Source organism: Cupriavidus sp. 05L310 (assembly GCF_056398185.1).
The window spans coordinates 1-112878 of the sequence record NZ_JBFTOX010000016.1 but is presented as its reverse complement, the minus strand read 5'-3'; the positions used below and the strand labels follow the sequence as shown (position 1 = coordinate 112878).

111 protein-coding genes, 1 tRNA gene and 1 pseudogene (1 of these 113 only partly in view) are annotated in these 112878 nt (G+C 65.6%); 59 read left to right on the top strand and 54 right to left on the bottom strand.

The window, feature by feature from the left end; translation table 11 throughout:
* On the top strand, window positions 1-1225 hold the 3' portion of the coding sequence (locus tag AC1DS6_RS14165; RefSeq protein ID WP_441636254.1) for an efflux transporter outer membrane subunit. Its footprint begins 272 nt before the window's first position; only the last 1225 of its 1497 coding nucleotides appear in the window; its start codon lies beyond the left edge, outside the window; it ends in the stop codon at window positions 1223-1225.
* A gap of 99 nt (window positions 1226-1324) precedes the next feature.
* On the opposite strand, the gene AC1DS6_RS14160 is transcribed toward AC1DS6_RS14165, so the two are convergent.
* The 4 genes from AC1DS6_RS14160 to AC1DS6_RS14145 all read right to left on the bottom strand — a co-directional run bounded on the left by AC1DS6_RS14160 (window position 1325) and on the right by AC1DS6_RS14145 (window position 10927).
* Window positions 1325-2518 (bottom strand): pyridoxal phosphate-dependent aminotransferase, encoded by a 1194-nt coding sequence (locus AC1DS6_RS14160; RefSeq protein WP_441636256.1) that lies wholly within the window; start codon window positions 2516-2518, stop codon window positions 1325-1327.
* 287 nt (window positions 2519-2805) lie between these two features.
* Window positions 2806-3102: a hypothetical protein gene (locus AC1DS6_RS14155; RefSeq protein WP_477102601.1), complete on the bottom strand. Its 297-nt coding sequence runs from the start codon at window positions 3100-3102 to the stop codon at window positions 2806-2808.
* Window positions 3103-3297: 195 nt separating this feature from the next.
* Window positions 3298-9156, bottom strand: a complete 5859-nt coding sequence (uvrA, locus tag AC1DS6_RS14150) for an excinuclease ABC subunit UvrA (RefSeq protein ID WP_477102600.1) — start codon at window positions 9154-9156, stop codon at window positions 3298-3300.
* A gap of 436 nt (window positions 9157-9592) precedes the next feature.
* A complete protein-coding gene (locus tag AC1DS6_RS14145) occupies window positions 9593-10927 on the bottom strand; it encodes a cytochrome-c peroxidase (RefSeq protein WP_441627086.1) in 1335 nt (444 codons plus the stop codon).
* 245 nt (window positions 10928-11172) lie between these two features.
* On the opposite strand from AC1DS6_RS14145, the gene acpA reads away from it, so the two are divergent.
* Window positions 11173-13326 carry an acid phosphatase gene (gene acpA / locus AC1DS6_RS14140; RefSeq protein WP_441627084.1) on the top strand — a complete coding sequence of 718 codons (2154 nt, stop codon included), beginning with the start codon at window positions 11173-11175 and terminating at the stop codon, window positions 13324-13326.
* Between the two features lie 173 nt (window positions 13327-13499).
* On the opposite strand, the gene AC1DS6_RS14135 is transcribed toward acpA, so the two are convergent.
* Window positions 13500-14252 (bottom strand): GntR family transcriptional regulator, encoded by a 753-nt coding sequence (locus AC1DS6_RS14135; protein ID WP_276286526.1) that lies wholly within the window; start codon window positions 14250-14252, stop codon window positions 13500-13502.
* Between the two features lie 163 nt (window positions 14253-14415).
* Here AC1DS6_RS14135 and AC1DS6_RS14130 point away from each other — a divergent pair, with 163 nt between their 5' ends.
* Genes AC1DS6_RS14130 through AC1DS6_RS14110 form a run of 5 tightly spaced genes read left to right on the top strand, consistent with a single transcriptional unit; the run spans window position 14416 to window position 18895 of the window.
* Complete coding sequence (locus AC1DS6_RS14130; protein ID WP_276286527.1) at window positions 14416-14697, top strand: UxaA family hydrolase; 282 nt, start codon at window positions 14416-14418, stop codon at window positions 14695-14697.
* Between the two features lie 46 nt (window positions 14698-14743).
* Window positions 14744-15919, top strand: a complete 1176-nt coding sequence (locus AC1DS6_RS14125) for a UxaA family hydrolase (protein WP_428180698.1) — start codon at window positions 14744-14746, stop codon at window positions 15917-15919.
* Window positions 15919-16854, top strand: a complete 936-nt coding sequence (locus AC1DS6_RS14120; RefSeq protein ID WP_441627081.1) for a hydroxyacid dehydrogenase — start codon at window positions 15919-15921, stop codon at window positions 16852-16854. Before AC1DS6_RS14125 ends, AC1DS6_RS14120 begins: the two co-directional genes overlap by 1 nt.
* A complete protein-coding gene (locus tag AC1DS6_RS14115) occupies window positions 16851-17855 on the top strand; it encodes an Ldh family oxidoreductase (protein ID WP_441627079.1) in 1005 nt (334 codons plus the stop codon). Before AC1DS6_RS14120 ends, AC1DS6_RS14115 begins: the two co-directional genes overlap by 4 nt.
* 56 nt (window positions 17856-17911) lie before the next feature.
* Window positions 17912-18895: a Bug family tripartite tricarboxylate transporter substrate binding protein gene (locus AC1DS6_RS14110; RefSeq protein ID WP_441627077.1), complete on the top strand. Its 984-nt coding sequence runs from the start codon at window positions 17912-17914 to the stop codon at window positions 18893-18895.
* Window positions 18896-18929: 34 nt separating this feature from the next.
* Here AC1DS6_RS14110 and AC1DS6_RS14105 read toward each other — a convergent pair whose 3' ends face one another.
* The gene (locus tag AC1DS6_RS14105) at window positions 18930-19862 is read right to left on the bottom strand and encodes a LysR family transcriptional regulator (protein ID WP_441627075.1); all 933 of its coding nucleotides are present in this window, start codon (window positions 19860-19862) and stop codon (window positions 18930-18932) included.
* A gap of 183 nt (window positions 19863-20045) precedes the next feature.
* Here AC1DS6_RS14105 and AC1DS6_RS14100 point away from each other — a divergent pair, with 183 nt between their 5' ends.
* From AC1DS6_RS14100 to AC1DS6_RS14060, 9 genes are all read left to right on the top strand, one after another.
* Window positions 20046-20759 carry a succinate dehydrogenase/fumarate reductase iron-sulfur subunit gene (locus AC1DS6_RS14100; RefSeq protein ID WP_441627073.1) on the top strand — a complete coding sequence of 238 codons (714 nt, stop codon included), beginning with the start codon at window positions 20046-20048 and terminating at the stop codon, window positions 20757-20759.
* Window positions 20756-21109, top strand: coding sequence for a succinate dehydrogenase (locus AC1DS6_RS14095; protein ID WP_441627071.1), 354 nt, complete (start codon window positions 20756-20758; stop codon window positions 21107-21109). Before AC1DS6_RS14100 ends, AC1DS6_RS14095 begins: the two co-directional genes overlap by 4 nt.
* A complete protein-coding gene (gene sdhC, locus AC1DS6_RS14090; protein WP_156177325.1) occupies window positions 21106-21459 on the top strand; it encodes a succinate dehydrogenase, cytochrome b556 subunit in 354 nt (117 codons plus the stop codon). Before AC1DS6_RS14095 ends, sdhC begins: the two co-directional genes overlap by 4 nt.
* 64 nt (window positions 21460-21523) lie before the next feature.
* Window positions 21524-22519, top strand: coding sequence for a Bug family tripartite tricarboxylate transporter substrate binding protein (locus AC1DS6_RS14085; RefSeq protein WP_441627069.1), 996 nt, complete (start codon window positions 21524-21526; stop codon window positions 22517-22519).
* A 55-nt stretch (window positions 22520-22574) separates the two neighbouring features.
* Window positions 22575-23450: a fumarate hydratase gene (locus AC1DS6_RS14080; RefSeq protein WP_441627067.1), complete on the top strand. Its 876-nt coding sequence runs from the start codon at window positions 22575-22577 to the stop codon at window positions 23448-23450.
* Window positions 23451-23452: 2 nt separating this feature from the next.
* Complete coding sequence (locus AC1DS6_RS14075; RefSeq protein WP_428180691.1) at window positions 23453-24067, top strand: fumarate hydratase C-terminal domain-containing protein; 615 nt, start codon at window positions 23453-23455, stop codon at window positions 24065-24067.
* On the top strand, window positions 24064-25791 hold the full coding sequence (locus AC1DS6_RS14070; RefSeq protein WP_441627065.1) for an L-aspartate oxidase: 1728 nt from the start codon (window positions 24064-24066) through the stop codon (window positions 25789-25791). Before AC1DS6_RS14075 ends, AC1DS6_RS14070 begins: the two co-directional genes overlap by 4 nt.
* A 26-nt stretch (window positions 25792-25817) precedes the next feature.
* Window positions 25818-26804 carry a Bug family tripartite tricarboxylate transporter substrate binding protein gene (locus tag AC1DS6_RS14065; RefSeq protein WP_441627063.1) on the top strand — a complete coding sequence of 329 codons (987 nt, stop codon included), beginning with the start codon at window positions 25818-25820 and terminating at the stop codon, window positions 26802-26804.
* Window positions 26805-26812: 8 nt separating this feature from the next.
* A complete protein-coding gene (locus tag AC1DS6_RS14060; RefSeq protein WP_441627061.1) occupies window positions 26813-28438 on the top strand; it encodes a thiamine pyrophosphate-binding protein in 1626 nt (541 codons plus the stop codon).
* 21 nt (window positions 28439-28459) lie between these two features.
* Here AC1DS6_RS14060 and AC1DS6_RS14055 read toward each other — a convergent pair whose 3' ends face one another.
* On the bottom strand, window positions 28460-29272 hold the full coding sequence (locus AC1DS6_RS14055; RefSeq protein ID WP_477102599.1) for a sulfite exporter TauE/SafE family protein: 813 nt from the start codon (window positions 29270-29272) through the stop codon (window positions 28460-28462).
* Between the two features lie 203 nt (window positions 29273-29475).
* On the opposite strand from AC1DS6_RS14055, the gene AC1DS6_RS14050 reads away from it, so the two are divergent.
* The 7 genes and pseudogenes from AC1DS6_RS14050 to AC1DS6_RS14020 all read left to right on the top strand — a co-directional run.
* Window positions 29476-29805: an ArsR/SmtB family transcription factor gene (locus tag AC1DS6_RS14050; RefSeq protein WP_441627057.1), complete on the top strand. Its 330-nt coding sequence runs from the start codon at window positions 29476-29478 to the stop codon at window positions 29803-29805.
* Between the two features lie 2 nt (window positions 29806-29807).
* Window positions 29808-30296, top strand: a complete 489-nt coding sequence (locus AC1DS6_RS14045) for an ArsI/CadI family heavy metal resistance metalloenzyme (RefSeq protein ID WP_441627055.1) — start codon at window positions 29808-29810, stop codon at window positions 30294-30296.
* Window positions 30297-30365: 69 nt separating this feature from the next.
* Complete coding sequence (locus tag AC1DS6_RS14040; RefSeq protein ID WP_441627053.1) at window positions 30366-30878, top strand: arsenate reductase ArsC; 513 nt, start codon at window positions 30366-30368, stop codon at window positions 30876-30878.
* Window positions 30875-31939, top strand: a complete 1065-nt coding sequence (arsB, locus tag AC1DS6_RS14035) for an ACR3 family arsenite efflux transporter (RefSeq protein WP_477102598.1) — start codon at window positions 30875-30877, stop codon at window positions 31937-31939. The genes AC1DS6_RS14040 and arsB overlap by 4 nt, the downstream gene beginning before the upstream one ends.
* Window positions 31940-31948: 9 nt before the next feature.
* Window positions 31949-32371, top strand: a complete 423-nt coding sequence (arsC, locus tag AC1DS6_RS14030) for an arsenate reductase (glutaredoxin) (protein ID WP_441627049.1) — start codon at window positions 31949-31951, stop codon at window positions 32369-32371.
* Window positions 32368-33132 carry an arsenical resistance protein ArsH gene (arsH, locus tag AC1DS6_RS14025; RefSeq protein WP_441627047.1) on the top strand — a complete coding sequence of 255 codons (765 nt, stop codon included), beginning with the start codon at window positions 32368-32370 and terminating at the stop codon, window positions 33130-33132. Before arsC ends, arsH begins: the two co-directional genes overlap by 4 nt.
* A gap of 18 nt (window positions 33133-33150) precedes the next feature.
* Window positions 33151-33276: pseudogene (locus tag AC1DS6_RS14020) on the top strand (MFS transporter); the annotation flags it as partial.
* 75 nt (window positions 33277-33351) lie between these two features.
* Here the strand turns inward: AC1DS6_RS14020 and AC1DS6_RS14015 are convergent.
* Both AC1DS6_RS14015 and AC1DS6_RS14010 read right to left on the bottom strand, forming a co-directional pair.
* Window positions 33352-33903: a single-stranded DNA-binding protein gene (locus AC1DS6_RS14015; protein ID WP_441627045.1), complete on the bottom strand. Its 552-nt coding sequence runs from the start codon at window positions 33901-33903 to the stop codon at window positions 33352-33354.
* A gap of 192 nt (window positions 33904-34095) precedes the next feature.
* The gene (locus AC1DS6_RS14010) at window positions 34096-35352 is read right to left on the bottom strand and encodes an MFS transporter (protein ID WP_441627043.1); all 1257 of its coding nucleotides are present in this window, start codon (window positions 35350-35352) and stop codon (window positions 34096-34098) included.
* Window positions 35353-35818: 466 nt separating this feature from the next.
* Here AC1DS6_RS14010 and uvrA (AC1DS6_RS14005) point away from each other — a divergent pair, with 466 nt between their 5' ends.
* The 3 genes from uvrA (AC1DS6_RS14005) to AC1DS6_RS13995 all read left to right on the top strand — a co-directional run bounded on the left by uvrA (AC1DS6_RS14005) (window position 35819) and on the right by AC1DS6_RS13995 (window position 39641).
* Window positions 35819-38683, top strand: coding sequence for an excinuclease ABC subunit UvrA (uvrA, locus tag AC1DS6_RS14005; RefSeq protein ID WP_441627041.1), 2865 nt, complete (start codon window positions 35819-35821; stop codon window positions 38681-38683).
* Window positions 38684-38692: 9 nt separating this feature from the next.
* Complete coding sequence (locus AC1DS6_RS14000; RefSeq protein WP_441627039.1) at window positions 38693-39049, top strand: hypothetical protein; 357 nt, start codon at window positions 38693-38695, stop codon at window positions 39047-39049.
* 106 nt (window positions 39050-39155) lie between these two features.
* Window positions 39156-39641, top strand: a complete 486-nt coding sequence (locus AC1DS6_RS13995) for an adenosine-specific kinase (RefSeq protein WP_035868363.1) — start codon at window positions 39156-39158, stop codon at window positions 39639-39641.
* A 21-nt stretch (window positions 39642-39662) separates the two neighbouring features.
* Here AC1DS6_RS13995 and AC1DS6_RS13990 read toward each other — a convergent pair whose 3' ends face one another.
* A complete protein-coding gene (locus tag AC1DS6_RS13990; protein ID WP_441627037.1) occupies window positions 39663-41348 on the bottom strand; it encodes a Na/Pi cotransporter family protein in 1686 nt (561 codons plus the stop codon).
* Window positions 41349-41568: 220 nt separating this feature from the next.
* The gene (locus tag AC1DS6_RS13985) at window positions 41569-42141 is read right to left on the bottom strand and encodes an adenine phosphoribosyltransferase (RefSeq protein WP_441627035.1); all 573 of its coding nucleotides are present in this window, start codon (window positions 42139-42141) and stop codon (window positions 41569-41571) included.
* 166 nt (window positions 42142-42307) lie between these two features.
* On the opposite strand from AC1DS6_RS13985, the gene AC1DS6_RS13980 reads away from it, so the two are divergent.
* Window positions 42308-42886, top strand: coding sequence for a DJ-1/PfpI family protein (locus AC1DS6_RS13980; RefSeq protein WP_428180117.1), 579 nt, complete (start codon window positions 42308-42310; stop codon window positions 42884-42886).
* A 61-nt stretch (window positions 42887-42947) separates the two neighbouring features.
* A complete protein-coding gene (locus tag AC1DS6_RS13975; RefSeq protein WP_035868349.1) occupies window positions 42948-43331 on the top strand; it encodes a ribbon-helix-helix domain-containing protein in 384 nt (127 codons plus the stop codon).
* A gap of 27 nt (window positions 43332-43358) precedes the next feature.
* Here the strand turns inward: AC1DS6_RS13975 and AC1DS6_RS13970 are convergent, their stop codons facing one another.
* The gene (locus AC1DS6_RS13970; RefSeq protein WP_428180116.1) at window positions 43359-45338 is read right to left on the bottom strand and encodes a monovalent cation:proton antiporter family protein; all 1980 of its coding nucleotides are present in this window, start codon (window positions 45336-45338) and stop codon (window positions 43359-43361) included.
* A gap of 150 nt (window positions 45339-45488) precedes the next feature.
* Between AC1DS6_RS13970 and AC1DS6_RS13965 the strand changes: the two genes are divergently transcribed.
* The 11 genes from AC1DS6_RS13965 (at window position 45489) to AC1DS6_RS13915 (ending at window position 55009) form a co-directional block, all read left to right on the top strand.
* Entirely contained in the window at window positions 45489-46472 is a 984-nt protein-coding gene (locus AC1DS6_RS13965) for a KpsF/GutQ family sugar-phosphate isomerase (RefSeq protein WP_035868380.1), read from the top strand.
* 15 nt (window positions 46473-46487) lie between these two features.
* Complete coding sequence (gene lptC / locus AC1DS6_RS13960) at window positions 46488-47111, top strand: LPS export ABC transporter periplasmic protein LptC (protein WP_441627032.1); 624 nt, start codon at window positions 46488-46490, stop codon at window positions 47109-47111.
* Window positions 47112-47300: 189 nt separating this feature from the next.
* Entirely contained in the window at window positions 47301-47945 is a 645-nt protein-coding gene (gene lptA / locus AC1DS6_RS13955) for a lipopolysaccharide transport periplasmic protein LptA (RefSeq protein ID WP_035868341.1), read from the top strand.
* A gap of 36 nt (window positions 47946-47981) precedes the next feature.
* Window positions 47982-48767: an LPS export ABC transporter ATP-binding protein gene (gene lptB, locus AC1DS6_RS13950; RefSeq protein ID WP_045241335.1), complete on the top strand. Its 786-nt coding sequence runs from the start codon at window positions 47982-47984 to the stop codon at window positions 48765-48767.
* Between the two features lie 147 nt (window positions 48768-48914).
* Window positions 48915-50390 carry an RNA polymerase factor sigma-54 gene (locus AC1DS6_RS13945; RefSeq protein ID WP_441627029.1) on the top strand — a complete coding sequence of 492 codons (1476 nt, stop codon included), beginning with the start codon at window positions 48915-48917 and terminating at the stop codon, window positions 50388-50390.
* Between the two features lie 49 nt (window positions 50391-50439).
* Window positions 50440-50790 (top strand): ribosome hibernation-promoting factor, HPF/YfiA family, encoded by a 351-nt coding sequence (gene hpf, locus AC1DS6_RS13940; RefSeq protein WP_006159435.1) that lies wholly within the window; start codon window positions 50440-50442, stop codon window positions 50788-50790.
* 381 nt (window positions 50791-51171) lie between these two features.
* Window positions 51172-51627, top strand: coding sequence for a PTS IIA-like nitrogen regulatory protein PtsN (gene ptsN / locus AC1DS6_RS13935; RefSeq protein WP_006159436.1), 456 nt, complete (start codon window positions 51172-51174; stop codon window positions 51625-51627).
* A gap of 78 nt (window positions 51628-51705) precedes the next feature.
* The gene (hprK, locus tag AC1DS6_RS13930) at window positions 51706-52677 is read left to right on the top strand and encodes an HPr(Ser) kinase/phosphatase (RefSeq protein ID WP_006159437.1); all 972 of its coding nucleotides are present in this window, start codon (window positions 51706-51708) and stop codon (window positions 52675-52677) included.
* A 173-nt stretch (window positions 52678-52850) separates the two neighbouring features.
* Window positions 52851-53228: a PsiF family protein gene (locus AC1DS6_RS13925; protein ID WP_441627026.1), complete on the top strand. Its 378-nt coding sequence runs from the start codon at window positions 52851-52853 to the stop codon at window positions 53226-53228.
* 117 nt (window positions 53229-53345) lie between these two features.
* Window positions 53346-54263: an RNase adapter RapZ gene (gene rapZ / locus AC1DS6_RS13920; RefSeq protein WP_477102597.1), complete on the top strand. Its 918-nt coding sequence runs from the start codon at window positions 53346-53348 to the stop codon at window positions 54261-54263.
* Window positions 54264-54328: 65 nt separating this feature from the next.
* Entirely contained in the window at window positions 54329-55009 is a 681-nt protein-coding gene (locus AC1DS6_RS13915; protein ID WP_441627022.1) for an LON peptidase substrate-binding domain-containing protein, read from the top strand.
* A 28-nt stretch (window positions 55010-55037) separates the two neighbouring features.
* On the opposite strand, the gene mutY is transcribed toward AC1DS6_RS13915, so the two are convergent.
* From mutY to mutM, 3 genes are all read right to left on the bottom strand, one after another.
* On the bottom strand, window positions 55038-56228 hold the full coding sequence (mutY, locus tag AC1DS6_RS13910) for an A/G-specific adenine glycosylase (RefSeq protein WP_441627020.1): 1191 nt from the start codon (window positions 56226-56228) through the stop codon (window positions 55038-55040).
* 91 nt (window positions 56229-56319) lie between these two features.
* Window positions 56320-58263, bottom strand: a complete 1944-nt coding sequence (locus AC1DS6_RS13905; RefSeq protein WP_441627018.1) for a dynamin family protein — start codon at window positions 58261-58263, stop codon at window positions 56320-56322.
* 273 nt (window positions 58264-58536) lie between these two features.
* A complete protein-coding gene (gene mutM, locus AC1DS6_RS13900) occupies window positions 58537-59451 on the bottom strand; it encodes a bifunctional DNA-formamidopyrimidine glycosylase/DNA-(apurinic or apyrimidinic site) lyase (RefSeq protein ID WP_441627016.1) in 915 nt (304 codons plus the stop codon).
* 139 nt (window positions 59452-59590) lie between these two features.
* Here mutM and AC1DS6_RS13895 point away from each other — a divergent pair, with 139 nt between their 5' ends.
* The 7 genes from AC1DS6_RS13895 to pth all read left to right on the top strand — a co-directional run bounded on the left by AC1DS6_RS13895 (window position 59591) and on the right by pth (window position 65889).
* Window positions 59591-61483, top strand: a complete 1893-nt coding sequence (locus tag AC1DS6_RS13895; RefSeq protein WP_441627014.1) for a tetratricopeptide repeat protein — start codon at window positions 59591-59593, stop codon at window positions 61481-61483.
* An 84-nt stretch (window positions 61484-61567) separates the two neighbouring features.
* The gene (gene lolB / locus AC1DS6_RS13890; protein ID WP_441627012.1) at window positions 61568-62182 is read left to right on the top strand and encodes a lipoprotein insertase outer membrane protein LolB; all 615 of its coding nucleotides are present in this window, start codon (window positions 61568-61570) and stop codon (window positions 62180-62182) included.
* Window positions 62179-63057: a 4-(cytidine 5'-diphospho)-2-C-methyl-D-erythritol kinase gene (ispE, locus tag AC1DS6_RS13885; RefSeq protein WP_441627010.1), complete on the top strand. Its 879-nt coding sequence runs from the start codon at window positions 62179-62181 to the stop codon at window positions 63055-63057. The genes lolB and ispE overlap by 4 nt, the downstream gene beginning before the upstream one ends.
* A 60-nt stretch (window positions 63058-63117) precedes the next feature.
* Window positions 63118-63194, top strand: a tRNA-Gln gene (locus AC1DS6_RS13880).
* A gap of 99 nt (window positions 63195-63293) precedes the next feature.
* A complete protein-coding gene (locus tag AC1DS6_RS13875; RefSeq protein ID WP_017229695.1) occupies window positions 63294-64247 on the top strand; it encodes a ribose-phosphate pyrophosphokinase in 954 nt (317 codons plus the stop codon).
* Window positions 64248-64364: 117 nt separating this feature from the next.
* Window positions 64365-64961, top strand: a complete 597-nt coding sequence (locus AC1DS6_RS13870; protein WP_183032821.1) for a 50S ribosomal protein L25/general stress protein Ctc — start codon at window positions 64365-64367, stop codon at window positions 64959-64961.
* 334 nt (window positions 64962-65295) lie between these two features.
* Window positions 65296-65889, top strand: a complete 594-nt coding sequence (gene pth, locus AC1DS6_RS13865; protein ID WP_441627008.1) for an aminoacyl-tRNA hydrolase — start codon at window positions 65296-65298, stop codon at window positions 65887-65889.
* Between the two features lie 99 nt (window positions 65890-65988).
* Here pth and AC1DS6_RS13860 read toward each other — a convergent pair whose 3' ends face one another.
* The 5 genes from AC1DS6_RS13860 to AC1DS6_RS13840 form a co-directional block, all read right to left on the bottom strand.
* Window positions 65989-66249 carry a YfhL family 4Fe-4S dicluster ferredoxin gene (locus AC1DS6_RS13860; protein WP_035861094.1) on the bottom strand — a complete coding sequence of 87 codons (261 nt, stop codon included), beginning with the start codon at window positions 66247-66249 and terminating at the stop codon, window positions 65989-65991.
* A 68-nt stretch (window positions 66250-66317) separates the two neighbouring features.
* Window positions 66318-66803: a pantetheine-phosphate adenylyltransferase gene (gene coaD / locus AC1DS6_RS13855; RefSeq protein WP_035861092.1), complete on the bottom strand. Its 486-nt coding sequence runs from the start codon at window positions 66801-66803 to the stop codon at window positions 66318-66320.
* A 187-nt stretch (window positions 66804-66990) separates the two neighbouring features.
* The gene (gene rsmD / locus AC1DS6_RS13850; protein WP_441627005.1) at window positions 66991-67644 is read right to left on the bottom strand and encodes a 16S rRNA (guanine(966)-N(2))-methyltransferase RsmD; all 654 of its coding nucleotides are present in this window, start codon (window positions 67642-67644) and stop codon (window positions 66991-66993) included.
* A 72-nt stretch (window positions 67645-67716) separates the two neighbouring features.
* A complete protein-coding gene (locus AC1DS6_RS13845) occupies window positions 67717-69078 on the bottom strand; it encodes a M16 family metallopeptidase (RefSeq protein ID WP_441627003.1) in 1362 nt (453 codons plus the stop codon).
* A gap of 20 nt (window positions 69079-69098) precedes the next feature.
* The gene (locus AC1DS6_RS13840) at window positions 69099-70625 is read right to left on the bottom strand and encodes a M16 family metallopeptidase (protein ID WP_441627001.1); all 1527 of its coding nucleotides are present in this window, start codon (window positions 70623-70625) and stop codon (window positions 69099-69101) included.
* Window positions 70626-70685: 60 nt separating this feature from the next.
* Here AC1DS6_RS13840 and ftsY point away from each other — a divergent pair, with 60 nt between their 5' ends.
* A complete protein-coding gene (gene ftsY / locus AC1DS6_RS13835) occupies window positions 70686-71867 on the top strand; it encodes a signal recognition particle-docking protein FtsY (RefSeq protein WP_441626999.1) in 1182 nt (393 codons plus the stop codon).
* 81 nt (window positions 71868-71948) lie between these two features.
* Here ftsY and maiA read toward each other — a convergent pair whose 3' ends face one another.
* Window positions 71949-72596: a maleylacetoacetate isomerase gene (gene maiA, locus AC1DS6_RS13830; RefSeq protein WP_441626997.1), complete on the bottom strand. Its 648-nt coding sequence runs from the start codon at window positions 72594-72596 to the stop codon at window positions 71949-71951.
* 4 nt (window positions 72597-72600) lie between these two features.
* Window positions 72601-73302 carry a fumarylacetoacetate hydrolase family protein gene (locus AC1DS6_RS13825; protein WP_441626995.1) on the bottom strand — a complete coding sequence of 234 codons (702 nt, stop codon included), beginning with the start codon at window positions 73300-73302 and terminating at the stop codon, window positions 72601-72603.
* Between the two features lie 210 nt (window positions 73303-73512).
* Between AC1DS6_RS13825 and AC1DS6_RS13820 the strand changes: the two genes are divergently transcribed.
* From AC1DS6_RS13820 to ybiB, 5 genes are all read left to right on the top strand, one after another.
* Window positions 73513-74160: an ANTAR domain-containing response regulator gene (locus tag AC1DS6_RS13820; protein WP_045241354.1), complete on the top strand. Its 648-nt coding sequence runs from the start codon at window positions 73513-73515 to the stop codon at window positions 74158-74160.
* 324 nt (window positions 74161-74484) lie between these two features.
* Entirely contained in the window at window positions 74485-75804 is a 1320-nt protein-coding gene (locus AC1DS6_RS13815) for a CmpA/NrtA family ABC transporter substrate-binding protein (protein ID WP_045241387.1), read from the top strand.
* A gap of 233 nt (window positions 75805-76037) precedes the next feature.
* The gene (gene ntrB / locus AC1DS6_RS13810) at window positions 76038-76832 is read left to right on the top strand and encodes a nitrate ABC transporter permease (protein ID WP_235184883.1); all 795 of its coding nucleotides are present in this window, start codon (window positions 76038-76040) and stop codon (window positions 76830-76832) included.
* 34 nt (window positions 76833-76866) lie between these two features.
* Complete coding sequence (locus AC1DS6_RS13805; protein WP_441626993.1) at window positions 76867-77670, top strand: ABC transporter ATP-binding protein; 804 nt, start codon at window positions 76867-76869, stop codon at window positions 77668-77670.
* A gap of 114 nt (window positions 77671-77784) precedes the next feature.
* Complete coding sequence (gene ybiB / locus AC1DS6_RS13800; protein ID WP_441626991.1) at window positions 77785-78795, top strand: DNA-binding protein YbiB; 1011 nt, start codon at window positions 77785-77787, stop codon at window positions 78793-78795.
* 17 nt (window positions 78796-78812) lie between these two features.
* Here ybiB and AC1DS6_RS13795 read toward each other — a convergent pair whose 3' ends face one another.
* Entirely contained in the window at window positions 78813-79688 is an 876-nt protein-coding gene (locus tag AC1DS6_RS13795; protein WP_441626989.1) for a pirin family protein, read from the bottom strand.
* Window positions 79689-80077: 389 nt separating this feature from the next.
* Here AC1DS6_RS13795 and rpoH point away from each other — a divergent pair, with 389 nt between their 5' ends.
* Window positions 80078-80974 (top strand): RNA polymerase sigma factor RpoH, encoded by an 897-nt coding sequence (rpoH, locus tag AC1DS6_RS13790; protein WP_045241357.1) that lies wholly within the window; start codon window positions 80078-80080, stop codon window positions 80972-80974.
* Window positions 80975-81088: 114 nt separating this feature from the next.
* On the opposite strand, the gene AC1DS6_RS13785 is transcribed toward rpoH, so the two are convergent.
* The 5 genes from AC1DS6_RS13785 to AC1DS6_RS13765 form a co-directional block, all read right to left on the bottom strand.
* Window positions 81089-81718 (bottom strand): SCO family protein, encoded by a 630-nt coding sequence (locus AC1DS6_RS13785; protein ID WP_045241358.1) that lies wholly within the window; start codon window positions 81716-81718, stop codon window positions 81089-81091.
* A gap of 148 nt (window positions 81719-81866) precedes the next feature.
* A complete protein-coding gene (locus tag AC1DS6_RS13780; RefSeq protein WP_035861055.1) occupies window positions 81867-82802 on the bottom strand; it encodes a heme o synthase in 936 nt (311 codons plus the stop codon).
* Window positions 82799-83902 (bottom strand): COX15/CtaA family protein, encoded by a 1104-nt coding sequence (locus tag AC1DS6_RS13775; RefSeq protein ID WP_441626986.1) that lies wholly within the window; start codon window positions 83900-83902, stop codon window positions 82799-82801. The genes AC1DS6_RS13780 and AC1DS6_RS13775 overlap by 4 nt, the downstream gene beginning before the upstream one ends.
* A gap of 7 nt (window positions 83903-83909) precedes the next feature.
* On the bottom strand, window positions 83910-84566 hold the full coding sequence (locus AC1DS6_RS13770; RefSeq protein ID WP_441626984.1) for an SCO family protein: 657 nt from the start codon (window positions 84564-84566) through the stop codon (window positions 83910-83912).
* Between the two features lie 133 nt (window positions 84567-84699).
* Window positions 84700-85443 (bottom strand): SURF1 family protein, encoded by a 744-nt coding sequence (locus tag AC1DS6_RS13765; RefSeq protein ID WP_477102596.1) that lies wholly within the window; start codon window positions 85441-85443, stop codon window positions 84700-84702.
* An 84-nt stretch (window positions 85444-85527) separates the two neighbouring features.
* On the opposite strand from AC1DS6_RS13765, the gene AC1DS6_RS13760 reads away from it, so the two are divergent.
* Entirely contained in the window at window positions 85528-85737 is a 210-nt protein-coding gene (locus AC1DS6_RS13760; RefSeq protein WP_035861044.1) for a twin transmembrane helix small protein, read from the top strand.
* Between the two features lie 167 nt (window positions 85738-85904).
* Here the strand turns inward: AC1DS6_RS13760 and AC1DS6_RS13755 are convergent, their stop codons facing one another.
* The 8 genes from AC1DS6_RS13755 to AC1DS6_RS13720 form a co-directional block, all read right to left on the bottom strand.
* Window positions 85905-86765 (bottom strand): cytochrome c oxidase subunit 3, encoded by an 861-nt coding sequence (locus tag AC1DS6_RS13755; RefSeq protein ID WP_441626980.1) that lies wholly within the window; start codon window positions 86763-86765, stop codon window positions 85905-85907.
* A 130-nt stretch (window positions 86766-86895) separates the two neighbouring features.
* Window positions 86896-87108 (bottom strand): DUF2970 domain-containing protein, encoded by a 213-nt coding sequence (locus AC1DS6_RS13750; RefSeq protein ID WP_035861042.1) that lies wholly within the window; start codon window positions 87106-87108, stop codon window positions 86896-86898.
* 31 nt (window positions 87109-87139) lie between these two features.
* Window positions 87140-87754 (bottom strand): cytochrome c oxidase assembly protein, encoded by a 615-nt coding sequence (locus AC1DS6_RS13745; RefSeq protein WP_441626978.1) that lies wholly within the window; start codon window positions 87752-87754, stop codon window positions 87140-87142.
* 17 nt (window positions 87755-87771) lie between these two features.
* Window positions 87772-87903 (bottom strand): cytochrome oxidase small assembly protein, encoded by a 132-nt coding sequence (locus tag AC1DS6_RS13740; protein WP_276265928.1) that lies wholly within the window; start codon window positions 87901-87903, stop codon window positions 87772-87774.
* 60 nt (window positions 87904-87963) lie between these two features.
* Window positions 87964-89568 (bottom strand): cytochrome c oxidase subunit I, encoded by a 1605-nt coding sequence (gene ctaD / locus AC1DS6_RS13735; protein WP_035861038.1) that lies wholly within the window; start codon window positions 89566-89568, stop codon window positions 87964-87966.
* A gap of 23 nt (window positions 89569-89591) precedes the next feature.
* Window positions 89592-90857, bottom strand: coding sequence for a cytochrome c oxidase subunit II (gene coxB, locus AC1DS6_RS13730; protein WP_441626976.1), 1266 nt, complete (start codon window positions 90855-90857; stop codon window positions 89592-89594).
* 58 nt (window positions 90858-90915) lie between these two features.
* Window positions 90916-91425 (bottom strand): DUF2244 domain-containing protein, encoded by a 510-nt coding sequence (locus AC1DS6_RS13725; RefSeq protein ID WP_441627092.1) that lies wholly within the window; start codon window positions 91423-91425, stop codon window positions 90916-90918.
* A 264-nt stretch (window positions 91426-91689) separates the two neighbouring features.
* Window positions 91690-92640, bottom strand: coding sequence for a methyltransferase domain-containing protein (locus AC1DS6_RS13720; RefSeq protein WP_441626974.1), 951 nt, complete (start codon window positions 92638-92640; stop codon window positions 91690-91692).
* Here AC1DS6_RS13720 and AC1DS6_RS13715 point away from each other — a divergent pair.
* Together AC1DS6_RS13715 and trmL are read left to right on the top strand one after the other, a co-directional pair.
* Window positions 92629-93561 carry a double zinc ribbon domain-containing protein gene (locus tag AC1DS6_RS13715; RefSeq protein ID WP_477102595.1) on the top strand — a complete coding sequence of 311 codons (933 nt, stop codon included), beginning with the start codon at window positions 92629-92631 and terminating at the stop codon, window positions 93559-93561. The two genes, AC1DS6_RS13720 and AC1DS6_RS13715, sit on opposite strands and share 12 nt — an antisense overlap.
* A gap of 128 nt (window positions 93562-93689) precedes the next feature.
* The gene (gene trmL, locus AC1DS6_RS13710; protein WP_441626972.1) at window positions 93690-94160 is read left to right on the top strand and encodes a tRNA (uridine(34)/cytosine(34)/5-carboxymethylaminomethyluridine(34)-2'-O)-methyltransferase TrmL; all 471 of its coding nucleotides are present in this window, start codon (window positions 93690-93692) and stop codon (window positions 94158-94160) included.
* Window positions 94161-94180: 20 nt separating this feature from the next.
* Here trmL and AC1DS6_RS13705 read toward each other — a convergent pair whose 3' ends face one another.
* The 5 genes from AC1DS6_RS13705 to AC1DS6_RS13685 form a co-directional block, all read right to left on the bottom strand.
* A complete protein-coding gene (locus AC1DS6_RS13705; RefSeq protein WP_441626970.1) occupies window positions 94181-95188 on the bottom strand; it encodes a Bug family tripartite tricarboxylate transporter substrate binding protein in 1008 nt (335 codons plus the stop codon).
* Window positions 95189-95328: 140 nt separating this feature from the next.
* Complete coding sequence (locus tag AC1DS6_RS13700) at window positions 95329-96345, bottom strand: NAD(P)H-dependent glycerol-3-phosphate dehydrogenase (protein ID WP_441626968.1); 1017 nt, start codon at window positions 96343-96345, stop codon at window positions 95329-95331.
* Between the two features lie 107 nt (window positions 96346-96452).
* Complete coding sequence (gene secB, locus AC1DS6_RS13695) at window positions 96453-96971, bottom strand: protein-export chaperone SecB (protein WP_441626966.1); 519 nt, start codon at window positions 96969-96971, stop codon at window positions 96453-96455.
* 160 nt (window positions 96972-97131) lie between these two features.
* Complete coding sequence (gene grxC, locus AC1DS6_RS13690) at window positions 97132-97389, bottom strand: glutaredoxin 3 (RefSeq protein WP_035861020.1); 258 nt, start codon at window positions 97387-97389, stop codon at window positions 97132-97134.
* Window positions 97390-97524: 135 nt separating this feature from the next.
* Window positions 97525-97938: a rhodanese-like domain-containing protein gene (locus tag AC1DS6_RS13685; protein ID WP_441626963.1), complete on the bottom strand. Its 414-nt coding sequence runs from the start codon at window positions 97936-97938 to the stop codon at window positions 97525-97527.
* Window positions 97939-98078: 140 nt separating this feature from the next.
* Here AC1DS6_RS13685 and gpmA point away from each other — a divergent pair, with 140 nt between their 5' ends.
* The 3 genes from gpmA to AC1DS6_RS13670 all read left to right on the top strand — a co-directional run bounded on the left by gpmA (window position 98079) and on the right by AC1DS6_RS13670 (window position 101408).
* Window positions 98079-98825 carry a 2,3-diphosphoglycerate-dependent phosphoglycerate mutase gene (gpmA, locus tag AC1DS6_RS13680; protein ID WP_477102594.1) on the top strand — a complete coding sequence of 249 codons (747 nt, stop codon included), beginning with the start codon at window positions 98079-98081 and terminating at the stop codon, window positions 98823-98825.
* A gap of 165 nt (window positions 98826-98990) precedes the next feature.
* Window positions 98991-100583, top strand: coding sequence for a S41 family peptidase (locus AC1DS6_RS13675; protein WP_441626959.1), 1593 nt, complete (start codon window positions 98991-98993; stop codon window positions 100581-100583).
* A gap of 51 nt (window positions 100584-100634) precedes the next feature.
* The gene (locus tag AC1DS6_RS13670) at window positions 100635-101408 is read left to right on the top strand and encodes a HesA/MoeB/ThiF family protein (protein WP_441626957.1); all 774 of its coding nucleotides are present in this window, start codon (window positions 100635-100637) and stop codon (window positions 101406-101408) included.
* A gap of 7 nt (window positions 101409-101415) precedes the next feature.
* Here the strand turns inward: AC1DS6_RS13670 and mnmH are convergent, their stop codons facing one another.
* The 13 genes from mnmH to AC1DS6_RS13605 form a co-directional block, all read right to left on the bottom strand.
* Entirely contained in the window at window positions 101416-102528 is a 1113-nt protein-coding gene (gene mnmH, locus AC1DS6_RS13665) for a tRNA 2-selenouridine(34) synthase MnmH (RefSeq protein ID WP_441626955.1), read from the bottom strand.
* A complete protein-coding gene (selD, locus tag AC1DS6_RS13660) occupies window positions 102528-103595 on the bottom strand; it encodes a selenide, water dikinase SelD (protein WP_441626953.1) in 1068 nt (355 codons plus the stop codon). Before selD ends, mnmH begins: the two co-directional genes overlap by 1 nt.
* A 275-nt stretch (window positions 103596-103870) precedes the next feature.
* On the bottom strand, window positions 103871-104350 hold the full coding sequence (gene bfr / locus AC1DS6_RS13655; RefSeq protein WP_035861007.1) for a bacterioferritin: 480 nt from the start codon (window positions 104348-104350) through the stop codon (window positions 103871-103873).
* 111 nt (window positions 104351-104461) lie between these two features.
* Complete coding sequence (locus tag AC1DS6_RS13650; RefSeq protein WP_045241377.1) at window positions 104462-104758, bottom strand: (2Fe-2S)-binding protein; 297 nt, start codon at window positions 104756-104758, stop codon at window positions 104462-104464.
* A 244-nt stretch (window positions 104759-105002) separates the two neighbouring features.
* On the bottom strand, window positions 105003-106778 hold the full coding sequence (ptsP, locus tag AC1DS6_RS13645) for a phosphoenolpyruvate--protein phosphotransferase (RefSeq protein ID WP_441626950.1): 1776 nt from the start codon (window positions 106776-106778) through the stop codon (window positions 105003-105005).
* Between the two features lie 137 nt (window positions 106779-106915).
* Window positions 106916-107185, bottom strand: a complete 270-nt coding sequence (locus AC1DS6_RS13640; RefSeq protein ID WP_035861002.1) for an HPr family phosphocarrier protein — start codon at window positions 107183-107185, stop codon at window positions 106916-106918.
* Window positions 107154-107609, bottom strand: coding sequence for a PTS sugar transporter subunit IIA (locus AC1DS6_RS13635; RefSeq protein ID WP_035860999.1), 456 nt, complete (start codon window positions 107607-107609; stop codon window positions 107154-107156). The genes AC1DS6_RS13640 and AC1DS6_RS13635 overlap by 32 nt, the downstream gene beginning before the upstream one ends.
* Window positions 107610-107699: 90 nt before the next feature.
* Window positions 107700-108653: a glutathione synthase gene (gene gshB, locus AC1DS6_RS13630; protein WP_441626948.1), complete on the bottom strand. Its 954-nt coding sequence runs from the start codon at window positions 108651-108653 to the stop codon at window positions 107700-107702.
* Window positions 108654-108739: 86 nt separating this feature from the next.
* Window positions 108740-110035, bottom strand: coding sequence for a glutamate--cysteine ligase (gshA, locus tag AC1DS6_RS13625; protein WP_035861103.1), 1296 nt, complete (start codon window positions 110033-110035; stop codon window positions 108740-108742).
* Window positions 110036-110328: 293 nt separating this feature from the next.
* Window positions 110329-110526: a hypothetical protein gene (locus tag AC1DS6_RS13620; RefSeq protein WP_441626946.1), complete on the bottom strand. Its 198-nt coding sequence runs from the start codon at window positions 110524-110526 to the stop codon at window positions 110329-110331.
* Window positions 110527-110554: 28 nt separating this feature from the next.
* Window positions 110555-112087 carry an ammonium transporter gene (locus AC1DS6_RS13615; protein WP_045241381.1) on the bottom strand — a complete coding sequence of 511 codons (1533 nt, stop codon included), beginning with the start codon at window positions 112085-112087 and terminating at the stop codon, window positions 110555-110557.
* Window positions 112088-112118: 31 nt separating this feature from the next.
* The gene (locus AC1DS6_RS13610) at window positions 112119-112457 is read right to left on the bottom strand and encodes a P-II family nitrogen regulator (protein ID WP_006159494.1); all 339 of its coding nucleotides are present in this window, start codon (window positions 112455-112457) and stop codon (window positions 112119-112121) included.
* Between the two features lie 64 nt (window positions 112458-112521).
* Window positions 112522-112878, bottom strand: a 357-nt coding sequence (locus AC1DS6_RS13605) for a TorF family putative porin (protein ID WP_441626944.1), incomplete at its 5' end; no start/stop codon positions are given.

Sequence of the window (112878 nt, the reverse complement as noted above, 5' to 3'; positions counted from 1 at the left end):
GGCGCTGGACGCCAGCCCGACGCTGGCGCAGGCACAGGCCCGCATCGAGCAGGCGCGCCAGGAGCTGGCGGCCACCACCGGCGCGCGCTTGCTGCCGCGCGTGGACGCCAGGCTGAACACTACCCGCGAGCAGGTCAATTTCAACTCGCTGGGCATTACCGCCTTTCCCAGTCCGGGGCCGTTCACGCTGTATGGCGCCAGCGTGGAAATCTCCTACACGCTCGACCTGTTCGGCGGCCAGCGGCGCGAGCTGGAGGGCTTGCGCGCGGCGGTGGACTACCAGCGTTTCGAACTGGAAGCCGCGCGCCTGACGCTGGCCGGCAACGTGGCCACCGCCGCGATCCGCGAGGCCGGCTTGCGCGCGCAGATCGCCGACACCGAGGCCATCGTGCGGGCCCAGCAGCGCCAGCTCGATATTGCGGGGCAGCGCCTGCGCGCCGGCGGCGTGGCGGAGGTCGACGTGCAGCGCCAGCGCAACGAACTGGCGCAGAGCCAGGCCCTGCTGCCAGGCCTCGCGCAACAACTCGCGGCCACGCGCCACCAGCTTGCGGTGTACCTGGGACAGGCGCCGGCCAGTGCCGACCTGCCCGAATTCCGCCTGGCCGATCTCACGCTGCCCGCCACGCTGCCGCTCAGCCTGCCCTCCACGATGGCGCAACGGCGCCCCGACATCCGCGCGGCCGAAGCGCTGCTGCACCAGGCATCGGCAAACATCGGCGTGGCCACGGCGCAGCTCTATCCGCAGCTGACGCTATCCGGCAACGCCGGTTCGCAGTCCCTGTCCGCGCGCGACCTGTTCGGCAGCCTCAACGTGTGGTCGCTGGCCGCGGGGCTGGTGCAGCCGGTGTTCCGCGGCGGCGAGCTGGTGGCGCGCAAGCGCGCCGCCGAGGCCGCCTACGAGCAATCGCTGGCGGCCTACCAGCAAACGGTGCTGACGGGCCTGCGCGAAGTGGCCGATGCACTGCGCGCGCTGGAAGCGGATGCGAACACGCTGCAAGCACGCGCCGACAGCGCCAGGCAGGCGGCCGATACGCTTGCCGTGGTGTCGGGCCAGTATCGTCTTGGCGGAGTCAGCCAGCTTGCCGTGCTCGATGCCGAACGGCAATACCGGCAGGCTGCGCTCGCCCTGGCGCAGGCCACCGCAAGCCGTTTCACCGATTCCGCGGCGCTGCTGCAGGCACTGGGCGGCGGCTGGTGGCAACCGCAGGAGTCAGCCGCGCGATAGTCGACGCCCGGTGGCGCCCGCGAGAAGGAGCGTGGCAGATCGCTTCGCGCCGGGTTGGCGGATCGTGCCCGCAACCACGCCATATCGCGGCGAAGCCGCTCAGCGTCCCAGGAACCCGCGCAACCGCCGCACGCCTTCGTCCAGCCGCGCCGGATCGCAGGCATAGCACCAGCGCACAAACCCCTCCCCCTCCTCGCCGAACGCACTCCCCGGCGCCAGTCCCAGCCGAGCCTCGCGCACCAGCTGTTTGCACAACGCAAGACTGTCACCCGCGCCCGCAAGCCGGAAGAACACATACATCGCCCCTTCCGGCGCATGCACATCCACGCCCGGCACGGCCGCCAGCGCACCCACCAGGTGATCGCGCGCCGCGCGCAGCCGCCCGACCAGTTCGCGGGTGAAAGCCTCGCCCTCGCGCACCGCCACGATGCCGGCTTCCTGCACGAAGGAAGGCGCGCACGACGTGTTGTACTCGACCAGCTTGCCGAGATCGTCGGTCAGCGCCGCCGGCAGCACCATCCAGCCCAGGCGCCAGCCGGTCATCAGCCACGCCTTGGAGAAGGAGTTCACGCAGATCACCCGCTCGTCGCGGCTGGCGATATCCAGGAAGGACGGCGCGACGGCGCCATCGCCGGTACCGTAGTACAGCCGCTCATAGACTTCATCCGCAATGATCCAGATGCCGTGGCGGCGGCAATGCGCCAGCACCGCTTGCTGGTCCGCGCGCGACATCACCCAGCCGGTGGGATTGTTGGGCGAGTTGATCATCAACAGGCGCGTTTCGGGCGTCAGCGCGGCCAGCAGCTTGTCGAGGTCCAGGGTCCAGCCATGCGCGCCGTAATCGAGCGAGACGGTTTCCACCTCGGCGCCGAGAATCTTGGGAATCTCCACCAGGTTGGGCCAGAGCGGCGTGACCGCAACGGCGCGGTCGCCGGGCCCGGCCACCAGTTGTGCCGCCAGCATCAGCGCGTTGACACCCGCGCTGGTGACCACCACGTTATCGGGCGCCGTCGCACCATGCAGCGCACTGACGTACTCGGCCAGCGCGCCGCGCAGCGGGGCGATGCCGAGATTGTGCGTGTAGAAGGTGGCGCCCCCGGCCAGCGCATGGCTAGCGGCATCGCGGATAAAGGCGGGCGTGATCTGGTCGGATTCGCCGAACCAGAAGGGCAGCACATCGGGCAGGCCGATGCCTGCGTTAGCCACCTCGCGGATGCGCGAAGCGCGCAGGTCATGGACGGTGGCGCGGGCTGCGGCCGGGGCGGGCACAAAGCCGGTCGGGCTGACGGACATCTGGACTCCTGGTGGTGTGGGGGTCATGCCGGTCCGGATGCCGTGAGAGTCGGCCCGATTTGCGGCAGGTGAGAAAGCGTACCGCAAAGGCACCCTTGCGGGTCAATGCCGCGACTGACCACGCCTGCATCCGACGCCACCGCGCCGATCACCGGACATTTGCGTCATATCGAAGGTTCGCCCGACCTGACCGTGCGCCATGGCATCCTTGCCAGGGGCTGAGCACGGCGCTGGCGTGGCATGCGATGCGCGGCATCGCAGCACCGGAGCGGACCGGGAGCCGCCCTCTAGCGGCCCGGATCGTCCTGCTGCTGCCAGCCGGGTTTCATGCGCAGGCCGAAGCTGCTGCGCGGCTGCACGTCGCGCTCGGGGCGCAGTGCGTATTGGTCGTGATTGACTGACGGCGCGTTGGCGGCTTGCTGGGCGGCCTGCGATGTCGGCGTGCGGCCGGCGCGCGTGCCGGCCTTGGCCGGCGCGCGCACGCCGCTTGCGTCCGACGCGGCGGCGGGTGCCGCCAGCAGGGCCGGACTGGCCAGGCCGAGCCATAACGCCGCCAGGATGGGAGAAAGAGTCTTTTCGATCACGCTGTCACACGGCGGCGACGCATGGTCTGCCCGGCCGCCCCGACTCATGGGCGAACGGCAGGACCGGCGGCGGCCACCAGTTGCTGAATCCGTCATTGTCTCAGCTACCGGGGCCGCCGGGTGAAAACCGCCCGCGGCCTCGCTTTCCGGCAGGCCGGCGAGAGCCGGCCTGGCCATCTTGCGCCACCGGACGCCTCAGGCCGCCGCCTTGCCGGCCGGCTTGCCACGCGCCAGCACCGGCGCCAGCGCCGCGCCGGTATGGCTGGCCCGCACCCGCACCAGCCCCTCCGGGTCGGTAGCCGCGACGATGCCGCCGCCAGCCACCCCGCCTTCGGGACCCAGGTCGAGGATCCAGTCGGCTTCCGCGATCACATCGAGGTCGTGCTCGATCACCACCACGCTGTGGCCACCGTCCGCCAGCCGGTGCAGCACGCGGATCAGCTTGGCCACGTCGGCCATATGCAGTCCGACAGTCGGCTCGTCCAGCACGTACAGGGTGTGCGGCGCCTGCTGCCCGCGCCGCGTGATGTCGTCGCGCACCTTGGACAGCTCGGTCACCAGCTTGATGCGCTGCGCCTCCCCGCCGGACAGCGTGGGCGACGGCTGGCCCAGCGTCAGGTAGCCCAGGCCCACATCCTTCATCAGCTGCAGCGGGTGCGCGATATTGGACATGGCGGAGAAGAACGCCACCGCCTCGTCGATCTCCATCGTCAGCACGTCGCCGATGTTCTTGCCGCGCCAGGTGACCGCCAGCGTTTCCGGGTTGAAGCGCTGGCCGTGGCAGACGTCGCAATGCACCTTCACATCGGGCAGGAAGCTCATGCCGATGGTGCGCACGCCCTGGCCTTCGCAGGCCGGGCAGCGGCCGTCGCCGGTGTTGAAGGAAAAGCGCGAGGCGGAATAGCCGCGCGCCTTGGCTTCCAGCGTCTGCGCGAACAGCTTGCGGATGGTGTCCCACACGCCGATGTACGTGGCCGGGCAAGAGCGCGGCGTCTTGCCGATCGGGGTCTGGTCGACTTCCAGCACGCGGTCGATGCTCTCAAAGCCGGTGATGCTGTCGCAGCCCTGCCAGTCGTGCGTGACCTCCAGCTTGCGGCGCGGCTCGGGGCGTGCCGTGGCCTGCGAGCGCGCGGGCGCCTCGCTGCCGGCCGCCTTGCGCGCGCGCCGCGTGGCCGGCGACGACATGACCGAACGGCCCACCGCGTCGAGCAAGTTGGCCATCAGCACATCGCGCGCCAGCGTGGACTTGCCCGAACCGCTGACGCCGGTGATGGCCACCAGCCTCCCCAGCGGGATGCTGGCGGTGACGTTGCGCAGGTTGTGCAGCTTGGCGCCATGCACGGTCAGCCAGCGCCCGGGCACGGCCTCGCTGCCCTTGCCCTCCGGCTTCACCGCGCGGCGCGGCTGCAGCGGATGCAGGATCGGCCGGGCCAGGAACTGGCCGGTCAGCGAGTCCGGGCTGGCCGACAGCGCGGCCACGCCGCCCTCCGCCACCAGCGTGCCGCCGCGCTTGCCGGCGCCGGGGCCGATGTCGATGATGTGGTCGGCGCGGCGGATGGTGTCCTCGTCATGCTCCACCACCACCAGCGTATTGCCCTTCTCGCCGAGCTTGCGCAGCGCGTCGAGCAGGATCTGGTTGTCGCGCGGATGCAGGCCGATGGTGGGCTCGTCGAGCACGTAGCAGACACCCTGCAGGTTGCTGCCGAGCTGGGCCGCAAGCCGGATGCGCTGCGCCTCGCCGCCGGAGAGGCTGGGCGCGGCGCGGTCCAGGCTGAGGTAGCCCAGGCCGACTTCTTCCAGGAACTGCAGGCGGCTGCGGATCTCGCTCACCACGTCGCGCGCGATCTCGCCTTCGCGGCCTGCGAGGCGCAGGCCCTGCACCCAGCGGTGCGTATCGGAGACCGTCCACTGCGCCACTTCCACGATGGGGTGCGCGTCGAACGTCACCGCGCGCGCCACCGGGTTCAGCCGCGTGCCGCCGCAATCCGCGCACGGCGTATCGGCCACGTCATCGGGCTCTTGCTGCTCGGAAGGCAGCGTCTGCTCGCGCCCGCGATTGTCGTCGGCCATCACGGTATCGTCGTAGACCGCGCGCTGCTCCCGCGTGAGGGTCAGGCCGGTGCCGACGCAGCTGGTGCACCAGCCGTGCTTGCTGTTGTAGGAGAACAGGCGCGGGTCCAGTTCGGGATAGCTGGTGCTGCACACCGGGCAGGCGCGCTTGGTCGAGAACACGGTGGTGCTGCCGACGCGGGCGGTGCCGCCGTTGCCCATCGCGTGCTGCAGGCCGTCGAGCGGCGCCAGCAGGTGCATCACGCCCTTGCCGGCTTCCAGCGCCTGGCCCAGCATCGCGCGCAGCGCGGCTTCGTTGTCCGCGGACACGATGATGTCGCCGACCGGCAGCTCGATGGTGTGCTCGCGGAAACGGTCCAGGCGCGGCCACGGGTCCACCGGCAGGAATTCGCCGTCGACACGCAGGTGCGTATTGCCGCGCGCCTTGGCCCATTTGGCCAGGTCGGTATAGACACCCTTGCGGTTGACCACCAGCGGCGCCAGCAGGCCAACGTGCTGGCCCTTGTAGTCGCGCAGCAGCTGCGCGGCGATGGACTCGGGGCTTTGCGAGGTGACCGGCGTGCCGTCGTGGATGCAATGCTGGATGCCCAGCTTCACATACATCAGCCGCAGGAAGTGCCAGACCTCGGAGGTGGTCGCCACCGTGCTCTTGCGGCCGCCGCGCGACAGGCGCTGCTCGATGGCCACCGTGGGCGGGATGCCGTACACCGCATCCACCTCCGGCCGCCCGGCGGGCTGCACGATGGAGCGCGCATAGGCATTGAGCGATTCAAGGTAGCGGCGCTGCCCTTCATGGAACAGGATGTCGAACGCGAGCGTGGACTTGCCCGAGCCGGACACCCCCGTGATGACGTTGAACTTGCCGTGCGGGATATCGACGTTGAGCGCCTTCAGGTTGTGCTCATGCGCGTTGACGATGCGCACCACGTCCTCGCCCTCGATGGCGCGGCGCGCGCGCGCCGCGCGCAAGGCAGCCTGCAACGGCACGCCGGCATCTTCGGCCACGAAGGCATGGCCCACGGCGCGGTCGTACTGCAGCAGCGCCTTGCCGGTATGCGAGTCCGCGCAGCGCTTGACATCTTCCGGCGTGCCCACGCACAGCACTTCGCCGCCGGCGTCGCCGCCCTCGGGACCGAGGTCGATGATCCAGTCGGCGGCGCGCACCACGTCGAGGTTGTGCTCGATCACGATCAGCGAATGCCCACCGTCCAGCAGCTTGCCGAAGGCGCGCATCAGCTTGGCGATATCGTCGAAGTGCAGCCCGGTGGTGGGCTCGTCGAACATGAACAGCTTGCACTCGTACGGCATCGGCTTGACGCGCGTATTGCTTGCCTGCGCGGTCTCGGCCAGGTAGCCGGCCAGCTTCAGGCGCTGGGCCTCGCCGCCCGACAGCGTGGGCACCGGCTGGCCCAGCTTGACGTACTCCAGGCCCACGTCGACGATCGGCTGCAGCACACGCAGCACCGCCGCATCGCCGGCGAAATACGCCACGGCTTCGCTCACGGTCAGCTCAAGCACATCGGCCACGCTGAGCGCGCGCGGCGCTTCGCCCGGCAGTGCGCGCTCGATCTTCACTTCAAGGATTTCAGCGCGGTAACGCCGGCCATCGCAGTCCGGGCAGCGCAGGTAGACGTCGGAGAGGAACTGCATCTCGACGTGCTCGAAGCCCGAGCCGCCGCAGGTGGGGCAGCGCCCGTCGCCGGAGTTGAAGCTGAACATGCCCGCGGTATAGCTGCGCTGCAGCGCCATCGGCGCCTTGGCGAACAGCTTGCGGATCTCGTCGAAGGCGCCGACATAGCTGGCCGGGTTGGAGCGCGCGGTCTTGCCGATGGGCGACTGGTCGACGAACACCACATCGGCCACCTGTTCCGCGCCGGTCAGGCCGCGGAAGGCGCCGGGGGCATCCGTGGACTTGCCGAACTGGCGCGCCATGGCGGGATAGAGCACGTCCTGCAGCAGCGTGGACTTGCCCGAACCGGACACGCCGGTCACGCATACCAGCCGCTGCAGCGGAATCTCCACGGTCACGTCGCGCAGGTTGTGCTCGCTCGCGCCTTCCAGCACGATGCGCGGCGTGGCGGCATCCACCGCGCGCGGTTCCCAGCGGGAGAGATCGGTCACCTGGCGGTGCCCGGCAAGGTACTCGCCGGTAAGCGTGCCCGAACCGCGGATAGCGGCCGGCGTGCCGTCGAAGATGATGTTGCCCCCGCGCTCGCCCGGGCCGGGGCCCATGTCGATCAGGCGGTCGGCAGCGAGCATCACCGAAGGATCATGCTCCACCACCACCAGCGTATTGCCGGCATCGCGCAGGCGATGCATGGCCTCGACGATGCGGTTCAGGTCGCGCGGGTGCAGGCCGATGCTCGGCTCGTCGAGCACGAACAGCGTCTTGACCAGCGAAGTGCCCAGCGCGGTGGTGAGGTTGATGCGCTGCACCTCGCCGCCAGACAGCGTGCGGCTCTGGCGGTCCAGCGTGAGGTAGCCCAGGCCCACGTCGCACAGGTATTTCAGGCGCGTGCGCACCTCGGCCAGCAGCAGCTTGAGCGCGTCGTCGAGCATCAGGCTCGGCAGCGTGAGTTCGTCGAAGAATCTGCGGATGCGCTCGATCGGCATCAGCATCAGGTCATGCACGGTCAGGCCGGGCAGCGCTTCGAGCTGCGTGCGGTCCCAGTCCACGCCGCGCGGCAGGAAGCGTTTTTCCGGCGCGCACACGGCGTCGGCGCCCGGCTTGCTGCCCAGGCGCCACAGCAGCGCCTCCGTCTTGAGCCGCGCGCCGCCGCAAGTCTCGCACGGCGTATAGCTGCGGTACTTGGACAGCAGCACGCGGATATGCATCTTGTACGCCTTCGACTCCAGGTAGTCGAAGAAGCGCTTGACGCCATACCAGTGCGTATTCCACTTGCCGTTCCAGTCCGGCGAGCCGTCGATGACCCAGGCCCGCTCGGCCGGGGTCAGGCCGGACCAGGCCACGTCGCGCGGGATGCCCGCCTTGGCGGCGTAGCGCATCAAGTCGTCCTGGCACTCCTTCCAGGCCGGCGTCTGCATCGGCTTGATGGCGCCGCCGCGCAGCGTCTTGCGCTCGTCCGGAATCACCAGCCCGAGATCCACGCCGATCACGCGGCCGAAGCCGCGGCAGGTCTCGCAGGCGCCGTAGGCGGAGTTGAAGGAGAACAAGGCCGGCTGTGGATCGGCATAGCGGATATCGCTCTCCGGGCTATGCAGGCCGGTGGAAAAGCGCCATACCTGGGGCTCCGCGCCCTCATTGGCAGCGTCGGGCACATAGACGTTGACCCGGCCGCTGCCGCGCTTGAGCGAGGCCTCGATGGCTTCCAGCGCCCGTACCTTCTCGGTATTGCCGAGGCGGAAACGGTCGGCCACCACGTCGAGCACCTTGCGCGGCCCGGTGGGCGACGCCACCACGCGCTGCGCCTGCACCCGCGTATAGCCGCTGACGGACAGCCACTGCTCGATCTCGGCGTCCGTAGTGGTTTCCGGCAGTTCCACCGGGAAGGTCACGACCAGACGGGGATCGCCGTCCGGCGCCTGCGCGGCGCGTGCCCGCAGCTCGGCGTAGATGGTCTCCGGCGAGTCGTGCCGCACCGGCTGCGCGGTCTGGCGGTCGAACAGCTCGGCGGCGCGCGCGTACAGCAGCTTCAGGTGATCGTTGAGCTCCGTCATGGTGCCGACCGTGGAGCGCGAGCTGCGCACCGGGTTGGTCTGGTCGATGGCGATGGCCGGTGGCACGCCGTCGACCCGGTCCACCTGCGGCCGGTCCATCCGGTCCAGGAACTGGCGCGCGTAGGCGCTGAAGGTCTCGACGTAGCGCCGCTGCCCTTCGGCGTAGAGCGTATCGAACACCAGGCTCGACTTGCCCGAGCCCGACGGCCCGGTCACCACGGTCATTTCGCCGGTGCGCAGGTCGAGGTCGAGATTCTTGAGATTGTGCTGACGGGCTCCGCGGATACGGATGACACCGGATGACATGGGTTGCGTCCTTTTGATGCGGGTGGCTGGCGGAATGCTTGCGAGCGGGGTGCGACGTGCGGGCGGCGGAGGGCCGGGCGCGGGTGCCGGACGGACAATCCCGTTGCGCCCGCCTGGCGCTGCGCCGGGTACTGCCCACAGCACCGCGCACCTCAAAGGCGCGGCATTGGTTCGGTCAGGCCGCTATCGTATCCCGAAGGGCGGCGGCGTGCCGCGCGGCAACGTGTGGCCCTGACATCTCCTGACAGCACGGTGTCAGGAGGAAATGGGGACACATGACGCAAACAGAAGTCCCGAAGCGGCTGGCGAGGACGCCACGGGGCGCAACCAGCGCGCGGCCGCGGTCTTCGGCGTTCAACCGGCGATGGATGATGCCGCCGGTCGTGGACGGCGGGCATCGCTGTTCCGCTGCGCCAGGCGGTTGCGGCGAAATGCCTCAGTGCGATGCAGGAATCCGGTAGCCATCGCTGAGCGTCTTCAGGAACGCGATGACATCGCGGATCTCGGCCTCCGACAGGGCGGGCTTGCTGCCCGGCGCCCCGCCGAACGGCGGTTCCATATTGACGTTTTCGCGGTATCGGGCGGGCAGGTCGTCGAACTTGTCGATGCTGCCGTCGGCCTTGCGCGGGTACCACTTGCCTGGCCGGCTGTCCCGTTCCACATAGAAGCGCAGCACGTCTTCGAGCGAATGGAAAGCACCGTTGTGGAAGAAGGTCTTGCGCTGCGCCACGTTGCGCAGCCCCGGGGTGCGGAACAGGCCGCAGTACTCGGCCCGGTCCTTCAGGTCGGTGCGATCCGGCCCGCACAGTCCCAGGTCGAAGAAGGCAGGGTCGGCGTTGGCTGCCAGCTTGCGGTTGCGCGGCACGCCCAGCCCGATAAAGCCAAAGTCGCTGAAGGCGGGAAACACGCCATCGGCGCTGATCGCGCTCGGATGGCACGACGCGCAGTTGCCTTTGGCGGGATCGTTGAACAAGCGCAGGCCGCGCGCTTCCTGCTCGGTCAGCCTGACCTGCCGCCGCAGGAACGCATCGTATTTGCTGGTGTAGGGATAGAACTCGGACGGCGTCTCCTGGAATACCTCCAGCACCATCAGCGCCGCCTTGAAGGCAAGCTCGTCACGCGCCAGGATATCGGCACCGAACACCTCGCGGAACGTTTGCGCGTGCTTGCCGCCGCGCAGCCTGGCCGCCACCGCCGCGGCATCGGCGTTCGCCATCTCATGGGGCGACAGCAGCGGAATGCCCGCCTGCTCGTGCGTGGAAGCCGCCCGCCCGTCCCAGTTGTGCCCGCCGGTCGGGCCCTGGTCTTCGCTGTCGTTGCCGTCGTTCTCGTGGAAGTGCTCTGAGAACGATGGCACGTTCTGCACATAGCGCAGCGAGGGCGCGGCGCGCGCGCCGGTGCGCCGCATATCGGTGCCGCCCAGTTGCACGGAAAGATCGTTACCGGGGCCGTAGGCGTGGTCCGGGCTATGGCAACTCGCGCACGCGAGCCGGCCCGATGCGGATAGCGCGGGATCGAAGAACAGCGCCTTGCCGAGCGCCGCCATCGCCGGCACGGAGGGCCGGCGCGTCGCCATCAGGGTGTAGAACGCATCGGCATAGGCGGGCCGCGCGGGGGCCTCCCGGGCCACGGGCGGCGCGGACGCGGGCGCCGCTTCCTGCCCGGACTTGCCACAGGCCGGCAGTGTCAGCGCGAACGCCAGCAGCAAGGCACCTGCGGCGAATCGGAGGATCGGGGAAGGAACTGGCGACAAACCGGAGCGCGGTGGCATCTCTGCGGGACGGTGGCACGGCGAGGGCGTGGATGGTGCGGCAGCCCAGGCACAGGTGTTCAAGGATGGCCCGCCAAGCTAGCACCCTCGCATGACATTGGCGTGTCAGACGCGGCCTTGCGTCGGATTTCCGCCCGGCAGCCATCATCAATCTGACATGGAGCAGCGCGAGAATCGCGCCGCAGTCCGACAAGACCGACAAGACCGACAAGAACCTTCTCACAAAAAACCAAACAGGAAAATCCATGCGCCGAACTTTGAGACTCTATCCCCTTGCGGCGGTGGCTGCCGCGGCCATGGCTGCCTGCGGTGGCAGCGACTCCGGCAGCGCCAGTACGCCTGCGGCCATCACTACGTCGGGCGTCGTGACCGGCAGCTATTTCGAACATGCCAAGGTCTGCATCGATGCCAACAATAATGGCAAGTGCGAAAGCAGCGAAACCAGCACGTACACCGGCAAGGACGGCGCCTTCAATCTGGCCGGCCAGGGCGCGATCGCCGCGGAAATCGGCAGTGACGCCTTCCGCAACGACGACGCCGGCGGCCACGCCGCCGTGACCCGGCCGCTGGTGTTCCGCGCACCGGCTGGCGCCAACGGCGTGATCAGCGCCATCACGACCGAGCTGGTCTCCATCATGGAGACCAACGGCGGCGACCTCACCGCGGCCAAGGCACGACTGGCCGCACGCATCGGGGTGACGGCGGACAAGCTGCTCGCCGACCACAACAAGGAAACCGACAAGACCATCAAGGCGACCCTGCAGGCGGAGATCGACCAGACCATCGACCTGATCGCGGACTCGCTCGCCGGCGGCGGCGACATCGCCCAGGCGCTGCGCGACGGCGTCGCCAGGCGGGTCGCCCTAGACAACATCAAGACCGTGGTGGTGATCTATGCCGAGAACCGCGGCTTCGACAATCTCTACGGCCTGTTCCCGGGCGCCAACGGCATCCCCGGCGTGAACCCCGCTTCGACCGGCACCGTCGAGCCGCAGAAGGACTTCGACGGCTCCATTCTGCCGGTGCTGCCGCCGACCTGGGGCGGGCTCACCGCGGCAGGGCAAGCCGTCCAGCTGCCACAGGCCAGCACCGCCAACTGGGCAAACAAGCCGTTCCAGATCGACACCCCGCTTGCGTCTGGCGGCATCAACGGCAGCGGCGTGGAAATCTCGCAATCCGTCACCACGCGCGACCTGGTACACCGCTTCTACAACAACCAGATGCAGATCAACGGCGGCAAGAATGACAAGTACGCCGCGTTCTCGGACGCCGGCGGCCTGTCCATGGGCTACTACGATGGCAGCAAGATGGCCATGTGGCAGATCGCCAAGCAATACGTGCTCGCCGACAACTTCTACATGGGTGCCTTCGGCGGCTCGTTCCTGAACCACCAATACCTGATCTGTGCCTGCGCCCCGCAGTACCCGAACGCCGACGCCGCCAGCTCGCCCGCCAAGGGCTCGATCTCGGCGATCGATGTCGACGCCAAGGGCAACTTCACGCGCCTGACGCCCGGCACCGGCAATCCCGCCTCAGTCCTCGCCGGCAAGGCGGTGTACCTGAACGACAGCACGCTGACGCCCAAGGACGCCAGCGGCATGTTCTATGCCGTCAACACCATGCAGCCGGACTACCAGCCGAGCGGCAACAAGCCCGCCGCCACCGATACCACTGGCCTCTACGCCGACCCCGCCAAGGCGACCACGCTGCCGCCGCAGACCCAGACCACCATCGGCGACCTGCTGAGCGCGCGCGGCATCAGCTGGGCATGGTATGCCGGCGCCTGGGCCAAGGCCACGCAGGACCCGACCGCCATCTACAACAACACGGTGCCCAACTTCCAGGCGCACCACCAGCCGTTCAACTACTACGCGAACTTCGATCCGGTCACCCAGGCCGCCAACCGCGGCGCGCACCTGAAGGACTTCGACAGCCAGTTCCTGCAGGACGCCGCGGCAGGCACCCTGCCGGCAGTCGCGTTCTACAAGCCGCAGGGCAACCTGAACCAGCACCCCGGCTACGCGAGCGTGACTGACGGCGACGCCCATATCGCCAGCGTGATCGCGCAATTGCAGAAGAGCCCGCAGTGGAAGAACATGCTGATCCTGGTCACCTACGACGAAAACGGCGGCTTCTACGACCACGCGCAAGTGCCCACCGGCGACCGCTGGGGCCCTGGCACGCGTATCCCGGCCATCCTGGTGTCGCCGTACGCGAAGAAAGGCTTCGTCGACCATACGCAATACGACACGGCCTCGGCCCTGCGCTTCATCACCCGCCGCTTCGTCCTGCCGACCCTGCCCGGCCTGCAGCAACGCGACACCGCGCTGCTTGCCAGCAAGGGCAAGGCGATGGGCGACCTGACCAACGCGCTGGACTTCACGGCCATGCCGCACTGATGGTGCCGAAAAAAACCTGAGGTGTTGGCCGAAGCCGACCGGATACGCCAAAGCCGTCTGGAATGACGACGGCTGTCGCCCCCTCTCCCACTCGTGGGAGAGGGAGCAAACCGGCCTTCGAAGCTGACCTTGAGGTTAAGCCGTTACCGCCATACCGCGCGGCGTACGGCCGATCAGCTCTCTTCCTTCGGCATCTGCGACACAATGAACTCGTGCTCAGCCGTGTTCAGCGTCGACACCCGCCACTCCACTGGCTGCCGGTGGTAGGTGAATGCCACGCGGTGGATGCGCATCAGCGGCGCGCCCGGCGCCACGCCGAGCAGGGCCTGCTCCCGCTCGGTAGCCAGCACCGAACGCAGGCGCTCCTCGGTCTGGATCACATTGACGCCGAAGGACTCCTGGTAGAAGTTGTACAGCGTAGTTGGCCGGCTACGTAACTGCGCCTCGGTCAGCCCGGCAAACAACCGCTCCGGCAGCACGATCTCGTCGATCATCATCGGCCGTTCGTCCAGCGACAGCACGTTGGTCAACTGGAACGCCCGCGCGCCTGCCTCCAGCCCCAGCAACGCGCACACGCTCTTGTCCGCCTTGATCTTGCGGAACGACTCCAGCTCCACGGTCGGATAGCCGCGATGGCCGTCCTGGTGGGCCACCTTGAAGAAGCGGAAGAAATGATCGTCGCGCCGGTGCGTGGCCACGAAGGTGCCTCGCCCCTGATGCCGGATCAGCAGGCTTTCCGCCACCAGTTCGTCGATGGCCTTGCGCAGCGTGCCGATCGACACGCCGAAGCGTTCGGTCAGCTTCTTCTCCGACGGGATCGCCTCGCCGGGCTTCCATTCGCCATCGGCCAGCGCCTGCAATACATGCCGTTTGACGTCCTTGTAGAGGACGCCGCCCGGCGGAGGGATATCTCGTAGGTTGCTCATGGCTTGGTGCTTTCTCTGGATGACTGGAATGTACCAGAGAATAACTCATACAACTCATACATATGACATAGTTGACATGAAGGAATTTGGAAACTATTCTTTGTTCCATCGGTTGCCGCTCACCGCTTGCTGCACCGTAACAAAACCCCCCAAAGGAGGAGCAATGATTCACGTAGTGCTGCACGATGCAAAAGACACGGTCGCCGTAGCGGTGGTCGAGGGGATCGAGGCCGGAACCGAGCTGAACGCCTGGATCATGGACGAGGACAAGATCATCACGGTGGTTGCCAAGCAGCCCATCCCGATCGGCCACAAGGTGGCGCTGCGCGACATGGAAGTGGGCCAGACCGTCTTCAAGTACGGCATCGACATCGGCAAGGTGGTCGCGCCCATCAAGGCCGGCGACCACGCCCACGTCCACAACATCAAGACCAAGCGCTGGTAAGCCGCGCCCCGCCCTCGCACCCCTACAACATACCGAGAGAACATCCATGTCCGTCATCGACAACCAGACCACCTTCCGGGGCTATCGCCGCGACAACGGCCGCGTCGGCGTGCGCAACCACGTCATCATCCTGCCGCTGGACGACCTCTCCAACGCCGCTGCCGAAGCCGTTGCCACCGCCATCAAGGGCACCATGGCGATTCCGCACCCGTACGGCCGCCTGCAGTTCGGTCCCGACCTCGACCTGCACTTCCGCACCCTGATCGGCGCCGGCAGCAACCCCAATGTGGCGGCCGTGGTGGTGATCGGCATCGAGGATGGCTGGACCAAGAAGGTGGTGGACGGCATCGCCAAGACCGGCAAGCCGGTGGTAGGCTTTGGCATCGAAGGCCATGGCGACCACGACACCATCATGCGCGCCTCCAAGGCCGCCAAGGAGTTCGTGCAGTACGCCACCGGCCTGCACCGCGTGGAATGTCCGATCAGCGACCTGTGGATCTCGACCAAGTGCGGCGAATCCGACACCACCTCCGGCTGCGGCGCCAACCCGACCGTGGGCAACGCCTTCGACAAGCTGCATCCGCTGGGCACCACGCTGGTATTCGGCGAGACCTCGGAGCTCACCGGCGGCGAACATATCGTGGCCGCGCGCTGCGCCAACGACAAGGTGCGCCAGGACTTCATGAAGATGTTCAACCGCTACCAGGGCATGATCGACCGCTGGAAGACCACCGACCTGTCCGAATCGCAGCCGACCAAGGGCAATATCGCCGGCGGCCTGACCACGATCGAAGAAAAAGCGCTCGGCAATATCCAGAAGATCGGCAAGAAATGCACCGTCGACGGCGTGCTGGACAAGGCCGAAGAGCCGACCCACCCCGGCCTGTGGTTCATGGACTCGTCCTCGGCTGCCGCGGAAATGGTTACGCTGTGCGCCGCTTCCGGCTATGTCGTGCACTTCTTCCCGACCGGCCAGGGCAACGTCATCGGCAACCCGATCGTGCCGGTAATCAAGCTGTGCGCCAATCCGCGCACCGTGCGCCTGATGAGCGAGCATATGGACGTGGACTGCTCGGGCCTGCTGCAGCGCGAACAGACCCTGGACCAGACCGGCGACAAGCTGCTCGAATGCATGATGGCCACCATCAACGGCCGCTGGACCGCCGCGGAAGCGCTGGGCCACCGCGAGTTCGTGCTCACGCGCATCCACGAGTCCGCCTGATGAAACAGGTCTGCATCAGCGAGTTCATGGACGCCGATGCCGTGGCCGCGCTGGACGCTTGCGTGCGGCTGCGCTACGAACCGGCCTGGGTCGACCAGCGCGACGCCCTGCTTGGCGCGCTGGCGCAAACCGATGCGCTGATCGTGCGCAACCGCACCCGGGTCGATGCCGAACTGCTCGACGCAGCGCCCGCGCTGCGGGTGGTCGGCCGGCTTGGGGTGGGACTGGACAATATCGACGTCAAGTCCTGCGAGGCGCGCGGCATCCGCGTGATTCCGGCCACCGGGGCCAACGCGCGCTCGGTGGCCGAATACGTGGTCACGATGGCGCTGATGCTGTTGCGCGGCGCCTATCTGAGCCATGCCGGCATGGTGGCCGGAAAGTGGCCGCGCGCGCGCCTGTCGGAGGGGCATGAGGCACTAGGCAAGACGCTCGGCCTGATCGGCTTTGGCGATATCGGGCGGCTGACCGCGCGGCTTGCGCAGGCGCTGGGCATGCAGGTAGCAGCGCACGATCCGGCACTGCCTGACGATCATCCGGTGTGGCGCGAAACCGCCGTGACACCGATGACGCTGGAGGCACTGCTGGCCAGCGCGGATGCCGTGAGCCTGCATGTGCCGCTGGTGCCGGCTACGCGCCATCTCATCAACGCGGAGCGCCTGCGCGGCATGAAGCGCGGCGCGGTCCTCGTCAACACCGCGCGTGGCGGCGTGGTCGACGAGGCTGCGCTGGCGGCTGCGCTGCGCGGGGGATCGCTGGCGGGCGCGGCGCTCGATGTCTTCGAAGCGGAGCCGCTGGGGGCCGGCGGTATCCTGGCGGACGCGCCGAACCTGGTGCTGACGCCGCATATCGCCGGCGTCAGTTTCGAGGCCAACGCGCGCGTTTCCATGATGATTGCAGACGCAGTCAAAAACGCATTGGGAGTGCATGCATGACCGCCTACCGGGCAGAAGAACTGGAACGACTCGCCGCGAGCGCCCTGCGCAGCGCGGGCGCTAGTGCGGCGCAGGCAGGCCCCACCGCCCGCGCGCTGGTGCAGGCCGACCTCGCCGGGCTGCCGTCGCACGGCGTCTCGCGCGTGCCCATGTATGTGGCGCACCTGCGCCACCAGCGCGTGAACGGGAACGCCCAGCCCACGGTTGCGCGACAGACGCCGGGCACCACGCTGATCGACGCGCAATCCGGCTTCGCCTTTCCCGCCTGCGCGCAGGCGGTCTCGGCCGCCATCGACAGCGCGCGCGAATGCGGCATTGGCGCCGGCGTGGTGACCAACAGCCATCACTTCGGGGCAGCGGCGCTGCATCTGGACCCTGTGGCGCAAGCCGGCATGATCGGCATCGCCATGGGTAATTCGCCGGCGGCCATGCCGGCCTGGGGCGGCCGCACGCCGCTGTTCGGCACTAATCCGATCGCCGCCGTGTTTCCTCGCAAGGATGCCGACCCGCTGGTCATCGACCTGTCGCTCTCGGAAGTGGCGCGCGGCAAGATCATGGTCGCCGCCAGGCAAGGCAAGCCGATCCCGCCGGGATGGGCGCTGGATGCCGACGGCAAGCCCACCACCGATGCGCAGGCCGCGCTGCACGGCTCGATGCTGCCCGCGGGCGGCGTCAAGGGCGCGATGCTCGCGTTGCTGGTGGAGACGCTGATCGTGTCGCTGGCCGGCGCCCACTTTGGCGCGGAAGCCGATTCCTTCTTCGAGGACGCCGGCAACCAGCCACGTATCGGCCAGCTGTTCCTGGCCTTCAATCCGCGCGGCTTCGCAGGCGATGCCGCGTACCACGCCCGCCTCGAGGCCCTGATCGCCGCCATGCTTTCGGACAGCGGCACCCGCCTGCCCGGCGCACGGCGCATCGACGCGCAAGCCAAGGCCCGGGAGCACGGTATCGAGATCCCCGAAGCACTGGAAAAGGAGTTGCGCACGCTAGCTCAAGCCTGACCGCACCGCATCCACGGCGCCCGCCAGAAGGCGCCGGTCCCACCAAAGGAGACACCATGCACTGCACCTTCCTCCGGCGCATCGCCGGCCCGTCGCTGCTGTTGCTCACGCTGCTCGCCGGACCGGCCGCAGCCAGCAGCACACCTGCAGCCTTCCCGGCCAAGCCGGTCCGCTATGTCGTTCCGTTTGCCGCCGGAGGTCTCACCGATATCTCGGCACGGCAGGTTGGCCAGTACCTGGCCGGGGAATGGAAGCAGCCGGTAGTGGTGGAGAACAAGCCCGGCGGCAATGCGAATATCGGCGCGGAGCAGGTGGCCCGCGCCAGCGCGGACGGCTACACCTGGCTGGCGGTGACGCTGGCGCATTCGTCCAACGTGACGCTGTTTCCCCGCCTGCCATTCAATATGCAGAAGGACCTGGTGCCGGTGGCGCGCATCGCCTCGTCGCCGATGATGGTGGTAGTGCCGGCCAGCTCGCCGATCAAGTCGCTGAAGGATCTGGCTGAAGCGGCGCGCAAGGGGCGCCTGAGCGCTGGTTCCAGCGGCAACGGCACGCCGCCGCACCTGGCGCTTGCACTGTTCGAGCGGATCACCAAGACCACCATCACCCACGTGCCCTACAAGGGCGGCACGCCGTCCATGACCGACCTGATCGGCGGCCAGATCGACGTGGTGTTTTCCAACTTTCCGGAATCGCTGCAAAACGTCAAAGGCGGCAAGCTGCGCGCCCTGGCGGTGACGACGCGCGAGCGCCATCCGCTGATGCCGGATGTGCCGACGGTGGCCGAGGCCGGTTTCCCCGATCTCATCGTGGAGAACTGGACCGGCCTGATGATGCCCGCCGGCACGCCGCAGGCCGTGATCGACAAAGTCGGCAGCTCGGTGACCAGCATGCTGGAGGTGAAGAGCGTGCGCGAGCGCATCATCGCCGGCGGCTTCACGCCGGCACCGATGGCAAGCGCCGCGTTCGCCACCTACTTCAATGGCGAAGTGGCGCGCTGGGCCAAGCTGATCAAGGAACAGGACATCCACGCCGACTGAGAGAGGCGGCGCTGCCGCCTTGGCCCCTCGGTCGTCAAGGGGCTGCACGCTGATCGCGTGCGGCCTCCGGCTGCCTGCCGCCGCGAATCGCACCGCTTTGCCGGAAGTATCCCTTGATGACATCCGTAAATGCCAGGCGCGCATGCGTCGAGCGTTCGAGCAGACCGACGCGGCGCCGCACGTCGACGCCGTCGAGCGGTACCAGGCGCAACAGGCTGTCGCCCTCCCAGGTGACGTTGGCCAGTCGCGGCACGATCGATATGCCGAACCCCTGCCGCACCAGTTCGATGATCGCCTCGTTCGAATTCAGCTGCATGCTCTCGTTCACGGTCACGCCGCACTGGTCCAGCACCTCCTGCACCAGGTTGCCGGTCCAGGTGCCCGGCTCGAAGCGGATGAACGGCGCTTCGGCCAGCATCTCGCGGCCATCGTCGGGCAGGAAGAAGTGCGGATGGCGCGGCACGATCAGCACCATCGGCTCGGTATATAGCTCGGTCCACACCAGGTTGCGCGGCAGCGGGCGCGGCGAGCGCGTGACCACCGCGGCATCCAGTTCGCCGTGTTCCACCTTGAGCGCGAAATCGGCCGAGAGGCCGGCGAAGAGCCGCACGTCCAGGCGCGGATGCTCCTGCTTGATCGCCCACAAGGCATCGGCGAACGCGCCCATCAGCACCGACACCAGAGCACCGATCGCCACCGTTCCGGAGAGGCCATCCTCTTGTCCGGAAGCCAGCGATTCATATCGCTGCACCAGCGCCTCGAGTTCCGGCACCAGCGCGCGGCCGGCGGGATTGAGAATCGCCGCGCGCGCATTGCGGTCGAACAGCTGGCAGTTCAGGTCTTCCTCCAGCGCACGGATCTGTAATCCGACCGCGGCGGGCGTCAGGCCGATCTGCTTGCCCGCCGCCGCGAACGTCCCGCACCGGGCCACGGCCAGGAAGGTCTTGAGGGTGCGGATGGAAGACATTGCGGCTCCGGGATGGCGGTGCGGGGAAAGCGGCGGTGCAGAGAAAGAATTCCTTTATCTGGACAAGAGAATTACTAGCTTTTTGCTCGCCATGCAATCCGGAACAATACGAGCGGACAGCCCGCATCGACAAGCGCCTCAGACAACTCGGCGGCGCACCGAAACCCTCCCCCAATCGACCCCATGACTACTCTCAACGTTCGTGTATGGCGCGGCAATGAAGACGGCGAATTCGTCTCCTACCAGGTGCCGCGCAACGCCAGCCAGACGGTACTCGACGTGGTGACCTACATCCAGCGCCACCTCGAGCCGGACCTCGGCTACCGCTTCGCCTGCCGCGTCGGCATGTGCGGCTCATGCGCCATGACCGTCAACGGCAAGGCGCGCTGGAGCTGCCGCACGCACGTCGCCAAGGTCGTGCAGGGCGACTCGCTGGAAATTGCCCCGCTGTCGAACCTGCCTGTCATCAAGGACCTCGCCACCGACATGACGGCCTTCTTCGACAAGTGGGCAGCGGCCAAAGGACAGTTCAAGGGTGCCACCACGCGCCACGACGCATTCGCCAGCGTCGAGCCCGCCTCCCCCGCGCGCAAGGCCGCCGATGCCGGCATCGAGTGCATCGGCTGCGGCGTCTGCTACGCCTCTTGCGATGTGGTCGGCTGGCGCCCCGATTACCTCGGCCCCGCCGCGATGAACCGCGCGTGGACGCTGGTCAACGATGTGCGCGACGTGGTGGGCACCGAACGCCTGCGCGCCGTTGCCGGCGACGCCGGATGCCACAGCTGCCATACGCAGGGCTCCTGCACCGAGCGTTGCCCCAAGCAGCTGGCGCCGACGGCGGGCATCGCCGGACTCAAGCGCATTGTCGCCAAGGCCGCCATCAAGGGGGAGCTATGAACAAAGCGATTTCGGTCGGTACCCAGGCCAGGCTCTGGTACTGGCAGCGCCTGAGCGCCATGGTGCTGGCGCTGTGCGTGGTGGGACACCTCATCGTCATCATGGTCGCCGTGCGCGGCGGGCTCTCCGGCGCGGAAGTGCTGGCGCGCACGCGTGGCAACTGGGCCTTCGGCGCCTTCTACGCCTGCTTCGTGCTCGCCTGCACCGTGCACGTGCCGATCGGCCTGATGCGGATCGCCCAGGAATGGCTGGCATGGCGTTCGCGCGGCGTGGTGACGGCTGCATGGCTGTTTGCCGCAGTGCTGGGCCTGGCTGGGCTGCGCGCCGTCTACGCGGTGGTGATGCCATGAAGAGAAACGACATGCGCGCCCGCAACCATGCCGCCTACTGGGCCTTCCTGATCCACCGACTTTCCGGCCTCGCGCTGGCGCTGTTCCTGCCGGTGCATTTCTGGGCGCTGGGCCATGCCATCCAGGGCGAAGCGGCGCTCGACGGCTTCCTGAAACTCACCGACAACCCGCTGTTCAAGACCGGTGAGTGGGGGCTGGTGATCCTGCTCTCGCTGCACATGATGGGCGGCGTGCGGCTCTTGCTGATCGAGTTCCGGCCGTGGACGGGCCTGCGCAAGGACTGGGTCGCGTTCAGTCTCGGTGCGGGCCTTTGCGCGGGCCTGGCATTCATGCTCTCGCTGTTTTCGTAGGCCAACAACCATGAGCGCCGCCGGCTGAAGCGTCGCCATGCCCACAACCCCAAAGGAGACCACCATGACGCTTTCCCCGAAGTCCACGATCCGCCGGCGCTGCCTTGCGCTCTGCCTCGGCGCCGCCGCAGTGGTTGCAGCCGGCAATGCGCGGGCGGATGCATGGCCGACCCGCCCGGTCACTATGGTCGTGCCGTTCGCCGCGGGCGGCAGCACCGATGTGCTCGGCCGCGTGATCGGCCAGAAGCTGAGCGAGATGTGGAAGCAGACCGTGGTGGTCGAGAACCGCCTGGGCGCGGGCGGTGCCGTCGGCGCGCAGGTCACGGCCAAGGCAGCGGCCGACGGCTATACGATGATGCTGGCCTCGGGCAGCATGTTCACGGTCAACCCGTTTATCTACCAGCGGCTGCCCTACAGCGCCAAGGACTTCACCTTCATCACCAACGTGGCCAGCGGCCCGATGCTGGTCGTCGTCAATCCCGGTGTGCCGGCCAGGAACCTGAAGGAACTGATCAGCCTGGCGAAGTCCCAGCCGGGCAAGCTCAACTTCGGCTCCGCCGGCACCGGCAGCCAGGTGCACATGGCGGGCGAGGCCTTCGCCGACGCTGCCGGGATCAACATCACGCATGTGCCCTACAAGGGCGAATCGCTTGCCTACAACGACCTGATGGCGGGGCAACTCCAGCTGATGGTCGGCAATATCGCCGCAGCCTCGCAGTTCGTGAAGGGCGGCAAGCTGCGCGCGCTCGCTGTCACCGGCAACGAGCGCTCGCCCATGCTGCCCGACGTGCCGACCGTGGCGGAAGCCGGCCTCACGGGCATGGAGAACGTGACGGGCTGGTTCGGCTTCGTGATGCCGGCGGGCACGCCACCCGAGATCGTCAGCAAGGTGCAGCAGGACACGGTCAAGGTGCTGGCGGATCCGGACACCCAGGCGCGTTTGCTCGCGCAGGGCATGAAGCCGGTCGGCAACACGCCCCAGCAACTGAGCACAGCCATCGCCACGGAATCGCAGCGATGGGAAAAGATCGTCAAGAACCGCAACCTGACGGCCAACTGAGCGCCAACTGAGCGCCCCGGCCCATCCAGGCCGGGGCCGAGCATCGAGGACAAGCATGAAGATAGATCTCACCCTCCTGGAAGACGCGGCCAGGGAACTGTATATCCGCGCGCTGAAGATACTGCCGCCCGACGTCAAGGACGGCATCGCGCAGCTGCAGGAACACGAAACCTCCGCCACGGCGCGCAGCGTGCTGGCCACCATGAGCAAGAACATCCGCATCGCGGAGGACACCGACAACCTGCTGTGCCAGGACACCGGCGTGCCGATCTACAACATGACGATCGGCACCGGCGTCGCCGTCGACGGACATGCCTTCAAGCAGGCCATCCGGCGCGGCTGCGAGCGCGCCACGCGCGAGCACCCGCTGCGTTCTTCCGTGGTGCATCCGCTGACCCGCAAGAACAACCACACTTCCTGCGGCATCGAGGTGCCGGTGATCCATATCGACTTCGACGACACGCCGGGGCGCATGACGCTGGAGATGGTGCCCAAGGGCAGCGGCTCGGAGAACAACTCCTTCCTCAAGATGGCGATTCCCGCCGAGGGCATGGATGCCATCAAGACCTTCGTCATCGACAGCGTGATCGCCGCGGGCGGCAAGACCTGCCCGCCGACCATCGTCGGCGTGGGCCTCGGCGGGACCTCGGACCTGTGCGTGGCGCTGGCCAAGCGGGCAGCCACGCGCGCGCTCGGCACGCAATGCGCCGATCCCGACGGCGCGGCGCTGGAAGCGGAACTGTCGCGGGCCGTGAACCAGCTCGGTGTCGGCCCGCAAGGCCTGGGCGGCGACGCGACCGCCTTCGCAGTGCATATCGAGCTTGCCTCGACGCATATCACGATGAACCCCATTGCCGTCAACATGCAGTGCCATTCCGCGCGGCGCGCATGCGCCACCTTCACCGCTGACGGCATCAGCTACGGATTCTGACCATGGCGCACTACGAACTCTCCACGCCCGTGACGGAGGCACAGATCCGTCAGCTGCGCGTCAACGACACCGTGACCTTGCAGCAAACCCTGTTCGGCATCCGCGACGCCACGCAGATCCATATGTTCGACCGCGGCCGCGCAACGCGTTTCGATCTCGGCGGCCATGCGGTCATCCATACCGCGCCCAATGTGCGCAAAGTGCCGGCCAGCGCGGAGCATCCCGCCGGCTACCAGCCGATCTGCATCGGCACCACCACCTCCGACCGCATGGAGCGCTTCACCCGCCCGCTGATGACGCAGAACGGCGTACGCATGATCGTCGGCAAGGGCGGCATGCGCGAAGGCTCGCAGGCGGCGTTCCAGGAACTGGGCGGCGTCTACCTGGCGATCATCGGCGGCACGGCGGCGCTGGAAACCACCTGGATCGAACAGATCGAGGACGTGGATCTCGACGACCTCAACCCCGAATCACTGTGGCGCTTCCGCATCCGCGATTTCGGCCCGCTGCTGGTGGCCATGGACAGCCACGGCAACAGTCTCTACACCGCCGTCAAACAAAACACCGCAGACCAGCGCGCTGCCGTGCTGGCCAGCCTGGGAGTGGCAAAACCATGAAGACCATCAAGCGACTGCAGACCGACGTGCTGATCCTCGGCTCCGGCGGCGCCGGGCTGTTCGCCGCGCTGCACGCGCACCAGCAAGCGCCGGAGTTGTCGATCACCGTGGCCGTGAAAGGCCTGCTGGGCAAATGCGGCTGCACCCGCATGGTCCAGGGCGGCTACAACGTGGCGCTGGCGCAGGGCGATTCGGTCGAGCGCCATTTCATGGACACCGTGGAAGGCAGCAAGTGGCTGTCAGACCAGGACCTGGCGTGGACGCTGGTCACCAAGGCGGTCGAACGCATCCACGAACTAGAGAACGAGCTGGGCTGCTTCTTCGACCGCAACCCCGATGGCACGGTCCACCAGAAGGCCTTCGCCGGGCAGACCTTCGACCGCACCGTGCACAAGGGCGACCTGACCGGCATCGAGATCATCAACCGGCTGGCCGAGCAGGTCTGGAGCCGCGGCATCAACCGGCTGGAAGAACACCGTGCCGTCGAGCTGATCAAGACGCCGGACGGCAAGTCGTTGTCCGGCGTGCTGATGATCGATATGCGCAACGGCGAATTCGTGTTCGTGCAGGCCAAGGCCGTGTTGCTGGCCACGGGCGGCGGGCCGACCATGTACAAGTTCCACACGCCCTCGGGAGACAAGAGCTGCGACGGCCTGGCGATGGCGCTGCGCGCCGGCCTGCCCCTGCGCGACATGGAGATGGTGCAGTTCCACCCCACCGGGCTGCTGGCGGGCAAGGACACGCGCATGACGGGCACCGTGCTGGAAGAAGGCCTGCGCGGCGCCGGCGGCTACCTGCTCAACGGCGACAAAGAGCGCTTCATGCACAACTACGATCCGCGCGGCGAACGCGCCACGCGCGACATCGTGTCGCGCGGGATCTATGCGGAGATGCGCGCGGGACGGACTTCGCCCAATGGCGGCGCGTATATCCAGATGAGCCATCTCGGTCCCGACAAGGTGCGCAAGCAGTTCAAGGGCATGGTCGAGCGCTGCGGGGACTGCGGCTTCGACCTTGCCGGCGATCTCGTCGAGGTGGTGCCAACCGCGCACTACATGATGGGCGGCGTGCAGTTCCGCCCCGACTGCAGCACCGAGCTGCACGGCCTGTTTGCCGCCGGCGAAGACACGGGCGGCGTGCATGGCGCGAACCGCCTGGGTGGCAACGGCGTCGCCAACTCGACCGTGTTCGGCGGCATCGCCGGCGACACCATGGCCGCCTGGACGCGGCGCAACAACACGCTGCGCGCGCCCGACGAAGCCGCGATCGCAGCCGCCATCGCCGCCATGGAAGCGCCATTCGGCAAGCCCGCCGGCAGCCTGGAACCGATCCGCGAGGCGCTGTTCGACTGCATGTGGGACCACGTCGGCATCATGCGCACGCGCGACGGCTTGCTGCGGGCTCGTCAACGCCTAGCGGAACTGGAACAGGCGCTGAAGGCAACCGGCGTCGCCGGCGGCCATCGCGCGTTCAACGTCACGTGGCACGACTGGATGAACCTCGGCAGCCTGATCGGCGTAAGCCAGGTCATCGTGGAAGCCGCTCTGTCCCGCGAGGATTCGCGCGGCGCGCATTTTCGCGAGGATTTCCCTGCGACCGGGGACCTGCCCGGGTCCAGCTTCACCGTGGTGCGCCAGCGCGACGGCATGCTGCAGCTGACCCGCTCTCCCGTGCAATTTACCCGCGTCGCTCCGGGGCAGACGATCCTGGAGGAGGCGGCCTGATGTAGTGCCTAGGTGGAGGAGACTCAATGAACAAGAAGAAGACACTGCGCGCGGCGGCGCTCGCCGCCATGCTGCTCTGCGTTGGCGGTCTTGCATCGGCCGAAAGCGCCCCTGCGCGGCCGATTACCGTTGTGGTGCCTTACAGCGCGGGCGGAGATGCGGACCTCTCGGCGCGCAACCTCTCCGCCGGGGTAAGGAACGTGACCGGCGAAACCCTGGTGGTCGTCAACAAGGCCGGCGCCGGCGGCGCCATCGGCTCGCAGTTCGTGCGCGACGCGAAGCCGAACGGACAGACGCTGCTGCTCGGCCGCGTCGGTGCGCAGGCGATCCTGCCGGCGCTGCAGCCCGACCTGGGCTACAAGTGGAATGACTTCACGCTGCTCGGGCTGCTGGAACTGAACCCGGTGGTCTGCGTGGTCAGGACGGCAGCCGCCTACAAGACGCTGGACGACCTGATCGCCGTCATCCGCAGCCAGCCCGGCAAGCTGAACTACAGCACCTCCGGCCCTGGCACGGTGCTGAACCTGACAACCCAGGCCTTGCTGCAATCGGCGCGGCTCGACAAACAGGCGGTGGTGCAGGTTGCCTACAAGGGCGGCGGCGAGGCTACCGCGGCGGTACTCTCCGGCGAAGTCGATTTCACCTGCAACAACCTGACCGCATTGATCGGAAATATCAAGGGCGGAAAACTGCGCGCGCTGGTGACCACCTCGCCGCAGCGCCTGCCGGAGCTGCCCGACGTACCGACCGCGAGCGAGACCGGCCATCCCCGGCTGGAAGCGCTCAATGGTTGGAGCGCGCTGTACGGCCCGCCGGGCATGGACCCCGCCCTGGTCGAAAAATGGGCTGCGGTGCTACCGAAAGTCGCGAGCGATCCGCAATGGAAAACCGGGGTCCTCACCATTGCCTCGATCCCCATGATCCTGTCGCCGTCCGAGACGCACAGGTTTGTCGAAGCCCAGGTGGCAATGTACGAACAATTGGGCAAGTCCCTCAACATTCAGCTCAAATAGGAATTCCCATGGCGAAGTCCCATCGCGGCGCCGATGCGCTGGCCAGCACGCTGGCCAAGGCCGGTGCCAGGCGCATATTCACCCTGTCGGGCAATCACATCATGCCGGTGTTCGACGCCTGCCTCGACGCGGAAATCGCGTTGATCCACGCGCGCCATGAAGCCGCCACCGTGCACATGGCCGATGCGTGGTCGCGCATCACGGGCGAAGTCGGCGTGGCAATGGTCACCGGCGGACCCGGCCACGCCAACGCGGTATCCGCGCTCTATACCGCGCAGATGTCGGAGTCGCCGCTGGTCCTGCTGTCTGGCCATGCGCCGAACAGCCAGCGCGGTTTTGGCGCCTTTCAGGAAATGCAGCAAGTCGAGATGGCCGCACCCGTCACCAAGGCGTCGTGGGCCTGCGCCAGCCCGGACACCGTTGCTGCCGATATCGCGCTGGCCATGCGCATCGCGGCATCCGGACGGCCCGGCCCGGTGCACCTCAGCCTGCCCACCGATGCGTTGGAAAATGCCGTGACGCATGCCGGCGTGCCGGCCTCGATCGCCACGCCGCAGGAAGCGCCCGCGCTCGATGCGCAGACGACCTCCGACGTACTGGCTTCACTGGCGGCGGCAAAGCGCCCGTTGATCCTCGCCGGTCCCGCGTGGCTCACGGCTCGCGGGCGCAGCCGCATGGCGGAACTGGAAGCGCGCACCGGCATTCCCGTCGTCGGCATGGAAAGCCCCCGTGGCAACAACGATCCGAGCCTCGGCGCCTTCGCGCAGATGCTGGCGCAGGCCGACTGCATATTGCTGCTGGGCAAGCGCCTCGACTTCACGCTGAAGTTCGGCCAGTCTCCCGCCTTCGCGGCCGGCTGCAACTTCCTGCAGATCGATGCGGACGATGCCGAGTTGGAGCGAAGCCGCCGTGCGGCCGGTGCCCGCTTGCTGCTCGCACGGCGCGCGGATATCGGCAGCGCCTTCGCGCAACTGATCGCCTGCGCGGCCGGGCGGGAGCAGCATCATGCATGGCTGGAGGACGTGAAGGCTGCAATCCGCCATCGTCCCGAATCATGGAAGACCGCGTCGTCGACGCACGCGCTGCACCCGGTCCAGGTGTGCAGTCCCCTGCAGCCGATCCTGGACAGCCATCCGGAGGCGGTGCTGGTCTCCGACGGCGGCGAATTCGGGCAATGGGCGCAAGCCTGCCTGCAAGCGCCGCACCGCGTCATCAACGGTCCGGCGGGCGCCATCGGCAGCGCCCTGCCGATGGCGCTGGCGGCGCGGCTGGCCAAGCCGGACGCGCCGGTCATCGCCATGATGGGAGACGGCACCACGGGCTTTCATATCGCCGAGTTCGACACGGCGGTACGCTACGGGCTGCCCTTCGTCGCCGTGGTTGGCAATGACGCGCGCTGGAATGCGGAGTACCAAATCCAGCTCAACAGCTACGGCAAGGACAGGCTGGTGGGATGCGAACTGCTTCCCTCGCGATACGATCAGGTCTGCGCGGCGTTTGGCGGATATGGTGAATTCGTGCAAACGCCGGAGCAGCTGTTGCCAGCGGTGCAGCGCGCCATCGCGTCGGGCCTGCCGGCCTGCGTCAATGTGCAGATGGAAGGCGTGCCCGCGCCGGTGGTGGCACGCAAGTGAGAGACGCAGCGCGCCGGTGCCCTATCCCAGCGCGCTGCGATAAACCAGGCCGAGCCCCGCAGCGATCAGGATCGTCCATACCACGCGGATCACTTTCGCCGGCGCGATGCGCCGGTGCAGCCAGCCGCCCGCGAAGTAGCCGGCAATGGCGCACGGCATCAGCAGCGCCGCCAGCGTGAAGATGGCGGCATTGGCGTACAGCCCCGCTAGCGCAAACAGTATCAACCGCCCGAACGCCGTCAGCACGATCAGCGTGCTGGTGGTGGCCCGCAACTGCGCGGCGTCTCGCAAGCGCCCTGCCAGGTAGATCGTGTAGAGCGGGCCGCCAGTGCCGAACATCGCGGTCAGCATGCCGCCCACTACGCCGAACGGCACCGACAGCCGCGTATCCAGCTCGCTGAAGCCGCGTTTGAACAGCAGGTTCCACGCGGAATACAGCAACACGAACAAGCCGAGCAACAGCAGCAGCGGACGCTCCGGCGCGAACATCAGCAGCGCCAGGCCTGCAACCATGCCAATCACGACGCTCGGCAGCAGCCGCCGCAACTCACCCACATGCACATGGCTGCGGCTGCGCACGCCCAGCAGGGTTCCCGCGACAAGATCGAAGAACAGGATCATCGGCACCGCGGTGCGCAGCGGGACGATCTGCGTGAGCAGCGGCATCGCCATGATGGAAGAGCCGAACCCCGTCAGCCCGAAGATCGTATAGGCCCACAGCACGATGGGCGCCAGGCAGGCGAGTTCGAGGGGCGTGAGTTGCGTCTGCGAAAGGACGGATTCGATCAGCAAAATGTGAGGGGGGGCTTGAGCGATGCTGGGCGGTCCCATCATAGTAGGCAACGTCGCTTCTAGTCAACTAACTCATATATATGATTTATGGAATCAGACGGCAGTCATGAGATGCCTGTGGCCGCAAGGTTGCACTTGGGTTTTCCCTCGGCCGATGCGTCCGAATCACCTAGGCAATGTCTACGATCTTTCCGTGTCACTAACTGGCGATTGCACCAATTCCATGATTCGACTATAGTCGAATCATGGAAACCAATAACGCGCTCGAAGCGCTCGCCGCACTTGCTCACGCCATCCGTCTGGCCGTGTTCCGCCTGCTCGTGCAGGCGGGGCCTGAAGGCCTGCCGGCGGGCCGCATTGCTGAATTGATGGAGATGCCAGCCTCGTCGCTGTCGTTCCACCTCAAGGAATTGCACCGGGCCGGCCTGCTGGCAAGCCGTCAGGAAGGCCGGTCGATCATCTACATGGCTCAGTTCGAGACCATGAATGCCTTGCTTGGCTACCTCACCGAGAACTGCTGCGGCGGCACGCCGTGTTCGCCGGTACCTTCCTGTTCCGTTGCCACGGAGTCCTGACCATGAAGCGCTTTCACGTCCACGTCAGCGTGGCCGATCTGCCCGCAAGCATCCGCTACTACACCGCGCTGTTCGACGCGGAACCGACCATCGTCAGGGACGACTATGCGAAGTGGGCGCTGGAAGACCCTCGCGTGAACTTCGCCATCTCCAATCGCACCGGGATGCTCGGCATTGACCACCTGGGTATCCAGGTGGAGACGGACGCGGAACTCGCGGAGATGCAGACGCGGCTGGCCAATGCCGACCTGCCAATGCAATCGCAGGCCGCGACGAACTGCTGCTACGCGACCTCGGACAAGCATTGGTCTGTCGACCCGCAAGGCATTGCGTGGGAGTCCTTCCACACGCTCGGTAGTGCGCCGACGTATGGCGAATCGCGCAATCGCAGCGCTGAAGCCGCCGCCTGTTGCGCGCCGACCCAATTGAACACCGCTCCGAAGCAACCTGCAAAGACCGCCCGCTGCGCGCCGGAATCCGGCTGCTGCTGAGCTTTCGCTAACAACGCCTCCGCTACCGATCCTCGGACGAGGAGGCCCCTGCTCGCCCCGACGACCACTATGTCCGACAAGATCTTCAATGTCCTGGTGCTATGCACCGGCAACTCCGCCCGCAGCGTCATGGCCGAAGCACTGTTCAATGTGCTCGGCAAAGGCCGCTTCCACGCCTACAGCGCAGGCAGCCATCCGTCGGGCACGGTGAATCCCTTTGCCATCGAGCGTTGCCTGTCGATCGGCTACGACATTTCGGGCCTGCGCAGCAAGAGCTGGGACGAGTTTGCCGTACCCGGTGCGCCCAAGATGGACTTCGTCATTACCGTCTGCGACCAGGCCGCCGGCGAGGTCTGCCCGGTCTGGCCTGGCACGCCCATCACGGCGCATTGGGGCTTCCTGGATCCCGCAGCCATTCAGGGCTCCGACGAAGAGAAGCGCAAGGTGTTCGACCAGGTGTTCCGCCAGATCCTGAATCGCGTGCGCCAGTTCGTGAACCTGCCATTGCACGTGCTGGACCGCAACGCCATCCAGAGGGGCATGCGCGCCATCGGCGAACAACTCGTGGAGTCAGGGGAATGAGCACGGCACAACGGACGGCCGGGGCAAGGCAACCCAGTGCCATCGGCTTCTTTGAGCGCTACCTGACCGTCTGGGTTGCGCTCTGTATCGTCGCCGGCATCCTGCTCGGCCAATGGTTGCCAGCGGTGTTCCATGCGATCGGCGCCATGCAAGTGGCGCAGGTGAACCTGCCGGTGGGCGCGCTGATCTGGATCATGATCGTTCCCATGCTGATCAAGATCGACTTCGGCGCGATGGGCCAGGTCGCGGGCCACTGGCGCGGTATCGGCGTGACGCTCTTCGTGAACTGGCTCGTGAAGCCATTCTCGATGGCATTGCTGGGGTGGATCTTCGTTCGCCACCTTTTCGCGGCATGGCTGCCGGCCGACCAGCTCGACAGCTACATAGCCGGCCTGATTCTGCTGGCCGCGGCGCCTTGTACCGCGATGGTTTTCGTCTGGTCGCAGCTCTGCAAGGGCGATCCGTATTTCACGCTGTCGCAGGTGGCGCTCAACGACGCGATCATGGTCGTGGCCTTCGCGCCTGTCGTCGGCCTGCTGCTGGGCCTTTCTTCGATCACCGTCCCGTGGGATACGCTCATCGCCTCGGTCGGGCTCTACATCGTCATTCCGGTGCTGATCGCGCAGGTCATCCGCAAGGCGCTGCTGGCCCGCGGCGAAGCCACATACAAGCGCGTTGTCAACGCATTGGGCCCCTATTCGATCACAGCACTGCTCGCCACGCTCGTGCTGCTCTTCGGCTTCCAGGGCAATGCAATCGTCGAACAGCCCTTGATCATTCTCTTGCTGGCCGTGCCAATCCTGATCCAGGTACTGCTGAACTCCGGCCTGGCCTACCTGCTGAACCGCAAGCTCGGCGTAGCCCACTGCGTGGCTGGCCCATCGGCACTGATCGGCGCAAGCAACTTCTTCGAACTGGCCGTGGCTACCGCCATCGGCATCTTCGGCTTTCAATCCGGCGCGGCGCTCGCCACCGTCGTGGGCGTGCTGATCGAAGTGCCGGTGATGCTCTTCGTTGTGGGCGTGGTCAACCGCTCGCAGCGCTGGTACGAATCGCATTGAGGAACCAACATGTCCGTCACCATCTATCACAACCCTGCGTGCGGCACGTCGCGCAACACTCTGGCCATGATCCGCAATGCTGGCATCGAGCCGATCGTCATCGAATACCTGAACACGCCACCGGACCGGCAGACGTTGCAGGCGATGATCCGCGATGCTGGCCTTACCGTGCGCGAAGCTATCCGCGAGAAGGGCACGCCCTACGCCGAACTGGGTCTCTCCGATCCGGCGCTGACCGATGACCAGTTGCTCGATGCCATGCTGACCCATCCTATCCTGATTAACCGGCCCTTCGTCGTCACGAAGCTTGGCGTGCGGCTGTGCCGGCCGTCGGAAGTCGTGATCGACATCTTGTCCTCGCCTCAGCAAGGCGCGTTCTCCAAGGAGGACGGTGAGGTCGTGATCGATGCACAAGGACGGAAGGTCCAATGAGCACGAACTTGCCCAACATCGTGTCCGCTGTACTCGGCACGCCTGACCTGCACAAGCTGGAGCCCGCACGCATCAGCACCCATCCGCCCCGGATCCTGCTGCTATACGGTTCGCTGCGCGAGACGTCGTACAGCCGCCTGCTCGTGCAGGAAGCCGAACGGATTCTGCAGCATTTTGGCGCGGAGACCCGCGTGTTCAACCCACATGGCCTGCCCATGGCCGACAGCGTGCCGGCGGACCATCCGAAGGTGGTCGAACTGCGCAAGCTCTCGGAGTGGTCGGAGGGTCAGGTGTGGTGCAGTCCCGAACGCCACGGCACGCTGACTGCCGTCTTCAAGAACCAGATTGACTGGCTGCCGCTGGAGATGGGCGGGATTCGGCCCACACAGGGGCGTACGCTGGCGGTGATGCAGGTCTGCGGCGGCTCGCAGTCGTTCAACGCCGTCAACGCGCTACGCGTGCTGGGGCGCTGGATGCGAATGGTGACGATCCCGAACCAGTCATCTGTCGCCAAGGCGTACCAGGAATTCGACGCCAACGGCCGCATGAAACCCTCCTCCTACTACGACCGCCTGGTCGATGTCATGGAGGAACTCTACAAGTTCACGCTGCTGGTTCGCGATCGCAGCGACTACCTGACGGACCGGTACAGCGAGCGCAAGGAAGCAGCGCCGGCTATTGCCGCCACGCTCGCGGCGGCAGCAATGAGTCATGAGAAGGACGCTCAGGTCAGCGATACCGATAGCGGCGAAGTCGAGTAATCAACGAACGGGATGGCCATGGAGCCAACAAGTAGTGTGGTCGCCAGGCTGGGCATTGCCCAGACACTGGCATGGGGTTCAACCTACCATCTGCCAGCCATGCTGGCCACGCCCATGGCCCGGGATCTCGGCGTATCACCGCCCCAGAAGATACGGATCCAAAAGAAAAAACCCCGCTTGTAGGCGGGGTTGATCTTTACAGGTTCTGATTACGCAAGGTTAAAACGGAATATCGTCGTCCATATCCTCAAACCCGTTCGACGGCGCCTGCTGCTGACGGCGCGCAGCGCCACCCTGCTGGCCACCGGCCGCCTGGCCACCACCGCTGCGTGCACCACCACCGTAGCCGCCACCGCCACCGCCCGACGATTCACGGCCACCGCCGTAACCGCCGCCGCCCATGTCGTCACCACCGCGGTCACCGCCGCCCATGCCCTGGCGCGAGCCCAGCATCTGCATCTGCTCGGCGACGATCTCGGTGCTGTACTTTTCCGCGCCGGATTGGTCGGTCCACTTGCGGGTGCGGATGCGGCCTTCGATATAGACCTGCGAGCCCTTGCGCAGGTATTGGCCAGCGATTTCGGCCAGCTTGCCGAAGAAGGCGATGCGGTGCCACTCGGTGGCTTCCTTCATTTCGCCACTGGTCTTGTCCTTGTAGCGGTCGGTGGTCGCCAGGCGGATGTTGCTCACTGCGTCGCCGCTGGGCAGGTAGCGGGTTTCGGGGTCCGCGCCCAGGTTGCCGACGAGGATGACTTTGTTGATCGATGCCATGTGAATGTTCTCCCAGGGCCACGCCCTCTGCTGCAAGCGGCGTGGCAATGCCTTGACTGATGCGTAAACGAATAACGCGCCCCCGGCCAAGAAGTCGGACGCGCGGTCATGCTAGTGCCTATTTGCGGCAAAAAGCTTTACGAAGTGATGCGGCCGGCCCTTTCAGGCCGGCCGCCACGCTGGCCGCCCACTTCAGGCGGCGACGGCCGGGGAACTGCTCTTCCGGGCCGGCGGCGACTTCATGTTCCAGGCGATTATAAGCCAGAGCAGCAGTACCACGGCACAGCCGAGGAAGACCGCGCCGCGACCTTCGTGCTTGAGCAGCCAGCCACCGACCACACCGCCCAGGAACAGGCCCATCGCCTGCGTGGTGTTGTAAACGCCAAGCGCCGCCCCGCGCGCGGCGGCGGCATAGCGCGACACCAGCGAGGGCTGCATCGCCTCCAGCACGTTGAATGCCACGAAGAACAGCAGCAGCACACCTACGATTCCCCACAAACCGTGCACGGCGGCGAACATCAACTGCACCGCGGTCATCAATCCAACCGCGCCGAGCAGCACCGGGCGCACCTTGCCGTAGCGCTCGGCGGCCATCATTGGCCCGAGCATCAGCACGAACGAGACCAGCACCACCGGCAGGTAGACCTTCCAGTGCTGATCCAGCGGCATGCCGGCGTCGCTGAGCATGGCCGGCACGACCATGAACATGGCCACCTGGGACGCGTGCAAGGCCAGCACGCCGACATTCAGGCGGATCAGGTCCGCATTGAGCAGCACGGCGCGGAACGGCAGCCGCACGGGATGCGGCGGCGGCGGCGTGGGCACCAGGAACAGCGTCACCAGGATCGCGATCACGCCCAGCACCGACATCAGCGTGAAGATGCCCGGCATGCCGATGCTGTGCAGCAGCGGCGAGGCAATCACCAGCGACAGCGCGAAGGTCAGGCCGATGCTGCCTCCCACCATTGCCATGGCCTTGGTGCGGTGCTGCTCGCGGGTGAGATCTGCGATGCAGGCGGTAATGGCGGCGGAGATCGCGCCCATGCCCTGCAGCGCACGGCCGAGGATGATGCCGGTGAGCGTGTCCGAACCGGCCGCCACCAGGCCACCGGCGATGAACAGCAGCAGGCCCGCCACCATCACCGGCTTGCGGCCGACGCGGTCGGACAGCCAGCCCAGCGGAATGTGCAGGAAAGCTTGCATCAGGCCGTAGATGCCCATGGCCAGGCCCACACGCTGGGCGTCGTGTCCGTCGGGCAGGCCGCTGGCGTATTCGGTGAAGACGGGCAGGATCAGGAACAGGCCCAGCATGCGCAGCGCGAAGATGCTGGCCAGCGAAATGCTGGCCCGCAGTTCCATACGGGTCATGCGGTCGCGCCCGGCGGCGGGCTGAACCTTGGAATCGTCGGCCTTGGCCGCATCTTGGGAGGAGCTATGGATCGACGACATTGCGATCGTGGGGAGTTTCTCTGACGGATTGCCGGCTCGTGCACCGCGCACGTACCGCATCACCCCGATGCTGACGGGGCGGCGACAACTTCGATCCATGGCCGGAGCGGAAGTTGCGGCCCCGGAAATTGCGGCCCCTTCTGTCACCGTTGCGCCGGGCGCCCGGCAGGACGGAAGCATCCTTGCCTGACAACCCTCAGCAGCATGCCGGATGTGGGCATTGCAGGACACGTCTGATGGCCCATGCAACCCCCGGAAACCGAAGTTCGGTATATTAACAGGTTTGCTCCGCTGCGCTTTAGGGTCCGGATCGGACGCCGCAAGCCCCGGCGCAGGCTGGCAAAGCCCGGCCTGGGGCTGGCCTGAAGCCGGCTGCAGCCCTGCTGGCATGCTTTTTTCTTGAAATTCCGTGAGACCCGGCCTGTCGACCTGACCGGCGGCCCCGCCTGGCGAAGACAATCGGTATATGGAAGAAATTAGAATCCGTGGTGCCCGTACCCACAACCTGAAGAACATCAATCTCGATCTGCCGCGCAACAAGCTGATCGTGATTACCGGGCTGTCCGGATCGGGCAAGTCCTCCCTCGCTTTCGACACCCTGTACGCGGAGGGCCAGCGCCGCTATGTGGAGTCGCTGTCGGCCTACGCGCGCCAGTTCCTGCAACTGATGGAAAAGCCGGACGTCGACCTGATCGAAGGGCTTTCGCCGGCGATCGCCATCGAACAGAAGGCCACCAGCCACAACCCGCGCTCAACCGTGGGAACGGTCACCGAGATCCACGACTACCTGCGCCTGCTGTACGCCCGCGCCGGTACGCCTTACTGCCCCGATCACAATCTGCCCTTGCAGGCGCAAAGCGTGTCGCAGATGGTGGACGCCGCGCTGGCGCTGCCGGAAGACACCAAACTGATGATCCTTGCGCCGGTGGTGGCCAACCGCAAGGGCGAGCATTCCGACCTGTTCGACACCATGCAGGCGCAGGGCTTCGTGCGCTTTCGCGTGCGTTCGGGCGGCGGCACCACGCATGAGGCGCCGGCCGTGGTCTACGAGGTGGACGCGCTGCCCAAGCTGAAGAAGACCGAGAAACACTCCATCGAGGTGGTGGTGGACCGCGTCAAGGTGCGCCCCGACATCAAGCAGCGGCTGGCGGAATCGTTCGAGACCGCCCTGCGCCTGGCCGACGGCCGCGCCGTCGCGCTGGAGATCGATACCAGCCAGGAGCACGTGTTCAGCTCCAAGTTCGCCTGCCCGATCTGCTCGTACTCGCTCCAGGAACTCGAGCCGCGCCTGTTCTCGTTCAACAATCCGATGGGCGCCTGCCCGACCTGCGACGGCCTGGGCCAGATCACCTTTTTCGACCCCAAGCGGGTGGTGGCCTTCCCCAACCTGTCGCTGGCCTCGGGCGCCATCAAGGGCTGGGACCGCCGCAACCAGTTCTACTTCCAGATGCTGCAGAGCCTGGCGGCCTACTACGAGTTCGAACTCGATACGGCCTTCGAGGACCTGCCGGCCGAGGTGCAGGAAGTCGTGCTGCATGGCTCCGGCGAAGTGGAGATCCCGTTCACCTATATGAACGAGCGCGGCCGCACCACGGTGCGCGAGCATGCCTTCGAGGGCATCATCCCCAACCTGGAGCGGCGTTACCGCGAGACCGACTCGATCGCGGTGCGCGAGGAACTGGCCAAGTACCAGAACAACCAGGCCTGCCCCGCCTGCCATGGCACCCGCCTGCGCACCGAGGCGCGCCATGTCAAGCTGGGCGAAAACGACCAGGCGCGCGCCATCTACGAGATCAATGGCTGGCCGCTGCGCGACGCGCTCACGTATTTCCTTACGCTGGACATGCACGGCGCCAAGCGCGAGATTGCCGACAAGATCGTCAAGGAAATCAGCGCGCGCCTGAACTTCCTCAATAACGTGGGACTGGATTACCTGTCGCTGGAACGCAGCGCCGACACGCTGTCGGGCGGCGAGGCGCAGCGCATCCGGCTGGCTTCGCAGATCGGCTCGGGACTGACCGGCGTGATGTATGTGCTGGACGAACCATCGATCGGCCTGCACCAGCGCGACAACGACCGGCTGATCGGCACCCTCAAGCACCTGCGCGATATCGGCAACTCCGTGCTGGTGGTCGAGCACGATGAAGACATGATCCGCGCCTGCGACTACGTGGTCGACATCGGCCCGGGCGCGGGCGTGCATGGCGGCATGATCGTCGCCGAAGGCACGCCTCTGCAGATCGAGCAATCGGCCAACTCGCTCACCGGCCAGTACATGTCCGGCGCGCGCCGCATCGAGGTGCCCAAGGAGCGCGCCGCGCCCGATGAGGAAAAGCTGCTGCGCATCATCAATGCCACCGGCAACAACCTGCGCAATGTCAGCGCCGATATCCCGGTGGGCCTGCTCACCTGCGTGACCGGCGTCTCCGGCTCGGGCAAGTCGACGCTGATCAACGACACGCTCTACCACGCGGTGGCGCGCCACCTGTACGGCTCCACCGCCGAGCCCGCGGCGCACGACCGCATCGATGGGCTGGAGCACTTCGACAAGGTCATCAACGTCGACCAGAGCCCGATCGGCCGTACCCCGCGCTCAAACCCCGCCACCTACACCGGCCTGTTCACGCCGATCCGCGAGCTGTTCGCCGGCGTGCCGTCGGCCAAGGAGCGCGGCTACGATCCGGGCCGCTTCTCGTTCAACGTCAAGGGCGGCCGCTGCGAAGCCTGCCAGGGCGATGGCGTGATCAAGGTCGAGATGCACTTCCTCCCCGACGTGTACGTGCCTTGCGACGTCTGCCACGGCAAGCGCTACAACCGCGAAACGCTGGAGGTGCTCTACAAGGGCAAGAACATCCACGAAGTGCTCGACATGACGGTGGAGCAGGCGCACGAGTTCTTCCTGGCGGTGCCGGTGGTCCGGCGCAAGCTGAAAACGCTGCTCGATGTCGGCCTCGGCTACATCCGCCTGGGCCAGTCCGCGACCACGTTGTCGGGCGGCGAGGCGCAGCGCGTCAAGCTGTCGCTGGAACTGTCGAAGCGCGACACCGGCCGCACGCTCTACATCCTGGACGAGCCCACCACGGGCCTGCACTTCCACGATATCGAGCTGTTGCTCAAGGTCATCCACAAGCTGCGCGACCAGGGCAATACGGTGGTCATCATCGAGCACAACCTCGACGTGATCAAGACCGCCGACTGGCTGCTCGACATGGGCCCCGAAGGCGGCGCCGGCGGCGGCCAGGTGATCGCCAAGGGCACGCCGGAAGCCGTGGCCGCGAGCAAGGCCAGCTTTACCGGCAAGTACCTGGCGCCGCTGCTCGAGCGCCGCTGAGTGGGTGCCGTGCGCCTGGGTTCCCGCCTGATCCTTTGCGCCTGGCAATGCGCGCTGCTGCTCGGCGGCGCCATTGCCGCCAGCCCGGCCGCGGCGCAGGCGACCGTCACACCGATCGACCTGGCCGCGCCGCAGGCGCGCGCGCTCGAAGAGCCAGCCGCGCCAGCGGCATCCGCCCCTTCCACGCAAGCCGCCCGGCCAGCGGAGCCCGCCAGCGCGGCCCAAGCCGCAAGCAATACCGGCGGCGGGATGTTTGCCACCGTGTCCTTGACGACAGGCGGCGCGCTCCTGCTCGCGGCTATCGCAATCATGCTCCGGCACATGCGAAGCCGGCGCCGCAACGGCACGTCCCCGCCGGGCAAGTAGTCCCGCGCGGCACCTTGCATTCGACCCTGCCCGGCCTACCATAGACTGCGAAGGGCCATTCGAAGCCGATCTGACGACTGACGCAGGCCAACGCAGGAGCACGGCCATGGAGTTCATCGTAGTGCCGGTCACCAAGCCCGAGGCGACCAATTTCATCTTTGGACAGTCGCATTTCATCAAGACCGTGGACGATATCCACGAGGCGCTCGTCGGCGCGGTGCCGGGCATCCGGTTCGGCCTGGCGTTCTGCGAGGCCTCGGGCAAGCGCCTGGTGCGCTGGTCCGGCACCGACGATGCCATGATCGACCTGGCCTGCGAGAACGCGATGGCGATCGGCGCCGGCCACAGCTTCCTGCTGTTTCTTGGCGATGGCTTTTATCCCGTCAATGTGCTGACCGCGGTGCGCGCGGTGCCGGAAGTATGCAGGATCTACTGCGCCACGGCCAACCCGACCGAAGTGGTGGTGGCGCAGACCGCGCAGGGGCGCGCGGTGCTTGGCGTGGTCGATGGCGCTTCGCCGCTCGGGCTGGAAACCGAGCTCGACATTGCGTGGCGGCGGGACCTGCTTCGGGAGATCGGCTACAAACTGTAGCCGATCCTCCATGCGGGCCCTTCAGTGCGCCTGCGCGGACGGCATTGCGCGCGTCGGCGGTTCGCTGTCGTCTTCCTTCATGCGGCTGCGGTTAAGCACGCCTGCCTCTTCCAGCACCGGATAGGCAGTGGCGCAGAAGAGCGAATTCAGGCGCTTCAGGTCGCTGATCACATCAAGGTGAAGCGAGCTGGTCTCGATGCTCTCGGCGGTCTGCACGGCGATGCGCTGCAGATGGCTGCGGGCGAACTTGCGCTCCAGATCGCGGAAGGTGGCCTTCTCGGCCATCAGTTGCTGCGCGCTTTTCAGGTCACCGGAGAGGAACACCGACAGCCCCAGGCGCAGGTTGGCCACGACGCGCGCGTGCATCTGCGAGATCTCCTGCATGCCCGCTTCCGAGAACGCCAGGTTATGGGCGATCTTCTTGTCGCGCGCGTCCTGCAGGATACGTTCGATGATGTCCCCGGCGTGTTCGAGGTTGATGGTGAGCGAGATGATTTCAGTCCAGCGCCGGCCATCGCGCTCGTCCAGCGCTTCGAGGCTGATCTGGGTCAGGTAGAGCTTGATCGCGGTATAGAGATCGTCCACCTCGTCGTCGATGCGGCAGGTGGCGGTGGCCAGCTTGGCATCGTTGGTGCGCAGCACGCGCAGCATATTGTCCAGCATCTGCTCGATGCGGTCGCCGATGCGCAGCACTTCGCGCGCGGCATTGGACAGCGCCAGCGCGGGCGTGGGCAGCGCGGCCGGATCAAGGTGGCGCGGAGTGACCTGGCTGTCGCCGGTGTTGCGGCCCGGCAGCACCTTTTCGCACAGGCGTGCCAGCGGACCGGTGGCGCCCAGCAGCAGCACCGCCAGCGCCACGTTGAACAGCAGGTGGAAATTGACCACCAGCCGCTGCGGATCGGCATCGACCAGCGCCAGCAGGTGCTCGGCCTGCCCCAGCAAAGGCAGCGCGATCACGCAGCCGAGCAGCCGCGACAGCAGGTTCCCCAGGGTGACGCGCTTGCCGGGCTGGTTATTGCCGGAGGTGGTCAGCAGCGCGGAGATGCCGGAGCCCAGGTTGGCGCCCAGCACCAGCGCCATCGCCACATGCAGCGACACCACCCCGGCCGAGGCCAGCGCCCCGCAGAACAGCACTACTGCCAGGCTGGAATAGCACAGGATGGTGAGGAAGGCGCCGATCAGCATATCCAGCGTGGGATCGCCGGTGAGCGTACCGAACAGCACCTTGACTCCGGCGGCCTGCACCACGGGCCGGGTGGCGATGGAAATCAGCTCGAGTGCCAGCGTGATCAGCCCGAGGCCGATCAGTACGCGGCCCACGTGGCCGGGCTTGTTGCCCTTCCAGGACAAATGCAGGATCACGCCGACGAAAATCAGCAGCGGCGACAGCCACGAGAGGTCCAGCGAAAACACCTGCACCATGAGCGCGGTGCCGACGTTGGCGCCCAGCATGATGGCCAGCGCCGGGGCCACGGCGATCAGGCCCTGGCCCACGAAGGAACTGACGATGACCGCGGTTGCGTTGCTGCTCTGGACCAGCCCGGTCACGCCGAGGCCGGCGGCAAACGCCGTGAAGCGGTTGGAAATGCTGGAGGAGAGCACGTGGCGCAAGTTGGCGCCATACACGCGCAGGATGCCGACCTTGACAATGTTGGTGCCCCACACCAGCAGCGCCACGCCGGAAAGCAAATGAAGTAGTACGCCCATGGTCCGCCCTAATGTGACCGGTGCCTCCATCGCTTGCGGACGCAAATGCAGATAAGCAAATGCAGATCGCACGATTCCGCCCGGCCATCGTATCGTTGTCAATGGGGCATTATGCTCCCGCGTGCATGTGCGGGCAACGCCATGGACGTATGGCTTGGAAGGGCCGCAACACCGCGCCCCGCCTGGGATGGGCGGAGCGCTGATGATCCCTGGGCAGGCGTCAGTGTCCGTCGAAGCGGCAAACCGTGAACAGCGGCAGGCCGCTGTCGAGCAGGTGGCGCGAGCCTCCCAGCTCGGGCAGGTCGACGATGGCGGCGCCCTCCACCACCGTGGCGCCCAGGCGTTCCAGCAGCTTGCGGCCGGCCATCATGGTGCCGCCGGTGGCGATCAGGTCGTCCACCAGCAGCACGCGGTCACCGGGCTTGCAGGCATCGGCGTGGATTTCGACCGTGGCGCTGCCATATTCGAGCTCGTACTCCTCCGCCACGGTCTGGAAGGGGAGCTTGCCCTTCTTGCGGATGGGCACGAAGCCAAGGTTGAGTTCGTAGGCCAGGATGGCGCCGAGGATAAAGCCGCGTGCGTCGATGCCTGCCACCATGTCAAGCCGGGCGTCCATATAGCGGTGCACGAAGACATCGATCAGTACGCGCAGCGACTTGGGGTCCTGCAGCAGCGGCGTGATGTCGCGGAACATGACACCGGGCTGCGGCCAGTCCGGCACGGTACGGATGCGTTCGCGCAGGTAGTGGGTGACGTCGCCAAGGGCGGACGACTGGATGGTGGTATTGGGCATGGGGACTCGGTCGGACAGCCAGCCGCGGCGGCAGGCTGCATGCGGTAATGGGTTACTACCCGGGCTGCCGCAAACGGCAACACAATGGGCCCAAGGCTCAGGCGGGCCGCACGGGCATTCCGGTGCGGCACCCGGCCTGACAGCCGTAACCATACAGGAGACCGTGATGGCAAAAAAGATCTTGATGCTGGTCGGCGACTATGCCGAAGACTATGAAACCATGGTGCCGTTCCAGGCCTTGCAGATGGTGGGCCACACGGTCCACGCGGTGTGTCCGGACAAGGCCGCCGGCGCCAGCTGCCCCACCGCCATCCACGATTTCGAGGGCGACCAGACCTACAGCGAGAAGCGCGGGCACAACTTCACGCTGAACGCGAGCTTTGCAGATATCGATCCGGCAGCCTACGACGGGCTGGTCATCCCAGGCGGCCGTGCCCCCGAATACCTGCGCCTGAACGAACGGGTGCTGGAGATCGTGCGTCACTTCGCCAGCGCCAACAAGCCGATCGCCGCGGTGTGCCACGGCGCCCAACTGCTGGCCGCGGCCGGCGTGCTGGAAGGCCGGACCTGCTCGGCCTATCCGGCCTGCGCGCCCGAAGTACGCCTGGCCGGCGGCAAGTACGCCGACATCCCGGTCGACCAGGCACACACCGATGGCAACCTCGTGACCGCCCCGGCATGGCCAGCGCATCCGGCCTGGCTGGCGCAGTTCCTTGCGGTCCTGGGCACCCGGATCGTACATTAGAGACTTCCGAACGCGGCCCGCGAGCATACCCTCGCGGGCCGCCACGCACGGGAGTTGTTCTATGTGTGAAATCTTCATCCGGGCCAACCCGCAGTCGTACGAGGGCCAGTCGCGCTCCCTGCGGCTGCACGGGGTGGCCACCAGCATCCGGCTGGAAAGCCTGTTCTGGGAAGTGCTCGAAACGCTGGCGCGGCGCGACGGCATGAGCGTGGGCCAGCTCATCACCCGGCTGCACGACGAACTGACGGCGTACCGGGGCGAGGCGGCGAACTTCACGTCATTCCTGCGCGTGTGCTGCCTGCGCTACCTGCTGCTACAAGGCGAAGGCCGCATCCCCGCCGATCAGAGCGTGCCGGTCGGCTCGCTCGATGCACGGGCCGTGCTGGAAGGCCTGCCGCCATCCTGGGCGGAACCGGCGCGCCCCGCCAGCCGCGCGGCGGCATAAGGCCGCATTCCCTGCGCGGCGTCAGAGTCAACCGGCAAGCATGCGCTGCTCGGCTGCCTCCAGCGCCTCGGGCTGCCCGCGCAGCACCACGATATCGCCCGGCTCCAGCACGGTTTCCGGCTGCGGATCGAACGCGCGGATGCCGCGCCGGCGCACCGCCGTCACCTCCACCCCGATGCGGTCCAGCCCTAGCGCGCCCAGCCGCCGCCCCACCGCCGTGGCCTCGGGGCCGAGCGAGACCGACTGCAGCCGCACCGACTCGCGCTCGACCATATCCTCCTCGTCGTCGCGTCCGTGGAAGTAGCCGCGCAGCAGGCTGTAGCGCGCATCACGCGCCTGTTGCACGCCGCGCACCACCCGCCGCATCGGCACACCCAGCAGCACCAGGGCGTGCGAGGCCAGCATCAGGCTGCCCTCGATGCTTTCCGGTACCACCTCGGTGGCGCCCGCCTTCTGCAGGATGTCGAGCTCCGAGTCGTCCATGGTACGCACGATGACGGGAAGCGCCGGTTCCAGCTCCTGCACGTGGTGCAGCACCTTGAGGGCGGAGGGCGTGTTGTTATAAGTGATGATCAAGGCAGCCGCCCGGTGCAGGCCCGCCGCGATCAGCGCCTCGCGCCGGCCCGCGTCGCCGTACACCACCGTGTCGCCCGCGGCGGCGGCCTCCCGCACCCGATCCGGGTCAAGGTCGAGCGCCACGTAGGTGATGCCCTCCCGCTCCAGCATATGCGCCAGGTTCTGGCCGCTGCGGCCGAAGCCGCAGATGATGGCGTGTTTTTCGGTCTGCAGGCTCTGCGCCGCGATGCGCGTCATATTGAGCGACTGCATCAGCCATTCGTTGGCGGCAAAGCGCAGCACGATGGCGTCGCTGTACTGGATCAGGAACGGCGCCGCCAGCATCGACAGCAGCATCGAGGCCAGGATGACCTGGATCAGCACCGGATCGACCAGGTTCAGGCCATCGATCTGGTTAAGCAGCACGAAACCGAACTCGCCAGCCTGCGCCAGCCCCAGGCCGGTGCGGATCGCTACCCCCTGGCGCGAGCCGAACAGGCGCGCCAGGCCGGCGATCAGCAGCAGCTTGAAGATGATCGGCACGATCAGCAACACCAGCACCAGCCACAGGTGATCGAGCACCACGTGAATATTGAGCAACATGCCGATGGTGACGAAGAACAGCCCCAGCAGCACATCGCGGAAGGGCTTGATGTCCTCCTCCACCTGATGGCGGTACGGCGTCTCGGAGATCAGCATGCCGGCGATGAAGGCCCCCAGCGCCATCGACAGGCCCAGCCGCTCGGTCAGCGCCGCCATGCCCAGCGTGACCAGCAGCAGGTTGAGCATGAACAGCTCCTGCGAGCGGCGCGCCGCCACCACATGGAACCAGCGGCTCATGACCCGCTTGCCGACAAAAAAGATCAGGCTCAGCGCCACCACGATCTTGACCGTGGCCAGGCCGAGCGCCATCGCCATGTCGCCGGGATCGCGCGACAGCGCCGGAATCACGATCAGCAGCGGCACCACCGCCAAGTCCTGGAACAGCAGGATGCTGATGATATTGCGCCCGTGCTCGCTTTCCAGCTCCAGCCGCTCCGACAGCATCTTGGAGACGATCGCGGTGGACGACATGGCCAGCGCGCCGCCCAGCGCCACCGAAGCCTGCCAGGACAGCGGAAACAGCCAGTTGAAGGCCCAGCTCGCCGGTATCACCACCAGCAGCGACAGCACCACCTGCGAGCCGCCCAGGCCGAATACCTGCCGTTTCATGGCTTTGAGCTTGCCCAGGCTGAACTCCAGCCCGATCGAGAACATCAAAAAGACCACGCCGAACTCGGCCAGGTATTTGGTCTGCGCGGTATCGCTGGCCAGCCCGAGCGCGTGCGGCCCGATCAGGATGCCGACCACCAGGTACCCCAGCATCGGCGGTAATTGCAGCATGCGAAAGGCGACCACGCCGAACACGGCGGCGGCCAGCAGCACAAGGGTCAGGTCCAGCGGAGAGTGCATCGGAAGGATCAGGGTACGCCACCACCGGGCCAGGACAACCCGGCTCGGGCGGCCCTGCCGGCGGATTGCGGCAAGCACGGCAGCCGCCCCGGCCGCCCGATCCCAGGAACAGCCCAAGCGCCATCGCATTCGTTGGTATACTTCGTCGCCATGATAGCTAATTTCAATGCGGATCGAGCACTTCGGCTCGCTCGCGAGACCCTCCAGATCGAAGCCGATGCCGTCGCCGCCCTCGCGGGCCGCCTGGACGGCGAATTTGCGCAGGCCGTGCAACTCACTCTGAATTGCAGCGGACGCGTCGTCGTGTCGGGCATCGGCAAGTCGGGACACATCGGCCGCAAGGTCGCGGCCACGCTGGCATCGACCGGCACGCCGGCCTTTTTCGTGCACCCGGCCGAGGCCAGCCATGGCGACCTGGGCATGGTCACGCGCGACGATGTGCTGATTGCCTTTTCCAATTCCGGAGAGACCGCCGAACTGCTGTCGATCGTGCCGATCGTCAAGCGCATCGGCGCCAAGCTGATCTCCGTGACCGGCAACCCCGCCTCCACGCTGGCCAAGCTGGCCGACGCCCACCTCAACGCCGGTGTGGAGAAAGAGGCTTGCCCGCTTAACCTGGCCCCCACCGCCAGCACCACCGCCGCGCTGGCGATGGGCGATGCGCTAGCGGTGGCGGTGCTGGACGCGCGCGGCTTCGGCGAGGAAGACTTTGCCCGCTCGCATCCGGGCGGCGCGCTCGGGCGCAAGCTGCTGACCCATGTGCGCGACGTCATGCGCAGCGGCAACGCAGTGCCCAAGGTACGCGAAAGCACGCCGCTGGCGCAGGCCCTGATGGAAATCACCCGCAAGGGCATGGCCATGACCGCGGTGGTGGATCCGGACGACCACCTGATCGGCGTCTTCACCGACGGCGACCTGCGCCGCCTGCTGGAAACGCCGCGCGACTGGAAGACCGTGCCCATCAGCGAGGTGATGCACCGCTCGCCGCATACGGTGGGGCCGGACCAGCTGGCGGTGGAAGCCGTGCAGGTCATGGAGGCGAACCGCATCAACCAGATGCTGGTGGTCGATGCCGACCAGCGCCTGGTCGGTGCCCTGCACATCCACGACCTGACCCGCGCCAAGGTCATCTGAGAGCACCCACAAACTATGCGGGATATCCTGTCCTCCCTGAGCCGGCTAGGAATGCGCGCCTTGCCGCTGCTGTTGATGGCGCTAGTGGCGGGCAGCACTTTCTGGCTGGTGCAGGTCAATTCCCCGAAAGAAGCCGCCACCGGGCCGGTGGGCAAGAAGCATGAGCCCGATTACTACATGGTCCGCTTCTCCGCCACCGAACTGGCCGAGGACGGCAACACCAAGATGCGGTTCACCGGCGACAAGATGATCCACTTCGAGGACGACCAGACCTACGAAGTGACGCGTCCGGCCATGCGCGCCTACGAAATCGACCGCCCGCCTGTCACGGGCCACTCCGATCGCGGCACGATGAACGCGGCAGGCTCGGTGATCGACCTGTTCGGCAATGCCTTTATCGTGCGTGCCCAAGGGCCGGACCCGGCCAAGGATCCGCAGATGACAGCCGCCTCGGAGTATTTCCAGGTGCTGATCAACGATGACATCGTGAAGACCGACAAAGCCGTCAAGCTGACCCGCGGCCCGTCGGTGATGACGGCAAACGGGCTGATCTTCAACAATGTCACCCGCGAAGTACAATTGCTGGGTAACGTACGCGGCACCATTATTACGGGGCCGCCGGCGAGTCCCGCGAAGTAGCCCAGATAACAAAGACCCGAGAGGCTGTTGCCAGATGAAGCGAAGCAGTGCTGGCCAGGCGAGCGGGCGCAAACGGTACCCAGGCGGGTGCCGCCCGCGCAGCCCCGCCCGCCTTGCCCGGAAACAGCCGCCAGGAAACGAAGCCGCCCGCGGGCCACAGCCGTCCGCGCCAACCGCCATCACGCCAACATGAATTCACTCCTGACGACATCGTCCTGTCGCCGCCGCAGCACGGCCGCTTTGCTGACGCTGGCAGCCGTCCTCGGCCTCACGCTGGCCGCGCCCGCCAGCGCGGAGAAAGCCGACCGCGAGAAACCGCTGGTACTGGAAGCCGACAACGCCAGCTATGACGACGTCAAGCAGGTTTATGTGCTGACTGGCAACGTGGTGCTGACCAAGGGCACCATGGTGTTGAAATCCGACGCGGCCGAAGTGCGCACCGATCCCGAGGGCTACCAGTACGCCGTGGCTACGTCCAAGGGCGGCAAGCAGGCTTATATCCGCCAGAAGCGCGACAACGTCGACGAATACATCGACGGCTGGGGCGACCGCATCGAGTATGACGGCAAGCAGGAGCTGTCCAAGCTGATCGGCCGCGCACGCATGGCGCGGCTGGCCGGCGCCAAGCTGGTCGACGAGATCCGCGGCGCAGTGATCACCTACGACAGCCGCAACGAGTTCTACACCGCCAGCGGCGGTACGGAGAACGCGACGGCGGGCAGCCCGTCCGGTCGCGTGCGCGCCGTGTTGTCGCCGCGCCAGGAGCAACCCGCCAGCGGCGCCGCCGGCGCCCCGCTGCCGCTCAAGCCTGCGCCCGCCCCCGTCAATCCCTGACGCCGCCGCGTCGCCCGATCCACGGATTCAGCCTTCATGACCGTTACCCAAACCGCACCCTCCCAGCCCGCCACCCTGAAGGACAGCAGCACGCTGGTCGTGCGCCACCTGAAAAAGCGCTACGGCTCGCGCACGGTGGTCAAGGATGTGTCCCTCGACGTAAAGAGCGGCGAGGTGGTCGGACTCCTGGGGCCCAACGGCGCGGGCAAGACCACCTCCTTCTACATGATCGTGGGACTGGTGGCGCTGGACGAGGGCGACATCGTGCTCGACGACAAGCACATCAGCGGCCTGGCCATTCACGAACGGGCACGCATGGGCCTGTCCTATCTGCCGCAGGAAGCTTCGGTGTTCCGCAAGCTGAATGTGCAGGAGAACATCCGCGCGGTACTGGAATTGCAGATCCAGGACGGCAAGCCACTTGGCAAGGCCGAACTCGAGCGCCGGCTGGACACGCTGCTCGATGACCTCCAGATTGCCCACCTGCGCGACAATCCGGCGCTTTCGCTGTCAGGCGGCGAACGCCGCCGCGTGGAAATCGCCCGCGCCCTGGCCTCGGCGCCCCGCTTCATCCTGCTAGACGAGCCCTTCGCCGGCGTCGACCCGATCGCGGTGGGCGAGATCCAGCGCATCGTCAGCTTCCTCAAGGCGCGCAATATCGGCGTGCTGATCACCGACCACAACGTGCGCGAGACGCTGGGCATCTGCGATCACGCCTACATCATCAGCGAAGGCGCCGTGCTGGCCTCGGGCCGGCCTGAAGACATCATCGCCAACGAGTCGGTGCGCAAGGTCTACCTGGGCGAGAATTTCCGCATGTAACGCGGCGCGCCACAGCAAGCGGCAGCTGCGGCGACCTTGTGCCCAAGGTGGCTCCGGTGTCGCCTTTTACCCTGCAACGATCACGGCGTCATCAGCGATAGCAATTTCCGTTCCACCGGCACGGAAGTTGGGCATAAAATAGGTCGCATGAAACCGTCGCTACAGCTCCGCCTCTCGCAGCATCTCGCGCTCACGCCGCAACTCCAGCAGTCGATCCGGCTGCTGCAACTGTCCACGCTCGAACTGCAGCAGGAAGTGGAACAGGCGCTGACCGAGAACCCTTTGCTCGAACGCGAGAACGACTGGCTCGACAGCCCGTTGCGCGTTGCCGCCGACGGCTCGGTCAACATGCAGAGCGCTCCCGCGCCGGCGCCCGCCGACGGCCAGGGCACCAGCGAGAACCGCCCCGACGGCGCGCCCGAGGCCGAAGACAGCTATTCCGACAGCAACGAGGACTACGGCAACGACTGGAGCCTCGACGACTTCGCCCGCCGCCCGCAAGGCGACGACGACGAAAAGACCCCGATGCAGTTGCGCGACGCCGAACCCACGCTGCGCGAACATCTGATGGAACAGCTCGCGCCGCTGAAAATTTCGTTGCGCGACAAGGGGCTGGCCATCTTCCTGGTCGAGTCGCTGGACGACGACGGCTACCTGAGCGCCTCGCTCGAGGAAATCTGCAGCGAACTGCCGGATGAACTTGAATTCGAGGTCGACGAGATCCACGCCGTCCTTACCCTGCTGCAGAGCTTCGATCCGCCTGGTGTCGGCGCACGCAATGCGGCCGAATGCCTGGCGCTGCAATTGCGCCGCATCAAGCACCCGCAGCGCGACCTGGCGCTGACCATTGTCACCAATCACCTGGAACTGCTCGCGGTGCGCGACTACACGCGCCTGAAAAAAGCGCTGCAGGTGGACGAGCCGGAATTGAAGTCGGCGCATGAACTGATCCGCTCTCTGGCGCCTTATCCGGGCCATGCGTACAGCCGCCCCGAAGCCGACTTCGTCGTGCCCGATGTTTTTGTCCGTAAACTGAATGGCGGCTGGATCGCGCAGCTCAATCCGGATGTGATGCCGCGGCTACGTATCAACGACATGTACGCGCAGATATTGCGCGGTGCAAAAGGCGATGCGGGTGCTGCGGGACTGCAGCAAAAACTGCAGGAGGCACGCTGGTTGATCAAGAATATCCAGCAAAGGTTCGACACGATATTGCGCGTTGCACAAGCTATTGTCGAACGTCAAAAGAACTTCTTCACCCACGGTGAAATTGCGATGCGCCCCTTGGTTTTGCGGGAGATTGCCGATACACTGGGTTTACACGAGTCCACCATCTCTCGGGTGACTACCAATAAATACATGGCAACGCCGATGGGGACTTTCGAGCTGAAGTATTTCTTCGGCAGTCACGTATCCACAGAAACCGGCGGCGCGGCCTCGTCAACGGCAATTCGTGCGTTGATCAAGCAACTGATAGGAGCCGAAGACGCCAGGAATCCCTTGTCCGACAGCCGGATTGCCGAATTGCTCGGCGAGCAAGGCTTCGTAGTGGCACGACGCACCGTTGCCAAATACCGCGAGGCGCTCAAGATTCCGGCAGTTACTCTCCGCAAGACTTTGTAGCCGAGTTGCATCGCCTGCCTGGTGCAACTCTTTCAGAAGGAGAAACGCTATGAACTTCAAGATCAGTGGACACCACTTGGACATCACGCCCCCGCTGCGTGAGTACGTGGAAACGAAACTGGAGCGTATCGTCAGGCATTTTGATCAAGTCATTGGCGTAAGTGTGCTGCTCTCTGTCGACAATACAAAAGAAAAGGACCGGCGGCAGTACGCGGAAATCAATCTACATCTCAAGGGCAAGGACATCTTTGTCGAAGCGCATCATGAAGACCTGTATGCCGCTATCGACGCGCTCGTCGACAAGCTCGACCGGCAGGTGATTCGCCATAAGGATCGCGTGCAAAGCCACGACCGCGAAGCGGTCAAGTATCAGATGGCCGCATCGCAGATGCAGCAATGACCGTGCCTGGTGGCCCACAGACCGGGCCGCCGGTGTCACTCCCTTGAAACCGGAATCAAGCCGCGCCCATAGCGCGGCTTTTTCGTTCCTGGCGCTCATCCGGGACCACGCGGGGGATTCCGCAACGCATATGGACCGGTGTATGCTGTGCAATACATAGTTCTCAAGCTCAACGATTTTTCCGTGCACGCGGCACCGCTTCCGCGCATCGGGTATTGCAATGCACAAGGCGGGGGCGGGCCTGCTCTATAATGGCCAGACGCCCGACACCGGCAGGGGGACACCCGGTGAAACTTCGGACCTTGGTTTTTTCTTCTTTTTTGCCCGGCGCGATGCCTCCCGGCCCCGGGCCTGCTTACTAGAAAACCCTGCGCATTCCACATGAATCGTTTGGCTAAATTGCTGCCACCCGGCAACATCAACCTCGACGTCAGCGTCACCAGCAAGAAGCGCGTGTTCGAACAGGCCGGGCTCCTCTTCGAGAACAACCATGGCGTGGCGCGCGCTACCGTGACCGACAACCTGTTCGCCCGCGAATCGCTGGGGTCCACTGGTCTTGGCGCCGGGGTTGCCATTCCGCATGGCCGCATCAAGGGACTGAAGCAGCCACTTGCCGCCTTCATGCGCCTGGCCGAGCCGATCCCCTTCGAATCTCCCGACGGCAAGCCGGTAGCGCTGCTGATCTTCCTGCTGGTGCCCGAACAGGCCACCCAGCAACATCTGGAGATTCTCTCGGAGATCGCCCAGCTGCTGTCCGACCGCGAGATGCGCGAAGGACTGGCTACCCTGCCCACCCCCGATGACGTGCACCAGTTGCTGACGCAATGGCACCCCTGACCGGCCTCGGCGATCTTTACGCAGGCGAGCGGGGCAATTGTCCCCGCTGTCTGAAAGCTCGCTCCTGAAAGCACCCGCATGGAACTCACTGGCGTCACCTCGCAGTCGATCTTCGACGACAACGCAGCCGATATCAAACTCTCCTGGGTAGCCGGCCTGGAAGGCGCCGACCGGGCGTTCGATGTCGAATTCGCACGTGAAGCCACTTCCGCGGCCGATCTCGTCGGCCACTTGAACCTGATCCACCCGAACCGGATCCAGGTCCTGGGCAAGCCCGAGATCACGTATTACCAGCGTCTCGACGACGAGATGCGCAAGCGCCAGATGGGTGAGCTGATCCTGCTGGAACCGCCCTTCCTGGTGATTGCCGACGGCATGGAGCCACCGCCCGACCTGGAACTGCGCTGCACGCGTTCCTCCACGCCCTTGTTCACTACGCCGGTGTCCTCGGCGGCGGTGATCGATCACCTGCGCCTCTACCTGTCGCGCATTTCCGCGCCACGCGTGACCATGCACGGCGTATTCCTCGACATCCTCGGCATGGGCGTGCTGGTGATGGGTGAATCCGGCCTGGGCAAGAGTGAGCTCGGCCTGGAGCTGATTTCACGCGGACATGGGCTGGTGGCGGACGATGCCGTGGATTTTGTCCGGCTCGGACCCGATTTCATTGAAGGCCGCTGCCCGCCCCTGCTGCAAAACCTGCTTGAAGTGCGCGGCCTGGGCCTGCTCGACATCAAGACGATCTTTGGCGAGACCGCGGTGCGCCGGAAGATGAAGCTGAAACTGGTGGTGCAGCTGGTGCGCCGCAACGACGGCGAATTCGAACGCCTGCCGCTGGATTCCCAGTATCTGGATGTGCTCGGCCTGCCCATCCACATGGTCAAGATCCAGGTGGCGGCCGGCCGAAATCTCGCCGTGCTGGTCGAGGCCGCCGTCCGCAACACCATCCTGCGCCTGCGCGGCATCGACACGCTGCGCGATTTCATGGACCGCCAGCGCGCCGCGATGCAAGCCGATGTGGCATCGCGGGGCCAGGGCCGGCTACTCTAGGCAGCCAGCGCCGTGCCTGGGCTGTTTCAATTGATTGCATTCGTCCGCGCTTCCGTCGTCAACGCGTTTGGGGCACAGGCCGTTTTGTGCAGTAATGGACATTGAGCCCAGCCCGAGTTGCCGCGCCGACATGGCCAGCAGCCATGAAGTTTTCCACAGCCAGGAGAGCAAGCATGAAGAGAATGATCGCGATGTGCGTGCTGGTAGCCCCGCTTTTCGCCAGCGGCGCCTTCGCCCAGAATGCACCGGCCGCAGCAACCGCAACGCCCGCGGCACCCGCAACGTCCGCAAAACCGGCAGCACCGGCAGCACCGGCGGCGCCCGCGGCGACAAACTCCCAACAGGACAAGATGAAGGCCTGCAATACGCAGGCCGCCGGCAAGAAGGGCGACGAGCGCAAGGCCTTCATGAGCGACTGCCTCTCCAACAAACCCGCCGCCGCTCCCGCCAAGAACAGCCAGCAGGAAAAGATGACGGCGTGCAACAAGGACGCTACCGGCAAGAAGGGCGACGAGCGCAAAGCCTTCATGAGCGAGTGCCTCTCCAAGTAAGCCCCCGCGTCACTTAGCATGCGGACATGCGAAAATGGCGAACCCTTCGGTTCGCCATTTTTGTTGGCGCCTCGCCGTCATGACGGCGTCATCACCTGATGTTATGCTTGTCGTGCTATGCGCATCATACTTATCACCGGAATCTCCGGCTCCGGCAAATCCGTTGCCTTGAACGTACTGGAAGACGCAGGTTACTACTGCGTTGACAACCTGCCGGCTCAGTTTATTCCGGCGCTGGCCCAGTATCTCGCAAGCCAGGGTTACACCCATCTTGGCGTCGCTACCGACATCCGCAGCCGCGAATCGCTGGACGAATTGCCCGGCACGCTGCGCAACCTCGCCTCCGAACACCAGGTCCGGGTGGTTTTCCTGACCGCCAATACGGATGCGCTGGTGCAGCGATACTCGGAAACGCGGCGGCGCCACCCGCTGTCGATGCGTATCGACAAGGCGACCCTCTCGGCCAATGCCGAACCTGCGGGCGTTGCAGACAATGCGCTCGATGCGCCATACAACGACACGTCCCTGATCGAAGCCATCGAGATGGAGCGCGAGCTGCTCAGCCCGCTGGCGGAGGCCGCGCACCGTATCGACACCAGCAACGTGCGCACCAATACGCTGCGCGCGTGGATCAAGGAATTCGTGCGCGGCGATGACCTGAAACTCACCTTGCTGTTCGAATCGTTTGGCTTCAAGCACGGCGTGCCCAGCGATGCCGACCTGGTGTTCGATGTCCGCTCGCTGCCCAACCCCTACTACGACCTGGCCCTGCGCCCGCTGACCGGACGCGACGAGCCCGTGATCGACTTCCTGCAGAGCCAGCCGATGGTGCTGGCCATGGCCGATGACATCCGCGCCTACGTGGAAAAGTGGCTGCCAAGTTTCATCGCGGACAATCGCAGCTACCTGACCGTCGCCATTGGCTGCACGGGCGGCCAGCACCGCTCCGTGTACATCGCTGAAAGACTTGCCAACTATTTTCGCGCCCATGGTAATGTGCTGGTGAGACACCGCGAGCTCGCACCCGGCGGCTGAAGGCCGCAGCTGCAGGTTTCGCGGCCAGGCTCGGCAATTCCCGCCCGAAACTCTGCTGGCTCAGCATGTCCTCACACGCCACGCCCGGCTCATCCGCTTCGACCACCGCTTCGTCCGGTACATCGTCGGTACCGCCTGCGCTGGATGGCCTGCCGCTGTTTCCGCTGCACACCGTACTCTTTCCGGATGGCCTGCTGCCGCTGCGCGTTTTTGAAGCACGCTATGTGGATATGGTGCGCGCTTGCATGCGCGATCACACACCTTTCGGCGTCTGCCTGATCGCCAGCGGCAACGAGGTCGCCCGCCCCAATGAACCCACCATGCCCGAGACCATCGGCTGCCTGGCGGATATCGTCGACTGCAATATGGAGCAGCTTGGCGTGCTGCTGATCAGTGCGCGCGGGCGCCAGCGCTTCCGGCTGATAGGCCACAGTGTGCGCGCCGATGGTTTGCTGGTGGGTCAGGCGGAATTGCTGCCGCCCGACATCATCGACTGCAAGCTTGAACTGCTGGGCGAATGCCTTGCTGTGCTGCGCCGTATCGTCGCCTCGCTCCACGCGGAGCATCCGGGCAAGCTTCCGTTTGCAGAGCCGTTCCTGTGGGATGACCCGAGCTGGGTGGCCAATCGGCTATGCGAGTTGCTGCCCGTGCCGCTCAAGGCCAAGCAGATGCTGATGGCGCTGCCGGACGCGGGGATGCGGATCGAGATCGTGCACAAGTACATGCGTCAACACCATATTCTCTGAGCCTCCCACGCGGCAAAGGGCTTTAGCTTTAGAACAATCCCCCCAGCGCCTGTGCTTCGAGCAGCTTGCGCACCGGTGCCGGTGTGCCCACCGCATCGAGATCGTCCAGCGAGAGCCAGCGTAGCGGAGTGCCATCGGCTGCGTCGTGGGCGCTCAGGCCGGTGACGTCCACGCGGATGGCGCGGATCAGCAGGCGGAAGTGGGTGAAGACGTGGGTGAGTTCGCCGACCATGCTGGCGGTGCCGGGCGTGCCGAAATCGCGGGCGCGTTCGCGGGCGGCGTCTTCGGCCAGTTCGGCATCGAAGGGCACGGTATCCACCGGCATTTCAGGCAGGCTCCAGAGGCCGCCCCAGATGCCGCTGTCGGGTCGCAACGCCAGCAGGACTTCACGGCCGCGCCGGACCAGCAGCATGACGGTGCTGCGCTCGGGAATGGCGGCACGCGGTTTCGGCGTGGGCAGCGCGGCGGTCAGGCCGTCCCGGCGCGCCACGCAGTCGCTGGCCAGCGGGCACGACGCCGCGGCAGCAAGGCAGGCCGGCTTGCCGCGCGAACAGACGGTGGCGCCGAGATCCATTACGCCCTGGGTATAGGACACCATGTCCTCGGCCTGTCCAGGCCCCTTCGGGGGCAACACCTCCTCCGCGATTTGCCACATGCGGTTCTCCACCGCCTTGACGCCCGGATGGCCGTGGATGCCGAAGAACCTAGCGAAGACGCGCTTGACATTGCCGTCCAGGATGGGGGATCGCACGCCAACACTGAAGGCGGCCACGGCCGCCGCGGTCGAGCGGCCGATGCCGGGCAGCGTCACCAGCACCTCGGGATCGGTAGGAAACACGCCGCCGTGCTCGCTCATCACGCTCTTGGCGCAGCGGTGCAGGTTGCGCGCGCGCGAGTAATAGCCAAGCCCTGCCCAGAGCGCCATCACCTCGTCCGCGCTAGCCTCCGCCAGAGCGGCAACGGTAGGCAGGCGGCCGACGAAACGCTGGAAATACTCGATCACCGCGCTGACCTGGGTCTGCTGCAGCATGATCTCCGACAACCAGATCCGGTAAGGGTCGCGGGTGTTCTGCCACGGCAAGTCATGGCGCCCGTGCAGGCGCTGCCAATCCACCACGCGCGTGGCGAAATCGGCGGGAACGGCGGGAACGGCGGGAACGGCGGCCAGGGAAAGATCGGTGGAAGAAACGGCGGGAGTAGCGGCTGGCTTGCGGGGCATCGGGAACGTGACGGAAAAGGCGGCAGCGCCGGAAGCGGCGGCGCGTCATGATACCGCCTTGCCGCCTCCGGCACCGCGCGCCAGCCGTGCTTCAGGCGGCGACGGCCCTGAGCTGGCCGTCTTCGGCGTCAGGCCGCAGGATCTGCCGGGAGAAGGATTCGATGCGTCCGCTGCGCTCGTCCAGCCCGTTCAGCACTTCCTCCAGCTGCGCGATGCGGCTTTCCAGCGTGTCGGTCGCCTCGTGGATGCGCTCGATCGAGTCGACCCGGCGACGCAGTTGCTTCTGATGCTCGCGTACCTGCGCCTCCAGCGGCGTCATCACTGACTTGAGCCAGATCTCGATATCGCGGTTGAGATCGCGAAAGGTTTCCAGCACGCGGCTTGCAACAGTGGAGAACGCGCTTTGCACCAGTTGCGGACGCGAGCGGGTCAGCATGCTCATGGCGCCGAAGTGCGTCTGGGCCAGTGCCAGCGTCTGCTGCAGTTCGCTCACGTAGCGCGCGGTGACAAACTGGATCGGCGCCGGCAACGTGAAGCCGTGCTCGGCATTGAAGCGGCGGTACATGCTGTCGGTGAGCTGGTGTAGCTGGACGATCTTCTGGTCAGCCTCGCTGACCAGTTCGCCTAGCCGGGCGAACAGCCCGTCCATGTCCTCGCGCATGCCGCGCGAGAAGAAGCGCTCCTTCATCTGCTCGCGGCGCTCGCGCATGGTGCGGCGCACGTCGCGCAGTTGCAGGCTCTTGATGATATCGGCGCTGTGACGTCCGAACACAAGACGCAGCGCCTGGAACTTGGCGATGCTCTGCTCGAACTCTTCCTTTTCGGACTGCACACGCATCAGCATGTGCTTGACCATCGCGTGGTTCTTGCCGCGCAGGCCGCGCAACTCGAACAACTGCTCGACGATGCTGCGGCGGCGGCTCTGCAGCAGTTGCTGCGCGCCACGCGTCATTTCCTCCACCGAGCGCTGTACCTGGTCGGCGACGATCTCACGCCGCTGTGGAATCAGTTGATCCGACAGAACATGTTCGAATTGCGGCAGGCCGCTGCGCGCCAGCAAGTCGTCATCGTGCGTGACCTTGGCCACCAGGCCCTTCTGCGCCGACACCGGATAGACGCGCGACTCGTCGATCCCCAGCACCTGGGCGCTGTTGGTGACCTGGCGCGTAATCTCGGCCGCGGTCTCGGCCGGCGACTTGAGCGGGTCCCACAGACCGTCGATCTTGTTCAGCACCGCCAGGCAGCCCTTGCGGTGGCCCGCGCTAACATGGCTGCGCCAGAGATCCAGGTCGCTCTTGGTCACGCCGGCATCGGCGGCGAGCATAAACACCACGACATGCGCCTCCGGAATCAGGCGCAATGTCAGTTCCGGCTCGGTGCCGATCGCGTTGAGACCCGGTGTGTCAAGGATTACCAGACCCTGGCGCAGCAGCGGATGCGGGAAATTGATAACTGCATGGCGCCAGCGGGAAATCTCCACCATGCCGTCGGCATCGAGCGCGTAGGCGGCGTCGGGATCGTTCTCGTTATACAAGCCGAGCGATTCCGCCATCTCCCGGGTGACGCGGTTGGTCTCGATCACGTGCCGGAACGCATCGAGCATCCCATCCGGCGACGAGGGATCGAGCGGCACGGTATGCCAGTGCGCGTCGACGTCGAGGAAATCAGCAGTGGAGGCTTCCTGCAGGCGCGTCTCGATCGGCAGCAGGCGGATGCACGGCGCCTCGGCCTCGTCGTAGCGCAGCTCGGTCGGGCACATCGTGGTGCGCCCGGCGGATGACGGCAGGATGCGCCGGCCATAGTCTGCAAAGAAAATGGCGTTGATCAGTTCGCTCTTGCCCCGCGAGAACTCCGCGATGAAGGCTACCTTGAGCCGGTCGCTCTTGAGCACGCCCTGGATGCGCTGGACGCGTTCGTCGGCCTGGGCGTCGTAGAGATCGTGCTGCTGCAGCCAGGAGCGGAATTCGGCCAGGGAATTGAGCACCCCGGTTCTCCAGGCGCCGTATTGTTCGAATTGAAGGGCGAGGGTTGTCATTGGCACTGGGATCGGCTTGGCGAAAAGCCCCCGCGACGGCGCTGCAGGCCTGGCGTCTTGATGTCCGATAGCCTGCACCCGGGCGGTGACATGGTGTCTTTGTAACACTTTTTTACTTTGTTGAAGATACAGGTTTCCGGGGGATTTTTGTGAAATTCGAGTCGCCTGCGGGCCTCGCTGTTGCGCCGGCCCATCGGCCCGGTGCAACAGCATCGGGAAGTTACTCAATAAACACTTCGGTGCGGCGTCGGCCTTGAGGAGGGCGGCGCGGTTTCAGCGCTGGCAGGTAGGGCAATAGAAAGTCGAGCGCTGTCCCTGGACGATCTGCCGGATAGTGGTGCCGCAGACCCGGCAGGGATGCCCGGCACGGTCATACACGGCGCAATCCAGCTGGAAGTAGCCGCTGCTGCCATCGCTGCCGACGAAGTCGCGCAGCGTGCTGCCGCCGCGCTCGATGGCACGGGCCAGCGTGTCCCGCACCGCGACGGCAAGGCGTTCACAGCGCGCCAGGGAGAGCCGGCCAGCCGGCGTGGTGGGACGGATGCCGGCGGCAAACAGGCTCTCCGACGCATAGATATTGCCTACGCCCACCACGATGTCTCCCGCCAGGAGCACCGTCTTGATGGCTGCGCTGCGCCCGCGCCCGAGGCGGTACAGCCAGGCTCCGTCGAAGCGCGGATCGAAAGGCTCGACGCCAAGGTTGCGCAGCAGCGGATGTGTTGGCAACTGCGACTCTTCGAGCGGGCTCCAGAGCACAGCGCCAAAGCGGCGCGGGTCGCGAAAACGAAGCACCAGGCTGGTGCCGGTATCGGCGTGCGTGTCGGCGGGGTCCGCGAGGATCAGGTCGAGGTGATCGTGACTGCCCGCCGGCGGCGCTTGCGGCAGCACCCGCAAGGTACCCGTCATGCCGAGGTGGATCAGCAGCCAGCCCCGGTCATCTACTGGCGGCAGGCAAGGAGAGCCATCCGGAAAAAGGCTGGCCGCAGCCTGGCGCACACACTCCAGCAGCAGGTATTTGCCGCGCCGTTCGATGCGAGCGATCACCCGGCCGGTCAGTTGTGACTCGATATCCGGTTCAACCGGCCAGCGCAGGCCGCGATGGCGCACCACCACGTCGGCTATGCGCCGCCCCACCACGTGCGGCAGCAAGCCGCGGCGGGTCACTTCGACCTCCGGCAACTCTGGCATCGAACCTCTCCCTTTTGTGCCACTCCAACCGCCAGAGACCCAGTCATACTGGTGCCATGCGGATCAGCAAGGCATTGTAGCGGCAGGCTACAATGCCTTTAACATTCCCATCGCATTGAGTGCTGGAGCACCCACCCACATGTCGGACCGCCTGGACCGTACCCCGATGACCATCGCTCAAATTCTTCCTACCCGGCGCTCTACCCGGCGGCCGCTGCGTCACAGGCTCGCAGCCACGGCTGCGGCCGCGCTTGCGGTCTGCGCCATGGCGCCGCTTGCCAGCCATGCCGCGCCCCCGGAGGGCAGGCCCGCGATGAAGGTGGCGGCGGAAGCCATCACGCCAGTCCGCTCGAACCCGTTGCCGCCGAAGATGCCGCTGCCGGCGGTGCCGCTGAGCGCCGACATCCTGTACCGGGTCCTGGCGGCGGAAATCTCGGCCCAGCGCGGCGTGGTCGGTCCGGCTTACCAGACTTACCTGGAACTGGCCCGCAATACGCGCGACCCGCGCTTTGCCCAGCGCGCCACCGAGATCGCCTTCAATGCACGTAGCGCGCAGCAAGCGCTCGACGCTGCGCGCCTGTGGACCGAACTCGCGCCCACATCGGCTGGTGCGCGGCAAGTCCTTTCCACCCTGCTGGTCCTGAGCGGCCGCTGGGACGAAGCCGAACCCTTGCTGGCCCTGCAGCTCAATGGCGTGCCGCCAAGCCACCGGCCGGAGGCGATCCTGCAGATGCAGCAGCAGCTTTCGCGAACCAGCGATCCCGCCGGTGCCGCCGCCCTGCTGCAGCGCCTGACAGCGAGCGACGCCCGCTCTGCCGAAACCCACCTTGCCCTGGCCCGCGCCAAGGAAGCCGCCAACGACATTCCCGGCGCCCTGGCCGAACTCGACGAAGCCCAGCGCATCCGCCCCGACTATGAAGCCGCCGCGCTGATGGCGGCCGAATTGCGCGCCGACAGCGCACCGGACGAGGCCATCGCCGGCCTGAAGTCGTTCGTCGGCAAGGCCCCTGCTTCGGTCAACGGCCATATCACGCTGGCGCGCCTGTACTTGCAGCAGAACGACCTGCAAGCCGCCCGCGCCGAGTTCGAGACCCTGCGCAAGATAGCGCCCAAGGACCCGCGCGTGCCGCTCGCCCTTGGCCTGACCAGCCTGCAGTCCAAACGCTATGACGAAGCTGAGCAGTACCTGAAAGAGTATCTGCAACTGGCCGAGCAGGTGCCGGCCGCCAGCCCCGATATCGCCTACCAGTACCTGGCGCAGATCGCCGAGGAAAAGAAGGACTACCCCGCCGCCGTTGCGTGGCTCGACCGCATCGACGACAGCCGCCTGGCGCCCGCGGCCGCCGTCAAGCGCGCCCAGCTGCTTGGGCGCATGGGCAAGCTCGACGACGCACAGGCCGTGTTCAACGATATGCTGGCCGATGCCGAGGATATCGCCGAGCCCGACCAGCGCGCGCAGCGCATGACCGCGATCCGGCAGGCCGAGGTTGGCATGCTGATCGATGCCAAAGCCTACGACCGCGCCCGCAAGGTGCTGGAGGAGCGCGTCGCTGCCGAGCCCGACAATTCGGACTGGGTCTACGAGCTGGCCATGCTCGACGAGCGCGAGAAGCGCTACGACAGCATGGAAAAGCGGCTGCGCCGGGTGATCGCGATGCAGCCCGACGCAAAGCAGGGCTACAACGCGCTCGGCTACTCCCTTGCGGACCGTAACGTGCGCCTGCCGGAAGCCCTCCAGTTGCTGGAGAAGGCCTCCGCGCTGGGACCGGACGATCCTTACATCATGGATAGCCTGGCCTGGGTCAAATTCCGCCTGGGCCAGTTGCAGCCAGCTGCCGAACTGCTCCGGAACGCCTACGCCAAGGCGCCCGAAGCGGAAATCGGTGCCCACCTGGGCGAGGTGCTGTGGCAACTCGGCCAGCAGGATGAAGCACGCAAGACCTGGAACGAAGCCGCCAAGATCGAGCCGGACAACGTCATCCTAATCGACACGCTGCGGCGCTATAACGTGCCGCTCTCCGCGCTCAAGTAATCTCCCGATTCATCCGACAGCCCGCAAACCTCCGCCGGGCCGGACGCCCGGCGCCCGGCTGCGCCGGTGCGGGCGCAAGACTACATGCATAAATCCCGACGCCTAGCCCTGCTCTGCCTGAGCGCCCCCGTCTGGCTTGCCGCCTGCGCCAGCATCACGCCAACGCGGCAGTTCGACGCCGGCGAGACCGCCAGGGCGCGCGACCTCAGCGGACGCTTCGCCGCCAACTACGTGCGCTACGGCCGCGAGGAAGGCGTACAGGGCAGCTTTCAATGGCACGAGCAAGGCCGCAACGTGCGGCTGGACCTGATCTCGCCGCTGGGGCAGACCCTTGCCGTGGTCACGTCCACCCCTTCCGGCGCGACGCTCGACCTCCCCAACCAGCCCCCGCGCAATGCGCCTGAGGTGGATACCCTGCTGGAAGAGGCGCTTGGCTTCTCGCTGCCGGTGGCCGGCATGCGCGACTGGCTGCACGCGCGCCCCGCGCCGGGCAGCCCGGCGCGCACCACCCGCGACGATAGCGGGCGGCTGGCCACCCTGGCGCAGAACGGCTGGACAGTACGCTATGTGTCGTGGCAGGAAACCCCTGCCGCGGCAACCGCAGCCACGGCGCTGCCGCGCCGTATCGACCTGGCACGCGATGGCGACGGCAGCCCGCTCTCCGTGCGCCTTGTGATCGATCCGGAGCAAGCGCAATGAATACTGCCCGTACCCTGCCCCCCGCTGAACTGCGCGGCTGCCCCGCTCCCGCCAAGCTGAATCTCTTCCTGCACGTGACCGGGCGTCGTGACGATGGCTATCACATGTTGCAGACGGTGTTCCAACTGGTGGACTGGAGCGATACGCTGGACTTCCGCCGCCGCGAAGATGGCCGCATCGAGCGCACCACCGAGGTAGCCGGCGTCCCGGCCGAGACCGACCTGATCGTGCGCGCCGCACGGGCGCTGCAGCAGGCCAGCGGAACCCGCTTTGGCGCCGACATCGCCATCGCCAAGCGGCTGCCGATGGGTGGCGGCATTGGCGGCGGCTCTTCGGATGCGGCCACCACGCTGCTGGCCCTGAACCACCTGTGGGGGCTGCACCTGGACCGCGATGAACTCAAGCGCATCGGCCTCGCGCTGGGCGCGGACGTGCCGTTCTTCCTGCATGGGGAAAACGCCTTCGCCGAGGGTGTTGGCGAGGAACTGACGACGGTCGCGTTGCCCGAAAGCTGGTTCGTGATCATCCACCCGCGCCAGCATGTTCCTACCGTTGCAATTTTTTCGGACGAGCGCTTGACAAGGGATACGCCCATCAGCATAATAGCGGACTTCACTGGATGCACAAACAAGTTCGGTTTCGGTCGCAACGACCTGGAAGCGATAGCAACAGTGAAGTTCGGCGAAGTTGCCCGAGCCCTTGAATGGCTGAGACAATACAGTCCCCATGCAAGGATGACCGGTTCCGGAGCCTGCGTGTTTGCGCGATTCAACGATTCGCAAACGGCGCAGCAGGTACTAGACCGGTTGCCTCCCGAATGGGATGGCAGGTGTGCGAAGAGTTTATCGCACCACCCGCTCGCAACGCTCGCATAAATAGTTTTTCGTTCGGCGTCGCAGGCAGTTGAATGTGACGATGGACGTGCCCGGTTGTGTAGGGGAGTCGCCAAGTTGGTCAAGGCACCGGATTTTGATTCCGGCATTCGAAGGTTCGAATCCTTCTTCCCCTGCCATTACATTCCTATAGTGTCCTTATGGACCCGCACGACAAAGCTGCCGGCACTAGCCGGCAGCAATCTTTCCCCCCTCCAGCAGCAAGACAGGTGCACCGAATGAGCAGCGAAGGCTTGATGGTTTTTACCGGCAACGCCAACCCCAAACTCGCGGAGGCTGTCGTGCAGCACCTCGGCATCCCGCTCGGGAAAGCCCAGGTCGGCCGGTTCTCCGACGGCGAAGTCCAAGTTGAAATCCAGGAAAATGTTCGCGGCAAGCACGTTATCGTGCTGCAGTCCACCTGCGCGCCGACCAACGACAACCTGATGGAACTGATGGTGATGGTCGATGCGCTCAAGCGCGCCTCGGCACGCAGCATCACTGCCGCCATGCCCTATTTCGGCTATGCCCGCCAGGACCGCCGCCCGCGTTCGGCGCGCGTCGCGATCTCGGCCAAGGTGGTAGCCAATATGCTGGAAGTCGCCGGCGTCGAGCGCGTCCTGACCATGGACCTGCACGCCGACCAGATCCAGGGCTTCTTCGATATCCCGGTTGATAACATCTACGCCTCCCCGGTTCTGCTGGGCGACCTGCGCGAGAAAAACTACGGCAATCTGCTGGTGGTCTCGCCCGACGTCGGCGGCGTGGTGCGCGCCCGTGCGCTGGCCAAGCAGCTGAACTGCGACCTGGCCATCATCGACAAGCGTCGTCCCAAGGCCAATGTGGCTGAAGTGATGAACATCATCGGTGAAGTCGACGGCCGCAACTGCGTGATCATGGATGACATGATCGACACCGGCGGCACGCTGTGCAAGGCCGCCCAGGTACTGAAGGAGCGCGGCGCGCTGAAGGTATTCGCTTACTGTACCCATCCGGTGCTGTCCGGCGGCGCGGCTGCCCGTATCGCCGACTCCGAACTGGATGAAGTGGTGGTGTGCGACACCATTCCGCTGCGCGACGATGCGATCCAGTCCGGCAAGATTCGCCAACTGTCGACCGCATCGCTGCTGGCGGAGACTTTCACCCGGATCGTCAAGGGCGACTCGATCATGTCGCTGTTTGCCGATTCCTGATAGAATTCAACGCTTTACCGCGTTTGCGGCCGTTTTTCGGGGACACCCCGGTTACGGTGCAGGCGCGATTCATCGGGCTGTCTGGTCGCGGACAGCCCTCTTACATTTGGAGTCATCATGAAAGTAGTAGCCTTCGAGCGTAGCGTACAGGGAACGGGTGCGAGCCGCCGCCTGCGCAACGCCGGCAAGACCCCCGGCATCATCTATGGCGGCGCAGCCGAGCCCAAGATGATCGAACTGGATCACAACGCGCTGTTCCATGCGCTGAAGAAAGAAGCATTCCACTCGTCGATTCTCGACCTCGAAGTGGAAGGCAAGGCTGAAAAGGCCCTGCTGCGCGCTTTCCAGATGCACCCGTTCAAGCCGCTGGTCCTGCACGTCGACTTCCAGCGCGTGTCGGCCACCGACAAGATCCACGTCAAGGTGCCGCTGCACTTCATGAACCAGGAAAACGCCCCGGGCGTGAAGCTGGGCCATGGCATCGTCAACCACATCCTGAACGAACTGGAAGTGTCGTGCCTGCCGGCCGACCTGCCTGAGTTCATCGAAGTGGACCTGGGTAACGCGGAACTGGGCCAGACCCTGCACCTGTCCGACGTGAAGCTGCCGAAGGGCGTGAGCGCCATCACCCACGGCGACGAAAACCCTGCTATCGCCAGCATCTCGCTGCCGGCCGGCGGCGTTGCTGCAGCCGAAGAAACGCCTGCTGCCTGAGTACCCTGAACGCGGCCTTCGGGACGTGCAACAGGACGGCTCTCGCAGCCGCAAGAAAAAACCGCCGGCGCGTCCGGCGGTTTTTTTTCGTGCGCCCAATCGAGTATCCTTGGCCCCTGGCAGCCCCTGCGCGATGCGAAGCGAGCCGTGAATGTTTGCCCATCCCGTATGGGGCGCCTTCTTTGCCTACGTTCTTGGCGTGACAAGAAAGTAGGTCGCCGCCCCGCAGGGGTGGTGAAACTGCCTTTGATTTTAGGCTTTTAGGCCTATGACACTGCAGTTAAGCAGTCGCAGTCAGATCCGCCTGAGTCCTCCCAACCAAGCAGTCCAACCCATGATCAAACTCATCGTCGGTCTCGGCAACCCCGGGGCGGAATACGAAGCCACCCGCCACAACGCCGGCTTCTGGCTGGTCGACCAACTGGCCCGCATGGGCGGCGCCACCCTGCGCGTTGAAGGCCGCTTCCACGGCCTGGCCGCGCGCGCGCGGCTATGGGACCAGGACATCTGGCTACTCAAGCCGTCCACGTTCATGAACCGCTCCGGCCAGTCAGTGGTATCGCTGGCGCGTTTCTACAAGATCCTGCCTGACGAAATCCTGGTAGCCCACGACGAAATGGACATGCCGCCCGGTACCGTCAAGCTCAAGCGCGGCGGCGGCGCCGGCGGCCACAACGGACTCAAGGACATTGCCGCGCACCTGACAACGCAGGACTACTGGCGCCTGCGCATCGGCGTGGGCCATCCGCGCAACTCGGCAAGCGGTGGCGGCGAGCGGGAGGATGTGATCAATTATGTATTGAAGCCGCCGCGCCGCGAGGAGCAGCAGGCCATCGACGAAGCCATCGACCGTAGCCTGGCGCCGCTGGCGCTGCTGGCCAGGGGCGAAAACGAACGCGCCATGCTGGAGTTGCACACCACCCGCTGAAGGCGCTTCGCAAGCAGCAAACCGCAGGCGGACCAATAAAAAAGCCCCGTCACCTCTCGGTGACGGGGCTTTTTTGTGCCGCAGGGCGCAATGCCCGCGTCAAGCCACCCGCTTGGCCGCCGTCAGCAGACGATAGCGCTGCATCAAGGTATCGCGCGTCTCGACCCGGTTGGGGTCGTTCGGGATGCAAGCCACCGGGCAAACCTGCTGGCATTGCGGCTCATCGAAGTGTCCGACGCATTCCGTGCATTTGTTGGGGTCGATCTCATAGATCTCGGGCCCCATCGAAATAGCTTCGTTTGGGCACTCGGGCTCACAAACGTCGCAGTTGATGCAGTCGTCGGTGATCATCAGTGCCATGGTGTTTCCTTTAAGCCAGACATGCCCGCGCCCGACTGGCCGCGGCCGACATGTCCCGAAGCTCTATTTTATTCCGGTTTGGCAATCTTCTCCTGAAGCCAGCGCTCGACCGACGGGAATACGAACTTGCTGACATCGCCGCCCAGCACCGCGATCTCGCGCACGAACGTGCCCGAGATGAACTGGTATTGGTCCGAGGGCGTCAGGAACATGGTTTCCACGTCCGGCAGCAGGTAGCGGTTCATGCCCGCCATCTGGAACTCATACTCGAAATCGGAGACGGCACGCAAACCCCGCACGATCACCCGCGCATTGTTCTTGCGCACGAAATCCTTGAGCAGGCCGGAGAAACCTTCGACTCGCACATTGGGATAGTGTCCCAGGACTTCGCGAGCGATGCCTATGCGCTCTTCCAGCGAAAAGAATGGGCGCTTGTTGGGGCTATACGCCACGCCGACCACGAGTTCATCGAAGATATTGGACGCTCTGCGCACCAGATCCTCGTGGCCCCGGGTCATTGGGTCGAAAGTGCCGGGATAGACCGCGACGACCATGCTTCCTCCTTATTCTGCCCGCTGCCGGTCCTGGACCGATCGACCCCGCCCGCTATGGTTGAGGGCTGGGGCCAAGGCTGCGTGACGAGCGTTGGCAACAGCGGCGTAGTGTAACTCTAAACGCGGTACTTGGAAGCCATTGCAACACGCTTTCGCGGCAGTGCCGCATCTAGCGTGCGATGGCCGGTCATGCCGCGTCCGCGCCCCCGAATCGATTATTCCTGTGCTGCAGCAAATGGAAATGCACCGCGCCCGCGCGGGCATGCCGCACGATCTCCAGCGCCGCCGGCACTGGGGCATCCGGGCCGGTCAACGCACGATCGGTTTCCACATAGACGGCACCGCCCGGCCGCGACAGCCGTGCCGCATGCTCCAGCGCAGGGCCCAGCCAATCCTCGGCAAACGGCGGATCGAGAAAAACCACGTCGAAGCTCGCTGACGGCATCTGCGCCGCCGTAGCAAATGCATCACCCTGCACAACCCGGATCTGCTGGGCGTCGAGGCGATACTGGTTGTCGCGCAATTGCTTGGCCACGCGCGGGTTGGCCTCCACCATTGTGACCTGCCGCGCACCGCGCGAAGCGGCTTCGAAGCCAAGTGCCCCAGAACCCGCAAACAGGTCGAGGCAGGCCAGCCCCGACATGTCCTGGCCGAGCCAGTTAAACAGAGTTTCACGCACGCGGTCGGGCGTGGGACGCAGCCCTTCGGCGTGGAGTACGGGCAGCGGCGTGCGCTTCCACTTGCCGCCGATGATGCGGACCTGCGCGGGTGCCTGCCGCGGCGAGGGGGAAGAGTTTCGCCCGCTGGCAGCGGGCGAGGGAGATCGGGTACGCGAATTCATGCCGTGATTGTAGAGCCTGCGGGTCAGATCGCGCGAGCGCCAGGGACCGAAGCGCCCGCACCACTCACGCCCTCATTCCGGCCCGCCCACGATCACAGTCGCCATGGCGTCGGGACGCACGTGACGCTGGAAGGCTTCCTTGACCTGGGCTCGCGTGATCTTGCCGATCTGCCTGGTCCAGGTATCGAGGTAGTCCAGCGGCAACCTGTACCAGCCGATATTGGCCACATTGGTCAGCAGCTTGCGGTTGCTGTCGATGCGCAGCGGGAAGCCATTGATGAGATTGTCCTTGGCGGCCTTCAGTTCGGCGTCGGTGGGGCCTTCCGCCACGTATTGCGCCAGCACCTTGCGCACCAGGGCCAATGCCTCGTTGGTCTGCGCCTTCTTGGTTTGCAGGCCGATGCCGAAGGGCCCTGCCTGCTTGGCCGGGGCGAAGTAGCTGTCGACACCATAGGTCAGGCCGCGCTTCTCCCGTACCTCATCGGTCAGGCGCGAGCTGAACCCACCGCCGCCGAGGACGTAGTTGCCTACCAGCAGGGCGAAGTAATCGGGATCGCCACGCGCGATGGCGGGCTGGCCAATCGCCACGGTGGCCTGTTGCGCCGGATGCGGCACTCGCTGCTCGCTAGCCGGGATCGTTGGCTGCACGGGCGGCATCGCAGGCGGCGTGGCTCCCGCGGGCAGGCCGCGGGTTAGCTGCTCGGCGATGGTCTCGGCCTGCTTGCGGTCGATGGCGCCGATCAGCGTCACGACAGCACGCGATGGCGCGTAATTGTCCCGCCAGAAACGCTCGATATCGGCCCGTGTGATCGATTCGACCGACGCCGCGGTCGGCGAAACGCCATACGGATGGGCGGGATAGATCGCCTTCGACACCATCTTGTCGGCAATCACCCCCGGCTTGGTGTCAGCCTCGCGGATCGCCGTGATCAGGCGTTGCTTCTCGCGCGCCACCACGGTGTCCGGGTAGGCCGGGGCCTTGATCAACTGACCAGCCAGCGCAAGCGACTGGCTGAGCTCCGGCTCGGAGGTCAGCGTGCGCAGGCCGATACCGCCCCGATCGCTGCTGGCGGCACCGCCGAAATCGGCGCCCGTGTCGGCGAAGGCGTCGGCAACCTGCGCTTCGTTGCGCGCTGGCTGGCCGTCCTGCGCGGCGGCGCCCTTGTCGAGCAGGGCTGACGCGAGCGTGGCAAGGCCGGCCTTGCCCGGCGGGTCATAGCGGCTGCCGGCGTCGAAATCGATATTGACGTCGAGCATGGGGATGGACGGGCTGCGCACGAAATACACGCGGGCGCCGGTAGAGGTGGTCCATTGTTCGATCGGGATGGCAGCCAGCGCGGCCTGCGAAGCGATCAGGGCAAGCGCGCCGAAGGCAGCGCCTGCGATACGGCGCAGCACGCGCGGCGACGGGATCGTCGGGGCAAAGAGAGACATCGTCGGTCCTCTGAAAGGCTTTAGCGGAGCGAGCCGGCGTCAACCGGTGCCTTTGGCTTGTTCGGGTCGATGGGTTGCGGCAGCAGGGTCGCCACGGTCAGGTTATCGTCGTTGAAGTACTTGCCGGCCACCGCTTGCACCTGCGCAGGCGTGACTTCCTTGACCTTCTCCAGCATGCGGTCGAGCTTGCGCCAGGAAATGCCTGAAATCTCGGCCACGCCGATTTCCATGCCCTGGCCGAACACCGAGTCGCGCTTGTAGATCTGCGCCGCCACGACCTGCGCCTTGACGCGCTTGAGTTCTTCAGGCGAAACCCCTTCGCGGGCGATGCGGGCGATCTCGTCGCGCAGCGCGCGCTCGATCTCCTCGGTGGTGTGGCCATTGGCCGGCGTGCCATCGAGCACCATGATGGACTCGCCGCGATTGATGCTGTCGTAGCCCACGTTGACGTCGTCGGCAATGCGGCGCTCGCGCACCAGGTCTCGCGTCAGGCGGGCATTGTCGTAGCCGTTCAGCACGGCCGACAGGACCTCCAGCGCGTAGGGATCGACGTCCTTCTCGACATCGTGCAGGCGCGGCACCTTGTACGCCATCACGATGTACGGGTTCTCCGCGGGAGCCTTGACCCAGATCCGCTTGATGCCCTTCTGCACCGGCTCCAGCTGGTCCTTGCGCAACGGCAGGGGACGCGCCTTGAGCTTGCCGTAGATGCGTTCAGCAAGCGTCCTGACCTCGGCCGCCGTGACGTCGCCGGTAACGACGAGCAGGGCGTTGTCGGGCACGTACCAGTTCTTGTACCAGGCCTGCACGTCCTCGACGCGCATGTTGACGAGGTCAGCCGGCCAGCCGATCACGGGATGGCGGTAGGGCGCCGCCGTGAACACGGTGGCCAGCAACTGCTCGTAGACGGTGCCGCGCGCGGAGTCGTCGGTGCGCAGGCGCCGCTCTTCCATCACGACCTTCATCTCCCGCTCGAACTCATCCTTCTTGATGATGAGATTGGCCATGCGGTCGGCCTCGAGCTCCATCATCCTGGGCAGATACTGTTTGCTGATCTGCTGGTAGTACAGGGTGAAGTCGCGGTTGGTCAGTGCGTTCTCGCGCCCACCCAACGCCGCTATCTGCTTGGAAAACTCCCCCGGCCCGACCTTTGGTGTACCCTTGAACATCATGTGTTCAAGCATGTGCGCCACGCCAGTGGTGCCGCTGACCTCGTCCATGCCGCCCGCGCGGTACCAGATCTGGTGTGCTACGGTGGGCGCGCGGTGATCTTCCTTGACGATGACCCGCATGCCGTTGGACAGCTTGAATTCGGTGGTATTGGCCTCCGCCGCGGCGTTTTGGGACGCGGCGGCCTGTCCGGTGGACAGCGGCGGCGCCACCACGCCGGTCTGCGCGTAAGCGGCGCCGAACCAGGGCATGGCGATCAACAGGAGGGTGGGAATAAGGCGCCGGGAGAAAGCGGCCGGGCGAATAGCGCCGGCGCCGGCAAGAGGCGATGCGGTACGGGCGGCGCCCGACCTGGACCTGACAGCACAATGGTTCATGCGACCCCGTCTGCTAGAATTTTGGCGATTGATTCTACCGGGGTATTGACCCCTTTCCCAATGTTTAGTTTCTGGAAGAAGCGCAAGGCCGAACCGGCCAGCGCGCCACCCGAGGCGCAGGTCCCCGCGCCCGTTGCAGCGCCCGCACCAGCGCCCGCCGGTGCGTCAGCCCCGGTTCCCGCTGCTGTACCCGGCCCGGCCGCCGCCCCTCCAGCCCCGTCAGCGCACGCGCCGGCCGTCAGCGCGCCGGCCGCCCAACCGGTTTTCTCACCCGTCGTCCCGCCTGCCCATGCCGCTATCGGGGATATGGTCCTGACACCGCCACCGGCCGCCACCGCCGAGGCCAAGCGCGGCTGGATGCAGCGCCTGCGCACCGGCCTGTCCAAAACCAGCCGCAACCTGGGCACGCTGTTTGTCGGCGTCAAGGTGGACGAAGACCTGTTCGAGGAGCTGGAAACGGCCCTGATCATGGCGGACACGGGCGTCGAGGCAACCGAACACCTGCTGAGCGCGCTGCGCCGCCGCGTCAAGAACGAACGCATCGAGACCTCCGAGGGCGTCAAGATCGCACTGCGCGAACTGCTGGCCGACCTGCTGCGCCCGCTCGAGAAAACCATGGTGCTGGGCCGCGAGCAACCGATGGTGATGATGATCGCCGGTGTCAACGGCGCCGGCAAGACCACCAGCATCGGCAAGCTGTGCAAGCACTTCCAGAGCTATCACCAGTCCGTGCTGCTGGCGGCCGGCGACACCTTCCGCGCCGCCGCGCGCGAGCAATTGACGATCTGGGGCGAGCGCAACAATGTGACCGTGGTCTCGCAGGAGAGCGGCGACCCGGCCGCGGTGATCTTCGACGCGGTCAACGCGGCGCGCGCACGCGGCATCGATATCGTGATGGCCGATACCGCGGGCCGCCTGCCCACGCAGTTGCATCTGATGGAGGAGCTGAAGAAGGTCAAGCGCGTCATCGCCAAGGCGATGCCGACCGCGCCCCACGAGTCGCTGCTGGTGATCGATGCCAATACGGGCCAGAACGCGCTGTCCCAGGTCAAGGCCTTCGACGATGCGCTGGGGCTGACCGGGCTGATCGTGACCAAGCTCGACGGCACCGCCAAGGGCGGCATCCTGGCCGCGATCGCGCGCCAGCGGCCGGTGCCGGTCTACTTCATCGGCGTGGGCGAAAAGGTCGAAGACCTCCAGCCCTTCAATGCCGATGAATTTGCCGAAGCGCTGCTGGGCTGAACGCGGCGGCAACGAAAAGCCCCGCAACTGCTTGCGGGGCTTTTTCTTTACGCCTGCCAGCGCCGGACCTGCGCGCCAGGCTTACTCGGCGTCCGGCTGCGCCTTGGGCTCGGCCTGCTGGAACGCGGGCAGCGCCATGCAAGACTCGAACACCTTGGCAATCGCCGGATAGCGGCCAACATCGATATTGAAACGCTGCGCGTTGAACACCTGCGGCACCAGGCAGATATCGGCCAGCGTCGGCGTATCGCCGAAGCAGAAACGCCCTGCCTTGCCCGAGCGCACCAGGTTGGTATTCACCGACTCGAAACCCAGTTCGACCCAGTGGCGGTACCAGGCGTCCTTGGCTTCCTCCGCCACGCCCAGCGTGTGCTTGAGGTACTTCAGCACGCGCAGGTTGTTCAGCGGATGAATTTCGCACGCGACCTCAAGCGCCACCGCGCGAATGTAGGCACGATCCAGCGCGGTGCCCGGCAGCAAGGGCGGCTCGGGATGCGTCTCGTCGAGGTACTCGACCATCGCCACCGACTGGATCAATACCTGGTCATCGTCGACCAGGGTCGGCACCAGCGCATCGGGATTGAGCGAGCGGTAGGCCGGCAGCAGTTGCTGGCCGCCGTCGCGCAACAGATGCACCGGCACATACTCATAAGGCAGGCCCTTGAGCCGCAGCGCGATGCGCACCCGGTACGACGCCGAGCTGCGAAAGTAGCTGTAGAGCTTGAACATAGGCTCAGACCACCTTGACGGTCAGTTCGCCCACGCCTTCGATCTTGCACTGCATGATGTCGCCCTTCACCACCGGGCCCACGCCTTCTGGCGTGCCGCTATAGATCAGGTCGCCGGGCTGCAGCTCAAACAGCCTGGAGAGATAAGACACCATCTCGGGCACCGACCAGATCAGGTCCGAAAGATCGCCGCGCTGCTTCTCGACGCCATTGACGGACAGCGTCACCGCGCCCTTCTCCGGATGGCCGATGGCGGACACCGGCACAATCGGGCCGATGGGGGCGGACTTGTCGAAGGCCTTGCCGGTTTCCCATGGGCGGCCGGTTTTCTTGGATTCGTTCTGCAAGTCGCGGCGCGTCATGTCGAGGCCGAGGGCATAGCCGAACACGTGGCTGGCGGCGTCCGCCTCGGCGATGTCCTTGCCGCCCTTGCCGATGGCGACGACCAGTTCCACTTCATAGTGGCAGTTGCCGGTGCCCTGCGGATAGGGGAAGGTGCCTTCGCTGCCGTCGGCCACGTAGCTCACCGCGTCGGCGGGCTTGCAGAAGAAGAACGGCGGCTCGCGGTCGGGATCCGAACCCATTTCACGCGCATGCGCGGCATAATTGCGGCCCACGCAGTAAACCCGGCGCACCGGGAACTGAGCGCTGCTGCCGCGCACGGGCACGCCGTTGGGCGCCGGCGGGGCAAATACGAATTCGGTCATCCTTCTCTCCAGACTTGTGCACTGTGTTTTAGGCTACGCACCGGCATGCGGCGTCGCCAGCAGACGCCCCGCCGCGCAGCAGGGCAATAGCATACACCGGCGGTTCCCGCCGCGTATGCCGGCAAACCATTGAATCCGGGAAACCCCGCAATACAATTAGAAGCATCTCGGCGCGAATCTTGCATGGCACGAGAGATCCCAAGTGACGCCATGAACCGACGCCCCCCAGCCCCTCCCAGTCCGACGAGTCCCGCGCCCGCCTCCGCCGCGGGTTCGCGCACGCTGCGCATCCTGCTGGTGCGCGATCCCCACGACGCCGACCCGCTCAACGTCGAGACGATCCATGCCGGGCTGGTGTCGGCGGGCTTCACCGACATCGAGACGGTGGACGCCGACCTGCGGCTCCCCGACGCGATCGCCGCGCGGCAGCCGGACCTGATCATCATCGCCTCGGAATCGGCGGCGCGCGATACAGTCGAGCACGTATGCGTCTCCACCCAGCACGCGCCGCGCCCCATCGTGCTCTTTACGGACAACGACGACGCCCAGCGCATCAAGGCCGCGCTGACGGCAGGCATTACCGCCTACATCGTCGACGGGCTGCGCGCCGATCGCGTGAAGACCGTGCTCGACGTGGCGTATGCGCGCTTCGAACTGGATCAGGAGTTGCGCGCCGAGCTGGATGCCACACGCCTGCAGCTGGCCGAGCGCAAGGAAGTCGAACGCGCCAAGGGCCTGCTGATGAAAGAGCGCGGCATGAGCGAGGAAGAGGCTTATAAGCGGCTGCGCAGCATGGCCATGGAGCGTGGCATCAAGCTCGTCGAAGCGGCACGGCGCGTCATCGATGTAATGAGTTAAGGCGCGGGCGACGCCCCGCACGCGCTTGGTGCAATGCACAAGGATGGCGCTGCCGCCCTACCGCCCGCGCACCGGTACCGCCCGCCGCCCTGCCCCTTCGGGCCAGGGCGTCACCGCGTTCGCGCGAATATTGACTGCACCCTGCATAACAAGCTTGGCACGCGGCTTGCGTAATCCAGACATCGGCCAACGACGGCCGATCACAAACCGATGTGCGCCGCCAACGACGGCCGCGCCGCATCACGGGACAACGGCGTCCTGAACTGCCCCGCATTCTTGGCGAAAGCGGCGCGGTTCAGGACGCTTTTCATTTGGAGCCGTGGAATGCCCTCTCGCCTGAAGATTGCCAAGCCGCTGCACGCCGCGGTTGCCACCGACGCCAGCGCCGCCGGCGCCGATGCGGTACCCGCCAGCAGCGGCCGCCGCCGCGCCCTGGCCACCATCGCCGGCGCCAGCGTGATCACGCTGGTCGACCCGCTCGTGCGCGCCGGAGCCTGGGCAGCCGGCTCGGATGCGCCGGAAAAGCCGGAAGTGCGGATCGGCTTTATCCCGCTGACGGACTGCGCTTCGGTAGTGATGGCCGGCACGCTCGGCTTCGACAAGAAATACGGCATCAAGATCACGCCCACCAAGGAAGCCTCCTGGGCCGGCGTGCGCGACAAGCTGGTCAACGGCGAACTCGATGCGGCACACGTGCTGTACGGCCTGATCTACGGCGTGCAGCTCGGCATCGGCGGGCCCAAGAAAGACATGGCCGTGCTGATGAACCTGAACCACAATGGCCAGGCCATCACGCTGTCGTCCAAACTGGCGGAAAAAGGCGTCAAGGACGGTGCCAGCCTGAAAGCGCTGATGGCCAGGGAAAAGCGCGATTACACCTTCGCCCAGACCTTCCCCACTGGCACCCACGCGATGTGGCTGTACTACTGGCTGGCCGCCAACGGCATCAACCCGATGCAGGACGCCAAGGCCATCACCGTGCCGCCGCCGCAGATGGTGGCCAATATGCGCGTGGGTAACATGGACGGATTCTGCGTGGGCGAGCCCTGGGGCGCGCGCGCAATCGCCGACAAGATCGGCTTTACCGCCGAGACCACGCAGGCGATCTGGAAGGATCACCCCGAAAAGACCCTGGGCACCACCGCCGAGTTCGTGCAGAAGTACCCCAATACGGCCCGCGCCATGGTTGCCGCCGTGCTGGAGGCATCGAAGTACATCGATGCCTCGGCCTCCAACCGCCGCAAGACCGCGGAAACGATTGCCGCCAAGTCCTATGTCAACACGGATATGGACATCATCCTGGACCGCATGCTTGGCCGCTACAGCAATGGCCTGGGCAAGACCTGGGACGATCCCGACTCGATGAAGTTCTACCAGGACGGCAGCACCAACTATCCCTTCCTCTCCGACGGCATGTGGTTCCTCACGCAGCACAAGCGCTGGGGCTTGCTCAAGGACCACCCCGACTACCTGGCGGTGGCGAAGAAGGTCAACCGCATCGACGTCTACAAGCAAGGTGCCGCGGCCGCGCAGGTGCCAGTACCCAAGAGCGACTTCCGTACCGCGAAGCTGCTGGACGGCGTGGTGTGGGATGCCAGCAAGGATCCGAAGGCCTACGCCGACGGCTTCAAGATCAAGGCCTGAGCCCTGCGCGATTTCGCCTGATATCGCGCCGGCCGCACCGTTCGCCTGCCGAGTGATTTCGATTTGATTGCCGCTTGAACGCCGGCGTGGCGACACGCCGGCCCCTGAAGGAGCCTGACGTGAATGCACTTGCCCAGCCGGCCGCCCATGCCGGCACCCAAGCCGCGCCCGCAGACAGCGGCAGCCCCGCCGATCTCGCCGCGCCTGGCGACCAGCGGGCTCATGAACGCGCTCTGCGCAGTGCGGCACGGCGCGATGCCTTCGCGGCCATCGTGCTGAAGCTGATGCCGCCTGTTGCCGGCTTTGCGCTGTTCCTGCTGGTCTGGCACGGTATCGCCACGATGATCCCCGCCATCCCCACGCCGGCCGCTACCTGGCATGCCGCCGTGCCCTTGTTTGCCGACCCCTTCTACCGCAACGGCCCCAATGACCAGGGCATCGGCTGGAACGTGCTGGCGTCGCTGGCACGGGTCGCGGCAGGCTTCGGGCTGGCGGCGCTGATCGGCATCCCGGCCGGCTTCGCGCTGGGCCGCTTCGCTTTTCTCAACGCCATGATGGCGCCCATCATCAGCCTGCTGCGCCCGGTCTCGCCGCTGGCATGGCTGCCGATCGGGCTGCTGCTGTTCAAGTCTGCCAACCCGGCGGCGATATGGGCCATCTTCATCTGCTCGATCTGGCCGATGGTGATCAACACCGCGGTGGGCGTGACGCGCGTGCCGCAGGATTACCTGAATGTCGCGCGCGTGCTCGACCTGTCGGAGTGGAAGGTGTTCACACGCGTGCTGCTGCCGGCCGTCCTGCCTTACATGCTGACCGGCGTGCGGCTGTCGATCGGCACGGCCTGGCTGGTGATCGTGGCCGCGGAGATGCTGACCGGTGGCACCGGCATCGGCTTCTGGCTGTGGGACGAGTGGAACAACCTGAAGGTGGAGCACATCGTCATCGCGATCTTCATCATCGGCGTGGTCGGGCTGCTGCTCGAATACGCATTGCTGAGCCTGGCGAAGCGTTTCAGCTACGGCAACTAAGACGGCTACCGCGCGCAGCGCCAAGGAGAACCTCATGGAAAAGTTCGTCCGTATCGAAAACGTCGGGCAGACCTTCAAGACCAAGAAGGGGCCGTTCGTCGCCCTGCGCGATGTCAACCTGTCCATCGCCAGCGGCGAGTTCATCACGCTGATCGGCCACTCCGGCTGCGGCAAGTCCACCTTGCTCAACCTGCTGGCCGGACTGGACCGTCCCAGCGCCGGCGCACTGATCTGCGCCGAGCGCGAGATCGCCGGGCCCGGCCCGGATCGGGCGGTGGTGTTCCAGAACCACTCGCTGCTGCCCTGGCTGACCTGCTTCGAAAACGTCTACCTTGGCGTGGAACGCGTGTTCGGCGGCAGCGAAACCAAGGCGCAACTGAAGGCGCGCACCCACGACACGCTGGCCATGGTCGGGCTCACCCATGCCGAATCCAAGTATCCGCAGGAAATCTCGGGCGGCATGAAGCAGCGCGTGGGCATCGCGCGGGCGCTCGCGATGGAGCCCAAGATGCTGCTGATGGACGAGCCCTTCGGCGCGCTGGATGCGCTCACCCGCGCGCACTTGCAGGACGAACTGATCAAGATCGTGGCCAAGACCCGCAGCACGGTGGTGATGGTGACCCATGATGTGGACGAAGCGGTGATGCTGGCCGACCGCATCGTCATGATGACCAACGGCCCGGCCGCCACGATCGGCGAAGTGCTGAAGGTGGACCTGCCACGGCCGCGCGAGCGCATGGCGCTGGCCGACGACAAGAACTATCACGCGTGCCGGACCGCGGTGCTGGACTTCCTGTATCGCAAGCAGCGCAATCCGGCGCTGAAGGAAGCCGCCTGAGCGGACGCCGGCAAGCGGGCGCGGCGGCATGGCAGGCCGGCATTGGCCAATGCGATGGGCACGGCCCGTCCGCTCCGCTATCATGAACCTCAAACCACATCGCCCCAGCCCGCCATGACCACCACGCCTGCCACGCCCTCCGCCCCGACTTTCGCCGCGGCGAAGTACATCAAGGAAATCGGCCGGGGCGTCAACGGCGCCCGCGCGCTGCCGCGCGAGGACGCGCAGGCCTTGTTCGATGCCATGCTGGCCGGCCGCGTGGCCGATATCGAGCTGGGCGCGGTGCTGATGGCCTATCGCATCAAGGGCGAAGCCCCGCACGAGTTGGCCGGCATGCTCGATGCCGCGCACGCGCACTGCCTGCCGCTGGCGGCGCCGCCGGACCGCATTGTTGTGACCATCCCAAGCTACAACGGCGCGCGCAAGCAGCCCAACCTGGTACCGCTGCTGGCCCTGCTGCTGGCGCGCGAGGGCATTCCCGTGCTGGTGCACGGCAGCCGCCAGTTCAACGGGCGCGTGACCAGCCTCTCGCTATTCGAGGCGCTGGGCATCGCGCCGTGCAGTTCCGTGGCGCAGGCCGAAGCCCAGCTTCGCAGCAAGGACAGCCAGCCGGGCCCGCTGGCGGTGCTGCCGATCGACGTGCTGTCGCCGGCGCTGGCCGCCATGCTCGACAGGCGCATGCAGATCGGCTTGCGCAACTCCGCGCACACGGTGGTCAAGATGCTCCAGCCGGTCGGCACCCACTCCCCGGCGGAAGCGCTGCGCCTGTACAGCTACACCCATCCCGAGTACCGGGAAACGCTGACTGACTACTTCTCCCGTGAGCCGGCCAATGTGCTGCTGGCGCGCGGCACCGAAGGCGAAGTGGTGGCCGATGCGCGGCGCGGCAGCCGCATCGACTGGCTACACGACGGACATCAGCGCACACTGGTCGATCCCACCGCGGGCTCCATCACCGAAGTGCCGGAATTGCCACCCGGCAGCGACGTGGACCAGACTGCGGCCTGGATCCGCCTCGTGCTGGACGGCAAGGCACCCGTCCCGGCTCCGATCGCTACGCAGATCGAGGCAATCCGCGACTGCCTGCAACAGGGAACGCGCGTGACCTGGGCCAGCCCGGTCTGAGGCAGGCCCGGGCGCTTTCAGCGCTTGCGCTGCGGCAGCGGGATGCGATCGTCCTCGCCGGGCACGCGCGGGAACTGGTCATCCTCCCAGCGCTGGGAGGCCGCCTCGATCGCTTCCTTGCTGCTGGCGACGAAATTCCAGAAGATAAAGCGGTGCCCGTCCGTCGGATCGCCGCCTAGCAGCATCACGCGCGAAGGCGCCTGCGCGGTCAGCGTCACTGGCACGCCAGGCACCAACACCGCCAAATGGCGTTCCGGCAATATTTCGCCATCCAGCGCAACGCTGCCGTCCACCGGATAGATGCCACGTTCGGCATGCTCCGGCGGAATCTCCAGGCTGGCACCCGCATCCAGTTCGATGGCCACATAGAGCGTGCGGCTGAACACCTTCACGGGAGCCTCCGCGCCAAAGGCATCTCCGGCGATCACCGTCATCCGTACCCCGGGGCGCTCCAGCTTGGGCAGCGTTGCAGCGGGGTGATGATGGAAGGACGGTTCGACGTTTTCGAACTCCTTTGGCAACGCCACCCAGGTCTGTATGCCATGCAAGCGCGGCCCGGCATCGCGGGCGGCCTGCGGCGAGCGTTCCGAGTGCGCGATGCCCTTTCCCGCCGTCATCCAGTTCACGTCGCCCGGCCTGATCACCTGCTTGCTGCCAAGGCTGTCGTGGTGAAGGATCTCGCCTTCGAACAGGTAAGTGACGGTCGCCAGCCCAATATGTGGATGCGGACGCACGTCCGCACCTTCCCCCGGAGGCATCGCCACGGGTCCCATATGGTCGAAGAAAATAAACGGCCCGACGGTCTGCGTTGCCGCCGCGGGTAGCAGCCGGCTGACGGCAAAGTCGCCAAGGTCACGCGTGTGCGGCTTGAGCAAGTGTTCGATAGCAGACATGAATTCTCCCCGGTTCGGTCGATGCTTGCGGATTGCGCAAATGAAAAGAGTGTAGCCGCTGTAGAAACACTGCATCTCATTTGGCGATAGAACCGAAGGGCGCGTGGTCCCTCTAATCCATGTCGGATCGTTCGAGGGCTCGCATGAGATAGTGGCCACGCCACATCACGCAAAGCTCCTCGCAGGAAACGCTATGTAAAAACAGATTTCGATTATCCGGAACTATCAACCCTATAACTACTCCAACTTAGCAGTCCACCGGCTTGAGTGCTAATATGTGTTGCAATGCAGTGCGTAGCCCCCATGGGTTGGCGTACGCGGGCAACCCACCCGCCGGATGCAAAAGGAGCAATCGAGTGAACGCGGTCCTATCTGCTGACCAAACCCAAATGACCAACCGTCTGCCCACGGTGCCCCAAGGTACTGGCACGTTTGCGCTGACGCTTCCCGGAACGCTGGGAAATCTGGACAGCTATATCCAGGCTGTCCACCGTATTCCCCTGCTCACCCCCGAGGAAGAGCAGCGGCTCGCGCGCGAGCTGCGCGAGCATGACTCCGTTGACGCTGCGCGCCGCATGGTGCTGTCGCACCTGCGCCTGGTGGTGTCCATCGCCCGCCAGTACCTCGGCTACGGCCTGCCCCATGCGGACCTGATCCAGGAAGGCAATATCGGCTTGATGAAGGCCGTGAAGCGCTTCGACCCGGACCAGGGCGTGCGCCTGGTGTCGTATGCGATGCATTGGATCAAGGCCGAGATCCACGAATACGTGCTGAAGAACTGGCGCATGGTCAAGGTGGCTACCACCAAGGCCCAGCGCAAGCTGTTCTTCAACTTGCGCAGCCACAAGCAGGGTGCCCATACCTTCACCCCGGAACAGATCGACGCGGTTGCGCGCGAGCTGAACGTCAAGCCGGAAGAAGTGATGGAGATGGAAACCCGCCTGTCTGGTGGTGACCTGGCGCTGGAAGGCCAGATCGACGACGGCGAAGAGGAATTCGCTCCCATCGCCTACCTGGCCGACAACCACAACGAACCCACCCGCGTGATCGAGGCCCAGCGCCACGACCGCATGCAGGTGCAAGGCCTGGAGGAAGCGCTGTCCAAGCTCGACGACCGCAGCCGCCGCATCATCGAAGCGCGCTGGCTGCAGGTCAACGACGACGGGTCCGGCGGTTCCACGCTGCACGAACTGGCTGACGAATTCGGCGTCTCGGCCGAACGTATCCGTCAGATCGAAACCGCGGCGATGAAGAAGATGAAGGGAGCGCTGCAGGCATTTGCCTGAGGCACGCCGGGCGGCGGCGGGCATTTCACCCCCGCCCTTTTCCCGAAAGCAACAGGGCCGGTCTCGCGACCGGCCCTGTTTCATTTTGTCTACCGGTTACACCGGCCACGCCCCTCAGGAAGCAAGCAGTTGCTTGATGTCGTGCGCAATTGGCTCCGGTCCCTGGCCATGGCGAATGAACAGCCGCAGCTTCCCGCTGGGGTCGAACACATAGCTGCCCGCCGAGTGGTCCATGGTGTAGTTGGACGGCGATGTGCCTGGCACCTTGGCGTAGAACACCTTGAAGTCCTTGGCGACCTTCTGCAGCGCGGCGTCGTCGGCCGGGCGCATACCCAGGAAGCGCGGATCGAAGGCCGGCACGTATTGCGCCAGCAGCGCCTGCGTATCGCGTTCGGGATCGACCGTGACAAAGAGCACCTGCACCTTGTCGGCATCCGGCCCCAGTTGCTCCATGACCGCCTTCAACTCCGCCATGGTGGTCGGGCACACGTCGGGACAATGCGTATAGCCGAAAAACATCACCACCGCCTTGCCCTTGAAGTCCGCGATCGAGCGCACCTTGCCGTTGTGATCGGTGAGGACGAAGTCCTTGCCGAATTCACTGCCGCCGGTGATATCGACGTTCTTGAATGACGCGCGCTGCTGGCCGCATGCAGCAAGCAGCAGCGAGCACAACGCCAGCAGGCACAACCGGCGGAAGGTGGCGAAAGTGGGCAGGAAGCCCGGAGGGAAGCGGTTCGGCATGCGGGTTCGGGTGGTTTGGCGAGCCAGGACCGCCCGGCAATCGGCCGGGCGCGGCAAGGTCACATTAACAGATGTGAAGCAGTATCGCCGATTGGGGCCGCCGCGCGCTCAGGCCGCGACAAGATGTCGCAAGCCGCCGTCCGGCCGCTCAGCCTTGCGGCAGGAACTTGAAGTAGTGATCGACCAGCAGCGCGGCGAACAGCAGCGAGAGGTAAAGGATCGAGAAACGGAAAGTCCGCTGCGCCAGTGCGTCGGAATAGTTGCGGTACATCTTCCAGGAGTATGCGAGGAAACCGCCCCCCAGGATCAGCGCCGCCGCCAGGTAAATGTAACCGCACATCCCGTACACGAATGGCAGCAGCGTGGCCGCAATCATGATCAGCGTGTACAGCAGGATGTGCAGCAGCGTGAAGCGCTCGCCGTGCGTCACCGGCAGCATCGGCAAGCCGGACTTGGCGTAGTCGGCGCGGCGATACAGGGCCAGGGCCCAGAAGTGCGGCGGGGTCCACGTGAAGATGATCAGCACCAGGAACCAGGCTTCGGCCGGCAGTTCGCCAGCGACAGCCGCCCAGCCAAGCGCCGGCGGCATGGCGCCGGACAGGCCGCCGATCACGATATTCTGCGGCGTGGCCGGCTTGAGCAGGATCGTGTACACCACGGCATAGCCGACGAAGGTGGCAACCGTCAGCCACATGGTCAGGTCGTTGGTATAAACGTGCAGCAGCCACATCCCCGCGCCGCCCAGCACCGCCGAGAACACCAGGGTCTGGATAGTTGTGATCTCGCCGGTGGCGGAGGGGCGCCATGCGGTGCGGCGCATCAGCGCGTCGACCTTTTGCTCCACCAGGCAGTTGATGGCGAAAGCGGCACCCGCCAGCAGCCAGATACCGGCGGCGCCCCCGATCAGCACCGGCCAGGGCACCATGCCCGGCGTGGCCAGGAACATGCCTATGATGGCGCAGAAGACGGCAAGCTGCGTCACACGGGGCTTGGTAAGGGCGGCGTATTGGCGGACCAGGTGGCGAACCCGTCCGAGGGGATGTGTGTGGGTAGCAGTAACCACTGGCGAGTTCTTGTCTTTCATGTGGCGCGCGCGGCAGCCGGCACGTCCGTAGCAATGTTCGCGGACCGGGCCGCGAGCCCTATATTGTAATTGAGACGAACCAATAGCAGCAGCAAGAGCGCCGCGCCGCCGTTATGCGCCACCGCGGCGCCCAGCGGCCAGTCGAACACGATGTTCGAAAGGCCGGTAGCCAGTTGCAGCGCGAGCACGCCCAGCAGCCAGCCGGCGCTGTGGGCGAGGCCGCCAAAGCGGCGCGCCCGCAGGCCGAACCAGGCCAGGAAAGCCAGCACGACGAAGGCAAAACCACGATGCACCCAGTGGATCGCCACCAGGGCCGAGTGTGGAATGTAGTCGCCGTCGGCTGTCATGCCGAGCTGGCGCCACAGGGTGAAGCCGTGGCGGAAGTCCATGTCCGGCACCAACTGGCCGTTACACAGCGGAAAGTCGGTGCAGGCCAGCACCGCGTAATTGGTGCTCACCCAGCCGCCCAGGAAGATCTGGATGACCAGCAGGGCCAGCGCAATGCGTGCCGGCCAGCGCAGCGCGCCCGCTTGCGGCGCGATCGCCAGCGGCGGGTCGCTGCGCGAACCCAGCCAGATCAATGCCGCGAGCAGGCCCATGCCCAACATCAGGTGCGTGACCACGATGATGGGCTGAAGCTTGAGCGTCACCGTAAAGGCGCCAAACGCGCCCTGCACGCACACCAGCAGCAGCACGCCGGTGGCGAACCAGGGCGACTGCCTGAGTTCGCGCCGCTTGACCCAGGCCAGCACCATCAGCGTGATGATCAGCACGCCGACCGCCATGGCGAAGTAGCGGTGGATCATCTCGATCCACGCCTTGGTGATGGTCACGGGCCCGCTGGGCAAGGCGGTTTCGGCCGCACGGATATGCTCCTGCGCGGCATGCGGATTGGAGTGGCCGTAGCAGCCCGGCCAGTCCGGGCAGCCAAGGCCGGAATCCGTCAGCCGCGTGAAACTGCCGAACATGATCAGGTCCAGCGTCAGGAAGGCGGTGATCCACACCAGCTTGCGGTACTTGTTGCGATCCCCTTTGACCAGCACATAGCTGAGCGGGAACAGCGCGATCAGGACGCCGATGATGGCGAGTTGGAGCAGCATGCGCGCCTCACCCGATGCGAGAGTACTTGAGCAGCTTCTTCAGATCGGAACTCATCTTCTTGGGGTCCGGATCCCTGGGGAAGTGCATCATCAGGTTGCCCAGCGGATCGACCAGGAATAGCGTGTCCTCGATCCGCCCACCCTGCTCGGCCGGCAACCATTTCTGCATGGTTTCGCGATTGGCGCGCAGGAAGCGCACACCGGCATAGGGCTCGTTGTAGGCGGCCGACAGGCGCGGATCGATCGGGCCATCGTCGCTGATCAGCCATACCGGCACGATGCGCTCGCGGTCCTGTCCCTGCCCCGCACGGATCTGGCGGATGGTGAACAGCTTCTTGGCACAAGCCTCGTCACAGGCGGCGCCATCGGCCGTGACCAGCAGCCACTTGCCCTTGAAGCTATCCAGCGGCACGGTCTCGGCCCGCTCGTTGCCGATCTGCATCGCTGGCATCGGGCGCTGCGGCTCGACCAACGTGCCATAGTTGGTGGCACCGCCCGCCGGCTTGAACACGTAATAAGTGAGGTAAGAGGCAATCACAGGCGAAGCGCACACCAGCAGCAGCAACAGCATCTGGATGCGCCCGCGGCGGGTGCGGGCGTCGATACGCGAATCTTGCGGCGCGACGCGGGCGGCCTGGGCGGAAGCGGGATCTGGCTGTTGCATAGTGTTTCGTCTGTCTGTCGTTAGAGGCGGCTGCGGTCATCTGACCGCCCCGTCCCGCTGTGGTTCGCTGGTTGTTGCGCCGGCAATCCTGTCGCGTGCGGGCAAGCGCCGGCTGCCGTCGTAACCATGTCTCTCAAGCCGCCATGCGGGCGGCGCGCCGCCAGCTCAACGCCACCAGCAGCACCATCGTCAGCGCGGCCAGGCCGAACCACTGGAAGGCGTAGCCATAATGGCGATCGGCGCCGGTATCCGCCGGCGCCCAGTCGCGCGCCAGCCCGTCGCCGCTATCGGTGCGCTGCTCCAGCACGAAGGGCTGCAGCGGCACGCCAAGCTCTTTCGCGAATGCAGCAAGATCCACATTCTGTCGGATCTTCTGCCCGGCCTCCGCGTTGGCGCCCTGGCCAAGGCTGAAGACCTTGGGAACCGCGGCCAGCGCGGTGCCATCGAGCTCCACATCGCCCTCGGCGGTCGGGAATGGCGCGATGCGCGTACGGTCCTGCGCGTCGCGCGGCAGCCAGCCACGCAGCACCAGCACCGCTGGCGCGCCGGGATCGTTCGCCACGACGCGCAGCGGCGTCAGCACCATGAATCCGGCACGGCTGTCGGTGCCGTTGCCATGTGGGCGATTGTCCAGCAAAACGGTATGCGCCGCATCGAAGCGGCCGCGCACGCGCACCCGGCGCTCCGCTACCTGCCCTTCGACCAGGGCACTGCCCACCGCCAGGGGCCGCTGCGCAGCCAGCGCCTCCAGCCGCGCGGCACGCGCCAGCTTTTCATGGGCACGGTCAAGCTGCCAGTTGCCGAGCGCGCAAGTGACGGCAATGACCACCAGCGCGGCGATGGTGGGAACCGGGCTCAGCGCGCGCCAAAGCTTCACGGGCAGCTCCCGAGTGCTTCCTCGAGAGCGGCGATGCGATAATGGCACATTACCTCTAGCCGACCCCGCACTTGCGGGCCCTCCATGCGCATTGTCATCATCATCGCGTTCATCCTCATCATCGGCAGCCTGGCCTCGGCGCTATTCTTCATGATGCGCGACCGCGGCAAGACGCCGAACATGATGCGCTCTCTGATGTTCCGGGTCGGCTTTTCCGTGGCGCTGTTCGTCTTCATCCTGTTCTCTCACTGGATGGGCTGGATACAAAGCACGGGTATTCGCATGGGGCCTTGAGCCTGGCGCGCCGGCCGACGCGACTGGCCACACGCGTTCGAACTGCAAAAAACAAGCGCCGCAGTGGCTAAACTCCTGCGGCGCTTGTTTTTTGTTGTTCTTCGCCGGGAGGAGATCTCTCCCGGCGATTCCGCCAGCATCGCCGGCGGGCACTGCAGTCGGGTGCCTTACAGCCAGTACACCACGATGTAGAGGAACAGCCACACCACGTCGACGAAGTGCCAGTACCAGGCCGCGCCTTCGAAGGCGAAGTGATGATCGGGGGTGAAATGCCCCTTCAGCACGCGCACCAGCACCACCGTCAGCATGATCGCGCCCATGGTCACGTGGAAGCCGTGGAAGCCGGTCAGCAGGAAGAACGTGGAACCATAGATGCCCGAGGTCAGCTTGAGGTTCAGTTCCGTGTACGCATGGTGGTACTCGTACACCTGGAAGCACATGAAGACCGCGCCCAGCAGGATGGTGAGCACCAGGCCCTGGATCAGCTGGCTGCGCTTGTTGGCCAGCAGCGCATGGTGCGCCCAGGTCAGCGTCACGCCGGACATCAGCAGCAGCGCCGTGTTGATCGTCGGGATCGGCCACGGGCCCATGGTCTGGAAGGACTCGACGACCCCGGCCGGGCCGAAGTTAGGCCATACGGCTGAAAAGTCGGGCCACAGGATCTTGTTGTTCAGGTCGCCCAGCCACGGCATGGCGATGTTGCGGGCATAGAACAGCGCGCCGAAGAACGCTGCGAAGAACATCACTTCGGAGAAGATGAACCAGCCCATCGACCAGCGGAATGACAGGTCGATGTTCTTGCCATACTTGCCGGTTTCGGACTCGCTGATCGCCTCGCTGAACCAGCTCTTGAGCACGAACAGGAACCACACCAGGCCCAGGATGCAGACATACGGCCCCCAGCTCTGCCCGTTTACCCAACCAGCAGCACCCCCAGCCGTCAGCAACAAGCCAAAGCTTGCCGTGATCGGATGGCGCGAGGGGCCCGGTACGAAGTAGTACGGAGCGTTTGCGCGATTCGCACTCATTCTTTTATCTCCAGCTCAGAGTCTTTGATTCAGTAATCGTTATCCGCACATCCGGCCCCGACTGCTGGCCGGCGGCATGCTTTTGCCTGCTTTTACTTCTCCCTGCCCGTTCCCGCGCGCGACAGTCTGTCTACCCCACCACCACACGCACGACGGTGATCAGCACGGCGATCAGGATGGCTACCCCGATCAGGCCGGCGATGATCACATGGACCGGATTGAGCTGTGCCATGTCGCGTTCATGCTCGCTACCCTTGCGCAGGCCGATAAACGACCAGAACACCGCGCGCAGGGTCTGCGCAAAAGACAGCTTGCGCTTGACCGCGTCCTTCATCTCATCCACGGCTACCCCTTACAACCACTTCACCTGCTACTCAAATGCCCTTGCCTGCTCCGGCCGGCTGCGCCTCAAGCGGGCCCTGCGGCGCCTGGGCCACCGGCGTACCGATCTCGAAGAAGGTGTAGGACAGCGTAATGTTCTTCACGTCTTTCGGCAGGTCCGGATCGATCACGAACACCACCGGCATCTCGCGTGCTTCCTTCGCCTTCAGCGTCTGTTCCTTGAAGCAGAAGCACTCGATCTTCTTGAAATACTGCGTGGCCAGCTTGGGCAGGTAGCTCGGGATGGCTTGCGCCGAGATGTCGCGCGTCTGCCCGTTCGCCACTTCGTAGACGATGGTGGTCATTTCGCCCGGGTGCACTTCCATGCTGCTCTTGACCGGACGGAAGGCAAATGGACCGCGCGCGTTGGAATCGAACTCGACCGTGATCGTGCGGGTCTTGTCCACCTGTGTATTCTTGACCTGGCCGCCGTACAGATCCCGCGTGGTCACCACGTTCAGGCCGGTGATCTCACAGATCTTCTTGTACAGCGGCACCAGCGCATAGCCAAACGAGAACATCAACGCCACCACCACCAGCAGACGCAGCAGCATCCCGCGGTTGAACTTCTTGTCGGTGGCATCGTTTGACTGCTGGCTCACGCTCATCTCAATACCCTGCAGCTTCAGCCGAGAAGAATCATCTTGGCGAAGAAACCCAAAAAGAAAACCATCACGATGGAGAAAAGGATCAGGCCGAGACGACGATTCGAGGCCTTGCGGTCTGCCTGCGATGGACTTTTGTTTGGATCCTGCATAACACCTTGCCTGCGTGACGCGGAAGGACGGGCCGTGCCCATCCTTCCGCGCATCGTTGCTTACTTGACCTGCGGAGGAACTTCAAAGGTGTGGAACGGGGCCGGCGACGGCACGGTCCATTCCAGGCCCTCGGCGCCATCCCAAGGCTTGTCTCCGGCTGCCTTGCCGCCACGGTAGGACGGCAGCACGACGAAGAAGAAGAAATACACCTGCATCAGGCCGAAGCCCAGGGCACCGATCGAAGCAATCGCGTTGAAATCCGCGAACTGCGTCGGGTAGTCGGCATAGCGGCGCGGCATGCCGGCCAGCCCGAGGAAGTGCATCGGGAAGAAGGTGATGTTGAAGAAGATCATCGAGCCCCAGAAGTGGATCTGGCCGCGGGTTTCGTTGTACATGAAACCGCTCCACTTCGGACCCCAGTAGTAGAAGCCCGAGAACATCGCGAACAGCGAGCCCGCCACCAGCACGTAGTGGAAGTGCGCCACGATGAAGTAGGTGTCCTGCAACTGGATGTCGATCGGGGCAACCGCCGGCATCAGGCCCGTGAAACCACCGATGGTGAACACGAAGATGAAGCCGATCGCGAACAGCATCGGGGTCTCGAAGGTCATCGAGCCGCGCCACATGGTAGCGATCCAGTTGAAGATCTTCACGGCCGTCGGCACCGCGATCAGCATGGTGGCGTACATGAAGAACAGCTGGCCGGTCACGGGCATGCCGGTCGTGAACATGTGGTGAGCCCACACGATGAACGACAGGATAGCGATCGAGGCGGTCGCGTACACCATCGAGCTATAGCCGAACAGCCGCTTGCGGGCAAAGGTCGGCACGACGTGCGAGACGATCCCGAAGGCCGGCAAGATCATGATGTAGACCTCGGGGTGCCCGAAGAACCAGAAGATGTGCTGGTACATCACCGGGTCGCCGCCGCCTGCCGCCGAGAAAAAGCTCGTGCCGAAGTGACGGTCGGTCAGCACCATGGTGATGGCGCCAGCCAGCACCGGCATCACGGCAATCAGCAGGTAGGCGGTGATCAGCCAGGTCCAGCAGAACATCGGCATCTTCATCAGCGTCATGCCGGGTGCGCGCATATTGAGCACCGTGACGATGATGTTGATCGAACCCATGATCGACGAGGCGCCCATGATGTGCATGGCGAAAATCGCCATGTCCATGCCGGGGCCCATCTGCACCGACAGCGGCGCGTACAGGGTCCAGCCGGCGGCGGTGGCGCCGCCCGGTGCGAAGAACGACAGCACCAGCAGCAGGGCCGCCGGGGGCATCAGCCAGAAGCTGAAGTTGTTCATCCGCGCGAAGGCCATGTCGGATGCGCCGATCTGCAGCGGGATCATCCAGTTGGCGAAGCCGACGAAGGCCGGCATGATCGCGCCGAACACCATGATCAGGCCGTGCATGGTGGTGAACTGGTTGAACAGTTCCGGGCGGAAGAACTGCAGGCCCGGCTCGAACAGTTCGAGACGGATCAGCAGTGCCAGCGCGCCGCCAGACAGCAGCATGGTGAACGAGAACAGCAGGTACAGCGTACCGATGTCCTTGTGGTTGGTGGCGAACAGCCAGCGGCGCCAGCCGTGCGGATGATCGTGGTGCTCATCGTGGGCGTGGTCGTGCGGGTGGGCGAGCGCGTCCGGGGTAGCAGTACTCATCGCGAAAACTCCTGAAATCCTGTTCAGCCTGCCGCGCGGTCACCCGCGGCGCTTGCCTGCTTGGCAGCGGGCTTGTCTTCCGTCTTCGGTGCGGCGTCGCCGCCGCTGGCGCCGGGTGCGCCACCGCCTTCGCGGAACTTGCCGGCACGGGCGTTCACGAAATCGCTCGGTTGAATCACTTCGCCAGTCTTGTTACCCCAGCTGTTGCGGGTGTAGGTCATGACGGCAGCGAGTTCAGTATCGGAGAGGTGCTTCCAGACCGGCATGGCACCCTTGCCTTCCAGCAGGATGTGCATCTGGCCAGCATCGGGACCGTTGACGACCTTGGAGCCGTCCAGGGCCGGGAACGCGCCGCCGCCCTTACCGTTCGGCTGGTGGCAGACCGCGCAGTTGGCGGTGTAGACCTTCTCGCCACGGGCCTTGAGTTCTTCCAGGGTCCAGGTCTTGTTGGGGTCGTCGGCCTTGGCGGCGAGTTCCTTCTTCTTGCCGTCAACCCACTTGGCGTAGTCGGCGTCCGAAACCACGCGCACGACGATGGGCATGAAGGCGTGTTCCTTGCCGCACAGCTCGGCGCACTGGCCACGGTACACGCCAACCTTCTCGGCCTTGAACCAGGTGTCGCGCACGAAGCCGGGGATCGCATCCTGCTTGACGCCGAAGGCCGGGATCATCCAGGCATGGATGACGTCATTGGCCGTCAGCACCATGCGGACTTTCTTGTTCACGGGCACCACCATCTCGTTGTCCACCTCCATCAGGTAGGTGTTCGACTTGGGGGCCTCGTTGTTGATCTGTTCGCGCGGGGTGGTCAGGGTGGACACGAAGGAGATGCCTTCGCCGTCGCCCTTCAGGTAGTCGTAGCCCCACTTCCACTGGTAGCCAGTGGCCTTGATGGTGATGTCGGCATTGGTGGTGTCCTTCATCGCCACGACCGTCTTGGTGGCGGGCAGGGCCATGCCGATGACGATCAGGAACGGGATGATGGTCCAGATCACCTCGACGGTGATGCTTTCGTGGAAGGAGGCCGACTTCGCGCCCTTGGACTTGCGGTGCGTGAACACGGAGTAGAACATCACCGCGAAAACGCCGATGAAGATCACGGTGCACATGATCAGCATCATCCAGTTCAGCCAGTGAATCTGCTCGGCGATCTTGGTGACCGGCTCGGTCAGATTGAGCTGACGCACTGCGGGGCCGCCTGGCATGTCTTCCACTGCCAGGGCTGCATGACCAGTGAGCAGGGACGCGCCCACCAGACACGCTGCGGATGCCTTCTTCCACATTTTCATTTGTTATCTACCCAATTTACAGATTCAAATCTGTCACTCGCGGGGCCCTCGCTGCCTCTCAGAGATAACGCAAAGCCGATACGAGTTCCTGCGCGAACTTTCGCCGCTTGTACGGGTCCAGAAAACACCCCACCCGCACAGCGCTCCCGCCCGAGCGCAGCAACACCAGCGCTCGCAATGATTCATCCAGCTCGACCCGCACCCACAGCGGGTTGAACTCATGCCGTGTCAGCTGCCCTGCACTGACCGAAACCACTACCAGCCTGCCGTCGGCCAGGCTGACGCGTTCGTAATCCGACGCGTGCCGCCCATGCACCAGCAGGGCAATGCCCAGTCCAAGCAGCTCCAACCCGGCAAAGGGAAGGACGAGCCACGACCCTCGCCACGCAAAAAACAAGGCGATGGCAAGCGAAATGCTGACGATCGAGAGGTAAAACCAGCCAACCTGGCGTGGAGACAGCGAGCAATTCCGCTTCATCAGCCAGTCTTTGTCCGGCGCGCCGGATCCGCCGGACCTGCCGTCGGATTCGTCTTGCGCCGTCTGGAATGCGATACCCAAGTCTTGCATCGCCAACCTTGCATCGCCAACCGCTGTGACCGGATGCACGCCTGGACGATTGCGCCTGGGACGCACCATTGGGGTGCGATTTCGGGCAAATAGTGCCAGGGAGACCACTGCGACAAACTGGCGCATTATAGGGCGCTTCGCCTACACGGACAAGGCCGCCACTTGACCAACGGGCTAGCGCGCGACAAGTTTTTGTGCTTCAGCGCGGTGCGTGCGAAAGCCTGCTTGACTGCGCGAGCGATGCATGCAAGGGCGTCGGCCACGTTACTTGCGCTGCCGCGCGCGGCCGATCTTGTCGAGCGGGACGACAGCGTGTCCCAGCTCGTCGACGGCCTGCTTGCCGCGTGGCGCCAGCTTCCAGGCATGACCGTAGACGATCTCGAACGTGAGCGGGATCAGGCCGTCGGCATTGCGCCGCCGCTCGAACGCGGCCAGCAGCGCGTCGAGCCAGGCGCGCCCGCGCAAGCCCCCGCCCTTGCCGGCCACCGGCGGCAGGCGCAGGCCGCCGAAGGCCTGCACTTCACGGAGCAGGGTCCGCGGCGACTCGTAGGTGACGGTCAGGGTTTCCATGTCCATCACGGGCGTCGACCAGCCGCTGTGCACCAGCATGTCGCCGATATCGTGCATATCGACGAAACGCAGGGAATGCGTGTCGCCATCTACTTCGGCGAACGCGGCGCGCAACTCCGCCAGCGTATCGGGCCCGAACAACGAGAACAGCACAAGGCCTTCGTCGCGGGTGATCCGGTGCCATTCCGGGAAGACCCGATGCGGCTCGGGATGCCAGTGCAGCGCGAGGTTGGACCACAACAGGTCGAAACTGGCCGGCGCGAAGGGCAATGTGGCAAGATCGCCCTGCACCAGGTCGAACGTGGGGCGCTTGCCGAGCAGGCGCCCCAGCCACCCGGACTGGCGCTGGGGATCGCGCTGCGCCGCTTCGCGCAGCATGGCGCCGGAGATATCAAGGCCGGCGATCTGCGCATCCGGATACTGGGCGCGCAGCGCGGCCAGGCCGCGGCCGTGGCCGCAGCCAATGTCGAGCGCGCGCGCCGGCGCCAGCCGGATCATCTGCATGCGCTCCTGCATGCGCTGGCCGATCTCGCCCAGCAGGAAATCGAGCTGGCCGAAACCGGCGCTGCGCCGGTCGAAGGCGAGGCGGGTCAGCCGCGTGGGCGGCAAATAGGCATCGGGGGAGTCGGCGTCATGCAGGGACACGGTCAAACCAGGCGGCAAGAGAATGGGGATGGCGGCCGCAGCGATGCGCCCGTCCGGGAAACGGTGCGCGCGCCAGCGGACAGCGCGACCGGACCGCAAGTATACGCGCCCGCCGCCGCGCCTGCCGGCGGCGGCCCGGCATCACATCCGGCTCCCACGCCCGCCTTGCACCTGCCAGCATGCCCCGGCGACAGCACACTGCGCCAGCATGCGCGGCGCTGGATGCGCGCGCTGCTGCCGGCGGCCTGTGCGCTGTGCGGCACGGTGCAGGACGAAACCGTCTGCGCCGGCTGCGCGGAGGAGCTGCTGGCGCCGCTGCCGCGCTGCCGCTGCTGCGCCCGCCCCCTGGGGCGCGCCGCGGGGCCGGGCAATGCGCCGATCTGCAGCCAATGCCGCCATGAACCGCCGCCCTTCGATGCCACCCTCGCGCTCGGCGACTACGCCAGCCCGCAGGACGGCACGGTGCTGGCTCTGAAATTCGGCGGCGTGCTGCCGCTGGCGGACTGGCTCGCGGGCGAACTGGCAAGCCGCTGGCAGGCCGCTTCCGCCACGTGCGGACTGACTCTGCCCGATGTGCTGGCGCCAATTCCGCTGTCCCCGCGGCGGCTGGCGCAACGTGGCTTCAACCAGTCCTGGGAAATTGCACGCCCACTGGCACGCCGTCTCGGCGTGCGCGCCGCGCCGACGCTGCTGGCGCGCCTGCGCGATACCCCGGCGCAGGCCACGCTGGACCTGCCCGCGCGGCAGGCCAACCTGCAAGACGCCTTCGGCCTCGGCCCCGGGCACGATGTCGCGGGCCTGCATGTCGGCCTGGTCGACGATGTGATGACCAGCGGCGCCACACTGGGCGAAGCGGCGCGGGTCCTGAAGGCTCACGGCGCAACGCGTGTGACGCTGCTGGTGGCGCTGCGCACACCCTAGGCCCGGCGCCGCCATCAAGTGAAGTACGCGCTGACCCTCCCCGCCACTGCCCGGCGTGACAGGCGGCCCCCGGCAGGGTAAGCTGCGCAGCGTTTCACGGCTGCGGCGCCTCCGGCCCGCCCACTCCCATGTTCAATGTCGTCCTGGTCGAACCCGAGATCCCCCCGAATACCGGCAATGTGATTCGCCTGTGCGCCAACACCGGCGCGCGCCTGCACCTCGTCAAGCCGCTCGGCTTTCCGCTCGAGGATGCGCGCATGCGCCGTGCCGGGCTGGACTATCACGAGTACGCCAGCATGCGCGTGCACGAGAACTGGGATGCGCTGATGGAAAGCGAACAGCCCGACCCCACCCGCATGTTCGCGCTGACCACGCACGGCTCGACGCCGTTTGGACAGGTCGGCTTCCAGCCTGGCGACTGGTTCGTGTTTGGCTCGGAAACGCGCGGGCTGGCGCCGGAGCGGCGCGAGTGGTTTCCCGCCACGCAGCGCATCCGCCTGCCGATGCGGCCGGACAACCGCAGCCTCAACCTCTCCAATACCGTCGCGGTCGTCGTGTTCGAAGCCTGGCGCCAGAACGGCTTTGCCGGCGGCGCCTGATCCGGGCTGACGAAAGCGCTTTATTCCGGCTGTACGCCGGCGACGCGAATCACCTTGTCCCAGCGCGCTTTTTCGCTCGCCATGGTCTGGCGCAGCGATTGTGGCGCCGTCCCTGCCGGCACGAAATACTGGGCTCGCATCTTGGCGCGCACATCCTCGCTGCCGATGATGGCCACCAGTTCGCGATAGAGCCGGTCGATCACCGGCGCGGGCGTTCCCGCCGGCGCCAGCACCGCTTGCCACGAGATCGCCTCGAAGCCGGGATAGCCGGATTCCGCCACGGTTGGCACCGCGGGCAACAGGCCGGTGCGCCCGCTGGTGGTGACCGCGATGATGCGCAGCTTGCCGGCAGTCACCAGGGGCATGGCGATGGCCGGCACCATGAAGCCAGCCTGCACCTGGCCACCGACCATGGCGGTGGTGATCTGCGCGAAGCCCGGATAGGGAATGTGCTGCAGGTCGATCCCCGCCGCGGCCTTGAGCTGCTCCATCGCCAGGTGGGAAGCGCTGCCGTTGCCGACCGACCCGTAGTTCAGCACGCCCGGACGGGACCGTGCCAGCGCCACGAACTCGCGTACGTCATGCACCGGCAGGCGGGCATCCACCACCAGGACATTGGGCGAAGTTGCCACCAGCGACACGGGCGCGAGCTGGCGCACCGGGTCGTAGCCAAGATGGCGCGACAGGGTCGGCGCCGTGACTAGCGGGCCATTGATGGTCAGCAGCAAGGTGTAGCCATCCGGCGCGGCCCTTGCCACCATGCCGGTGCCGATATTGCCGCCGGCGCCCGGGCGGTTTTCCACTACCACGGGCTGCCCGAGCGCGACGGCCAGCTTCTCGGTCAGCAGGCGCGCGATCAGGTCGGGCGAGGACCCGGCCGGGAACGGCACCACCATGCGGATCGGGCGCGCTGGCCAGGGCTGGGAGGCCGCGGGCGAAGCCATTACCGTCCCTGCCATGCCGGACATGGCGCCGGCGGCAAGGGCGATCAGGGTGCGGCGGCGGGCCGCGATGAAGTCTTGGGACATGATGCAAGGCGGTGGCAAATGCGCAAGCGTATCGCCGCCGGACTCAATGAAATCAATCAAGAAGGGACTCGCGTCCCTGGCAAATGGCAGCGACCGGCCAGGCGCGGGAGGTCCGCGATGGTTGCCGGGTCAGCATGCGCTCACTCATCGCGTGCGTCGCGCTGCAGTAGTTGCGCCACCGCGTCGGCGGCGGGCAGCCCTTCGAAGAGCACCGCGCAAACCGCACGCGTGATCGGCATATCGACGCCCTTTGCCGCTGCCAGCGCCGCCACCGCCTGCGCGCAGCGCACGCCTTCGGCTACGTGGCCCAGTTCGGCCAGGATCTGCGCCAGCGTCTTGCCCTCGGCCAGTTGCTGGCCAACCTTGCGGTTGCGCGAGAGGTCGCCCGTGGCGGTCAGGATCAGGTCGCCCATGCCCGCCAGACCCATAAAGGTTTCAACACGGCCGCCCAGCGCCATGCCCAGCCGCGTCATCTCGGCCAGGCCGCGCGTCACCAGCGCGGCGCGCGCGTTCAGGCCCAGGCCCAGCCCGTCGCTGGCGCCTGTGGCGATCGCCAGCACGTTCTTGACAGCGCCGCCTACCTCGGCACCGACCAGGTCGTCGCTGCCGTAGATGCGCATCGCATGGTGATGGAAGGCATGCTGCGCCAGTTCCGCGAGCGCGGGCGACGTGCCCGCCACGGTCAGCGCGCACGGCAGGCCAAGCGCCACCTCGCGGGCAAAGCTGGGGCCCGTCAGCACACCGTAGCTGGTGTCGTGCAGACGGCCGGCGGCATCGAGTTCTTCGCGCACCATCTGGTGCGGCAGTGCATTGGTGCCGGCCTCGAAGCCCTTGCACAGCCAAAGCATGCGCAACGCCCCGGTCTGGCGCGCGGCCAGCCTGCGCGTCATTTCGCGCAGGCCCGAGACGGGCGTGGCCACGATCACGAGACCGTCGGGTTCGACATCGGCATGCGCCGCGGCGCGCTCGAAATCCGGCTCGACCGCAAGCCGCCCGGACAACGGTACGCCGGGCAGGTAAGTGGCATTGACGCGGTCGGCGCCGATGCCCGCCAGCTGCGTGACGTCACGCCCCCACAGCACCACATCGTGGGCCGCGGCGGCATGGCTGGCGAGCGCGGTGCCCCAGGCACCTGCACCGAAGACAGTGATTTTCATGGCGTTCGCCTCGCTGGTTCAGCCTCAAAGCCGCATTCATCAAGTAACGCGGGCCGGAAAGACAAAACGGGGCCGAGGCCCCGTCTTTGCAACTGACTGCAGCAGGATCAGTGGCGAGCCTGGCTGCCGTCGGGCATCACGATGCCGCTGCTGCCGCCCTGTGCGGCTTCGGCTTCTTCCATGGCTGCCTGCAGGCGTTGTTCGTACAGCGCCTGGAAGTTGATTTCCGACAGGTGGATGGCCTGGAAGCCGGCGCGGGTGATCACGTCAGCGATATTGCCACGCAGGTACGGGTAGAGAATGGTCGGGCAAGCGATGCCCAGCAGCGGGTCGAGCTGCTCCACCGGCACGTTGCGGATATCGAAGATGCCGGCCTGGTGCGCTTCCACCAGGAAGGCAACCTTGTCCTGCACCTTGGTGGTCACGGTACCGGTCACCACCACCTCGAAGATGCCTTCCTGCAGCTGCGAGGCACCCACGTTCACCTGCACTTCCACGGCCGGTGCTTCGGTCTCGAGGAAGATGCCGGGCGAATTCGGCTGTTCGAGCGACATGTCCTTCAGGTACACACGCTGGATGTTGAAGAACGGCTGGTCTTCCTGCTGATTGTTTTGCTGGTCGCTCATGAAAGGCTTCCGGAAAGAGGCGTTGGGCACCTGGCGTACGGACCATCTGCGCCACGGGCTGGAATGGCCCTGGCAACGGCCCGGGTCGGCACCCGGTTGGAAAACGCATATGGTACATGACGCGGGTGACGAATTCACCCGCGCCGAGGCTGCGGGGCCTTCAGGCAGCCAGCAGGGGCACCAGCCCGCCCTGGCGATCGAGCGCCGAGAGGTCGTCGAAGCCGCCCACATGAGTCTCGTCGATGTAGATCTGCGGCACGGTGCGGCGGCCTGTGCGCGTCATCATTTCCTCGCGCTTGCCGGGCTCGCGGTCGATCAGGATCTTCTCGATCGCGTCGACGCCCTTGGCCTTCAGAAGGCGCTCGGCCATCTGGCAATACGGACAAACTACCGTGCTGTACATCACAACGCGGGCCATGCGGTTCTCCTTGAAAAACGGGACTCTGGTCGTAGCTCGGGTGCCGGCAAGCCAGGACTGCGCCACACCGGACAAAGACGGGCGCCCTGCTGGCGCGGCGACGGGGCATGCCCCCGGAGCCGCTTCAGGCGCCCCTTACTTGACTAAGGGCAGGCCGGCTTGCTGCCAGGCGGCCAAGCCGCCTTCGAGCGAATAGATCTCACTGTAACCGGCTTCCTTCAAGACTGCTTGACCCTTGCCCGAGCGCTGGCCGGTCTGGCACACGACGATGATTGGGACGGATTTGTCCTTTGCAAGGCCGGCGGCACGGCTGGGAAGATCCGCGAGTGGCGCGCTCTTGGCTTGCGGCAGGTGGCCCTTGGCGTATTCGGTGGCTTCCCGGATATCCACGACCACCGCATTGCGCTTGTTGATCAGCTGGGTCGCGGCGGCCGGATTGACGGTCTTGCCGGCGGTTCCGCGCGTGATGGCGGGCCAGGCCAGCAGGCCGCCCGACACCACGGCGAGGGCGATCAAGGCAAGGTTGTTGTAGTCGGCGAAGAAATTCACGTTGGCATTCCGGTGGGTTGAGTCGGCGGCATTATAAAATAGACGGTTTCGTGCCCGCGACCCGCCATTGTCTCCTACTTGACACAACTGCGGCGGTATGTGGCATGGCGCACACAGGTTTCTCACGCTTTGGAAGCAGCATGTACAAACTCGTTCTCATCCGCCACGGCGAATCCACGTGGAATCTCGAAAACCGCTTCACTGGCTGGGTCGACGTCGACCTGACCGACACCGGCGTGGCCCAGGCCAAGCTGGGAGGCAAGCTGCTGCGGGAAGCCGGCCTGGGCTTCGACGTAGCCTATACCTCGGTGCTGAAGCGCGCTATCCGCACGCTGTGGCACGTGCAGGACGAAATGGACCTGATGTGGATCCCGGTCCGGAACGAATGGCGCCTGAACGAACGCCACTACGGCGCGCTGTCGGGCCTGAACAAGGCCGAGACCGCCGCCAAGTTCGGCGACGAGCAGGTGCTGGTATGGCGCCGCAGCTACGACACGCCGCCTCCGGCGCTCGAAACGGACGATCCGCGCGTCGCGTACGACGATCCGCGCTATGCCCAGGTGCCGCACGAGCAGATCCCGCTGACCGAATGCCTGAAGGACACGGTGGCCCGCGTGCTGCCGCTATGGAACGAATCCATTGCGCCCGACATCAAATCGGGGAAGCGCGTGGTGATCGCAGCCCATGGCAACAGCATCCGCGCGCTGGTGAAGTATCTGGACCAGGTCTCGGATGACGATATCGTTGGCATCAATATCCCCAATGGCACCCCGCTCGTGTACGAGCTGGACGCCGACCTGCGCCCGCTGCGTCATTACTACCTGGGCGACCAGAAAGCGATCGCCGCCTCCCTGGCCGCCGTGGCGAACCAGGGCAAGGCACGCTGAGGCAAGGGCCGGGCGGGCGCCGCCCAGGCGCATCGCCCGGCCGCCTCATGCAGTGGATCAGGCCTTTTTTGCCGCTCCCTCTTATACTGTCGGACAAAACCGGCCGGTGTGATACGCCAGGCCGGCTCCGACACAGCACAATCCTCACACGTTCAGGCAGCCCTCATGCGTAAGACGCTCAAGAACATAAGTCTTGTTTCTGCCGGACTCGTTGCCGGCGTGCTCGCCACGCTGCAGCTATCGGCCACCGCGCAGAACTCTTCAGGGCCCCTGCCGCTGGAGCAACTGCGCCTGATGGCGGACATCTTTGGCCAGATCAAGCGCGAGTACGTAGAGCCGGTCGATGACAAGAAGCTGCTGACTGAAGCCATCAAGGGCATGGTCGCCAGCCTGGATCCGCATTCGGCCTATCTGGACGAGAAGGATTTCAAGGAACTGCAGGAAGGCACGCGCGGCCGCTTCGCCGGCCTGGGGATCGAAATCTCCCAGGAAGAAGGGCTGGTCAAGGTGATCAACCCGATCGAAGACACACCCGCCTTCCGTGCCGGCATCCAGCCCGGCGACCTGATCACCCGTATCGACGACAAACCCGTGCGCGGCCTGCCGCTCGAACAGGCTGTCAAGCGCATGCGCGGCGAACCGGGCACCAAGGTCACGCTGACCATCTATCGCAAGAGCGAGGAACGCACCTTCCCGGTGTCGATCACGCGCGCCGAGATCCGCGTGCAGTCGGTCAAGGCCAAGCTCATCGACAACGACAAGCTCGCCTGGGTGCGGCTGACCAGCTTCCAGGAGCGCACCGTGGCGGACCTGGGCAAGAAACTGGACGAACTGGCGCAAAAGAACCCGAACCTCAAGGGCGTGATCCTGGACCTGCGCAATAACGGCGGCGGCGTGCTGCAAGGCGCGGTCGGGGTAGCGGCAGCGTTCCTGCCCGATGACGTGACCGTGGTCTCGACCAACGGCCAGGTGCCCGACGCCAAGCGCGTCTACAAGACCACGTTCAACAACTACCGGCTGTCGTCCCTCGAAGACGATCCGCTCAAGAGCCTGCCGGCGCTGTACAAGAAGATCCCGATGGTGGTGCTGACCAACGCCTACTCGGCATCAGCCTCCGAAATCGTCGCCGGTGCGCTGCAGGACCACAAGCGTGCGCTGATCATGGGCAAGACCACCTTTGGCAAGGGCTCGGTGCAGACCGTGCGTCCGCTCACCAACGACACCGGCATCAAGCTGACCATCGCGTACTACTACACGCCGACGGGCAAATCGATCCAGGCCAAGGGCATCCGCCCGGACATCCCGGTCGACCAGAACCCGGAAGGCGATCCTGACGACGCGCTGATCACGCGCGAAATCGACACCGAGCGCCACCTGCATAACAAGCAGGAGTCGGAGGAGCCCGAGATGAACGAGCGCGAGCAGCGCCGCGTCGAGGAGTTGCGCCGGCTGGAGGAAGACAACGCCAAGAAGTCGCCGGAAGAGCGCGACAAGGAACGCAAGAAGAAGCCGATCGAATTCGGTTCGGCCGAGGACTTCATGCTGCAGCAGGCGATCGCACAGCTCGAAGGCCAGCCGGTCAAGCGCTCGAAGTCCAAGCTCGAAGCCGTGGCCGTGTCGGACAAGCCGGCCAAGCCGGCCTCCGCGAAGTCTGGCACCACCCCGGCCAAAGCTGGCGGCAAGACACCAGCCAGCGCCCCGCCGGCGAGCGCACCGATTGGAACGCCGCTGGGCACGCCGACCGGCAAGGCTCCCTGAAAACCTGATGGACGACAGCGGCCCCGCGGGGCCGCTTTTGCATTGCACGCCATGAACGACGATCAACTGCTGCGCTATTCGCGGCATATCCTGCTCGACGAACTCGGCATCGAGGGACAGAGCCGGCTGCTGGCCAGCCACGCGCTGGTGATTGGCGCCGGCGGCCTGGGCGCCGCAGCCCTGCCCTACCTGGCCTCCGCCGGCGTTGGCACCATTACCGTGGTCGATGACGACGTGGTCGACCTGACCAACCTGCAGCGCCAGGTCATCCATACCACCGCCAATGTCGGCCGACCCAAGGTGGAGTCTGCGCGTGAAGGCATGCTGCGCATCAACCCCGGCATCGACGTCCGCCTGGTGCAGGCTCGCGTGGGCGCCGCCGAACTGGCGCAACTGGTGGCCGGGGCCGATGTGGTGCTCGATTGCTGCGACAACTTCGACACGCGCCAGGCGGTCAACCGCGCCTGCGTGCGGCACAACGTGCCGCTGGTGTCCGGCGCTGCGCTGCGCTTCGACGGGCAGATCAGCGTGTTCGACCGCCGCCAGCCGGGCGCACCCTGCTATGCCTGCCTGTTCCCGCCCTCACAGCCGGCGCAGGAAGTGGCCTGCGCCACCATGGGCGTATTCGCGCCGCTGGTGGGCATGGTCGGCACCGTGCAAGCGGCAGAGGCGCTCAAGCTGCTGATGGGGATCGGCACCACCCTGGCCGGCCGGCTGCTGATGGTCGATGCGCTCGGCATGGAATGGACCACCATGCGCCTTGGGCGCGTGCCGGATTGCGAAGTCTGCGGCGGCGGCGAGGCCCACGGGGACGCCGGCCACTAAGCGCCAGTCATGCGCGCGTACGCTCGCGCAGGAAGGCGAGCGCGGCGGTGCGCTCGCCGCGGAATACGATCCTGGCCTCGCGCCGCTCGCGCTGGTAGGCATACATGGGATCGTAGTATTGCCGCAGCAAAACCCCGATCCATCCCCGGTGCAGCTCGGTCTGGCCCGACTCGGCCTGGCGCTCCAGCGCCTGCCCCAGCAAGTCGGAGAGCCGCTCGTAGAGGGCTCCGCCGAGCCGCCTGGATATTGCCGCCATCGCATCCCGCAGGCGTGCGGCATAAGCGGCGAATCCCGCCTCCTCGCCAAGCGCCTCGATGAATTCCTGCGACAGGCCAAGCACGTAGTCCTCCAGCACACGATCCACGCGCGCCTCGAAAGGCTCCTCGAGCCAGACCAGCGGCGCCGCCTGCATGGCGAGGTAGAAGGACTGCGGCAGGTTCCGGGCGCCGATGAAGCGCCCTTCGTCCTCGACCACCAGGGCAGCACGCCCGCTCGCGCGGTGGCGCAACAGCGCGACCGCCAGATCGCTCTCGAAATCGATTTGCGTGGGCTGCGCGACCGCGCGCCGGCCGAAACTGGAACCGCGATGGCGGGCCTCGCCCTCCAGGTCGATGGCCGCATCCTGGCTAGCCATCAGGTCGGCGATCAGCTCGGTCTTGCCGCTGCCAGTCAGTCCGCCCAGTATCAGCAGGCCGCACTCGGCGGCGGCGGCATCGATGACGTCGATCAGGTAAGCGCGCATCGCCTTGTAGCCGCCCGTCACGCGCGGATAGGCAATGCCGGCATCGTCGCGCAGCCACTGCTGCACGATCTGCGAACGCATGCCTCCCCGGAAGCAATACAGATAGCCCTCCGGATGCGCCCGCGCAAACGCCGCCCAGGCGGCGGTGCGCGCGGCGCGGACGTCGCCGCTCACAAGGCGGTGGCCCAGCGCGATCGCGGCCTGCTGCCCCTGCTCCTGATAGCACAAGCCCACCTGGTGGCGCTCGTCGTCGTCCATCAGCGGCAGGTTCACCGCGCCAGGGAACGCACCGCGCGCGAATTCCACCGGCGCGCGTACATCGAGCAAAGCGGCACCGGACAGGAAAAGCCGGCGGAAATCGCACGCATCGTCGCGCATCAGATCACCTCGACGGCGTACTGGCCCTGCACCACCATCTCACCAACCGGTGCCAATGCCAGGCCGGACTCGGCACAGGCAGCGTGGAATTCGGCTTCGCCGGCAGGCTCGACCGCCACCAGCAGACCGCCGCTGGTTTGCGGATCGCACAGCACGGCGCGCTGCACCTCGCTCAGCGCGCCGCCCAGGTTGCCTATGCCGGCGCCAATCCGCGCGCCATAGCTATCGAAGTTGCGCTGCGTACCGCCAGGCACGCAACCGGCGTCCACATAGCGCAATACCTCCGGCAGCAGCGGCACCGCCGAGTAGTCGAGGCGAGCGGTAAGGCGGCTGCCATCGGCCATTTCAACCAGGTGCCCGAGCAGACCAAAGCCGGTCACGTCCGTCATGGCCCGCACGCCGGCCAGCTTGCCAAAACGGCTGCCGGGGCGGTTGAGCACGCACATCCAGTCACGCGCCAGGTGCGCATCCTGCGCGCGCAGCCGGCCCTGCTTCTCGGCCGTGGTCAACACGCCGATGCCCAGCGGCTTGGTCAGGTAAAGGCGGCACCCGGCGGTGGCGGTATCGTTGCGCTTCAGGTGCGCGCGGTCGACCACACCCGTCACCGCCAACCCGAAGATGGGCTCCGGGGCATCGATGGAATGCCCGCCGGCAAGCGGGATGCCGGCATCCTCGCAGGCGCGCCGACCACCGGCCACCACCTCGCGCGCCACCTCGGGTGGCAGCAACTTCACCGGCCAGCCGAGGATGGCGATGGCCAGCAACGGATCGCCCCCCATCGCATAAATGTCGCTGATGGCATTGGTGGCGGCGATGCGTCCGAAGTCGAAGGGATCATCGACGATCGGCATGAAGAAATCGGTGGTGGAAACCACGCCGCGGCCGTGATCCAGCCCGTCCAGCGCGTAGACGGCCGCGTCGTCGCGGGAGGCATTGCCGACCCACAGGCGCGGGTCGAGATGCTGATTGCCGCTGCCGGCCAGGATCACATCGAGCACCTGTGGCGATATCTTGCAGCCGCAGCCGGCACCATGGCTGTACTGCGTCAGGCGAATGGGTTCTGCCATGATCCTCGGCTCCTGTTTCGTGGCGTTTGCGAATGCGTGCGCTCGCTCATCTGCACCCTATATGCTATCTGGCGCCTCTCGCCGCTGCACGCGCGGATCGCGGGCAAGCTGGCGCCGGCACGGCAACGGCGATGGCTGCGAAGCGACTGGCAAGGAATGGGAATCCGAATGAGAAGAGTTACTACCCGGATGCGGGGAGAGGCGGCAGCACCGAACGGCGCCGCGCGAGCGCGGCCACTGCGTTCTTGCGAACCCGCGGCCGACTGCTGGGCGGATTACTGCTCGCCCGGCTCCATCTGCGACTGCAGATAGTTCGGCAGACCAACCTTGTCGATCAGGTCGAGCTGCGTTTCGAGGTACTCGATATGCTCTTCGGTGTCGGTCAGGATGTCGACCAGGATCTCGCGGCTAACGTAGTCGCCCACCGATTCGCAGTAAGTAATGCCTTCCTTGACGGTGGCATGCGCGCCTTGCTCGAGCTTCAGGTCGCACTTGAGCATTTCCGGGGTGTCTTCGCCCAGCAGCAGCTTGTTGAGGTCTTGCAGGTTGGGCAGCCCATCGAGCATGAGGATGCGGTCGATCAGGCGATCGGCGTGCTTCATCTCGCCGATGGATTCTTTGTACTCCACGTCGCCGAGCTTCTTGAGGCCCCAGTGGCGGTACATGCGAGCATGCAGGAAGTATTGGTTGATCGCGGTCAGCTCGTTCTTCAGCTGCGCGTTCAGATGTTGGATGACCTTCTTGTCACCTTTCATAGGAGGCTCCTGTAGCAACGGGCCCCCGCAAAAACGCGAAGCGGCGCAAGACGCGCCGCATGCAGTCTGAACGACCGAAACCGCGCCGTAACCTGATAGTTACGGGCGAGTTCAAGCAACCAGCTCGGTACGCTGATCGTTCGCGACTGCCGGGTCCCGAGTGTCCATTATGGCACGTGGACCCGAAGGCGAACAGGAGGAAATGTCCACGACCTGGATGGTGGCGACCTTGACATTGCGGACCGCGGCGACGCCTTCGCAAAGGACCTGTTGCGCGCATTCGCGGCAACGGCCACAGCAGGTGCCCACGCCCAGCGTTTCAGCCAGCTCGTCGAGCGTGGCCACGCCAAGATGCGCGGCCCCATGGATTTCTCGGTCAGTAACCTGATTGCAGATGCAAACGTACACAAATCCCTCCTTGAGAGAGGGGTGACACCGGCATGTCACCCGCGATGTACGTCAGAATATCAGAGATCGAAAATGATAACAATTCCCATTAAGCCACAAAATGTACATGCCAACCACACGGCACTTACGCAGGAAATTGTGGATTGAGACAACGTCACAAGCCGCATTAAAGTGCCTTATAATGCTCACTGAGAGTGTTGCATTTCCCGAAAAACCTTAGTCTGTACAGGGTTGTCAGTCGCAATCAGAGCTGCTTCAGCGCGCAGGCCAGTTCCTCCGGCTCGTAGGCGCTCAGCACCTGCTCGACCAGCCGTTCCAGCCGTTCGCAGTCGGCATGCAGGACTTCCTGCTTGACCCGCAGCAACTGCGAAGGATGCATCGAGAATTCGCGCAGCCCCATGCCCAGCAGTAGCCGGGTCATGGCGGGATCTCCGGCCATTTCGCCGCACACCGCCACCGGCACGCCGGCGTGGTTGGCCTCGCGGATGGTGCGCGCGATCAGTTGCAGCACCGCCGGATGCAGCGGGTCGTAGAGATGGGCCACGGCGTTATCGGCGCGGTCGATGGCAAGCGTGTACTGGATCAGGTCGTTGGTGCCGATGGAGAGGAAATCCATGCGCCGCAGGAACAGCGGCAGCATCAGCACGGCGGCCGGGATCTCGATCATCGCTCCGACCCTGATAAACGGGTCGAAAGCCTGGCCACGGACGTCAAGCTGGCGCTTGGCCTGTGCGATCAGGTCCAGAGTCTGGTCTATCTCGCGCGCGTGGGCCAGCATCGGGATCAGCAGCCGCACCGGCCCGAAGGCCGAGGCCCGCAGCAATGCACGCAACTGGGTCAGGAACATGGCCGGCTCGGACAGCGACCAGCGGATCGCGCGCAAGCCGAGCGCGGGGTTGAGCGCGGTTTCGAAATCGTCGCCGCGCCCATCGCGCCCCTCCCGGCCATCCAGCGGCTTGTCGGCGCCGATATCGATGGTGCGGATGGTGACCGGCAGCCCGTGCATGGCGTCCACCGCGCCGCGATATGCCTGGAACTGCTCTTCCTCGTCGGGCAGCTCCCCGCGTCGGTTCATAAACAGGAATTCCGAGCGGAACAGGCCCACGCCGACCGCGCCGGCGGTCAGCGCCGCGGTCGCGTCTTCGGACATCTCGATATTGGCCAGCAGGTCGATCTCAAGCCCGTCCAGCGTCACGGCAGGCGTATGGCGCAGGCGTTGCAGGCGCTTTTTCTCCAGTGCCCGCTCGCTCTGCCTGTGCCGGTATTCCTCGAGGATGATGGCCGACGGATCGACGATGACCAGGCCGGCATCGCCATCGATGATGACCCAGTCGTCCTGGCGGATGAGTTCGCTGGCGCTTTGCACGCCCACCGCGGCAGGGATGTCGAGGCTGCGCGCGACGATGGCGGTATGGGAGGTGCGCCCGCCGAGATCGGTCACGAAGCCGTGGAACACGGTATGGCGAAACTGCAGCATGTCGGCCGGCGAGATGTCGTGGGCCACCACGATCACGCCGGGTGCCGGCTCGCCATCGGGCGCCAGGGACGAAGGCGGCACCGGGGCCGGCGCCAGCACGGCCGCGCCGGCCAGCACCTTGAGAATGCGCTCGACCACCTGGCGGATATCCGCCTTGCGTTCGCGCAGGTATTCGTCCTCGATTTCGTCGAACTGCCGCATCAGTTCTTCGAGCCGCGTGGTCAGCGCCCATTCGGCGTTATAGCGCCGGTTGCGGATCAGTGCCTCGGGCTCGCGCGCAAGCGCCTCGTCGTCGAGGATCATCGCATGCACATCAAGGAAGGCGCCCAGCTCTTCCGGGGCTTCGCGCGGGAGATCGCGCTTTAGCGTGACCAGTTCGGCCCGCACCGCCGCGCGTGCCGCGCGCAGGCGTTCCACCTCGGCCTCAAGCCGATCTTCGTCGACCAGGTAATGGGAGACATCAAGCGCAGCAGGCGCCAGCAAATGCGCGCGCCCGATGGCGACGCCGCGCGAGACCGGGATGCCGTGCAGGGCAAATGGCATGTACCGCTCCGTCAGGAACGTTTAAAAAGTCTGGCCAGGGCCAGCAACCTTGGAAGCGGTGCCAGGATGAAACGAAGCGGCCCTGGCCAGGCGCGCCGCGGCGTTCCGTGCCGCCGCTTTCATCCCGAATCGGCTTCCTACTCTCCTTCGCCGAAGCGGTTGGCGATGAGCGCCAGCAACGCGTCCATCGCCTCTTGCTCATCGGGTCCGTCGGTCTCGATGGTCACGGTGGAGCCGATGCCGGCGGCCAGCATCATCACGCCCATGATGCTCTTGGCGTCGACTTGCCGACCGTTGCGCGACATCTTGACCTGACTGACGAAGTTACCCGCCAGTTGCGTCAGCTTGGCGGAAGCCCGTGCATGCAGCCCGAGCTTATTGATGATGTTGGTGTCCCTCTGCAGCATATTTGTCGGGATGATTTGCGATCTGGTTCTGGACGGTGGTGGAGCCTACCTGCAGCACACCCTGCGAGCCTCCCGCCAGCGCCTTGAGGGCAAGCTGGTCGAGTTTCTCGGTACGGTAGCAAATGGCACGCACCAGCATGGGAAGATTGACGCCGGCGAGCACCTTGACGCGGCCCGGCTCGGCGAGGCGGGCCGCGATATTGGCCGGCGTGGCACCAAAGATATCGGTCAACACCAGCGCGCCATTGTCTTCGCTGACCTCGGCCAGGCGCCGCCGGGCTTCGGCCAGCACGGCCGCAGGCTCGGCGTCGGGCATGACGTCGATGGCTTCAAGCCGTTGCGGCTGGCCGCAGTAGACGTGGGCGGCGCACTCGCGCAATGCCGAAGCCAGCGGGGCGTGCGCGATGATCAGGATGCCTGCCATGGTGGTGAATCCGTTGGATTGACGCGATTGTAGCAGGCACGCTGGCCGGAGATTCAGCTCGGCGCCCCGGTTTGGCGCGGCGCCAACAGCTCAGCGGCCACGGGCCTGCACGGCTTGCTCCAGCGCATCGATAAACATGGCGGCAACCTGGAAGCCGGTCTGCTGGGTGATTTCCTGAAAACAGGTCGGACTCGTCACATTGACTTCGGTGAGGTAATCGCCGATCACATCCAGCCCGACCAGCAGCAAACCGCGCTCCCACAGGCCCGGCGCCAGCGACTCGGCGATTTCGCGGTCGCGCGCGGAAAGCTCCTGGGCGCGGCCGGTACCACCCGCGGCCAGGTTGCCGCGCACTTCGCCATCCTTGGGAATGCGCGCCAGCGAATATGGCACGGGCACGCCGCCGATCAGCAGGATGCGCTTGTCGCCGTCCTTGATGGCGGGGATATAGCGCTGCACCATCAGGGTGCGCGCGCCGTCCTCGCCCAGGGTCTCGATGATGGCGCCAAGGTTCATGCCGTCCGGGCCGACCCGGAAGATTCCCATCCCGCCCATGCCGTCGAGCGGCTTGAGAATGACATCGCGATGCTCCGCATGGAAAGCGCGGATACGGTCGGCATCCCGCGTGACCAGCGTCGGCGTGATGAATTCGGGATACTGGGCAATCGCCAGCTTCTCGGAATGGTCGCGAACCGCCTGCGGCTTGTTGAACACATTGGCGCCCTGCGACTCCGCCAGTTCCAGCAGCCAGGTGCTGGTGACGTATTCCATGTCGAACGGCGGGTCCTTGCGCATCAGCACGGCATCGAAGCCCGTCAGCAGCTGCAGGCTGGCCTCGCCGGTGCGGTACCAGTCATGCGGATCGCCTGTGAGTTGCAGCGGATGCACAACCGCCTCCACCTGGTCGGCCGACAGCGACAGCTGCGACTGCAGGCAAGAAAACAGCTCGTGCCCGCGCTCGACCGCCTCGACCATCATGGCGTACGTCGAATCCTTGTAGGTCTTGAAGGTGTGCAGCGGATCGGTAATAAACAGAATACGCATGATGGCTCGTCCCGGTCGCAGGGTTGCCGCGTGGTTTGCGCGGCGCGTCAAGGCGCCGCCAGCGGGGCAGCGCCATTTCAGACATGTCAGAGAATCGGATTCGGGTCCGTCTTCTCGAGTTCCAGCGACGCCGCCAGCAAGGCCAGCCTCGCCACCACGCCGTACATGTAGAAACGGTTCGGCACCGCTGCGCCAGGCTTGGCATGGCTGTCGGGAATGCCATTGGGCGCGAAGGCCAGTGGCACGAAATGCATGCCCGGCGCATTCAGGTTCTCGTCGTTGCCGCGGCCTGTATGGACGCGGTAGAAGCCGCCGACCACATAGCGGTCGATCATGTACACCACCGGCTCGGCCACCGCCTCGTTGACCTTCTCGAAGGTGTGCACCCCTTCCTGGATGATGACGTCGTTGACCTCAAGGCCTTCCTTGACGACGCTCATCTTGTTGCGTTCCTTGCGGTTCAGCCCCTTGATTTCGGAAGGATCCTTGATGGTCATGATGCCCATGCCGTAGGTGCCCGCGTCGGCCTTGACCACCACATAGGGTGTTTCCTTGATGCCGTACTCGCGGTACTTCTTGGCGATCTTCTTGAGCACGCCTTCGACCGAGTCGGCCAGTGCCTCTTCACCCACGCGCTCGTGGAAATCGATGCCCGAGCACTTGGCGAAGTACGGGTTGACCATCCACGGATCGACGTCGATCAGCTTGGCAAACTTCTTGGCAACCTCGTCGTAGGCGGCGAAATGGCTCGACTTGCGGCGCGTCGACCAGCCCGCGTGCAGCGGCGGCAGCAGGTATTGCTCGTTGATGTTCTCCAGGATCGGCGGAATGCCGGCGGAGAGATCGTTGTTGAGCAGGATCGAGCAGGGATCGAAGTCCTTCAGCCCCAGGCGGCGACCGCGCGCGCCCAGGCGGGCCAACGGCTCCACCACCAGCGTCTGGCCGTCGGGCAACTCGATCGGGGTCGGTTCGGTGATGTCTTCGGACAGCGAGCCCAGGCGGACATTAAGACCGGCCTGGCGCATGATCAGCGACAGCCGCGCCACGTTCTGCAGGTAGAACATGTTACGGGTGTGGCGCTCGGGGATCAGCAGCAGGTTCTTGGCGTCCGGGCAGATCTTCTCGATTGCCGCCATGGCCGCCTGGACGGCCAAGGGCAACATTTCGGGCGCCAGGTTGTTGAAGCCGCCGGGGAACAGGTTGGTATCGACCGGGGCCAGCTTGAAGCCGGCATTGCGCAGGTCGACCGAACAATAGAACGGAGGCGTATGTTCCTGCCATTCCAGCCTGAACCAGCGCTCGATGGACGGCGTCGCATCCAGGATCTTTTTTTCCAGCTCGAGCAGCGGACCGTTCAGCGCGGTGATGAGATGCGGGACCATATACATCCTAGTGATCGTCTTTATCGTTCGCCCAGATTGTAGAGGAACGGCCAATTGGCTGCTGGCGCCGCCTGAATAAGCATATGCGAGCGACAGCATAAGGGATAAGGGATACGGATATGGGGGTGCGGCTCAGGAATAAAAGGGGGGGGGTGGGCGCAGGAGCAATCGGAGACACTTCCGGGCGACCTGCCGGCGAGGGCCGCGGGCAGGAAAAAAAAAGCGCGACCGGAGCCGCGCTTTCAAATGGCCTGACAGATACGGGGAGCGTTCTGCAGGTGGAGGAAACTGCCTCACTCGCACTGTATGTGCGCTACCCCCTGAAAACAATTGAAGCTTTTTAAGATCGGATTTAAGCACTTTGCGAAGAACAGCGCCGCCATCCCGGCCAATGACGGCGGGATGCGCCCCGATTCCGCCACGAAGCGTGCCGCCTGACCGAAAAAAGCCCGGCACAAGGCCGGGCGAAACTCCTGAGAGAAGATTCCCAATCAGCTCTCCAGCACAACACCATTGCGATCAGGCTTCATACGCGGTCTCGCCGTGCGAGGTGATATCCAGGCCCTCGCGCTCTTCTTCTTCCGGCACCCGCAGGCCGATCAGCATATCCACCAGCTTGAAGGCCACGAAGGCCACCACGCCCGACCACACGATGGTGGTAAGCACGCCTTCGAACTGGATCCACAACTGGCCCATGATCGAATAGTCGTCCGCCACCTTATTGGTCACGTAGTCGTAAATCCCCGTGCCGCCCAGGCTCGGCGAGGCAAACACGCCGGTCAGCAACGCACCCAGGATGCCGCCCACGCCGTGCACGCCAAAGACATCCAGGGAGTCGTCCATGCCCAGCAGCTTCTTCAGGCCGGTCACGCCCCACAGGCACAGCAGGCCAGCGGCGATACCGATCACGATGGAGCCCATCGGGCCCACGAAGCCGGCCGCCGGGGTGATGGCCACCAGGCCTGCCACCGCGCCCGAAGCGCCGCCCAGCATCGAGGGCTTGCCCTTGCTGATCCATTCGCCGAAGGTCCAGGACAGCACTGCGGCGCAGGTCGCCAGCAGCGTGTTGACAAAGGCCAGCGCAGCCGAACCGTTGGCTTCCAGCGCCGAACCGGCGTTGAAACCGAACCATCCGAACCACAGCAGCGAGGCGCCGACCATGGTGAAGGTCAGGCTGTGCGGACGCAGGGCCTCACGGCCGAATCCGATGCGCTTGCCGAACATGAAGGCACCCACCAGGCCAGCGACGGCTGCGTTGATGTGCACCACCGTGCCGCCGGCGAAGTCGAGCGCGCCCTTCTGGAACAGCCAGCCAGCCTTGGCGGTGGCTGCGGTACCTGCTGCCGCGTCGGTGTACAGGTCAGGACCGGGCCAGAACCAGACCATATGGGCCATCGGGATGTACGAGAAGGTGAACCACAGCACCACGAACACCAGCACGGCCGAGAACTTGGCGCGTTCGGCAAAGGCGCCGATGATCAGGCCGCAGGTAATGGCCGCGAAAGCGCACTGGAATGCGAAGTAAGCCAGTTCCGGCACCACCACGCCCTTGCTGAAGGTGGCAGCCACGGCATCGACGTTGAGCCCCTTCATGAAGAGCCGGTCGGTGCCGCCAAAGAAGGCGTTGCCCTCGGTGAAGGCGAAGCTGTAGCCGTAGATGGCCCACAGCAGCGACACCAGCGAGAAGATCACCAGGCACTGCATCAGCACCGACAGCATGTTCTTCGAGCGGACCAGGCCGCCGTAGAACAGTGCCAGGCCCGGCAGCGTCATCAGGATCACGAACGCCGTGGAAACCAGCAGCCACGCGGTATCGCCCTTGTTGGGCACCGGTGCAGGCGCCGCGGCGGGGGCGGCAGCCTCTGCAGGCGCAGCCGCCGCTGCCGCGGGAGCAGGGGCAGCTGCAGGTACGGCGGTGGCAGCGGCCGGCGCGGAGGCTTCGGGCGCGGGCTTGTCCTGTGCCACGGCGTGGGTGGACAGGCCGATGCCGGCCGTGCCCAGGGCCAGCGCCACGGCGCCGGTTGTCAGGATGCGCTTGAACCAGGATTTCATTGTGATTAACCTCTTGTCGTTGGGCTGTGCGTCACAGCGCGTCGCCGCCGGTCTCGCCGGTACGAATGCGGATGACCTGCTCGATGGGCGCGACAAAGATCTTGCCGTCGCCAATCTTGCCGGTCCGCGCCGATTTCTCGATCGCCTCGATGGCCCGGTCGACCACATCGTCCGGGACGGCCACTTCGATCTTCACCTTGGGCAGGAAGTCCACGATGTACTCCGCGCCCCGGTACAGTTCGGTGTGACCCTTCTGGCGACCGAAGCCCTTGACTTCAGTCACGGTGATGCCGGACACGCCCACATCCGAGAGCGCTTCGCGCACCTCGTCGAGCTTGAACGGCTTGATGACGGCGATGATCAGTTTCATCCGATTTCTCCTCTGAGCGGGACGGCCCGGCGTGCGTCCGGCGCCCGCTCAACCTGATGCGTGTTTAGAAAGTCTTGGTGATCGAAGCCCAGGCGGTAGCCTTGCCGACATAGCGGCCAGACGTATTGGTGTAGACCGAGTTGTGGGCATTGGTATCGATATAGGCGATCGCCAGTGCGAAGCCCTTGCCCAGGTCCTTGGTCAGCCCCAGCTTCCAGTCCGTGTACGAGGCGCTGTTCACGTGTTTCACGTTCTGGTAGCCCACGTGGGCGTTCAGCGTCAGGTCCCAGAAATTCAGCGGCACATTGGCCGACAGGTCGGCGTAGTAGCTGTACTTGCTGTCGGCGAATCCGAACAGGTTGGTCAGCGCCTGCGAATACTTGAAGAACACAGGACCGTAGCCGGCGCCGACATACACTTC

Coding starts and splice junctions, on each gene's coding strand:
- AC1DS6_RS14160 (WP_441636256.1), bottom strand. CDS start 2,518: ATGTCCGTCAGCCCGACCGGCTTTGTGCCCGCCCCGGCCGCAGCCCGC.
- uvrA (WP_477102600.1), bottom strand. CDS start 9,156: ATGTCATCCGGTGTCATCCGTATCCGCGGAGCCCGTCAGCACAATCTC.
- AC1DS6_RS14145 (WP_441627086.1), bottom strand. CDS start 10,927: ATGCCACCGCGCTCCGGTTTGTCGCCAGTTCCTTCCCCGATCCTCCGA.
- acpA (WP_441627084.1), top strand. CDS start 11,173: ATGCGCCGAACTTTGAGACTCTATCCCCTTGCGGCGGTGGCTGCCGCG.
- AC1DS6_RS14135 (WP_276286526.1), bottom strand. CDS start 14,252: ATGAGCAACCTACGAGATATCCCTCCGCCGGGCGGCGTCCTCTACAAG.
- AC1DS6_RS14130 (WP_276286527.1), top strand. CDS start 14,416: ATGATTCACGTAGTGCTGCACGATGCAAAAGACACGGTCGCCGTAGCG.
- AC1DS6_RS14125 (WP_428180698.1), top strand. CDS start 14,744: ATGTCCGTCATCGACAACCAGACCACCTTCCGGGGCTATCGCCGCGAC.
- AC1DS6_RS14120 (WP_441627081.1), top strand. CDS start 15,919: ATGAAACAGGTCTGCATCAGCGAGTTCATGGACGCCGATGCCGTGGCC.
- AC1DS6_RS14115 (WP_441627079.1), top strand. CDS start 16,851: ATGACCGCCTACCGGGCAGAAGAACTGGAACGACTCGCCGCGAGCGCC.
- AC1DS6_RS14110 (WP_441627077.1), top strand. CDS start 17,912: ATGCACTGCACCTTCCTCCGGCGCATCGCCGGCCCGTCGCTGCTGTTG.
- AC1DS6_RS14105 (WP_441627075.1), bottom strand. CDS start 19,862: ATGTCTTCCATCCGCACCCTCAAGACCTTCCTGGCCGTGGCCCGGTGC.
- AC1DS6_RS14100 (WP_441627073.1), top strand. CDS start 20,046: ATGACTACTCTCAACGTTCGTGTATGGCGCGGCAATGAAGACGGCGAA.
- AC1DS6_RS14095 (WP_441627071.1), top strand. CDS start 20,756: ATGAACAAAGCGATTTCGGTCGGTACCCAGGCCAGGCTCTGGTACTGG.
- sdhC (WP_156177325.1), top strand. CDS start 21,106: ATGAAGAGAAACGACATGCGCGCCCGCAACCATGCCGCCTACTGGGCC.
- AC1DS6_RS14085 (WP_441627069.1), top strand. CDS start 21,524: ATGACGCTTTCCCCGAAGTCCACGATCCGCCGGCGCTGCCTTGCGCTC.
- AC1DS6_RS14080 (WP_441627067.1), top strand. CDS start 22,575: ATGAAGATAGATCTCACCCTCCTGGAAGACGCGGCCAGGGAACTGTAT.
- AC1DS6_RS14075 (WP_428180691.1), top strand. CDS start 23,453: ATGGCGCACTACGAACTCTCCACGCCCGTGACGGAGGCACAGATCCGT.
- AC1DS6_RS14070 (WP_441627065.1), top strand. CDS start 24,064: ATGAAGACCATCAAGCGACTGCAGACCGACGTGCTGATCCTCGGCTCC.
- AC1DS6_RS14065 (WP_441627063.1), top strand. CDS start 25,818: ATGAACAAGAAGAAGACACTGCGCGCGGCGGCGCTCGCCGCCATGCTG.
- AC1DS6_RS14060 (WP_441627061.1), top strand. CDS start 26,813: ATGGCGAAGTCCCATCGCGGCGCCGATGCGCTGGCCAGCACGCTGGCC.
- AC1DS6_RS14055 (WP_477102599.1), bottom strand. CDS start 29,272: ATGATGGGACCGCCCAGCATCGCTCAAGCCCCCCCTCACATTTTGCTG.
- AC1DS6_RS14050 (WP_441627057.1), top strand. CDS start 29,476: ATGGAAACCAATAACGCGCTCGAAGCGCTCGCCGCACTTGCTCACGCC.
- AC1DS6_RS14045 (WP_441627055.1), top strand. CDS start 29,808: ATGAAGCGCTTTCACGTCCACGTCAGCGTGGCCGATCTGCCCGCAAGC.
- AC1DS6_RS14040 (WP_441627053.1), top strand. CDS start 30,366: ATGTCCGACAAGATCTTCAATGTCCTGGTGCTATGCACCGGCAACTCC.
- arsB (WP_477102598.1), top strand. CDS start 30,875: ATGAGCACGGCACAACGGACGGCCGGGGCAAGGCAACCCAGTGCCATC.
- arsC (WP_441627049.1), top strand. CDS start 31,949: ATGTCCGTCACCATCTATCACAACCCTGCGTGCGGCACGTCGCGCAAC.
- arsH (WP_441627047.1), top strand. CDS start 32,368: ATGAGCACGAACTTGCCCAACATCGTGTCCGCTGTACTCGGCACGCCT.
- AC1DS6_RS14015 (WP_441627045.1), bottom strand. CDS start 33,903: ATGGCATCGATCAACAAAGTCATCCTCGTCGGCAACCTGGGCGCGGAC.
- AC1DS6_RS14010 (WP_441627043.1), bottom strand. CDS start 35,352: ATGTCGTCGATCCATAGCTCCTCCCAAGATGCGGCCAAGGCCGACGAT.
- uvrA (WP_441627041.1), top strand. CDS start 35,819: ATGGAAGAAATTAGAATCCGTGGTGCCCGTACCCACAACCTGAAGAAC.
- AC1DS6_RS13995 (WP_035868363.1), top strand. CDS start 39,156: ATGGAGTTCATCGTAGTGCCGGTCACCAAGCCCGAGGCGACCAATTTC.
- AC1DS6_RS13990 (WP_441627037.1), bottom strand. CDS start 41,348: ATGGGCGTACTACTTCATTTGCTTTCCGGCGTGGCGCTGCTGGTGTGG.
- AC1DS6_RS13985 (WP_441627035.1), bottom strand. CDS start 42,141: ATGCCCAATACCACCATCCAGTCGTCCGCCCTTGGCGACGTCACCCAC.
- AC1DS6_RS13980 (WP_428180117.1), top strand. CDS start 42,308: ATGGCAAAAAAGATCTTGATGCTGGTCGGCGACTATGCCGAAGACTAT.
- AC1DS6_RS13975 (WP_035868349.1), top strand. CDS start 42,948: ATGTGTGAAATCTTCATCCGGGCCAACCCGCAGTCGTACGAGGGCCAG.
- AC1DS6_RS13970 (WP_428180116.1), bottom strand. CDS start 45,338: ATGCACTCTCCGCTGGACCTGACCCTTGTGCTGCTGGCCGCCGCCGTG.
- AC1DS6_RS13965 (WP_035868380.1), top strand. CDS start 45,489: ATGATAGCTAATTTCAATGCGGATCGAGCACTTCGGCTCGCTCGCGAG.
- lptC (WP_441627032.1), top strand. CDS start 46,488: ATGCGGGATATCCTGTCCTCCCTGAGCCGGCTAGGAATGCGCGCCTTG.
- lptA (WP_035868341.1), top strand. CDS start 47,301: ATGAATTCACTCCTGACGACATCGTCCTGTCGCCGCCGCAGCACGGCC.
- lptB (WP_045241335.1), top strand. CDS start 47,982: ATGACCGTTACCCAAACCGCACCCTCCCAGCCCGCCACCCTGAAGGAC.
- AC1DS6_RS13945 (WP_441627029.1), top strand. CDS start 48,915: ATGAAACCGTCGCTACAGCTCCGCCTCTCGCAGCATCTCGCGCTCACG.
- hpf (WP_006159435.1), top strand. CDS start 50,440: ATGAACTTCAAGATCAGTGGACACCACTTGGACATCACGCCCCCGCTG.
- ptsN (WP_006159436.1), top strand. CDS start 51,172: ATGAATCGTTTGGCTAAATTGCTGCCACCCGGCAACATCAACCTCGAC.
- hprK (WP_006159437.1), top strand. CDS start 51,706: ATGGAACTCACTGGCGTCACCTCGCAGTCGATCTTCGACGACAACGCA.
- AC1DS6_RS13925 (WP_441627026.1), top strand. CDS start 52,851: ATGAAGAGAATGATCGCGATGTGCGTGCTGGTAGCCCCGCTTTTCGCC.
- rapZ (WP_477102597.1), top strand. CDS start 53,346: ATGCGCATCATACTTATCACCGGAATCTCCGGCTCCGGCAAATCCGTT.
- AC1DS6_RS13915 (WP_441627022.1), top strand. CDS start 54,329: ATGTCCTCACACGCCACGCCCGGCTCATCCGCTTCGACCACCGCTTCG.
- mutY (WP_441627020.1), bottom strand. CDS start 56,228: ATGCCCCGCAAGCCAGCCGCTACTCCCGCCGTTTCTTCCACCGATCTT.
- AC1DS6_RS13905 (WP_441627018.1), bottom strand. CDS start 58,263: ATGACAACCCTCGCCCTTCAATTCGAACAATACGGCGCCTGGAGAACC.
- mutM (WP_441627016.1), bottom strand. CDS start 59,451: ATGCCAGAGTTGCCGGAGGTCGAAGTGACCCGCCGCGGCTTGCTGCCG.
- AC1DS6_RS13895 (WP_441627014.1), top strand. CDS start 59,591: ATGTCGGACCGCCTGGACCGTACCCCGATGACCATCGCTCAAATTCTT.
- lolB (WP_441627012.1), top strand. CDS start 61,568: ATGCATAAATCCCGACGCCTAGCCCTGCTCTGCCTGAGCGCCCCCGTC.
- ispE (WP_441627010.1), top strand. CDS start 62,179: ATGAATACTGCCCGTACCCTGCCCCCCGCTGAACTGCGCGGCTGCCCC.
- AC1DS6_RS13875 (WP_017229695.1), top strand. CDS start 63,294: ATGAGCAGCGAAGGCTTGATGGTTTTTACCGGCAACGCCAACCCCAAA.
- AC1DS6_RS13870 (WP_183032821.1), top strand. CDS start 64,365: ATGAAAGTAGTAGCCTTCGAGCGTAGCGTACAGGGAACGGGTGCGAGC.
- pth (WP_441627008.1), top strand. CDS start 65,296: ATGATCAAACTCATCGTCGGTCTCGGCAACCCCGGGGCGGAATACGAA.
- AC1DS6_RS13860 (WP_035861094.1), bottom strand. CDS start 66,249: ATGGCACTGATGATCACCGACGACTGCATCAACTGCGACGTTTGTGAG.
- coaD (WP_035861092.1), bottom strand. CDS start 66,803: ATGGTCGTCGCGGTCTATCCCGGCACTTTCGACCCAATGACCCGGGGC.
- rsmD (WP_441627005.1), bottom strand. CDS start 67,644: ATGAATTCGCGTACCCGATCTCCCTCGCCCGCTGCCAGCGGGCGAAAC.
- AC1DS6_RS13845 (WP_441627003.1), bottom strand. CDS start 69,078: ATGTCTCTCTTTGCCCCGACGATCCCGTCGCCGCGCGTGCTGCGCCGT.
- AC1DS6_RS13840 (WP_441627001.1), bottom strand. CDS start 70,625: ATGAACCATTGTGCTGTCAGGTCCAGGTCGGGCGCCGCCCGTACCGCA.
- ftsY (WP_441626999.1), top strand. CDS start 70,686: ATGTTTAGTTTCTGGAAGAAGCGCAAGGCCGAACCGGCCAGCGCGCCA.
- maiA (WP_441626997.1), bottom strand. CDS start 72,596: ATGTTCAAGCTCTACAGCTACTTTCGCAGCTCGGCGTCGTACCGGGTG.
- AC1DS6_RS13825 (WP_441626995.1), bottom strand. CDS start 73,302: ATGACCGAATTCGTATTTGCCCCGCCGGCGCCCAACGGCGTGCCCGTG.
- AC1DS6_RS13820 (WP_045241354.1), top strand. CDS start 73,513: ATGAACCGACGCCCCCCAGCCCCTCCCAGTCCGACGAGTCCCGCGCCC.
- AC1DS6_RS13815 (WP_045241387.1), top strand. CDS start 74,485: ATGCCCTCTCGCCTGAAGATTGCCAAGCCGCTGCACGCCGCGGTTGCC.
- AC1DS6_RS13805 (WP_441626993.1), top strand. CDS start 76,867: ATGGAAAAGTTCGTCCGTATCGAAAACGTCGGGCAGACCTTCAAGACC.
- ybiB (WP_441626991.1), top strand. CDS start 77,785: ATGACCACCACGCCTGCCACGCCCTCCGCCCCGACTTTCGCCGCGGCG.
- AC1DS6_RS13795 (WP_441626989.1), bottom strand. CDS start 79,688: ATGTCTGCTATCGAACACTTGCTCAAGCCGCACACGCGTGACCTTGGC.
- rpoH (WP_045241357.1), top strand. CDS start 80,078: ATGACCAACCGTCTGCCCACGGTGCCCCAAGGTACTGGCACGTTTGCG.
- AC1DS6_RS13785 (WP_045241358.1), bottom strand. CDS start 81,718: ATGCCGAACCGCTTCCCTCCGGGCTTCCTGCCCACTTTCGCCACCTTC.
- AC1DS6_RS13780 (WP_035861055.1), bottom strand. CDS start 82,802: ATGAAAGACAAGAACTCGCCAGTGGTTACTGCTACCCACACACATCCC.
- AC1DS6_RS13775 (WP_441626986.1), bottom strand. CDS start 83,902: ATGCTGCTCCAACTCGCCATCATCGGCGTCCTGATCGCGCTGTTCCCG.
- AC1DS6_RS13770 (WP_441626984.1), bottom strand. CDS start 84,566: ATGCAACAGCCAGATCCCGCTTCCGCCCAGGCCGCCCGCGTCGCGCCG.
- AC1DS6_RS13760 (WP_035861044.1), top strand. CDS start 85,528: ATGCGCATTGTCATCATCATCGCGTTCATCCTCATCATCGGCAGCCTG.
- AC1DS6_RS13755 (WP_441626980.1), bottom strand. CDS start 86,765: ATGAGTGCGAATCGCGCAAACGCTCCGTACTACTTCGTACCGGGCCCC.
- AC1DS6_RS13745 (WP_441626978.1), bottom strand. CDS start 87,754: ATGAGCGTGAGCCAGCAGTCAAACGATGCCACCGACAAGAAGTTCAAC.
- AC1DS6_RS13740 (WP_276265928.1), bottom strand. CDS start 87,903: ATGCAGGATCCAAACAAAAGTCCATCGCAGGCAGACCGCAAGGCCTCG.
- ctaD (WP_035861038.1), bottom strand. CDS start 89,568: ATGAGTACTGCTACCCCGGACGCGCTCGCCCACCCGCACGACCACGCC.
- coxB (WP_441626976.1), bottom strand. CDS start 90,857: ATGAAAATGTGGAAGAAGGCATCCGCAGCGTGTCTGGTGGGCGCGTCC.
- AC1DS6_RS13725 (WP_441627092.1), bottom strand. CDS start 91,425: ATGCAAGACTTGGGTATCGCATTCCAGACGGCGCAAGACGAATCCGAC.
- AC1DS6_RS13715 (WP_477102595.1), top strand. CDS start 92,629: ATGCAGGGACACGGTCAAACCAGGCGGCAAGAGAATGGGGATGGCGGC.
- trmL (WP_441626972.1), top strand. CDS start 93,690: ATGTTCAATGTCGTCCTGGTCGAACCCGAGATCCCCCCGAATACCGGC.
- AC1DS6_RS13705 (WP_441626970.1), bottom strand. CDS start 95,188: ATGTCCCAAGACTTCATCGCGGCCCGCCGCCGCACCCTGATCGCCCTT.
- AC1DS6_RS13700 (WP_441626968.1), bottom strand. CDS start 96,345: ATGAAAATCACTGTCTTCGGTGCAGGTGCCTGGGGCACCGCGCTCGCC.
- secB (WP_441626966.1), bottom strand. CDS start 96,971: ATGAGCGACCAGCAAAACAATCAGCAGGAAGACCAGCCGTTCTTCAAC.
- grxC (WP_035861020.1), bottom strand. CDS start 97,389: ATGGCCCGCGTTGTGATGTACAGCACGGTAGTTTGTCCGTATTGCCAG.
- gpmA (WP_477102594.1), top strand. CDS start 98,079: ATGTACAAACTCGTTCTCATCCGCCACGGCGAATCCACGTGGAATCTC.
- AC1DS6_RS13675 (WP_441626959.1), top strand. CDS start 98,991: ATGCGTAAGACGCTCAAGAACATAAGTCTTGTTTCTGCCGGACTCGTT.
- AC1DS6_RS13670 (WP_441626957.1), top strand. CDS start 100,635: ATGAACGACGATCAACTGCTGCGCTATTCGCGGCATATCCTGCTCGAC.
- mnmH (WP_441626955.1), bottom strand. CDS start 102,528: ATGCGCGACGATGCGTGCGATTTCCGCCGGCTTTTCCTGTCCGGTGCC.
- selD (WP_441626953.1), bottom strand. CDS start 103,595: ATGGCAGAACCCATTCGCCTGACGCAGTACAGCCATGGTGCCGGCTGC.
- bfr (WP_035861007.1), bottom strand. CDS start 104,350: ATGAAAGGTGACAAGAAGGTCATCCAACATCTGAACGCGCAGCTGAAG.
- ptsP (WP_441626950.1), bottom strand. CDS start 106,778: ATGCCATTTGCCCTGCACGGCATCCCGGTCTCGCGCGGCGTCGCCATC.
- AC1DS6_RS13640 (WP_035861002.1), bottom strand. CDS start 107,185: ATGCTGCAGAGGGACACCAACATCATCAATAAGCTCGGGCTGCATGCA.
- AC1DS6_RS13635 (WP_035860999.1), bottom strand. CDS start 107,609: ATGGCAGGCATCCTGATCATCGCGCACGCCCCGCTGGCTTCGGCATTG.
- gshB (WP_441626948.1), bottom strand. CDS start 108,653: ATGCGTATTCTGTTTATTACCGATCCGCTGCACACCTTCAAGACCTAC.
- gshA (WP_035861103.1), bottom strand. CDS start 110,035: ATGGTCCCGCATCTCATCACCGCGCTGAACGGTCCGCTGCTCGAGCTG.
- AC1DS6_RS13615 (WP_045241381.1), bottom strand. CDS start 112,087: ATGAAATCCTGGTTCAAGCGCATCCTGACAACCGGCGCCGTGGCGCTG.
- AC1DS6_RS13610 (WP_006159494.1), bottom strand. CDS start 112,457: ATGAAACTGATCATCGCCGTCATCAAGCCGTTCAAGCTCGACGAGGTG.